This is a genomic window from Pseudomonas sp. EggHat1, from assembly GCF_014892995.1.
In the GTDB taxonomy this organism is placed as follows: domain Bacteria; phylum Pseudomonadota; class Gammaproteobacteria; order Pseudomonadales; family Pseudomonadaceae; genus Aquipseudomonas; species Aquipseudomonas chaetocerotis.
This window is the reverse complement of sequence record NZ_JACKQK010000002.1, coordinates 336,334-449,681: the sequence shown is the minus strand read 5'-3', so window position 1 is coordinate 449,681 and position 113,348 is coordinate 336,334. Positions and strand designations below refer to the sequence as shown.

Below are 113,348 nucleotides of genomic sequence, written 5' to 3'. Positions count from 1 at the left end.
TCACCCTGTCGACCGGCGCGCATTCTACACGCCTCACCTCGCTTTGCAACCCCTCTTTTAAACTTAACTTATTGATTAACAAGAAGTTTTTGAAGAGCTTCATCGCTGAAGTGGCGCGCATTCTACCGCCAGCAGAATGCACGTCAAGCTTATATTTCAATTTTCTTTGGATTCTCTCGAAAAAGGACGCCTGCTCTCTGTAATGCGCCCGCGACAGCGGAGAGACGCGTCAGCAGCAGCGCGCCACCGATCAACGCGTAAGCGAGCCACTCCCCCAGATCAGCCCGCACCACCCAGAGCATATGCAGCAAGGCCAGCAGCAGGATGGCGTAAACCAGACGATGCAGCGTCTTCCACTTACGGCCCAGCTTTCTGATGCTGAAGCGATTGGAAGTAACCGCCAGGGCAAGCAAGCCAATGAAAGCCAATGCCCCCACGATTATGTAGGGCCGCTCGGAAAGATCGCGCAGCACCAGCTCCAGACGCAACCCGGCAATAAACAGGGCATAGCCAGATAGATGCAGAACGACATAGGTAAAGCACCAGAGCCCTAGCTGTCGCCGCACGGCAATCCAGCCTCCCCAGCGAGTCAACTGCTGCAGAGGTGTCATGGCCAAGGTAATCAACAGAAGGATCAGGGCTCCGAGCCCCAGGTTATCCACCAACACCTTGCCGGGGTCAGGCCCCAGCAGATTGAAGACGGCGCAGTACAGCCAATACAGCGGCGGTACCGATGCAGCCAGGAATACGCCGACGCGCCAGAGCCTGTAGCGCATCAGTAGTACCTCGCCAGATCCATCCCCGTGTAGAGACCAGCGACCTCCTCATAGCCATTGAACATCCGGGTATCGATCACATTCGGACTGAACAGACCACTGGGCAGGCGCCGCTCGGTCGCCTGCGACCAGCGCGGGTGGTCCACCTGCGGATTGACGTTGGCGTAGAAACCATACTCGTTCGGCGCGATGCGCTCCCAGGTGGTTTGGGGTGCCTCACTTACCAAACTGATACGCACAATGGACTTGATGCTCTTGAACCCGTACTTCCAAGGCACTACCAGGCGCAAGGGAGCCCCGTTCTGGTTTGGCAAAACACGTCCGTACATGCCGACGGCCATGAAGGCCAACGGGTGCATGGCCTCATCCAGACGCAACCCCTCGACATAGGGCCAATCGATCAGCGAAAAACCCGAGCGCTGGCCCGGCATGCGCTCAGGATCGACCAGCGTTTCGAAGCGCACATAGCGCGCCGCCGAGGTTGGACCGACCTGCTTGAGCAGATCAGCCAAAGGAAAGCCCAGCCAGGGTATGACCATGGACCAGGCCTCGACGCAGCGCAGCCTGTAGATGCGCTCTTCGAATGCATGTGGCTTGACCAGATCCTCGATGGAATAGCGTCCCGGATTGCTCACCTCGCCATCGACCATTACCGTCCAGGGCTCGACCTGCAGCTTGCCGGCATTGGCTGCAGGGTCGCCCTTACCCGTGCCGAACTCATAGAAGTTGTTGTAGTGCGTGGCATCCTTGAAGGGCGTGATGCTTTCACCCTTGGCAGTGATTGCTTGCCAGCGTACGCCTGCCAGCTTCTCGTCGAACCACCCCGGTGCCTTCGACGGCTCAACATCGGCATAGACACCTTGAGCGTCAGCACTGGCCAGACCCGGCATAACAGCCATGGCCGCCAGCGCCAACGAGCCCTGCATCAGCTTGCGACGAGAGAGATAGACCGACTCGGGGGTGACTTCGGACTCGAGGGCCCGAGAGGAAGGAGGAACTCGGATGAGCATAACGACTCCGCGACTACAGTTCGAGAAACGAACTGTAGACCACGGAGCGCAGAGGAAATTACAGCAGCGTCAGACAGATTTTCGACGACGCAATTGCAGCAGGTACTGGATCGGACCGGAAGCCGCATAAGCCAGGAAGATCAGCAGCAGGATACGGGGTGGGTCGCTGAACACCACCGCGAACACCAGCACCACGGCCAGAATGGCCACGAAGGGCACGCGCCCCTTCAGGTCCAGGTCCTTGAAGCTGTAGTACTTGATGTTACTGACCATCAGGCAGCCAGCGGCGGCAACGAGCAGCGCCACGGCGAAGGACATGTTCGAGCCCTTGATGCCGAAGTCGCTGAATGCCCAGACCGTTCCGGCAACGACACCCGCGGCAGCCGGACTGGCCAGACCGATGAAGTAGCGCTTGTCGACGCTGCCGATCTGCGTATTGAAGCGCGCCAGGCGCAATGCCGCGCCAGCGACATAGATGAAGGCGACCATCCAGCCCACCTTGCCCATGCTACCCAGCGCCCATTCGAATGCGAGCAGAGCCGGTGCAACGCCGAAAGCCACCATATCCGAGAGCGAATCGTACTCGGCGCCGAATGCACTTTGCGTGTTGGTCAGGCGCGCCACGCGACCATCCAGACCGTCGAGCACCATGGCGACGAACACCGCGGCAGCAGCCACGTAGAAATTGCCATTCATCGCGTTGATGATGGAGTAGAAACCGGCGAACAGGTTTGCCGTGGTGAACAGATTGGGCAGCAGGTAGATGCCACGGTGACGCACCTTGCGCCCTTCCGCGTCCTGCCCTTCCTCTATGTGCTCGTCGATCGGCAGCAGGCTTTCCAGGTTGTCGCCAGCCGGCTTTTGATCCTCGGGACCTTCACTCATGAACAGCACCTTGCAACGGGTTTGACGAATTTCGAACGGGGCGACTGAACTCAGTTCGCCGCTCATCGAGCTGGCTTTATACCAGAAGCCTCGCTACAGAATGAAAAAACGCGGCATATAGCCGCGTTCTTTCGCACATCGCAGACCTTAGTTCTTGGCCTTGTCGACGATCTTGTTGGCAGCGATCCACGGCATCATAGAGCGCAGCTGCTCGCCGATGACTTCGATACCATGAGCGGCGTTGTTACGACGCTTGGCAGTCATCGACGGGTAGCCAGTGGCGCCTTCGCTGATGAACATCTTGGCGTACTCGCCGTCCTGGATGCGCTTGAGGGCGTTGCGCATGGCCTGACGGGATTCGGCGTTGATCACTTCCGGACCGGTCACGTACTCGCCGTACTCGGCGTTGTTGGAGATCGAGTAGTTCATGTTGGCGATGCCGCCTTCGTACATGAGGTCAACGATCAGCTTCAGTTCGTGCAGGCACTCGAAGTAGGCCATTTCCGGCGCATAGCCAGCTTCGACCAGGGTTTCGAAACCGGCCTTGACCAGCTCGACGGTGCCACCACAGAGAACGGCCTGCTCACCGAACAGGTCAGTTTCGGTCTCGTCCTTGAAGGTGGTTTCGATGATGCCGGTACGACCACCACCAACGCCCGAAGCGTAGGACAGCGCGACGTTCTTGGCATTGCCGGAGGCGTCCTGGTAAACGGCGATCAGATCAGGAATGCCGCCGCCTTTGACGAACTCGGTACGTACGGTATGGCCCGGAGCCTTCGGCGCGATCATGATCACGTCGAGGTCGGCACGCGGAACGACCTGGTTGTAGTGGATGGCGAAACCGTGGGAGAAGGCCAGGGTGGCGCCCTTCTTGATGTTCGGCTCGATCTCGTTCTTGTACAGCTGGCCCTGGAATTCGTCCGGGGTCAGGATCATGACCAGATCAGCGGCAGCGACGGCAGAAGCCACGTCGGCAACTTTCAGGCCGTGAGCTTCAGCCTTGGCAACGGTAGCGGAGCCTTTACGCAGGCCAACGGTGACATCGACGCCGGAGTCTTTCAGGTTGCAGGCCTGGGCGTGGCCCTGGGAGCCGTAACCGATGATGGCGACTTTCTTGCCCTGGATGATGGAGAGGTCGCAATCTTTGTCGTAATAAACTTTCATGTTCTTGGCTCTTTTGAATCGAAAGGAATGGGGTGCGAAGCACCGCGACGAGGACACCTTATGTGATCCGCACCATTGCGTAAAATGATATATTTGCAACACAACATGCCGATATATGAAACATAAATGGACAGCCATTCCCTCAGGCTTTTTCTCTCCCTGGCAGACAACCTACACTTCGGCCGAACCAGCCGCGAGCAGCACGTCAGCCCTTCCGCGCTCAGTCGCAGCATCAAGCAGCTCGAGGACGAACTCGGCGCCGTACTGTTCGTGCGCGACAACCGCTCGGTGCGCCTGACTCGCGAGGGCCAGCAGTTTCGCGAATACGCGAGCGAGGTCATCAATGGTTGGCAGGCGATTCGCCAGACCTTCATGCAGGACCAGTTGAATCTGCACGGCGAGCTGTCGCTGTATTGCTCGGTCACGGCAAGCTACAGCTTCCTCTATGACATTCTCAGCAGCTTTCGCCAGGACTACCCACGCATCGAAATGAAACTGCATACCGGCGACCCGGCGAAAGCCGTCGAACGGGTGCAGCAAGGACTGGAGGACCTGGCCATTGGCGCCCTCCCCGACAGCCTGCCGAGCGGAGTGGAGTTTCAGTCGATCACGCGCTCGGAATTGCGCTTCATCGGTCCACAGGCTCCCCAGTTGTTGAACGAAGAACAACTGCGCAACCCAACTTCAGAGAGCTGGAAGGACGTGCCGATGATTCTCTCCGAGGAAGGCCTGGCCCGGACACGCACCGACCGCTGGCTGAAAAGCCACAACATCAAACCGCGCATCTATGCCCAGGTCAGCGGCAACGAAGCGATCGTCAGCATGGTCAGTCTGGGCTTCGGTATCGGGGTGGTGCCACAGATCGTGCTGGACAACAGCCCGCTGACTGCCCGCATCCGTATCTACGATATCCAGCCACCGCTCACCGCCTATGACATTGGTCTGTTCGCACTGGAAAAGCGCCTCAAGGATCCGCTGATCGCGGCCTTCTGGAATCGCCAACGCTGAATTCGAGCAATAAAAAACCCCGCACCAGGCGGGGTTTTGTTCGACACAGCGATCAGATACTCAGTACCTTGTCGCCGCGCGCGATGCCCGTGACACCACTGCGTACAGTTTCCAGGATCGACGCAGTACCGACGGCCTGAATGAAGCTGTCCAGCTTGTCGGTGGTACCGGTCAGCTGCACGGTGTAGACGCTGCTGGTCACATCTACGATCTGGCCGCGGAAGATGTCGGTAGTACGCTTGACCTCGGCACGCTGAGCGCCGGTGGCCTTGATCTTCACCAGCATCAGCTCGCGCTCGATGTGGGCGCTTTCCGACAGATTGACCAGCTTGACCACCTCGACCAGCTTGTTGAGGTTCTTGGTGATCTGCTCGATCACCTCATCCTGACCAACGGTGGTGAGGGTCAGACGCGACAGCGTCGGATCCTCGGTTGGCGCAACGGTGAGGCTTTCGATGTTGTAGTTACGCTGGGAGAACAGACCAACCACGCGCGACAGTGCGCCCGGCTCGTTTTCCAGCAGCAGGGAAATGATGTGTCGCATCTTAGGTCCGCTCCGTCTTGCTCAGCCACATGTCACGCATCGCACCGTCTCTGATCTGCATCGGGTAGACGTGCTCGCTCGAATCCACCGCGATGTCGAGGAACACCAGGCGATTCTTCAGGGCGAAGGCTTCCTCCAGCTTGGGCTTGAGGTCCTTCAGCGAAGTGATGCGCATGCCGACATGGCCATAGGCCTCGGCCAGTTTGACGAAGTCCGGCAGCGACTCCATGTAGGAGTGTGAATAACGGCTGTTGTACTGCATGTCCTGCCATTGGCGAACCATGCCGAGGGTACCGTTGTTCAGGTTGACGATCTTCACCGGCAGGTCGTACTGCAGGCAGGTCGACAGCTCCTGGATGTTCATCTGGATGCTGCCCTCGCCGGTGACGCACGCCACGTCGGCTTCCGGGAAGTTCAGCTTGATGCCCATCGCAGCAGGGAAACCGAAGCCCATGGTGCCCAGGCCGCCGGAGTTGATCCAGCGATTGGGCTTGTTGAATCGGTAATACTGCGCAGCGAACATCTGGTGCTGACCGACATCGGAGGTGATGAAGGCATCGCCCTTGGTCACGTCACACAGGGTTTCGATCACGGTCTGCGGCTTGATGATCGAACCGTCGCCCTCGTTGTAAGGGAACAGACGGCCGCTACCACGCCACTCTTCGATCTGCTTCCACCAGCTGGCAACGGTGTCCTTATTCGGGGTTTCGCCGATTTCCTTGAGGATGGCGACCATCTCGGTCAGCACGCTGTCCACCGGGCCGACGATCGGGATGTCAGCCTTGATGGTCTTGGAAATCGACGCCGGGTCGATGTCGATATGGATGATCTTGGCGTTCGGGCAGAACTTGGCCGCACCGTTGATCACACGGTCATCGAAGCGCGCACCGACAGCCAGGATCACGTCGGCATGGTGCATCGCCAGGTTGGCGGTGTAGCTGCCGTGCATACCGAGCATGCCGATGAACTGGCGGTCGGTACCCGGGTAGCCACCAAGGCCCATCAGGGTGTTGGTCACCGGCAGGTTGAGCATCTGCGCCAGCTCGGTCAGCGGCGCAGAAGCGCCGCCCATGATCACGCCACCACCGGAGTACATGACGGGACGCTTGGCAGCCAGGAGCATCTCGGCAGCCTTGCGGATCTGGCCGGAGTGGCCACGCACCGCCGGGCTGTAGGAACGCAGCTTGACCTTCTTCGGATAGACGTACTCGAACTTCTGGGTGGGATCACCCATGTCCTTCGGAATGTCGACCACGACCGGACCGGGACGACCGGATTCGGCGAGGTAAAACGCCTTCTTCAGCACTTCGGGGATTTCCGACGGGTGCTTGATGATGAAGCTGTGCTTCACGATCGGACGGGAAATACCGACCATGTCGGTTTCCTGGAAGGCATCGGTGCCGACCATGGCGCTCGGCACCTGGCCGGAGATCACCACCATCGGAATGGAGTCCATGTAGGCGGTGGCAATACCAGTGATGGCATTGGTCGCGCCGGGGCCAGAGGTCACCAACACCACACCGGCCTTGCCGGTGGCGCGGGCATAGCCGTCAGCCATATGGGTCGCTGCCTGTTCGTGACGGACCAGGATGTGGGTCACTTCCGGTTCTTTGAACAGGGCATCGTAAATATGCAGGAGAGCACCGCCAGGGTACCCATAGATATGCTTAACGCCTTCGTCACGCAGGAAGCGGACGACCATTTCAGCGCCGGATAAAAGCTCCACGTTGTTCACCTCTTGAACGCCAGTATGCCACCCGACAACGGGTAGCCCTAAGTAGGTCTTACTGTCAGCGGACACGCACGACGGTGATCGTGGATTCGGAACATCAGCTTGACGAGTAACGGAGCAGCCCATGGTCTTGCGGGGCCGACCCTCCCAGCGCGAGGTAACGCGTTGCGGGTGTCACGGTTCGGCGCGGGTAGCGCCTCTTTTCCCCGAGCTGGAGGACGCTTGCGGCGGACTCCACTACGGGGGAAGGCTGGATTGTTCGGGTTCGGCGAGGGCAAGTCAAGAGATGGCTAACCTATTATTCAACCTGCTGCTGTGACGCAGCGCAGAATGAAGATTGCCGACTTTTGGTTATAGTAACCTTCAGCACCGCCGCTCTCGATAAAGGAAACAGCATGCGCCACATGATTCTTACTGGCACCCTGATGCTCGCTTTGAGCACGGCCGCCATGGCCAGCCAGGTTTACAAGTGGGTAGATGACCAAGGCGTGACCCATTTCGGCGCGCAACCTCCGCAAGGCCAAGAAGCCACGACCATCAATACCGCCGCCCCACCTCCCCGTCAGGCGCCCAGCACACCGGCGCCGAGCATCGAAGAGCAGCTCGACCCCGAGCAGGCTGCCATCGACAAGAAGGTCAAGGAAGATGTCGCGAAGCAGGAAGCCGAGCGCAGGCAGTACTGTGAGAACGCCCGCACCAACCTGGCTCAGTTGGAAAACAATCCTCGCCTGCGCATCGAGGACGGTGGCGAGGTTCGCCGCATTGACGAGAACGAACGGCAGGAACGCATCACCGAGCTGAAAAAGTCCATCGCAGAAAACTGCAAATAATGGACGACGCGCACGCCCTCAAGGCGTGCGCGTAAGTAGGCGATCGAACTCGCCGAGCAGCTCAAGCAACCGACGCGCAGTGCTCGGCTGCTGCTGATAGACCATCTCTGCCATGGCCTGAATGCCTGATACCGAGGGCAACGCGGCGCCGGTTTCCAGCAGAACCTTCATACGCGGCAGAAAAATCCACTGCAGCCATTGCTCGAACGCCAGCGTATCGACGCAGAACGGTTCCGGGCTGGCCAAGGCCTCGGCGCTCGGTGCCTCCTCCTGCCACCAACCCTGCACACGTAACTCACGCTCGATCAGCAGCAGGTGTTCGGCCAATGCGCTTGCGCGAGCATCCATCAGAGGTTGACTCGTGCGCGTTCACGGGCCTGGGCAGCACCAGCGGGATCACCCTGACGCTCGCGGGCCTGGGCGATCAGATCCCACAGACTGGCTTGCAACGCCGGACGACCGTTGGCGTAAGTCAGGCCGCGACGGGCGAACTGCTCGGCTTGGGCAGCATCGCCCTGAGCCAGGCGAACCTCAGCAAGACGATAAAGCACCTGCGGCTCACGCGGCGCAATGCGCTGGGCACGCTCCAAGCTGGAGGCAGCGCCATTCAGATCGCCACCGCCCTGCTGCTGTTGAGCGGTGGTCAACAGCGCGAGAACCGGGCCATCCAGTTGCTCGTCTGCAGCCAGGCCGCCGCCACTGGGAATGCCGCTAGGCATGCTCGGCGCCGAAGAGCCGAAGCTGCCCTGGCTCGGTGCAGACGGTTGACTGGGCACGGGCGGGTCGAAGGTCAGTCCGCCACTGGAGGTGATCGGCTGAGAGTCGGTCTGCAACGGCGTCGAGACAGCTCCCTGCGGTACCATCACAACTACACCGGAATCTTCCTCGATACGCTGCGGTGCAGCTGCAGGCCCCGGACCAGTCGCCGGGCCAGCCCCGCCCGAAGACAGCGGAGAGCCGGCGTCGATCACCGGAATCGAACCCTGCGGCACCGTACTGCAACCACTCAACACCGCCGTTGCCAGCATAGTGGCAAGCCACTTCTTGTTCACATCCAATCCTCTTAGGTAACACCGAATCACTCGACCCGGCCGTTATTCCAACCAGCCTCGCACCCAGTCCATCACCGAATCGACTGGTGCCTGGATACCGCACGCGGAACCGGCGGCAGGTTCACTGCCGCGAATATAAGGCATCTGTACCGCATTCGGGCAGCCCGAAGCCGAGCCCAGACCCGTCTGACGATCCACCCAGGCCTGGGTGACGTTGTCCGGCATCGGCATATCCAGCGGCAGCGGATCCGCCTTGCGCATGAACCCGGTCCAGACCTGCAGGGCGCCGGTCGCGCCGGTCAACGGGGTCGGACCGTTGTCGTCACGCCCCAGCCACACCACCGACAGTAGATCCTGACTGAAGCCAGCGAACCAGCTGTCGCGGGAGTCATTACTGGTACCGGTCTTGCCCGCCAGGTTCAGCGAGCTGGGCAGCTGGCTGTATACCGAGCGACCAGTGCCTTCACGCATGGTGCGCTGCATGGCGTTCTGCACCAGGTAGATGGCACCCGGATCGAAACGCTGCTGAATCTGGAATGGATAACGACCGAGCGGTTCGCCGTCGGCTGTCAGCACACTGCGAATGCCACGCAAGGGCGTATTGAAGCCTCCGTTGGCCAGCGTCTGGTACATACCTGCCACTTCCATCGGCGTCAGAGCCCCCGCACCAAGCAGCATCGACGGATAGGCCGGCCACTTGCGCTCGACGCCCAGTCGCTCGAGCGTCTTGAGCACATTGGGCACGCCGATCTCCAGGCCGAGCTTGGCCGTGGACAGGTTGTAGGACTGCGCCAACCCCTGATACAGGTAGATGGTGCCATGAGCCTTGCGGTCGTAATTCTGTGGCGTCCAGACCTGGCCATCCTGGCCCTTGATGGAGAACGCTTCATCCTCCAGCCAACTGGTCAGGGTGTACTGACTCGGACGCTCCAATGCAGACAGATAAATAGCCGGTTTTATCAGCGAGCCAATCGGCCTTACGGCGTCCAGCGCACGGTTGAAGCCGGCAAAGCGTGGCTGGCGGCTGCCGATCAATGCCTGAATTTCCCCGGTCTCGGGGTTGGTCACTACCATACCGGCCTGCACTTCATCCACGCCCTTGCGCCCGGCCAGGCGCTTGAGCGTCTCGGCCAGCGCCTCTTCGGCCTTGAGCTGCAGAATCGGATCGAAGCTGGTGAAGATACGCAGGCCTTCTTCAGTCAGATCCTGCTCACGATAATCTTCACGCAACTGACGCTTGACCAGATCGAGGAACGCCGGAAACGAGCTGTCTGCCATGCTGCCGCGCGCGCTCACGCCGAGCGGTTTCTGTTTGGCTGCTGCCGCTTCCTCAGGGGTGATCGAACCTTGTTCGGCAAGCAGATCGAGCACCAGATTGCGGCGCGCCAGCGCTCGCTCGGGATTGCGTCGCGGGTTGAAGTAGGTGGGGCCCTTGACCATGCCCACCAGCAGCGCGACCTGCTCCAGCTTCAGCTCGGAAACCGGCTGACTGAAGAAATACTGGCTGGCCAGACCGAAGCCATGCACCGCGCGCTGGCCATCCTGCCCGAGAAACACCTCGTTCATATAGGCTTCGAGAATCTCGCGCTTGTCGTAGTGCAGCTCGAGCAGCACCGCCATCATCGCTTCGGTGGCTTTACGCACCAGGGTGCGTTCGTTGGTCAGGTAGAAGTTCTTCACCAACTGCTGGGTCAGAGTACTGCCGCCTTGCACCAGGCGCCCGGACGTGGCGTTGATCCACATCGCTCGGGCAATGCCCTTGGGCGACACGCCGAAGTGATCGAAGTAGTCGCGATCCTCGACCGCCACCAGCGCATCGATCAGATAGGCCGGCACCTGATCCAGCTTGATCAGGATGCGATCCTCCTGATGCGCCGGATAAAGCCCGCCAATCAGCAGCGGCTCCAGGCGTGCCACGGCAAGATTGCCGCCGTTGGCCTGGGTCAGACCGGCAACGTAATCGCCAGAGAAACGCACGCGCACCTTCTGTGACGGTTCGGCACCTTCATAAAACTGAAAGCCGCGACTGTGCAGCTCGATATTGTTACCGGCCACCGATACTGCGCCGGGCCCATTGACTGCGCTCTCGCGGCGGTAGCCGAGCGCATCGAGTTCACGCAGGAAATCGTCCTTGGCCAGCTTCTGCCCGACGAAGAGTTCGAGCGGCCTGGCGTAGACTTTCGCGGGCACCGTCCAGCGCTTGCCGGAGAACTTCTCCTGCACCACGGCATCGAGATAAACGGCAAAGCCAGCCAGGATCACCAGGCCAACCAGACCGAGCTTGAGGCCCCAGGCAAACCAGGGACGCATGCCGGATGAGCGGGATTTTTTGTTTGAGCGGGGGGAGCGTTTTCGAGTCATGGCGGGATTATACGCACTTTACATGGGGGCCAGCAGGCCGCCTGGATGGTTTGCAGAGCAGCTCACAGCGGCCATAATGCCCAGCTCGAACAGCGTCTAGAACAAGGATCGAACGTGAGCCAAGCCCTGATTGCCGCATTGCAGAACCCGGCCCTGTATCCGCATCCCGTGGATGGGTTTCAGGTCATTGAGACCCACATTTCCTGGGTTTTGCTCACTGGCCCCTACGCCTACAAGATCAAAAAGCCGGTCAACTTCGGTTTTCTCGACTTCACCGAGCTGGATGCACGTCGTCATTTCTGCGAAGAAGAGCTGCGCCTCAACCAGCGCCTGACCGAGGATTTGTATCTGGACGTATTGCCGATCGGTGGTAGTGAAAATGCTCCCAGCTTCGACGGCAGCACCCCCGCCATCGAATACGCACTGAAAATGCGCCAGTTCCCGCAGGAACAACTGCTCAGCGCCATTCAGGCACGCGGCGAGCTGAACGACGCTCATATCGACGCCCTGGCCGAACAGATCGCCACCTTTCACCTGGACGCACCGCAGGTGCCGCAGGAACATCCGCTGGGTAGCGCAGAAGCGGTCATGGTTCCGGTGCAGCAGAATTTCGAGCAGATTCGCCCGATGCTCAGCGAGAAGGCAGACCTGCAGCAACTCGATGCCCTCGAGGCGTGGGCCCAGTCCAGCTACGAACGCCTGCAACCACTGTTGAGCGAACGCAAGGCGCAGGGGTTCATTCGCGAATGCCACGGTGACATTCACCTGGGTAACGCCGCCCAGATCGACGGCCGCGTAGTACTGTTCGACTGCATCGAGTTCAACGAGCCCTTCCGTTTCACCGACGTAACCGCAGATATCGCCTTCCTGGCCATGGACCTCGAAGACCGCGGCCTCAAGTGCCTGGCCCGACGCTTCATAAGCGGCTGGCTGGAACGCACTGGCGATTATGCAGCCCTGGAACTGCTGAACTTCTACAAGGCTTACCGCGCCATGGTCCGCGGCAAAGTCGCATTGTTCCGCCTGGGGCAGGAACAGGACTCGGTGCAGCGGGCGGTGATCCTGCGCCAGTACCGTGGTTATGCCGCACTGGCAGAGAGCTACAGCGCCATTCCATCGCCTTTCCTGGCCATCACCCATGGTGTCTCGGCAGTCGGCAAGAGCCACGTCGCCATGCGCCTGGTGGAAGCGCTGGGCACTATTCGCCTGCGCTCCGACATCGAGCGCAAGCGCCTGTTCGGCGAGCAGAGCGCCGAAGCCAAGGATCAGCTGGCCGCCGGCATCTACAGCACTGACGCCAGCCAGGCGACCTACCAGCGCCTGCATCAACTTGCGCGCCGGACACTACTGGCAGGTTTCCCCGTGGTGATCGACGCAACCTATCTCAAGGCAGCGCAACGCCAGGCCGCCAGCGAAATCGCCGAAGAGACCGGCGCGCCCTTCCTGATTCTCGACTGCCATGCGCCGCAAGCCGTGATCGCCAGTTGGCTGGAGCAGCGCCGCAGCGAAGGCCAGGATCCGTCCGATGCGACGCTGGAAGTGATCCAGGCCCAGCAAGCCAGCCGCGAGCCGCTCGACGACGAGGAGCAGAGCCACAGCAAACGCGTCGACACACATGACAGCGCAAGCCTGGACAGCCTGGTCGAGCGTATTCGCCAGCGCCTGCCTGGGATCTGAGCATCGTCCCGAGCAAGCCGTGTGAAAACGCAGCGAGCGAAGGTCAGGCAAGGCAAAAAACGGCGAAAAGCGCAGTTTACGGGCTGTGAATGAGCATTCTGATCGGACTCGCGCACGAGCCGTTTTCTTAACGCTGCATGGCCGAGCGCAGTAGTTTCCACACAGCCTGCAAGCAGTTGGCACGCCCTGCCAGGCAAACCCTGGCAGGACTTCTATACTGCCGGTGAAGCCACCACCGGTATCTGCCATGAGTCAGCCACGCCAGCTTGATCATCCGCTCTACCACCTCCTGCACAACGACGACGTGAAGGGCTTCAATGTACAGAAGCCGAAGGACGTGGAAGTCGATCTGTCCGGTGGCGACTTTCGCGGCCTCGACCTGCGCAACATGGACACCGACGCCGTCAATTTCACCGATGCCTACTTCCGTGGGGCAGACCTGCGCGGCCTGGATTTCCGTAACGCCAGGATCGAAGGCGCCAGCCTGGCCCACGCGCAGATTTCCGGCGCCTACTTCCCCGTCGAACTGACCGCTGACGAGATTCTCATGTCGGTCAATTTCGGTACCCGCCTGCGCTATCGCACCAAGTAGACCTCTACGAACGACGACGCGAAGCACTCAGGCAATTGGCCGCTACACTTTTTGGCAGGCACGCCAACGTGAACCTTTCACCCGCACGCATGGAGGCCCGATGAACGACGAACTGCAACACTTGAAAAACCTGGGCAAGACCTCGGCGCAGTGGCTGCACGCCGTGGGGATTCACAGCGCCAACGACCTGCGTCGCTATGGCGCTGTGGGAGCCTATCGCGCGGTCAGAGCGCGCGGCTTTCGCGCATCCAAGGTGCTGCTTTACGCCATCGAGGGAGCTCTGCTCAATGTGCATTGGAGTGAGCTACCCCCCGCACACAAGGCCGAACTGAACGGCAAGCTGGACGAAGCCCAAGGCCACAACAAGAGCTAGCTCACAACACCAGCGCAAGGTGATTTACTCGAAGAGCCGCACAGCCTATTGTTTCAGGGACCTTCGTGTGGTCAGCCAGTCCAGCCAGTTCAAGGAATTACGGTTATGTATTTACTCGGGGAGCAACCGGCCTACGCCGATCAGTTGATCAATCGCCTGCAGAGTATCCCCACTCAGTTGCTGGAAGGGCTGCAACCCGCGGGTGAGCCGCTGCGTCTGGAGCGTGTCGATGATCTGGCTCAGGTACTGCCTGGCAACCAGCTGTTCATCATCGAGAACGGGCTGCTGCATGCGCTGGTCGATGAACGCCCGCTGTTCTATCTGCAGGAGGGCGATCTGGTCGGCCTGCGCCAGGGCATCGACCTCCCCTCCTGCCGCTACAGCAGTGAAGAACCCATCAGCCTGATTCCCTACTCGCGCAGCGAAACGTTCCAGCACATCTATGCCAGCGAGCAGCGCCAGGAACAGTTCATCCAATATCTGATCGGCCACACCGCTCTGCTGTCCGACGCACTGGCACGCCTGAAACAACCGGAGATCCGTCCGGCGACCGGCTTCCAGCATTTCGCTGCCGGCGAGGAGCTGATTCATCAGGGCGATGAAGCCGACCACGTGTTCATCATCATCGAAGGCCACGCCGAGGCCTACGTCGACGGCCAGAAGGTCGGCGATGTGCAAAAAGACGAAATCTTCGGAGCCATGGCGGTATTCACTCGCGAGAAGCGCAGCGCCACGGTGGTCGCCAGCGAACCTTGCACGGTCATGGTGATTCCCAAGGAGCAATTCCTCAGCCTGATGCAAAGCAACCCACGCATCGCTCACAGCCTGATCGAGAGCATGGCTCGACGCATCGATCTGCTGAACAAGGAAGTCACTCAACTGCGCTTGCCTGGGGAATCCTGAGTCTCCACCTGCATCAGCGAACCCGGCCCAGAGCCGGGTTTTGCATTTATGAGCCCGGCAAAAACTTTCTGAGAAAAGTTCTCAAAAGGGCATTGACTATGAAATGAGAATTGTTATTATTATCTCAACTGGTCGCGAGATCAGCCGATAAGCTAAAGAGACCATTCAGTCGGACTCTTCAGATTATCTCCTCATCAGGCTAATCACGGTTATTGACCCGGCTCTTGCCGGGTCTTTTTTTGCCTGGCCGAAAGTGTGCCCTGCTGCACCCGGCATACCGTCCGCAGCGGACCTCAGCCGTCGACCTGCGCCAGCCAGTCCGGCAAATTGAAATGCAGGCTGATGCGCGCGATCAGCCCGCCCTGGATCTCGAAGAAGGCCCCCATGCGCATCTCATAACGCTGCCCACAGGCTTCCGGCAGGCCATCGTCAGTCGCCAGGTATTCACCGATGACGCGGTACTCGCAGGCGGCATGCTGCCCTTGCGGCTCGACCAGGATCACCAGCGACTCGATCATCTCGCGATAGCAAAGCAGTTGCCGTTCAAGAAAAGCCGCGAATGCGTCACGCCCATGCTCGGTGAAACCCTGATTGGGCTGCAGAATCAGCCCGTCGCTGACCAGCGACAGGCAGGCGCGGATATCCCGATCATTGAGGGCGTTGAAATAACCTTGCAGCAGGTCGCGAACGTCTGTGGACATAGACCAGGCTCCGAATCGGCAAAGCGCCGAGGATACCGTGCAGGCAGCCCACGAAAGGCGGCTAGGGTCGCAGTTTGGCGCAGTGATCCTGCTCCGGCTGCGCGGCAGTGAACCAGACGTAATCGGCCATGGAGGCGTCCACCGAACGACCGACTTCGGCCAGTATCAGCACCGCATTGCCGGTGTGCGCGCCGAGGTCGGCCAGATGCAAGGGTACGCCGAGGTCCTTGCGTACATGAAAGGCGCCGGCCAGCAGCAGGCTTGGCTGCGGCGCCGCCAACAGAGCCTCGGCCATGCGCCGGTCACGCTGCTGCTGCACGGCCAGCATCGCCGGCAACTGGCTATCCGGCAGCAGGCCGCAGTGCGACTCGCGGATATCGGCCAGCAAACGCGCCTGCACCTCGGCTGCACCTGAGCGCTCCCCCGCAAGCGTCGGCCGCTGGCGATAGATCTGCATGATCTCGGCACGATCCAGATTGGCCGCTAGCAAGGGGTAAGGCTGACGCAATTGATGCAACACCAGCGGCCCGTACAGCGACCAGCCCCATCCCGGCTGCCAGGCCAGGGCGTCGAACGGATCGGTAATCGCCTGCCCTGCGCGCACGGTTTTCTGGGCCTGATCGACCTTGTTCTGCTGATCGGGGTTAAGCATCTCCATCAGCACGCTGCCCTGCGGGCGCAACCTGGATAACTCGCGCGACAGCCAAAGCTGCAAGGCATGGTGATCGGGATTGTCGTGCTGCTCGCCGACCAGCACCCGCTGAGCCGGCGCAAGACGACTCAGCAGTTGCTCAGGGCTGATGCTCTGCCCGCTGGCCAGATCGACGATGCGACCCAAATCGGCATGCTCGCGTCCCAGCGGAGCGAGCGGCGCCGGCGGCAGCACATTTTGACTCTGACAGGCAGCCAGCAGCATCAGACAGCTCAACAGAACGACTCGCATCGGGGTCTCCAAGATTCAGCGCGCGACGATCAGCGGGTGGCCGCGTTCGGGATGAGTCTGCACCAGCACCTCCAGACCGAACACGGCCTGCAGGGGCTCGGCCCGCAATACTTCGGCAGGGGTACCCAGCGCATGCGCCCGGCCCTGTTCCAGCAGCAACAGGCGGTCACAGTAACGCGCGGCCAGATTGAGATCATGGAGGATCACCAGTACCGCCGCGCCGGATTCGGCCAGACGGCGAACCGCCTGCAGGCAGGTGTGCTGATGCAGCGGATCGAGCATCGAGGTCGGCTCATCGAGCAGCAGGGTCTGCCCCTCGCCGCCCGGCCATAGCTGCGCCAGCACCCGCGCCAGGTGCACGCGCTGGCGCTCGCCGCCGGACAACGCCAAGTAGCTGCGCCCCGCCAGGTGAACAGCGTCGGCTGCCAGCAACGCCTGCTGCACGATCTGCGCATCGCGCACGCGCCCGCTGTCATGCGGCAGGCGGCCCATGGCGACCACTTCCTCGACACGAAAGGCGAAATTCAGACTGGAACTCTGCGGCAACACGGCCAGACGCCTGGCCCGCTCTGGCCCGGCCCAGTCATCGAGCGCGCGCTGATCCAGCGTCACCTGCCCGGCGCTGGCCTGCAGCTCGCCGGTCATCGCCGCCAGCAAAGTGCTCTTGCCCGCACCGTTGGGCCCCAGCACACCCAGCACTTCGCCGGGGTGCAACTGCAGATCGATGCCACTGAGCACCACGCCCTGGCCGCGGCGGACTTCCAGCTGTTCAACCCGCAGCATCAGCTTCGCCCCCGCACCAGCAGATAAAGAAAGAACGGCGCACCAATCAGCGCCGTGACAATGCCGATCGGCAACTCCGCAGGGGCCAGCGCCAGACGCGCGATCAGGTCGGCCAGCAGCAATAGGCTCGCACCGGCGAGCGCGGATGCAGGGAGCAACAGGCGATGATCGGGGCCCACCAGCTGGCGCATCAGATGCGGCACCACAAGGCCGATGAAACCGATCAAGCCGGCGGCCGCCACCGCAGCACCGACACCCAGTGCCGTGCAGAACACCAGCTCGCGCTTGAGGCGCTCCACATCGAAACCAAGGTGGCGCGCCTCCGACTCGCCCAGCAGCAGCGCATTCAACGCACGCGCCCGTCGCGGCAACCAGAGCGCAACGGCCAGCGTGGCCAGCAACAACGGCCAGAGCCGTGCGTAACTGGCGCCATTGAGGCTGCCCAGGTTCCAGAAGGTCAGGGTGCGCAGGGTCGCATCGTCCGCCAGGTAGGTGAACAGACCGATGGCCGCCCCCGCGAGTGCGGTCAAGGCGATGCCCGCCAGCAACATGGTCGCCACGTTGGTTTGCCCGTCACGCCGGCCCAGGCGATAGACCAGCGCCGTGACCAGCAAGCCACCGACGAAGGCACAGGCCGACAACAAATAGGGCGCGAAAGCTTCCGGCAAGCCGCCGAACGCGGCGCCGCCGACAATGGCCACCGCAGCGCCCAGCGCGGCGCCGCTGGAGACGCCGACCAGACCGGGGTCAGCCAGTGGATTGCGAAACAACCCCTGCATCGCCACGCCACAGAGCGCCAGCACCATGCCTACGGCCAGCCCAAGCAAGGTGCGCGGCATGCGGATCTGCGACAGGATCAATTCCGCCTGCTGTACCGATGCGTCCGCCGCGAGAGGCAGGCCCAGCAAACGCAACGCAGCACGCATGGTATCGCCCAATGGCAGGCTGACCGGCCCGAGCGCCAGCGAGAGCCACAGCACGAGCACGAGCAACAGGCCCAGTGTGATGAACAATGGGCGCGTCGAAAAAGGTGAGGTCATGGCTCGCGCTTGGCTTCGGCAGTCAGGGGTTGGCTGGCAGGATAAAAGCCTGCGGCGAGCATCGCCAGCCCATCCGGCACGCGCGGCCCAAGACCGCCGACCAGCAGGGTCGGGTCCAGCGCCAACAAACGTCCCTCGCGCGCCGCGCGGGTACCGGCCAGGGCAGGGTTCTGCTGCAGCAGGGCCTGCCTGGCCGCGTCACCCTCCAAGGCGCGATCAGCCACCACCACGACCTGCGGATCGAGCGCCAGCAGCGCTTCGCTGGACAACGCCTTGTAGCCGCTGTGACTGGCCAGGTTGCGCCCGCCGGCACGGCTGATCAGCCAATCGGCAGCGGTGTCGATACCACCAACCAGCGGACTGCCACCGGCATGCCCGAGCAATAGCAACACACCAGGCGCGTCCTGGCTGCGCTGCGCCTGCTCGACCCATTGTTGCTGGGTCTGCAAGCGCGCCTGGTAATCCGCGAAGGCGCGTTGCCCTGCGACCTCATCACCGAGCAACTGGCCCAGACGCTGCAGGTTGGCCTGCAGGCTGTCCAGCTCGGCTCGCGCAGTCAGGCGCTCGATGCGCACACCCGCCGCTGCCAGTTGCGCGAGCACCGGCGGCGGGCCCATTTCTTCACTGCCAAGCAGCAGATCCGGGCGCAGGGCCAGAATGCCCTCGGCCGCCAGTTGCCGCTGATAACCGACGCTGGGCAGCTTGGTCAGCGAGGCAGGATGGCGACTGGTGGTATCAACGCCCACCAGCTTGCTCTCACCGCCGAGCAGCACCACCCACTCGCTCAGCGCACCACCGGAACTCACCCAGCGCTGCGGCAGCGGCTCGGCCGCCAGTACCAGATTGGGAAACAGCAGGACGACCGCCAGGCCGCCCAGGATATTGGCAAGATGCATGATCTCGACTCCTCGAACGTGACATCGACCGGCTCCTGCGGAAGGCCGGCACACTCGGCTCAGGCCAGCACAGGCAGTGATTCGGCCAGCTCGCGCCAGTCGTCACGCTCGGCCATGCCCGGCTTGCGCGCACCGAACAGCTGGATCACCAGCTCGCCGTCGGTGTCGAAGGCCTCCAGGCTGGTGATCACGCCGTCGATGCTGGGTTTGCGCACGCGCCACAACTCGACCACGCCGCGCGTCTGCAGGTGCAGGTTGAAGTCGGGATCGAGCACGTTGAACCAGCTGTCCATCCAGCGCAGGTTATGCACCGGACCAGTGTGAATCTGGATGCAGTGGCGGTTGCCGACGAACACCATGATCGGCACTTCACGGGCAGCCGCCTGCTCCATCAGTACCGTCAACTCGGAGGTCGCCAACTGCTGCGCCCATTTCTCACCAGCCAGGCGCAGCGCCTGGGTACGGGCCACCTCATGCTTCTTCAAAAGGGCGAAGAAATGGTGGGTATCCTGCAGCGTCGCCCAGCCCTCACGCAGCGCCTGACTGTCGATATCGGTGTCGACCTTGCGCAGCGGCGCAGCAGGCGGCGGCAGCAACTGCAATTCGGCGCTCTGCTCGCCAGCGAAGCGCTCGATCAGCGGCTGCCAGGCGCTCAGCTCACTGCGTTCGGTCAGGTAGACCTTGTGCACGGCAACGCCCTGCTGGTCGAACACCTGGACGCTGCGCTGGGTGCCCTTGGCGGTTTCCTCAGCGATGGCGAACACACTGGCCCAGCCCCCCAGGAAAAGACGCAGGTCAATATCGGCAGACACCACCAGGCCCATTTGCCCGGATGCGGAAACACTCACCTCGCGATACAGCCCCTTGCGTTCATGGACGCAGTGCTCGTTGCGAGTCAGCACCATCACATGCCCTAGCTGAGCAAAAGCCGGCAGCAATTCGGTCCAGTCCGGACGCAGCCGCTGCGTGTCGACACCCAGACGGCTTGCGGTCAGCTCGGCCTCGCTAACGCCCAGTTGCGCTGCCGCCTCGCGGGCACGCAGGCGTGGGTGTTCCAGGCGTAACGTTTGCCAAGCCTGGTAAAGATTGACCGCCTGAGCGGCAGCAGTTGGAGCAGTACTCATGGGGACAGTCCTTTCTCGCGGGCGATTGCCAATCTCTTTACCGGCACCGACATCGGTGCCGGAAAAAGCAGAGCGATAATCTACATGATAATCACTTATAAAAAGTGATTATCTGCCGCTCCGATCATTGCACCGCAGCCGATGCTGGAGCTCAGCCCAGCTGGCAAATGCACCTTACCCTGACGAACCTGCTGAACGATTTGCTGCAGATACTGCTGGCGACGAGTCGTGACTGAGCATGGATGCGCGCTCTTTCCTGTTGCGAGATGAGATAATCCCTTCCTCTTGCGGCGCTACGCGCCATCTTTTCACTTAGTAGAGAAGGTCATCAGAGGTCGCCACCATGCGACTTCCACGCTAACGGGAAATCGCGATGATTCGCTTGTGTGCCCCACACGAACTGACCGAAGGTCAGAGTCGGGGCTTTGAGATCGACCAGCTGAATCTGCTTGCCGTGCGCAGGGACGGCAAGGTGTATGCCTACCTCAACCGTTGCCCGCATCGTGGCATTGCCCTGGAATGGCAGAAGGACGATTTTCTCGATGACAGCGGCAGCCTGATCCGCTGCGCGACCCATGGCGCACTGTTTCTGATCGAGAACGGTGAATGCGTGGCAGGTCCCTGCGAGGGGCAGGCACTGCAGGTGCTTATGTGCAGGGAAGATGCAAACGGGATCTGGATCGCGCCGTAGGGTGCGCCATGTGTTCAGCCGGGCTATATGGATGATGTCGCAATTGTTGCGGACAGGATGTAGCAAAGAGCCGGTGCGCGCGGCGCGCCCTACCCCAGTACCTCCAGCCGGCGAACCAGGGCGATCCCTTCGGGGCTAAGCTCGGCGCCGTAAGCCAGCACCTCAACACCCGCAGCCTTGGCCTCACGCAGACCGTCGGCGTAGGTCGGGTCGATTTCCTCGGCGGCCCGCACGGCACGGATATCAGAGAGGTTCACACAATACAGTTGCACGGTCCGCACACCGGCACGCGCCAGCGCAGCCAGCTCGCGCAGATGCTTGGCGCCGCGCTGCGTGACCGCATCGGGAAAGGCCGCCACGTCGCTGCCATCGAAACCCAGCGTCACGCTCTTGACCTCGACATAGACCGGCCCATCCGGGTAATCCAGACGGAAGTCGGCGCGACTGTTCTCCACCCCGTAAGGCACCTCGCGCTTGAGCGCAGTAAAGCCGGCCAGCTCGACGACCAGTCCGGCACGCAGCGCCTCTTCCACCAGCGCATTGGCTCGCGCTGTGTTGATGCAAGCCAGTCGCCCCTGCGGCGTTTCGCTGATCTCCCAACTGCCCGGTAACTTGCGCTTGGGATCACTGCTGCGGCTGAACCACACCCGGCACCCTTCGCTCATGCAATTGAGCATCGAGCCGGTGTTGGCGCAGTGGATGGTCATCTGCTCGCCGCTGGCGGTCTCTATATCGGCGAGAAAGCGCTTGTAGCGACGCAGCAGGCGCCCTTCTTCCAGCGGCGGGTCAAAGCGCATCGGGCTTCCAGCTCTTCAGGCCGCGGGCGATACGCTCGACCGCCTGCTGCAGGCGCTCGACGTTCTGCGTATAGGCGAAGCGTACATGGTGCCCGGCCTGGTAGCGGCCGAAATCCAGGCCCGGCGTGAAGGCCACATGCTCGGTTTCGATGAAGTGACGGCAGAAGGCGAAGGCATCGCCGCCGAAGGCGCTGATGTCTGCATATAGATAGAAGGCACCTTCCGGTTCCACGGCGATGCCGAAGCCCAGCTCGCGCAACGCCGGCAGCAGGTAGTCGCGGCGGCGCTGGAATTCGTGACGACGCTCTTCAAGGATCGCCAGCGTGGCAGGTTCGAAGCAGGCCAGCGCGGCATGCTGGGCCATGCTCGGCGCGCTGATGTAGAGGTTCTGCGCGAGTTTTTCCAGCTCCGGCACGGCCACCTCGGGCGCGACCAGCCAACCCAGGCGCCAGCCAGTCATACCGAAATATTTGGAGAAACTGTTGAGCACGAAGGCGTCGTCATCCACCTCCAACACGCTCGGCGCGTCGCAGCCGTAGGTCAGGCCATGGTAGATCTCGTCTACCACCAAGTGACCGCCGCGCTGCTTGAGACAGGTCGACAGGGCTGCCAGCTCGTCCCTGTGCAGCAAGGTGCCAGTCGGGTTGGCCGGCGACGCAACCAGCGCACCGACGCTGCCCGAGTCCCAATGCCGCTCCACCAGTTGCGGGGTGAGCTGGTAACGCACGTCCGGGCCGACTGGCACCAGCTGCGCTGCCCCCTCGACCAGTCGCAGAAAGTGGCGATTGCACGGGTAGCCGGGGTCGGCCAGCAACCAGTGCTTGCCAGGATCGACCAGCAGGCTGGCGGCCAGCAGCAACGCACCAGAGCCGCCGGGCGTCACCAGAATGCGCTGCGGGTCGACATTCAACCGGTAACGTTCGGCGTAGAAGCCGGCGATGGCTTCGCGTAGCTGCGGCAGGCCGCGAGCAGCGGTGTAACGGGTATGCCCGGCAGCCAGCGCGGCCTGGCCAGCACGGATGATCGGCTCGGCGGTGGTGAAGTCCGGCTCGCCGATCTCCAGGTGGATCACATCGTGACCCGCCGCCTGCAATTCGTTGGCGCGCGCCAGCAAGGCCATCACATGGAAGGGTTCGATGGCGCGACTGCGCGCACTGTAGAGCTGAGCCATGGGTCTGTCTTCAGAGTTGCGAGGCGCGGATTCTAGCAGGGCAGCTTCAGCCCGCGGCAAGGGCGTCAAAGCGCCGCTACGCTTACTGGCCAGTCCCATACAGATTTCGTTCACACCCCGGACAGGGCAGAGACAACCGGGAGTAGCGCGCCCCGATTCGATCTGGTAAGTTCGCCGGCTTGCAGTCGCAGGGCCGGACAAACGCCTGGCAATGGAATAACCTGCGCGATGGATTAGAAAGAGTGAGAGGCGTCATCCATGCCCACAAAAGAAAAAGCCAAAAGCACCAGCCAGCTGATTCGTGGTTTCGAGCCCTATCAAGAGAAGAAGGGCGAGGAATACATGAGCGAGCCGATGCGCGCTCACTTCACCAGCATCCTCAATAAGTGGAAGCTGGAGCTGATGCAGGAAGTCGACCGTACCGTGCACCACATGCAGGACGAAGCGGCCAACTTCCCGGATCCGGCCGACCGCGCCAGCCAGGAAGAAGAATTCAGCCTGGAACTGCGCGCCCGTGACCGCGAGCGCAAGCTGATCAAGAAGATCGACGAGACGCTGCAGCTGATCGAAGACAACGATTACGGCTGGTGCGACTCCTGTGGCGTCGAAATCGGCATCCGCCGCCTCGAAGCCCGCCCGACTGCGACTCTGTGCATCGACTGCAAGACGCTGGCGGAAATCAAGGAAAAGCAGATCGGTTCCTGATCTGATGACGGGGCGCTTAGGCGCCCCGCTCTGTTTCTGGCCTTGGCTCCATGAACTCTGCCTATATCGGGCGCTTCGCCCCCACGCCCAGCGGCTACCTGCACTTCGGTTCACTGGTCGCCGCCCTCGCCTCCTACCTCGATGCCCGCGCCGTCGGCGGCCGCTGGCTGCTACGCATGGAGGATCTCGATCCGCCACGGGAAATACCGGGAGCGCAGGACGCCATCCTGCGCACGCTGGAGACCTACGGTTTCGAGTGGGACGGCGAACTGGTGCGCCAGAGCGAGCGGCATAACGAATACGCAGCAGTAATCGCCCGCCTGTTCAGTCAGGGCCTGGCCTATGCCTGCACCTGCTCGCGCAAGCAACTGGAAGGCTACGCCGGCGTGTATCCGGGGTTATGCCGTAACGCCTGCCACCCTGATAATGACGCTGCCATTCGCCTGCGCGTACCTGAGCTGGACTACCACTTCATCGACCGCGTGCAGGGCGAATTTCGCCAGCACCTGGGCCGCGAAGTCGGCGACTTCGTGATTCGCCGGCGCGATGGTCTGTTCGCCTATCAGCTCGCGGTGGTACTGGACGATGCCTGGCAGGGTGTTACCGACGTGGTGCGCGGCGCCGACCTGCTCGACTCGACCCCGCGCCAGCTCTATCTGCAGGAATTACTCGGACTGCGACAGCCGCGTTACCTGCACGTGCCGCTGATCATCCAGCCGGACGGGCACAAACTGGGCAAGAGTTATCGCTCCCCGCCCTTGCCGGCCGACCAGGCCAGCCCCGTGCTGCTGCGCGCCCTGCGGGCGCTGGGCCAGCAGCCACCCACCGAGCTGCAAGGCGCCAGCCCCGGCGAACTGCTGGCCTGGGGCATCGCCAACTGGGACGCCACTCGCATTCCACGCAGCCGTACCCTGGCCGAAGCGCAATTGAAGTAGCCGTAGCCCGGATGCAATCCGGGAACGATGGTGCAGGCATCCCCGGATTGCATCCGGGCTACGCGCTGTAAGGCCTCGGTGCGCGCGGCGCACCCTACGGGGATCATCACAAGACGATTCGAGAGAGGCAGCGCGACGTGCCGTAGGGTGCGCCATGCGCACCGCGCGATATGGATGATGCCGCGATTCATTCAGGCACGGCGTCGCGAAGAGTCTGTATGCGCGGCGCACCCTACATCCTCCGACTTCAAGTTTGTGGCTTGGAACGCGCGGCTTCCTTTACCATCGCGACATCTTTCGACGAGATGTCACATGTATATCTACCGACTGGTTCTGATCCTGGTAGTGGGGATCTACCTGTTCTCCCCGGCCATCATGGACTGGTGGATCGACCCTAATGGCGCCTGGTACCGGCCTTATCTGCTGTGGCTGATCCTGATCGTCGTCACCTTCATTCTTCAGAGCCAACGCGATGCTGACGAGCTTTAGCCTGAGCGAGCTGATCCTGATCAGCGCCGGCTATCTGCTGGTGCTGTTCGGCGTCGCCTGGGTCAGTGAACACGGTCTTATCCCCCGCTGGATCATCCGCCACCCGCTGACCTATACCCTGTCGCTGGGCGTCTACGCCAGCGCCTGGGCCTTCTACGGCACGGTGGGCCTGGCCTACCAGTACGGCTACGGCTTCCTCGCCAGTTACCTCGGCGTCTCCGGGGCCTTCCTGCTCGCGCCGGTGCTGCTCTACCCGATCCTGCGCATCACACGCACCTACCAGCTTTCATCGCTGGCCGACCTGTTCGCCTTCCGCTTTCGCAGCACCTGGGCCGGCGCACTCACCACGCTATTCATGCTGATCGGTGTGTTGCCGTTGCTGGCCCTGCAGATCCAGGCGGTGGCCGACTCCATCGGCATCCTCAGCCGCGAGCCGCTACAGGAAAAAGTCGCGCTGAGCTACTGCGGCCTGATCATCCTGTTCACCATCCTGTTCGGCGCGCGTCATATCGCCACGCGTGAGAAACACGAGGGCCTGGTGTTCGCCATCGCCTTCGAATCGCTGGTCAAGCTGGTCGCTCTGGGCGTGATCGGCTGGTACGCGCTGTACCAGGTGTTCGGTGGCCCACGTGAACTGGAATTGTGGCTGGTACAGAACCAGGCGGCGTTAGCCACGCTGCACACGCCGCTGCAAGAGGGCCCGTGGCGCACCCTGCTGCTGGTGTTCTTCGCCTCGGCCATCGTCATGCCGCACATGTACCACATGACCTTCACCGAGAACCTCAATCCGCGCGCCATGGTCAGCGCCAGCTGGGGCCTGCCGCTGTTCCTGCTGCTGATGAGTCTGGCCGTGCCGCTGATCCTCTGGGCCGGCCTCAAGCTCGGGGCGACCACCAACCCCGAATACTTCACCCTGGGCCTGGGCATCGCGGTCAACAGCGAGACCCTGGCATTGCTCGCCTATGTCGGCGGACTATCGGCCTCCAGCGGCCTGATCATCGTTTCGACCCTGGCGCTGTCGGGCATGGCCCTCAACCACCTGGTACTGCCGCTCTACCAGCCACCGGCCGAGGGCAACATCTACCGCTGGCTGAAGTGGACACGCCGCACGCTGATCGCCTGCATCATCATGGCCGGCTACGGCTTCTACCTGCTGCTGGGGGCGCAGCAGGACCTGGCCAATCTGGGCATCGTCGCCTTCGTCGCCACTCTGCAGTTCCTTCCCGGCGTGCTCTCGGTACTGTATTGGCAAACGGCCAATCGCCGCGGCTTCATCGCCGGTTTGCTGGCCGGCATCAGCGTCTGGGCACTGACCATGCTGCTGCCGCTGCTGGGCAACCTGGAAGGCTTCTACCTGCCGCTGTTCAACGTCATCTATGTACTCGACGATGCCAGCTGGCACCTCGCCGCCATTGCCTCGCTCGCCGCCAACGTACTGGTATTCACCCTGGTGTCGCTGTTCACCGAAGCCAGCCCCGAGGAAAAGAGCGCCGCCGAAGCCTGCGCAGTGGACAACGTGCGCCGCCCGCAACGGCGCGAGCTGGTCGCCGTGTCGCCGCAGGACTTTGCCGCGCAACTGGCCAAGCCACTCGGCGCCAAGACCGCGCAACGCGAAGTCGAGCAGGCCCTGCGCGATCTGCATCTGCCCTTCGACGAAAGCCGCCCCTATGCCCTGCGCCGCCTGCGCGACCGCATCGAGGCCAACCTGTCCGGCCTGATGGGGCCGAGCGTGGCACAGGACATCGTGGAAACCTTCCTGCCCTACAAATCCGGCAGCGAGGGCTATGTCACCGAGGATATCCATTTCATCGAAAGCCGCCTGGAAGACTACCAGTCGCGCCTCACCGGCCTCGCCGCCGAGCTCGACGCGCTACGCCGGTACCACCGCCAGACACTGCAGGAGCTGCCAATGGGCGTGTGCTCGCTGGCCAAGGACCAGGAGATCCTGATGTGGAACCGGGCCATGGAAGAGCTCACCGACATTCCCGCGCAACGTATCGTCGGCTCGCGCCTGAGCACCCTGAGCGAACCCTGGCAGAGCCTGCTGCAGGACTTCATCGAACGCCCGGACCAGCATCTGCATAAACAGCATCTGGCGCTCGATGGCCAGATTCGCTGGCTCAACCTGCACAAGGCAGCCATCAACGAACCGCTGGCGCCCGGTAACAGCGGCCTGGTGCTGCTGGTCGAGGACCAGACCGAAACCCAGATGCTCGAAGACAAACTGGTGCACTCCGAGCGCCTGGCCAGCATCGGCCGCCTCGCCGCTGGCGTGGCCCACGAGATCGGCAACCCCATCACAGGTATCGCCTGCCTGGCGCAAAATATGCGCGAAGAGCGCGAGACCGACGCCGAACTGACCGAAATCAGCGGGCAGATCCTCGAACAGACCAAACGTGTGTCGCGCATCGTCCAGTCGCTGATGAGCTTCGCCCACTCCGGCAGCCACCAACGCAGCGACGAGCCGGTGTGCCTGGCCGACGTGGCGCAGGACGCCATCGGCCTGCTGTCGTTGAACAAGCGCAACTTCGACATCCAGTTCTACAACCTCTGCGATCCGCAGCACTGGGCCTGTGGCGATCCGCAGCGCCTGGCTCAGGTACTGATCAACCTGCTGTCCAACGCCCGCGACGCCTCGCCTCCGGGCGGCGCCATCCGCGTGCGCAGCGAAGCCAGCGAACATACCGTCGACCTGATCGTCGAGGATGAAGGCAGCGGTATTCCCAAAGCGATCATCGACCGCCTGTTCGAACCCTTCTTCACCACCAAGGACCCCGGCGAGGGGACCGGCCTGGGCCTCGCGCTGGTCTATTCGATCGTGGAAGAGCATTATGGACAGATAACAATCGACAGCCCGGCTGACCCCGAGCGCCAATTGGGCACTCGAATTCGGGTCACCCTGCCAAGGCATGTCGAGGCGACGTCCGTAGCGATGTAAACAGCGAGAGAGGCTGCCAATGGCACCTCCGTGACCGTCGAGAGACCGAATTGATGCCACATATTCTTATCGTCGAAGACGAAACCATTATCCGCTCTGCCTTGCGCCGCCTGCTCGAACGCAATCAATACCAGGTCAGCGAAGCTGGCTCGGTACAGGAAGCCCAGGAACGCTACAGCATTCCCACCTTCGACCTGATCGTCAGCGACCTGCGCCTGCCCGGCGCACCGGGCACCGAACTGATCAAACTGGCCGAAGGCACCCCAGTGCTGATCATGACCAGCTACGCCAGCCTGCGCTCGGCGGTGGACTCGATGAAGATGGGCGCAGTCGATTACATCGCCAAGCCCTTCGACCACGACGAAATGCTACAGGCCGTCGCCCGCATCCTGCGCGACCGCCAGGAAGCCAAAAGCGCACCGGCACCTACTGCCGCCAGCAACGCGCGCAGCGGCAATGCCGAAAAGGTGGTGGACAACGCCAATGGCGAGATCGGCATCATCGGTTCCTGCGCGGCCATGCAGGAGCTCTATAGCAAGATTCGCAAGGTAGCCCCCACCGACTCCAATGTGCTGGTGCAGGGTGAGTCCGGCACGGGCAAGGAGCTGGTTGCGCGCGCCCTGCACAACCTTTCCAAGCGCGCCAAGGCCCCGCTGATTTCGGTGAACTGCGCCGCCATTCCGGAAACCCTGATCGAGTCCGAGCTGTTCGGCCACGAGAAAGGCGCCTTCACCGGCGCCAGTGCCGGACGCGCCGGCCTGGTCGAGGCGGCCGATGGCGGTACGCTGTTCCTCGACGAGATTGGCGAGTTGCCGCTGGAAGCCCAGGCGCGCCTGCTGCGCGTACTGCAGGAAGGCGAAAYTCGTCGGGTCGGGTCGGTGCAGTCGCAGAAAGTGGATGTGCGCCTGATCGCCGCCACCCACCGCGACCTGAAGACACTGGCCAAGACCGGCCAGTTCCGTGAAGACCTTTATTACCGTCTGCACGTCATCGCGCTCAAGCTGCCAGCATTGCGTGAACGAGGCAGCGACGTGATCGAAATCGCCCAGGCCTTCCTGGTGCGCCAGTACACACGCATGGGCCGCGAGCCGTTGCGTTTCGCTCATGACGCCGAGCAGGCGATCCGCCACTATCCCTGGCCGGGTAACGTGCGTGAACTGGAGAACGCCATCGAGCGTGCGGTGATTCTCTGCGAGGGTGCGGAAATTTCCGCGGACCTGCTGGGCATCGACATCGAGCTGGACGATCTGGATGACGAGGACTTCGGCCTGCCGGCGGCAGGCGGACAGAGCAGTGGCAATAGCCACGAACCTACCGAGGATCTGTCACTGGAGGACTACTTCCAGCACTTCGTCCTCGAGCATCAGGACCACATGACCGAGACCGAGCTGGCCCGCAAGTTGGGCATCAGTCGCAAATGCCTGTGGGAACGGCGTCAACGCCTGGGCATTCCGCGACGCAAATCCGGTGTGACCAGCGGCCCTTGACGCCACGGCCTCGGTGACAACCTGCCCGCGCACGGGTTCCACAAGTTGTTACCGTTTCAATATCTCGTAACAAAGGCCGGGTCTATCGGTAACGAAAGCCCGGCCTTTTTCTCCCCCACCGAACACCCATGATTGCCGCAAACCCTTGATTTACAAGGATTCGCAAAAACTGGCACGGCATCTGCTTTATCTCTGGCACAACAACAATAACAAGCAATGCCCTACACAATAAGAACAAGACGTAACGACTCCAGAACAACAAAAACAACAAGGTACGGAGGCGCAGCTAACTGATTCTTTTGGAGAGGAGTTGCCGCGAGGGGTTCGCCCCAGCGACCAGACTGAGAACAATAAAACTGCCTCAAGGCAGCGCCGGAACTGGTTGATTAAGGCAGCATCAGCGTCCAAAGAAATCCGTTTGCTATTGGCTCCCCTCTCTAGGGAGCACCCGGTAAGCCACGGCAAGCCGGGAAGGGCCGAACAACAAAAACAACAGGCCCTCAATAACAATAAAAACATAGCACGCACCAACTTGGGGGGGAGCTTCGGCTCCCCCAGTAGCTTCCGGTCCTCGAATCCCCGCCTGCCGCCCTTCTACACACCTTCTCCCTACACGATGCTAGAATCCGCTGCAAACATGCGGTCATCGTTTCGCATGCAGTTGAAAAACCTTGCCGAAGCAAACTGCTTTTAACGCCGTGATGCTCACGCAATTTGATTTTCAAGCGCATGCGCAGCAGGCCGACCACTACTCCAAACAGTGCATCCCATGCTGAAAAAGCTGTTCAAATCTTTCCACTCACCTCTGCGCCGTGCCCCACGTCCACGCAGCACTCCCGAAGTGCTGAGCAGTAGCCAACACCCGCTCAAGCGCAACGAGATCAGCCGTCACGCCATCAGCGTGGTCGAGCGCCTGCAGAAGGCCGGCTACCAGGCCTATCTGGTCGGCGGCTGTGTACGCGACCTGCTGCTGGATATTGACCCCAAGGATTTCGACGTGGCCACCAGTGCCACGCCCGAACAGGTCCGCGCCGAATTCCGTAACGCACGGGTGATCGGCCGCCGCTTCAAGCTGGTACACGTTCATTTTGGTCGCGAGATCATCGAAGTGGCCACCTTCCGCGCCAATCACCCTCAGGGTGATGAGGAAGAGAACAGCAATCTGGCGTCACGCCACGAGAGCGGCCGCATCCTGCGTGACAACGTCTATGGCACGCTGGAAGACGATGCCCAGCGCCGCGACTTCACCATCAATGCGCTGTACTACGATCCGACCCAGGAACATATCCTCGACTACGCCCGCGGCATGCACGATGTGCGCAACCATCTGGTGCGGCTGATCGGTGACCCGGAACAGCGTTACCTGGAAGACCCGGTGCGCATGCTGCGTGCGGTGCGTTTCGCCGCCAAGCTCGACTTCGAGATCGAGAAGCACAGCGCCGCGCCGATTCGCCGTCTGGCGCCAATGTTGCGCGACATTCCCTCAGCGCGTCTGTTCGACGAAGTGCTCAAGCTGTTCCTCGCAGGTTACGCCGAGTACACCTTCGACCTGCTGCTCGAGCACGATCTGTTTGCCCAGCTCTTCCCGGCCAGCGGCGCGGCGCTCAAGCAGAATCCGCAGTACACCGAGAAGCTGATTCGCCAGGCGCTGATCAACACCGACGACCGCATCCATGATGGCAAATCGGTCACGCCAGCCTTTCTCTTCGCCGCACTACTGTGGCCTGCGCTGCCGGCCCGCGTGCTGCAACTGCAGAACAAGGGCATGCCGCCGATTCCGGCGATGCAGGAAGCCGCCCATGAACTGATCGCCGAGCAGTGCCAGCGCATCGCCGTACCCAAGCGCTTCACCATCCCGATTCGCGAGATCTGGGACATGCAGGAGCGCCTGCCGCGCCGCAGCGGTAAACGCGCCGACCTGCTGCTGGAAAATCCGCGTTTCCGCGCCGGCTACGACTTCCTCCTGCTGCGCGAACTGGCCGGGGAAGACACCGGCGGCCTGGGCGAATGGTGGACGGACTATCAGGACGCCAACGACAGCGAGCGTCGGCAAATGATTCGCGACCTGGCCGGCAAAGGCGAAAGCACCGGCAATGCGCCGCGCAAACGTCGCCGCAGCAGCAACAATCGCCGTAAGCGCAGCGACGAAAGCGGCGGCGAATGATGGAGCGGGTTTACATCGGCCTTGGCAGCAACCTGGCCGAACCGCTGCAACAGCTGCGCGCGGCCTTGCATGCCATCGCGCAGTTGCCGCACAGCCAGTTGCAGGCTCATTCGTCGTTCTACATCAGCGATCCACTTGGCCCGGCGGACCAACCGCGTTACGTCAACGCCGTGGCGGCGCTGGATACCGAGCTGCAGCCCTGGCAGTTGCTCGATGCACTGCAACGCATCGAGCAGGAGCAGGGCCGCGTGCGCAAGGCCGAGCGCTGGGGGCCGCGCACACTGGACCTGGACATCCTGCTATTCGGTGAGCGCCTGATCGACGATGAGCGTCTGACCGTGCCGCACTACCACATGCAGGCGCGCCCCTTCGTGCTCTATCCGCTGGCCGAACTGGCCGCTGAGCTGCAACTGCCGGATGGCCGCAGCCTCGATGCGATGCTGCAAGACTGCCCATTTACCGGCCTGGAACGCCTGGCCGAGTAGCCCAGCCGGCCTCTGTGGCAGGGGCCTCAGCCGCGACCCGACAAGCTCGCCGAAGAAGCGCATCCCACAGGGCGGCCTCTTGCGCCCCCCGACATCCCGCGCATTGGCGGTAACGCCAGTAACAGCCGGGTAACACCTGCAATTGACTTCGCCTGCCCCCATCAGGACTATAGGCGTCCCGTCGCCCTGCGCCGGACGCACCTTTGATGCCAATCCAGGCCGGATTGCAGCCAGATAGAAGCGGTATACCGAGCCTGAGCGAGGACCTTTGAAATGCCTGACGTTACCCTGACCACCCTGCAGAGCCTCAAGCAGAACGGTGAAAAGATCGCCATGCTGACCTGCTATGACGCCACCTACGCCCATGCGGCCTGCCAGGCGGGTGTCGACGTGTTGCTGGTCGGCGACTCCCTGGGCATGGTCCTGCAGGGCCACGACAGCACCCTGCCGGTCAGCGTCGAGGAAATGGCCTATCACACTGCCTGCGTCAAACGCGGCAACCAGGGCGCACTCATCGTCACCGATCTGCCGTTCATGGCGTACGCCACCACCGAGCAGACACTGCACAACAGCGCCAAGCTGATGCAGGCTGGCGCGCATATGGTCAAACTGGAGGGCGCAGGCTGGCTGGCCGAGCCGATCCGTCTGCTGGCCGAACGTGGCGTACCGGTGTGCGCGCATTTGGGCCTGACCCCGCAGGCGGTGAACATTCTCGGTGGCTACAAGGTTCAGGGCCGCCAGGAGGCGCAGGCACGGCAGATGCGCGCCGATGCCATGGCTCTGGAGCAGGCCGGCGCGGCCATGCTGCTGCTCGAATGCGTGCCGAGCGAACTGGCCGCGGAAATCACCCAGGCAGTGAAGATTCCGGTGATCGGTATCGGCGCTGGCAGCGCCACCGACGGCCAGGTCCTGGTGCAGCACGACATGCTCGGGCTGTCGCTATCGGGCCGCGCACCGAAGTTCGTGCGTAACTTCATGGAAGGCCAAAATAGCATTCAGAGTGCCTTCAGCGCTTACGTAAAGGCCGTGAAGGACGTTAGCTTCCCTGCCGCCGAACATGGTTTCTCCGCATGAACATGGTGAAAACCCTTCGCGAATTGCGCGCAGCCGTTGCCCAGGCACGAGCCGAGGGTAAGCAGATCGGCTTCGTGCCGACCATGGGCAACCTGCACGCGGGTCATGTTTCGCTGGTGGAAATCGCCGCCCAACGTGCTGACTTCGTGGTCGCCAGCATCTTCGTCAATCCACTGCAGTTCGGTGCAGGTGAAGACCTGGATACGTATCCGCGTACCCTCGCCGCCGACCAGGAAAAATTGCTCGCGGCCGGCTGCCACCTGCTGTTTCACCCCGATGTCGCGGAAATCTACCCGCACGGCATGGGTGACCAGACCCGCGTCAGCGTGCCCGGTGTTTCCGAGGGTCTCTGCGGTGCGAGTCGTCCGGGGCATTTCGAAGGCGTCGCGACGGTGGTGACCAAGCTGTTCAACATGGTCCAGCCTGATCTGGCCGTTTTCGGTGAGAAGGACTACCAGCAACTGGCGGTAATCCGCGCACTGGTGCAGGACCTGAACATGCCGATCCAGATTATCGGTGCGCCGACTCAACGCGCCGAGGACGGCCTTGCCCTGTCCTCGCGCAACGGTTACCTCAGCGACGCACAACGCGCCACCGCCCCTGCGCTGTATCGGGGCCTGCAAACGATTGCCGAAGAACTGCGCCGTGGCGCTCGCGACTACGCACGGCTTATCGACAGCACTCAGGCGCAGCAACGCGCCGCTGGTTTCATCCCCGATTACCTGGAGATCCGCAATGCGGTGAATCTGCGTCCGGCACAGCTCGACGACCATCACCTGGTGATTCTGACCGCCGCGCAGCTGGGTAGCACCCGCCTGATAGACAATCTGGTGGTTGAACTGCCACGCCAGTAGCTGCCTGCAAAGGCAGCCGGTTAAACTCTCAGAGGCCCGGATCGATCCGGGCCTTTTGCTTTTGTGGATCAGGAGCTCCGATGGCCTATTACCAGCAGCCTCAAGACGTCACCACCCTGCCCGCCTGGCAGGCCCTGCAGCAACATCGTGCCGAGATGGCCGGTTTCAGCATGCGCGAGGCCTTCGCTGCGGACACAAGGCGCTACCAGCGTTTTTCTCTCGACAGCTGCGGGCTGCTGCTGGATTACTCGAAAAACCTGATCGATGAGCGCGGCCTCGAGCTGCTGATTCAACTGGCCGAGCAGGCCGGTCTGCAGGAGTCCATCGCCAACCTGTACAACGGTGAGCAGGTCAATGCTTCGGAAGGCCGCGCCGCGCTGCATACGGCGCTGCGCAGCCCGATCGGCCGCCGTCTGCTGGTCGACGGCCATGACATCATCCCCGAGGTCCATCGCGTTCTGAATCAGGTCACCGAGCTGGTCAGTCGCATTCACAGCGGCCTGTGGCGCGGCTACAGCGAGAAACCGATCAAGGAAGTGGTCAACATCGGCATTGGTGGCTCGTTCCTCGGTCCGCAACTGGTTTCCGAAGCGCTGCGCCCGTTCACGCAGCGCGGTGTGCGCTGCCACTACCTGGCCAATATCGACGGCAGCGAATTCCGCGAGCTGACCGCCCGCCTCGATCCGGAAACCACCCTGTTCATCGTTTCCAGCAAGTCCTTCGGCACCCTGGAAACCCTCAAGAACACCTTGGCCGCGCGCGACTGGTACCTGGCCATGGGCGGCCCGGAAGAGCAGTTGCACCGCCACTTCATCGCGGTGACCAGCAACCGCAAGGCCGCCATCGAATTCGGTATCGGCGAAGAGAACATCTTCCCCATGTGGGACTGGGTCGGCGGGCGTTACTCGCTGTGGTCGGCCATCGGCCTGCCCATCGCGCTGGCCATCGGCGTGTCCAACTTCAAGGAATTGCTGGCCGGCGCCTACGCCATGGACCAGCACTTCACCCAGGCGCCACTGGCCGAGAACATGCCAGTGCTGATGGCCCTGCTGGGCATCTGGTACACCAATTTCTGGGGTGCGCAGAGCCACGCGATCCTGCCCTATGATCATTACCTGCGTAACTTCACCAAGCACCTGCAACAGCTGGACATGGAGTCCAACGGCAAGAGCGTGCGCCAGGACGGCACGTCACTGGACATCGCCACCGGGCCGATCATCTGGGGCGGCGTCGGCTGCAACGGCCAGCATGCCTACCACCAGTTGCTGCATCAGGGCCGCCTGTTGGTCCCGGCGGACTTCATCGTCCCGGTCAACAGCTACAACCCGCTCTCCGACCATCACCAGTGGCTGTTCGCCAACTGCCTGTCGCAGGCCCAGGCGTTGATGCAGGGCAAGACGCGCGAAGAGGCCGAAGCCGAACTGCGCGCCAAGGGATTGAGCGAAGACGACGTGCAGCGCCTGGCGCCACACAAGGTGATCCCCGGCAACCGTCCGAGCAACATCCTGGTGATGAATCGCATCGCGCCGTTCGAGCTGGGCGCGCTGGTAGCGCTGTACGAGCACAAGGTATTCGTGCAAAGCGCGATCTGGGGCATCAATGCCTTCGACCAGTGGGGCGTGGAGCTGGGCAAGGAGATGGGCAAGGAGGTCTATCAGCGCCTGACAGGCCAGCTCGACGGTAGCGCATCGGATGCCTCGACCCAGGGTCTGATCGTCCATTTCCGCGAGCATCATCGCGGCTGATCCCACCTCTTGTCGCAGCCCGGCGCCAAGCGCTGGGCTGCGTCCCTGCTTTCGTCGCCCCGACTACGCCCTTTCCCTGGAACATCCCCCCTTGAACCAAGCACCTGCTTGGGTGCACCCTTGTGCCTGTTGCGGACAAACAATTACAAGGACCCCGCCATGTTCGAGATCACCCGTCACCCCGTGGCCGACGCGGTGCGCCAGCGTGCACACCTGGATAACGACGCCTATCTGCGCCTGTACCAGCAGTCCGTCGAGCAACCCGATACCTTCTGGGCCGAGCAGGCCAAGGCCTTTCTCACCTGGTTCAAGCCCTGGGATCAGGTCCACAGCAGCGACCTGAAACAGGGCAGCGCCGAGTGGTTCAAGGGCGGCCAGCTCAACGTCGCCTACAACTGCATCGACCGCCATCTGCAACAGCGCGGCGAACAGATCGCCATCATCTGGGAAGGCGACAACCCGGCTGAATCAGCGCACATCACCTACAACAAGCTACATCACAACGTCAGTCGCCTGGCCAACGTGCTCAAAAGCCGTGGCGTGAAGAAAGGCGACCGGGTGTGCATCTACATGCCGATGATCCCCGAAGCGGCCTACGCCATGCTCGCCTGCGCGCGCATCGGCGCCGTGCATTCGGTGGTGTTCGGCGGCTTCTCCCCGGACGCCTTGCGTGACCGCATCCTCGATGCCGACTGCCGCGCGGTGATCACCGCCGACGAAGGCGTACGCGGCGGCAAGTACGTACCGCTGAAGAACAACGTCGACAAGGCCCTGCAGAGCTGCCCGAACGTCTCCACCGTGGTGGTGGTCGAGCGCACTCAGGGTGACGTCGCCTGGGTGGAGGGCCGTGACCTCTGGTACCACCAGGCGCTCAAGGAAGTCGAGGCTGACTGCCCGGCCGAGCCGATGGACGCCGAGGACCCGCTGTTCATCCTCTACACCTCGGGCTCGACCGGCAAACCCAAGGGCGTGCTGCACACCACCGGCGGTTACCTGCTCGGCGCGGCGATGACCCACAAGTACGTGTTCGACTACCACGAGGGCGACATCTACTGGTGCACCGCCGATGTCGGTTGGGTCACCGGGCACAGCTACATCGTCTACGGCCCGCTGGCCAACGCCGCCACCACGCTGATGTTCGAAGGCGTGCCCAACTACCCGGACGCCTCGCGCTTCTGGCAGGTGATCGACAAGCACCAGGTCAACACCTTCTACACCGCTCCCACTGCCCTGCGCGCGCTGATGCGCGAAGGCGAGGCGCCGGTCAAGAGCACCTCGCGCAGCAGCCTGCGCCTGCTCGGCACGGTAGGCGAACCGATCAACCCGGAAGCCTGGGAATGGTACTTCCATGTGGTGGGCGATACCCGCTGCCCCATCGTCGATACCTGGTGGCAGACCGAAACCGGCTCCATCCTGATCACCCCGCTGCCCGGCGCCACCGACCTCAAGCCGGGCTCGGCCACCCGCCCCTTCTTCGGCGTGCAGCCGGTGCTGCTCGACGAACAGGGCAAGGAGATCGACGGTCCCGGCAACGGCGTGCTGGCCATCAAGGCCAGCTGGCCGAGCCAGATCCGCAGCGTCTACGGCGATCATCAGCGCATGATCGACACCTACTTCAAGCCCTACCCCGGCTACTACTTCACGGGTGACGGCGCACGCCGCGACGAGGACGGCTACTACTGGATCACCGGCCGCGTGGACGACGTGATCAACGTCTCGGGGCACCGCATCGGCACTGCCGAGGTGGAAAGTGCGCTGGTACTGCACGATGCAGTGGCCGAGGCGGCAGTGGTCGGCTACCCGCACGACGTGAAGGGCCAGGGCATCTACGCCTATGTCACCCTGATGAATGGCCAGGAGCCGTCCGACGAGCTGAAGAAGGATCTGCTAGCCCTGGTCGGCAAGGAGATCGGCAGCTTCGCCAAGCCGGAGCTGATCCAGTGGGCGCCGGGTCTGCCCAAGACCCGCTCGGGCAAGATCATGCGGCGCATCCTGCGCAAGATCGCCTGCAACGAGCTGGAGAACATGGGCGATACCTCGACCCTAGCCGACCCGAGCGTGGTCGACAGCCTGATCGATCAGCGCCTCAACCGCTGAGCCTCGCGCCCGGCCTGAAAGGGCCGGGCGCATCTTGTCTTGTGCCTGCCAAGCGCTGAAACTGCGCGCCATGGAAAGCCTACGTCGTCAGATCGAAAAACAGGTGCACAGCCTCACCGGCGCTTCGCTGGGCGTGCTCGACCTCGACCAGCCGCGCGGTGATGCCGGCCTGTTCGGCCCCGAGTCGATGGTTTGGAAAGTCCACGCCGACTTTACCGCGATGATGGTCGGCGGCATCTCCGCCCTGCTCCTGCAGATGCTCCACCCGCTGGCGCTTGCCGGCGTGTGGGACCACTCCACCTTCCGCCAGGACATGCTCGGCCGACTGCGCCGCACCAGCCTGTTCATCGCCGGCACCACTTACGGTGGCCTGCATGACGCCGAGCGACTGATCGACAAGGTGCGCACCATCCATCTGCAGGTGATCGGCAGCGCGCCGGACGGCCGCCCCTATGCCGCCAGCGATCCCGAGCTGCTGACCTGGGTGCATGTCTCCGAGGTCAGCCAGTTTCTCGCCGGTTACCTGCGTTATGTCGACCCGCAGCTAGCGGTTGCCGAGCAGGATCGCTACTACCGCGAAGTGGCGTTGATCGCCGAGCGCCTCGGCGCACAGAACGTGCCCACGTCGCGCCAGGCCATCAGCGACTACCTCGAGCACATGCGTGCGCAGTTGCTGTGTGACGAGCGCACCCGCGAAGTGGTGCGACTGCTGTATGCCGCACCGATGCCCAATATCCTCGCCAAGCCTTTCGGCAACCTGATGATGCAGGCCGGCGTTGACCTGCTGCCGGACTGGGCCAGCGATCTGCTCGGCGAACATCAGGCTCCCTGGCGCCGTCCGCTGATTCGCAGCAGCGTACAACGCACCGCCTCGCTGCTGCGCTGGGCGATTCGTAACAGCGCCGCACAGCGCGCCCACCGTCGTCTGCTGCCAATCTCGTAGGGCGGGTGCGACCCGCCGCCAGCATGCGCCACGCTCTCGAGCAGCGGCTTTTCTTGCTAGACTGCTGCCCTTTCCTTTCTCCGAGACGCCGCGCATGCCTTCTCTTGACCAGGCGCTGCGCGCCGCCCTCGCCACTCGCGAAAACCTGCTCGCAGACCTGCACGCCCAGGGCACCGACTGCTACCGGCTGTTCCACGGAAGTCAGGAAGGCGCGCCCGGCCTGACCGTCGACCGCTACGGCCCGCAGCTATTGGTGCAGAGCTTTCATCAGCCGCTTGCAGCCAGTGATCTGCACAACATCATCGACAGCGTCGAAACCCATCTGGGACAGACGCTGCTACCGGTCTACAACGACCGCTCCAAGGGCAATTCGCGGATCGATCGCGATCCGAGCCTATTCCAGGCCGACGATGCGGCACTGGAGGATATGGTCGGCCGCGAATGGGGGTTGAATTACCGCGTACGCGGTCGGCATTCCGGACAGGACCCGCTGCTGTTTCTCGACCTGCGTAACGCCCGTGGCTGGATCAAGACCAACAGCGCCGGCAAGTCCGTGCTCAACCTGTTCGCCTATACCTGCGGCGTCGGTCTATGCGCCGCAGCGGGCGGTGCACGCGAGGTAAGCAACCTCGACTTCGCGCAGGGCAACCTCGCCGTGGGCCGCGAGAACGGCGCACTCAATCCCGAGCTACCCGTCATGCAGTTCATCCAGTCCGACTATTTTCCGGCGATTCGTCAGCTGGCCGATCTACCGATCAGCAGCCGACGCGGGCAAAAACTGCCGAGCTATCCGCGCCTGCAGCCGCGCCAGTTCGACCTGGTGTTCCTCGACCCGCCCGCCTGGGCCAAGAGCGCTTTTGGCACCGTCGATTTGCTGCGCGACTATCAAAGCCTGCTCAAACCGGCACTCCTGGCCACTGCCGACGGCGGCACGCTGGTGTGCAGCAACAACCTGGCGAAGGTGGAGATGAACGACTGGCGCACGCAAGTGCTGCGCTGCGCCGAGAAGCTCGGCCGCCCAGTGCAGGATTGCCAGGTGATAGTCCCTGCGCCGGACTTTCCTTCGCAAGACGCCAAACCACCCCTTAAAACCCTGATCCTGCACCTGTGAAACGGGAAATCATTCACTACGAATACGGCTATAACGACCGGAACTGAACCGTCGTGCCATACTCCAAGTCGTCTCCTCGTCTGGATAGATGACGCCAAGCCATGCCCAAAGGACTGAATCGCGCACTGAGCGCACTGTTGATCACCGTTTTCCTCTACAGCCTGATCGGCTTTCTGATTCTGCCGGGTATCGCCCTGCGTGTCGCCAACCAGCAGTTGGCGCAGTACGCCACGGTACCAGCCTCCCTGCAGCGTGTTCAGCTCAACCCCTTCACGCTTGAGCTGAGTCTTTGGGGCCTGCGTGTCGGCGAGACTGACCAGGAGCAGCTCAGCTTCCAGCGCCTCTACGCCAATCTGCAGAGCGACAGCCTGTGGAGCGGTGCCTTGCACCTGAGTGACGTCGAGCTCGACGGCGCGCGCACCGAGATACTGTTCGACAAGGACGGTACGCTCAATCTCACCCAGTTGTTCCGACTGCCGGAAAGCCAGGCGGAGCCCAAGGCAGAGAGCGGCGAGGAGCCCTTCCCGCTGCGCATCGACAGCATTCGTCTACGCGAGAAGTCACTGCGCTTCCAGGACCTGCGCCCGAGCGAGGCGGTCGAATTCGCCTATGACGCACTCGACCTGGAACTCAACAACCTCAGCACCCTGGCCGGCGACAACGCGGAAATGACCATGACCGCCAGTGGCCCGCACGGCGCCAGGATAGACTGGCGCGGCCAGGTCAGCCTGACGCCGATCACCTCCAGCGGCAGCCTGAGCGTCAGCGATGGCCGCCTGAGCACCTTCTGGCCTTACGTGCGCGACACCTTGCCGCTGGTGCTCAAGGAGGGCCAGGTCGATCTCAGCAGCGACTATCGCCTCGACCTCTCCAGCGGCACCGAACTGCAACTGAGCAAGATCAAGGTGCAGTTGGCCCCCTTCGCCATCGACGATCCGCAAGGCAAACCGCTGGTACGCCTGCAACGCCTGGATATCGACAACACCAGCCTCGACCTGGCCAAGCAGCAGGTGCTGGTCGGCCAGGTGCGCAGCCAGGGTCTGGAGGCCTGGGCGGCGCGCGAAGCCGACGGCCAACTGGACTGGCAGAAACTGTTCGCCAAACCCGAAAGCCCCCAGAGCGAGGCCCCCGCCCCCACGGAGCAGGCCGGCGCAAGCAAGCCCTGGCAGGTACTGCTGCAGGATGTGCAACTGCGCGACTACAAGGCCCACCTGGCCGACCGCGTACCTCAGCAGGAAGTGGCCGTGGAGATCGGCCCGCTGAACCTCGACCTGAAGAACTTCGACAGCCTCGGCGACAAACCTTTCGACCTCAGGCTCGACACCGGCCTGGGCAAGCAGGGCAAGCTGCAGGCAGCCGGCAACGTGCAACTGAGCCCGACCAGTGCTCAGCTCAAGGTGGACACGCAGGACATCGACCTGCGCCTGGCGCAGGCCTATCTGAGCCCCTTCATTCGCCTGGAGCTGCGCAGCGGCTTGCTCGGCAGTGACCTCGACGTGCAGCTCAAGAGCACCGAGCCGCTGGCGCTCAGCGTCACCGGCAGCGCCAGGGTCGATCAGTTGCATACCCTGGATACCCTGCGCGAACGTGATTTCGTACGCTGGAAACAGGTGCGGGTGAATGGCCTCGACTATCGCCACGGTGAAAGCCTGGCCATCGAACGCGTCGAACTGGATCAGCCCTATGCGCGCTTCGTGATCAACGAGAACCTGACCACCAACGTCAGCGAGCTGATCGTGCCGCAGCCGCCGACACAGAACGAGAACAAGACCGATGCGGGCAAGCCGCTGGCGATTCGCATCGGCGGCGTAGCCATCAATGACGGCTCGGCCAACTTCGCCGACTTCAGCCTGACACCCAGCTTCGCCACCGCCGTTCAGCAGATGAACGGACGCATCGGCGTACTCGACAATCAGAAGCCGCAAGCCGCCAGCGTCGATATCCAGGGCAAGGTCGACCGCTACGCGCCAATGAGCATCAAGGGCAAGCTGACGCCGTTCGATCCGCTCAACAGCCTGGACATCGCCACCAGCTTCAAGAATGTCGAGCTGACCACCGTCACCCCCTACTCCGGCAAATTCGCCGGTTATCGCATCCGCAAGGGCCGCCTCAACCTCGACCTGCACTACCGCATCGAGAAGGGCCAGCTAAATGCCGAGAACAAGGTGCTGGTGGAAAACCTGCAGCTGGGCGAACGCGTCGACAGCCCCGACGCAGTGGACCTGCCGATTCGCCTGGCAGTCGCCCTGCTCAAGGACACCCAGGGGCGTATCGCCATCGAGTTGCCGGTACAGGGTGATCTCAACAATCCGCAGTTCAGCGTCATGCCCATCGTCTGGCAGACCCTGCGCAATCTGGTGTTACGCGCAGCCCAGGCGCCATTCAAGTTCATCGCAGGACTGGTAGGTGGTAGCAACGTCGACCTCAGCACCGTGCCGTTCGTCGCTGGCTCTGCAGAGCTGGAGGCAGACGCGCGCCAGGCGCTGGACACGCTGGCCAAAGCGCTCGAGGAACGCCCGAATCTGCGCCTGGAGGTTGAAGGCCAGGCCGCGCAGAGTGCCGACGGCCCGCTGCTGGCCGAACAGCGTCTGCAACGCGAATTTCGCGAAACCTGGTACAAGGTGCTGCAACGCCGCGGTGACAAGGTGCCCGCCAGCCCCGATGAGTTGACGGTCGCTGAAGACGAACAGGCCGCGCTGCTCGAAGGCATCTATCGCACGCGCCTCAAGCAGCAGCCGCCTGCCGAATGGAGCGAGCTGGACAGCGAGCAACGCCAGCAAAACATGCGCAAGGCGGTGCTGGACTCCTGGGCTCAAAGCAAGCTGCTGTTGCGCCAACTGGCTCAGCAACGTGCTGCAACGATCAAGGATTATCTGGTTGAACAAGGTGGGTTGTACGATGAACGCGTCTACCTGATCGATGCCAACCTGGGTGAACCCGAAGCCGATGGCCGCGTGTTCACCACCTTGCACCTGGACAGCCAATGATCATGCGCCGCCTATCCATCACCACGTTCACCACGCTCACCACCCTGGTTGCCGGCCTGATCAGCATCGGCGTGCAGGCCGACACGCTGCGTTGCGGCAGCTCCCTGGTCAGCCTTGGCGACCGCACGTTCGAGGTCGAGCGCAAATGTGGCGCACCGGTGCACCGTGATCCGGTCGGCTACACGCTGGGCTCCTATGATCGTCGCGAGTACATGATCGAGGAATGGGTATACGGCCCGAGCAACGGCATGCTCAGCATCCTGCGCTTCGAGGGTAACCGTCTGACCACCATCGAACGTCGTCGCGAACGCTGAGCAGGAGGTTCTCATGCGCACATTCAGCTATCTGCTCACTCTGCTGTGTCTGCCCCTTATGGCTGAGGCGTCCTCCACCTACCGCTGCGGTAGCGCCTTGGTCAGCAAGACAGCGCCTGCCGCAGAGGTGCTGAACAAATGTGGCGAGCCTTCCAGCCGCGATTTTCTTGGTTACAAGGAAGTGGTCGATAGCTACGGCTTTCGCAACGAGGTGAGCGTCGAGGAGTGGGTCTACGGCCCGAAAAGCGGCATGTACCACTTTCTCCGCTTCGAGGGCGGCCGCCTGACCGAGATCCGCAGCAAGCGCGGTAGCTGACGTAACACTGCATGTAGGGTGCACGTTCCTGAAGCATCTCGAGCACCCGGCACAAAAAATCAAGGCCCCGCCGGTCACACCGGCGGGGCCTTCGCGCTTCCATGCCTATCGCTGTCCGTGCTGATCAGGCGTCCTGCCTGTAGCCATCCGTGCTGAAAACACATCCGTTTCTGCAGCTGTTGTCCGTTCCTGAGGGCATCCTTGCCCGGCAATCCGTGCTCAGAGCTTGTCGCTGAAATCGCGCAGCTCTTGCTGGGCCTTTTCCTTGGTCCAGCCGTAACGTTCTTGCAGCTTGCCAGCCAGGTATTCGCTGTGGCCCTCGGCGACGTCCAGGTCGTCATCGGTCAGGTTACCCCAACGCTCCTTCATGCGACCGCTGAGCTGCTTCCATTTGCCTTTGATGATGTCGCTATTCATGGTCATTCTCCCAGTGACAGAAGGTGGAGCCGGGCGCTAGCCCGGCCGGCTCGGCTATCAGTCAGCGGTTTTCAGGGCATCGGCGGACACGTCACGCACACCCTCGATTTCCTTGGTCTTGGCGATAGCCAGATCACGCTCGGCGTCGGTTGCGACCACGCCGGACAGGGAAACCACGCCCTGGTTAGTCTCGACCTTGATGTCCAGCGCGCTGAGGTTCGAGTCAGCGACGAAGGTGGACTTCACTTTGCTGGTGATCCAGGTGTCGGATACCGCCTGCTCGGCTTTATCCACAGTGTCATTGGCCGCCAGCATGGTCGGCTGTGCGGCGAAGGCTGCCGACGCCAGCGACATGCTCAGCACGGCAGCGGTCAGAGCGGTAGCGGCAAAACGGTTGATTGGCTGTTTCATGATTCGACTCCTGTACATTCCAGACAATCTGCAAACCAACTCCTGGTTGCAGGTTCACCAGTACTGTTGCAGGGGCTGTGCCAGGTTTTGAAATAAAATAAATCCCTTTAAAAACAAATACTTAATCTATATAAAAAATATGCTTTTGATTGCATTTCGCCGAGTCGCACAAAAACTCTCGGGCAATTTGCATGATTCGAGGTGCCCGGCATGACCGCATAACCTCATGAATGCATCGCTGGCGCAGGTTAAGGGCAACTGCGCTCTCCCTGACGATCAGGCACAAAAAAGGGCTCCCGCAGGAGCCCTTCTCGTTCGAACAGGCGAACCGTGCTTAGACGCCAGAGGCCTCGGCAGCAGCTACGTCCTTGATCGACAGTTTGATACGGCCGCGGTTATCCACGTCCAGCACCAGAACCTTCACTTCCTGGCCTTCCTGCAGCACGTCGGTGACCTTCTCCACGCGCTGATCGCTCAGCATGGAGATGTGCACCAGCCCGTCCTTGCCCGGCAGGATGTTGACGAATGCACCGAAGTCGACGATGCGCTCGACCTTGCCGACATAGATCTTGCCGATCTCGGCTTCTGCGGTGATGCCCAGAACGCGCTGACGAGCAGCTTCGGCAGCTTCTTTGGTTTCACCGAAGATCTTGATCGAGCCATCGTCTTCGATGTCGATCGAAGCCTTGGTTTCTTCGCAGATACCACGGATGGTGGCGCCGCCTTTACCGATGACGTCGCGGATCTTGTCCTGGTCGATTTTCATCGCAATCATGGTCGGCGCGTTGGCCGACAGCTCGCTGCGCGATTGGGCGATGACCTGGTTCATCTGGCCGAGGATGTTCAGGCGAGCTTCCAGCGCCTGCTCCAGAGCCTGCTCCATGATTTCTTCGGTGATGCCCTGGATCTTGATGTCCATCTGCAGCGCAGTAACGCCATTGGCGGTACCGGCAACCTTGAAGTCCATGTCGCCCAGGTGATCTTCGTCGCCGAGGATGTCGGTCAGAACGGCAAACTTGTCGCCCTCCTTGACCAGACCCATGGCGATACCGGCAACCGGTGCCTTCATCGGTACACCAGCATCCATCAGCGCCAGGGAAGCGCCGCAGACGGAAGCCATCGAGGAAGAACCGTTGGACTCGGTGATTTCCGAAACCACACGGATGGTGTACGGGAACACGTCAGCAGCCGGCAGCATGGCCTGAACCGAACGACGCGCCAGACGGCCATGACCGATTTCGCGGCGACCAGTGGCGCCCATGCGACCACACTCACCAACCGAGTATGGCGGGAAGTTGTAGTGCAGCATGAAGGGGTCTTTGCGCTCGCCTTCAAGGGTATCGAGCAGTTGCGCGTCACGCGCGGTGCCGAGGGTGGCAACCACCAGCGCCTGGGTTTCACCACGGGTGAACAGCGCCGAACCGTGGGTCTTGTCCAGTACACCGACTTCGATATTCAGGCCACGCACGGTGCGGGTGTCACGGCCATCGATACGCGGTTTGCCGTTGACGATGTTCTCGCGCACGGTGCGGTATTCGATTTCGCCGAAGGCTTCTTTGACTTCACCAGCGGAAGGCTGACCTTCTTCACCGGAGAACTTGGCAACGACCTGATCTTTCAGCTCGCCCAGACGCGCATAGCGGTCTTGCTTGATGGTGATGGTGTAAGCCTGGGAAATTGCCTCACCAAACTCGCTACGGATAGCGCTCAGCAGAGCAGTGTTCTCGGCTTTCGGCTGCCAGTCCCAGGTCGGCTTGCCGGCTTCGGCAGCCAGCTCGGTAACAGCCTGGATGACCGATTGGAATTCGTCGTGGGCGAACAGTACAGCGCCCAGCATCTGGTCTTCGGTCAGCTCTTTGGCTTCCGACTCAACCATCAGTACGGCGTCCTTGGTGCCCGCTACGACCATGTCCAGGCTGGAAGCCTTGAGTTGCTCGTAGGTCGGGTTCAGCAGGTAGCCGGCTTCCGGGTGGAAGGCAACGCGCGCAGCACCGATCGGGCCGTTGAACGGAATACCGGAGATAGCCAGGGCAGCCGAGGTACCGATCATCGCAGCGATGTCCGGATCGGTCTTCTTGCTGGTGGAAACCACGGTGCAGATGACCTGCACTTCGTTCTGGAAGCCTTCCGGGAACAGCGGACGGATCGGGCGGTCGATCAGACGCGAGGTCAGGGTTTCTTTCTCGGAAGGACGCGCCTCACGCTTGAAGAAACCACCTGGGATCTTGCCGGCAGCGTAGGTCTTTTCCTGGTAGTGCACGGACAGCGGGAAGAAGCCTTTGCTCGGGTCGGCAGTCTTGGCGCCGGTTACGGCAACCAGCACGCTGACGTCGTCGTCAACGGTGACCAGCACTGCGCCGGAGGCTTGACGGGCGATACGGCCAGTCTCGAGGGTAACGGTCGACTGACCGAACTGGAATTTCTTGATTACCGGGTTCACGGTGTTTTCCTTCTCTTTGTTGCCTTGGGGGAAATTGGAAAGAAGCGCGGGAGTCGGACCCGGTGCATCCCTCGAAAAGCCGAAAGCTGGAAGCCCGGCGCCACGAGGTGAGGATCACTCCCCACTCGCGACGCCGAACTCCCAGCTTCCAACTTGTGCAGCTCGCGTCTATTAACGACGCAGGCCCAGGCGACCGATCAGGGCGCTGTAACGACTGGCGTCTTTACCCTTCAGGTAGTCCAGCAGCTTACGGCGCTGGTTAACCATACGGATCAGACCACGACGGCTGTGGTGATCTTTACCGTTGGCCTTGAAGTGGCCTTGCAGCTTGTTGATGTTGGCGGTCAGCAGGGCAACCTGCACTTCCGGGCTACCGGTATCGCCTTCAGCTTGCTTGTAGTCGTTAACGATCTGGGCTTTTTCTTCAACGCTGAGTGCCATGTTGGCTTCCTCTCATCTGGAAACTGCCGAAGCAGTCTCAATAGGCCGGGAATCGCTTCCCGTGTTTTTAAAAGAGGTATGACCGTGCCTACTAACAGCCACCCTCGCAGCACCTGATGACGACATCGTCAGCATCAGGCTTTCAGCCCTCTCGGCCGAACCGTTCGGTGCTACGCACCGGTATAAATCAATCGACGCGGGGCGATTCGCCCATCGTCGCTCACTTCACCGATCCCGATGAAGCGACCATTGTGATCCTGCACCCGCACCATGCCGAACTTCGGTGCCTCCGGCGCTCGCACCGGCTGCCCTTGCAACCAGTAGAACGCGCTGTGCTCGGAGAACTGCAGCAGCGGCCAGTCCTGCAGACCGCTATCGGCCGGTAGCAGGAAGCGATCCAGCGCCTCGTTACCACCTTCGGCGTGTGCGGCCTCCAGTTCTTCCAGCGTCACGGTACGCGTCAGGTCGAACGGGCCGGCCTTGGTACGGCGCAGCTCGGCGACATGTGCACCGCAGCCGAGCAGCTGGCCAAGATCCTCGACCAGCGTACGAATATAGGTGCCTTTGCTGCAATCGACCGCCAGACGGGCCTGCTCGCCTTCGCAGGCCAGCAGTTCCAGGCGCGCAATAGTAACAGAACGCGCTTCGCGCTCCACTACTTCACCCGCACGCGCCAGCTTGTAGAGTGGCTGACCATCCTTCTTCAACGCCGAGTACATCGGCGGTATCTGCTTGATTTCACCGCGAAAACGCGGCAACAGCGCCTCGATCTCGGCGCGACCGACGGTCACCGGGCGACGCTCGATGACATCGCCTTCGGCATCACCAGTGGTGGTGGTAACGCCTAACTGAGCGACGGTCTCGTAGCCCTTGTCAGCGTCGAGCAGATACTGGGAGAACTTGGTTGCCTCACCGAAGCACAGCGGCAACACACCGGTGGCCAACGGGTCGAGGCTGCCGGTATGGCCGGCCTTCTCGGCATTGAGCAGCCAACGAACCTTCTGCAGCGCGGCGTTGGACGTGAAACCGTGCGGCTTGTCGAGCAGGATGATGCCGTCGACCTTGCGGCGAATACGTTTGACCTGCGCCACGCCTTACTCCTTGGAACCTGCGGTGTCGTCGTGCAGACGATCTTCCGCCACGGCACGCTCGATCAGTGCCGACAGGTGAGCACCGCGCTGGACGCTCTCGTCGTAGTGGAAGTGCAGCTGTGGCACGCTGCGCAGCTTCATCGCCTTGCCCAGCTGCATGCGCAGGAAACCGGCCGCGTCGTTGAGTACCTTGAGGCTCTCTTTGATCGCCTCGGCATCATCCTGCCCCATGACGGTGATGAAGACCTTGGCGTGACCGATATCACGACTGACGTCGACTGCGGTGATGGTCACCAGCCCCAGACGCGGATCCTTGACCTCACGCCGGATAAGCTGGGCCAGTTCGCGTTGCATCTGGTCGCCGATACGCTGGGTACGGCTGTAATCTTTGGCCATTTTCTACTTACCTTTACTTCGTCCGCTGTCTGTTCGCCAGCGGACTCAAAAGCGGCAAACGCCCGGCCGCGCGAATGCGGGGCCGGGCGTTGCGTGTTGCGACTCGCGATTACAGGCTGCGAGCCACCTGGACTTTCTCGAACACTTCGATCTTGTCGCCGACCTTGACGTCGTTGTAGCTCTTCACCGCGATACCGCACTCCATGCCGTTACGCACTTCGGCGACGTCGTCCTTGAAGCGACGCAGCGATTCCAGCTCACCTTCGAAGATCACCACGTCTTCACGCAGTACGCGGATCGGACGGTTACGGAAGACAGTGCCTTCGATGACCATGCAACCGGCAACCGCGCCAAACTTCGGCGAACGGAATACGTCACGCACTTCGGCGGTGCCCAGGATGTTCTCGCGAACATCGCTGCCGAGCATACCGGTGAGCGCCTTCTTGACGTCTTCGATGATGTCGTAGATGACGTTGTAGTAGCGCATGTCCAGGCCTTCGGCCTCGACGATCTTGCGCGCACCGGCGTCAGCACGGACGTTGAAGCCGAACAGCACGGCGTTGGAAGCCAGCGCCAGGTTGGCATCGGACTCGGTGATACCACCGACGCCGCCACCGACCACACGCACCTGCACTTCGTCGTTACCCAGGGTGCTGAGCGAGCCTTGCAGGGCCTCCAGAGAACCACGCACATCGGACTTCAGCACGATGTTGAGGGTTTTCTTCTCTTCCTGGCCCATGTTCTCGAAAATGTTTTCCAGCTTGCCGGCGTGAGCACGGGCCAGCTTGACCTCACGGAACTTGCCTTGACGGAACAGGGCAACTTCGCGGGCCTTCTTCTCGTCGGCGACCACAGTCATGTCGTCACCGGCATCCGGCGTACCATCGAGGCCGAGGATCTCGACCGGAATGGACGGACCGGCCTCTTTGATCGGCTTGCCGTTCTCGTCAAGCATGGCACGCACGCGGCCATAGTTGACGCCGACCAGGACCATGTCGCCCTGACGCAGGGTACCGTCCTGAACCAGCACGGTGGCCACCGGGCCACGGCCCTTGTCCAGACGCGATTCGACCACCACACCACGACCCGGGGCCGAAGGAGTGGCTTTCAGCTCGAGGACTTCAGCCTGCAGCAGTACGGCTTCGAGCAGCTCGTCGATGCCGGTACCCATCTTGGCCGACACATGCACATAAGGTGCATCGCCGCCCCACTCTTCCGGGATCACGTCGAGAGCGGCCAGACCGTTCTTGATGTTGTCCGGGTTGGCATCGGGCTTGTCGATCTTGTTCACCGCGACCACGATCGGCACGCCAGCAGCTTTCGCGTGCTGTACGGCTTCCTGGGTCTGCGGCATTACGCCGTCGTCAGCTGCAACGACCAGGATGACGATGTCGGTCGCCTTGGCACCACGCGCACGCATGGCGGTAAACGCAGCGTGACCGGGGGTGTCGAGGAAGGTGACCATGCCACGCTCGGTTTCCACGTGGTAAGCACCGATATGCTGGGTGATGCCACCCGCTTCACCGGAAGCCACCTTGGCGCGACGAATGTAGTCGAGCAGCGAGGTCTTACCGTGGTCGACGTGGCCCATTACGGTCACGACCGGAGCACGGGAGAAGGCCTCACCTTCGAACTTCAGCGACTCGGCCAGGGAATCTTCCAGGGCGGTATCGCTGACCAGCTTGACCTTGTGGCCCAACTCTTCGGCGATCAGCTGGGCAGTTTCCTGATCCAGCACCTGGTTGATGGTGGCCGGGGTGCCCATCTTGAACATGAACTTGATGACTTCGGCGGCCTTGACCGACATCTGCTGAGCCAGATCGCCCACCGTGATGGTTTCGCCAATGGCCACTTCACGCACCACCGGACCGGCCGGAGCCTGGAAGCCATGCTGGTTGCGCTTCTTCATCTTCGACTTGCCGCGGCCACCACGACGGAAACCGTCGCTTTCTTCATCGACGCTACGCGGAGCGACGCGCGGAGCCGGCGCCTTCTCCTTGGTAGCGGGGCGATGCTGGGTGTGCTTGCGATCACGACGCTCATCTTCATCAGAGCGCGCCTTCTCGGGGCGACGCACTTCTTCTTTCTTGCGCTCGACTTCGACGACCGGAGCGGCAACCACCGGCTCGCTGACAGACGTCGGCGCAGCAGCTGGTGCAGCGCCATCGGTCGCAGCAGCGGCAGGCTGACGCTTGGCTTCTTCGTCAGCCTTGCGCTTGGCTTCTTCTTCGGCCTTCAGGCGCTCGGCCTCGGCAGCGGCGCGCTGCGCTTCCAGCTCGCGCTGCTTCTCGGCTTCGATCTCTTCCGGGCTGCGCTTGACGAAGGTTTTCTTCTTGCGCACTTCAACACTGATGGTCTTGCTGCCAGCAACGCGCAGGGTGCTGGTGGTCTTGCGCTGCAAGGTGATCTTGCGCGGCTCTTCGACCTTGTCGCCGTGACTGCTCTTGAGATGGGCCAGCAGGGCCTGTTTCTCACTATCGGTCACTACTTGTTCGGCACTGTCGTGGGACAGGCCAGCTTCACGCATCTGCTGCAGCAGGCGCTCAACCGGGGTGTCGACCACTGTGGCCAGTTCTTTAACCGTGACTTGCGTCATGCATCTTTCTCCTCAGGCCGCAACCGCTTATTCGAACCAATGGGCTCGGGCGGCCATGATCAGCTTGCCGGCACGTTCTTCGTCGATGCCGTCGATGTCGAGCAGGTCGTCAATCGACTGCTCGGCCAGGTCTTCACGGGTAATCACGCCGCGCAGCGCGAGCTCTAGAGCCAGCGCCTTGTCCATGCCTTCCAGTTCCAGCAAATCATCTGCCGGATGGGCATCGGCCAACTTCTCCTCGTTGGCGATCGCCTTGGTCAGCAGACGATCCTTAGCCCGTGCACGCAGCTCATTGACGATCTCCTCGTCGAAGCCATCGATACTGAGCATTTCTTCCATGGGTACGTAGGCAATCTCTTCGAGACTGGTGAAACCCTCTTCGACCAGGACTTGAGCCAGTTCTTCATCGACTTCCAGCTCGTCGACGAAGGACTGCATGATGTCGCCGGTTTCTGCCTGCTGCTTGGCCTGGATGTCCGCTTCGGTCATCACGTTCAGGGTCCAGCCGGTCAACTGACTGGCAAGACGCACGTTCTGACCGCCACGACCAATGGCCTGGGCCAGGTTGTCTTCGCCAACGGCGATGTCCATGGCATGGGCATCTTCATCGACGATGATCGCAGCCACTTCAGCCGGCGACATGGCATTGATGACGAACTGTGCAGGGTTGTCGTCCCACAGCACGATATCGACGCGCTCACCGCCCAGTTCGCCGGAAACGGCCTGGACGCGCGAACCACGCATACCGATGCAGGCGCCCTGCGGGTCGATACGCTTGTCCTTGGAGCGAACGGCGATCTTGGCGCGCGAACCCGGATCACGGGAAGCAGCCTTGACGTCGATCAGCCCTTCGGCGATTTCCGGTACTTCGATGCGGAACAGCTCGATCAGCATTTCCGGAGCGGTGCGCGACAGGATCAGCTGCGGACCGCGGTTCTCGGTACGAATTTCCTTGAGCAGAGCACGCAGACGCACACCCACGCGGAAAGTCTCACGCGGGATGATGTCTTCACGGGCCAGCAGCGCCTCGGCGTTGTTGCCCAGATCAACGATGACGTTGTCGCGGGTGACCTTCTTCACGGTGCCGGAGATGATCTCGCCCAGGCGTTCGCGGTAGGCGTCAACGACCTGAGCACGCTCGGCCTCGCGCACTTTCTGCACGATGACCTGCTTGGCAGTTTGCGCGGCGATGCGCCCGAACTCGATGGAGTCGACCTTCTCTTCGAGCACGGCACCGATCTTGGCGTTGGCCTCGACGGCCTGCGGCATATCTTCGGTCACCTGGTAGGCCGGGTCCTCGAACTCGGACTCGTCGACCACGGTCCAGCGTCGGAAAGTTTCGTAGCTACCGTTCTGACGGTTGATCGACACGCGCAGATCGACTTCGTCCTCGAAACGTTTCTTGGTGGCGGTCGCCAGAGCCAACTCCAGCGCCTCGAAAATCACGCCGGCCGGTACACCCTTTTCATTGGATACCGACTCAACAACCAGCAGTACTTCTTTGCTCATCGTACGCCTCGCCTTTCGCAATCCATTGGTTCTGCGCAGTCCGCGTCACGTTCACGCCATTGGCGCTATCTTCGTGAGCCGCCGCGCTACCTTCGCGCCATCTGTGTCGCTCGCGCTGCGCCGGCAATCGGCAGTCCAGCAGCGCCACAGAATCCGCATCTCAATCAAATCGGGGGATGATATTGGCCTTGTCGATCAGGTCGATCGGCAACAGATACTCGTGGTCATCCACCTGAACCACCACGTCCTGCTCCTCCACACCGCGAAGGAGGCCCTGGAAGTTACGACGCCCGTCGAAAGGCGAGCGCAGCTTGATCTTCACCTGTTCACCGGCATGCGTCGCAAACTGTTCGAGGGTGAACAACGGACGATCCATGCCAGGAGAAGAAACTTCCAGTGTGTACTCCGAGGTAATCGGATCCTCGACATCGAGTACACCACTGAGCTGACGGCTGACGACTTCACAATCATCGATCAGGATGCCATCGGCTTTATCGATATAGACACGCAGCAGCGAATGACGCCCCTGCGACAGGAACTCGATGCCCCAACATTGGTAACCGAGCGCTTCGATTACTGGGGCCAACAAGGCCTGCAACTGTTCTAGCTTGCTCGACACTTAACGGCCCTCGTGCATGCTGTGCAAATAAAAAATGGGCGAAACGCCCATCCCTTCAATCCGCCGTAAATACCAACGGACACTGTCTTTCAGCTAACAAAAAGCCCCTGAAAAGGGGCCTGCTGAAACTGGTTGCGGGGGCAGGATTTGAACCTACGACCTTCGGGTTATGAGCCCGACGAGCTACCAGACTGCTCCACCCCGCGTCAAAGCTGGGCCGGAATTATACGGCCACCCCCTAGCGAGGGTCAACCAAACACTCCAGCAACAAGAAAGCCCGCGAACTGCGGGCTTTCTTGAGTATGGTACCGAGGAGGGGACTCGAACCCCTACAGCCTATGGCCACTACCACCTCAAGGTAGCGTGTCTACCAATTCCACCACCTCGGCAAAACTGTTACTGCTCTGGAGCTTCCGGCACATCCGAAGCATCGGACGCTGGAACTTGCTCTTCGAGCACCGGCACGTCTTCGACAGCCGGTTTTTGTTGAACTTCCAGAACCGCTGGATCTGGCAGACCAACTTGAGTCAGTGCATCAGCTTTCTCTTTAGCAAAGAACGCTAAACCCAAGCTGGTAATGAAAAAAGCCGCGGCGAGTATACCAGTAAACTTACTCAGAAAGGTAGAGGAACCTTGGCTTCCGAATACAGTTGCCGAAGCACCCGAACCGAACGACGCACCCGCGTCAGCGCCTTTACCCTGCTGCAACAGCACCAGCACTACAACCCCGATCGCACCCAGCAGGTGCAGAACAACAATGACTGTTTCCAGCATTCTTCAGTTTCCTGCAGCGCGACAGATCGCACCGAATTCATCCGCATTCAGAGAGGCGCCACCTACGAGCCCCCCATCGATATCCCGCATGCCGAACAACTCGGCAGCACTGGCGGCCTTCACACTGCCACCATAAAGAATTCTCAACCCACTCGCGACACCAGCATCGAGCCGCGCAACTTGCGCGCGGATAGCTGCGTGCACTTCCTGAGCCTGCTCAGGCGTAGCGGTCAACCCGGTGCCAATGGCCCATACAGGCTCGTAGGCCACTACTGCGCCTTTCAGCGCATCGACACTCAGCGCATCGATCACTGCGGCCAACTGGCCACCCACTACATCCAGCGTCGCATTCGCTTCACGCTGCTCGCGGGTCTCACCAACACAGAGCACAGGGGTCAAGCCTGCAGCCTGCACGGCCGCAAATTTGCGCACGACCACTTCATCGCTTTCACCCAGAATCAGGCGACGCTCCGAGTGACCAACCAGCACGAGCTCACAACCGCCATCGACCAACTGACTGACTGCCAGCTCACCGGTCAAGGCACCCTGCTCTACTTGTGCCGCACAATCCTGCGCCCCAACCTTCACCGCTTTAGCATTCAGGCCTTCGGCGACCTGAGCGATGTGCAGGCTGGAGGGAAACACAGCGACATCCACATCGGCAGGTAACTCCTGCTGACGCAGCCCCTCGATCAGCTCTGCGACGCTTGCGCGGGTACCGTGCATTTTCCAGTTACCAGCGACTAAGGCGCGACGCATGTTTTACCTCGTCGATCAAAGAGGGCGCAGATGTTACCCAAGAGCACCCTCGGTAGCAAGCTCAATCAAGCACAGACTTCGGCAACAATCTTAGCCAATTCATCGGCATAGCCGCGAACCGAACTTTCCTCGTCACCTTCGACCATCACTCGCACCAATGGCTCGGTGCCGGACTTGCGCAGCAGCACTCGACCACGCCCAGCCATGCTCTCGGTCACCCGCGCGCAGGCTTCCTTCACCGAAGGATGCTCGAGCGGATCGAGCGCACCGGAGAAACGCACATTGACCAGCACCTGCGGACACTTCCTCAGATCGCTGCGTGCATCAACCAGGCTCTGGCCTCGGCGCTTGAGTGCCATCAGCACCTGCAGGGCCGCGATGATCGCATCGCCAGTCGTGGTGTGCTGGAAGCACACCAGGTGCCCCGAATTCTCACCACCGAGCTGCCAGTTGCGCGCCAGCAATTCAGCGATCACATAGCGATCACCCACATTGGCACGAATGAATGGGATGTTCAGATCGGCCAGAGCCAGTTCCAGCCCGAGATTGCTCATCAGCGTGCCGACCACACCACCACGCAGCCGCCCACGCTCCTGCAGATCACGCGCAATGATGAACAGCAGTTCATCACCATCGACCACCGCACCATACTGGTCGACCATCAGCACGCGATCAGCATCGCCATCGAAGGCGATACCCAGATCAGCCTGCTGCGCGACTACTTCAGCCTGCAGCGCTGCAATATGCGTGGAGCCACAAGCATCATTGATATTGAGCCCATCAGGCTGCGCCGAGATGACTCGAACCTCCGCACCCAGCTCGCGAAACACGCTAGGCGCAACCTTGTAGGCAGCACCATGGGCACAGTCGATGACGATCTTCAGGCCTTTGAAGCTGGTGCCACTGGGCACACTGCCCTTGCAGAACTCGATGTATCGCCCCGAGGCATCGTTGATCCGCGAAGCCTTGCCGATACCGGCAGATTCGACCACGGTCATCGGCTGATCGAGCAACTCCTCGATCATCAGCTCCACATCGTCCGGAAGCTTGGTGCCTTCGCTGGAAAAGAACTTGATGCCGTTATCGTCATGCGGATTGTGCGAAGCACTGATGACGATGCCGGCATCGGCCTGGAAAGTGCGCGTCAGATAGGCAATGGCTGGCGTCGGCATAGGCCCGAGCAACTGCACGTCCGCACCCGCCGCAGCCAGCCCCGCCTCGAGGGCGGACTCGAACATGTAGCCGGAAATACGCGTGTCCTTGCCGATCAGGATGCGGCACTTGCCCTGCTTGCGAAACGCCATGCCAGCAGCCCAGCCCAGCTTGAGCATGAAATCCGGAGTGATGGGGAACTGGCCGACACGACCACGAATACCGTCGGTGCCGAAGTATTTTCTAGCCATAACGCTTTCCTTGTTAGCAGGCCATTGAAAACTACCTGCGTTGTCTGGCCGTCGTTAAAAACAGCCTCAAAATGCTCATTTACAACACGTAGACTCCGCTTTCTCGGCTGTTTTTGCCTAGCCCAGACCGCCTCGTCTACGTTTTCAAAGGCCTGCTATTGCGCCGCTTCAACCGCAGCGATCATGCGCACCACATCCACCGTTTCGGCGACATCGTGCACACGCAGAATATGTGCGCCCTTGGTCAGCGCCAGAGCAGCCAATGCCAGGCTACCGTAGAGGCGACCGCCAACTTCGTGACCGAGCACCTTGCCGATCATGCTCTTGCGCGAGACACCAACCAGCAAGGGCCGCCCCAGCGCAGAGAGTTCACTCATGCGCCTGAACAGGGCGAGATTGTGCTCCAGGGTCTTGGCAAAACCAAAGCCCGGATCGAGCAGGATCCGCTCAGCGGGAATACCGGCTGTCGCGCAGGCAGCCATGCGCTCGACGAGAAAGTCACGCACCTCAGCGACGATATCCGGATACTGCGGATCATCCTGCATGTTGCCGGGCTCACCGCGCATATGCATCAGACACACAGGCAAACCAGTGTCTGCCGCCGCATCCAGAGCGCCATCACGCTGCAACGAACGCACATCATTGATCAGCCCCGCGCCCAGCCTTGCACTTTCGCGCATGACTGCAGGCGTCGAGGTATCCACGGAAATGATCACGTCAAGCTCACGGGCGATGGCTTCGACCATCGGCGCGACCCGCTCCAGCTCCTCGGTCGGCGAAACGCTTCGCGCCCCAGGGCGGGTGGATTCACCACCGATATCGATCAACGTCGCGCCTGCGGCGACCATCTGCTCGGCGTGACGCAACGCAGCATCGCGCGCCGTGAACCGCCCACCGTCGGAAAAAGAATCGGGGGTGACATTGAGGATGCCCATCACCTGCGGACGGGACAAATCAAGAAGCCGGCTACCACAGGGCAGCCGGCTCAGGTGTTGCGCTTGAGACATATGAAACCTTAGTGCTCGGCCGCCGGCCCACCAATGGGCTTTTCAGAACGATCTGGTTCGTCGACCTTGGCTTGCGGAGCACCGGAGTCACCACCACCATCCCAGCCGCGAGGCTCACGAGGCTCGCGACCATTCATGATGTCATCGATCTGCTCAGCGTCGATGGTTTCGTACTTCATCAGCGCTTCGGCCATGGCATCGAGCTTGTCACGGTTCTCTACCAGCAGTTTCTTGGCCGTGGCGTAGCATTCATCGATGATGCGACGCACTTCCTCGTCGATCAGCTTGGCAGTCTCGCCGGACACATTGCTGGCCTGACTGCCCATGCTGCGACCCAGGAAGACTTCACCCTCTTCTTCCGCGTACATCAGCGGGCCCAGCTTCTCGGACAGCCCCCACTTGGTGACCATGTTCTTGGCCAGCTGGGTGGCGCGCATGATGTCGTTCGAGGCGCCCGTGGTGACACCATCGAAGCCCAAGGTCATTTCTTCGGCGATACGACCACCGAACAGCGAGCAGATCTGGCTGATCAGCGCGCGCTTGCTGAGGCTGTAACGATCTTCTTCCGGCAGGAACATGGTCACGCCCAGGGCACGACCACGCGGAATGATGGACACCTTGTAGACCGGATCGTGCTCGGGCACCAGGCGACCGACGATGGCGTGGCCTGCCTCGTGGAAGGCGGTATTGAGCTTCTCCTTGTCGGACATGACCATGGTCTTGCGCTCGGCGCCCATCATGATTTTGTCCTTGGCCAGCTCGAATTCCTTCATTTCCACCAGGCGCTTGCCAGCACGAGCGGCGAACAGAGAGGCTTCGTTGACCAGGTTGGCCAGATCGGCACCGGAGAAACCCGGAGTACCGCGCGCGATGACCGCCGGATTGACGTCGTCGCCCATCGGCACCTTGCGCATGTGCACTTTCAGAATCTGCTCACGACCACGAATATCCGGCAGACCAACGACCACCTGGCGGTCGAAGCGGCCAGGACGCAGCAGCGCAGGGTCGAGAACGTCCGGACGGTTGGTGGCCGCGATGACGATGATGCCGTCATTCATTTCGAAGCCATCCATCTCCACCAGCAACTGGTTGAGGGTCTGCTCACGCTCGTCGTGACCGCCACCCATGCCAGCGCCACGATGGCGACCCACAGCGTCGATCTCGTCAATAAAGATGATGCACGGCGCGTGCTTCTTGGCCTGATCGAACATGTCGCGAACACGACTGGCCCCCACCCCGACAAACATCTCGACGAAGTCGGAACCGGAAATGGTGAAGAACGGGACCTTCGCTTCACCGGCCACGGCCTTGGCCAGCAAGGTCTTGCCGGTACCAGGCGAGCCGACCATCAGCACGCCACGCGGGATACGACCGCCCAGGCGCTGGAACTTGCCCGGATCGCGGAGGAATTCGACCAGCTCGCTGACTTCTTCCTTGGCCTCGTCGCAACCGGCGACGTCGGCGAAGGTGGTCTTGACCTGGTCTTCGGAGAGCAGACGCGCCTTGGACTTGCCGAAGCTCATCGGCCCGCCCTTGCCGCCGGCGCCACCTTGCATCTGGCGCATGAAGAACATGAATACGGCAATGATCACCAGGATCGGGAAGCTGGCGACCAGCAACTGAGTCCAGATGCTCTGCTGCTCAGGCTGCTTGCCTTCGATGACCACGTTGTTGTCGATCAGGTCGCCGATCAGGCCGCCGTCCTGAATCGCCGGACGGATGGTTTTGAAACCCTCGCCGTCGGTACGCTTGCCAGTAATCACGTAACCATCGACAGTCACGCGCTCGACGCGCCCTTCCTTCACCTGTTCGATGAATTGCGAGTAGCTCAGGGTCTGCGGCTCGCTCGGACTGGAGAAGTTGTTCATCACGGTAACCAGCACCGCCGCGATGATCAGCCACAGGATCAGATTCTTTGCCATGTCGTTCAATTAGCTACCCTCTGAAGCAGGCCTCGTGGCGAAGCGGGCTTCCCATGACGACCAATGATATACCGACTAACTTACACCAAACGCCCGCGTCCCGCAGGCGCCGTCTGTAACCCTTTATGAGGTTTCTGCCACTGAGACCGACAGGGCGGGCACCAGTTTCAACTCACATCCCGCGAAAGCCGCGCGCCAACAGATATTGCTCACGGGAGCGATCACGCGAGGACAGCGGCTTGCGCATCTGCACCTTGTCGAACGTCTCGCGCACCTGCTTGTGGTAAGCGTCGAAACCTTCACCCTGGAAAATCTTGATCAGAAAATCGCCACCTGGACGCAACACACGCCCGGCCAGATCCAGCGCCAGCTCGCACAGATACATCGCGCGCGCCTGATCGGCGGTTCTTACCCCACTCATATTGGGGGCCATATCGGAAATAACAAGGTCCACCGGATTTTCGCCGATGGCGTCGAGAATCTGCGCAAACACCGCGTCATCGGTGAAATCACCCTGAATGAAGGTGACATCGGGAATGCTGTCCATCTCCAGAATATCCGAGGCGATCAGCCGCCCTTTGTCGCCGATCACTCGACTGGTGACCTGCGACCAGCCGCCTGGCGCAGCGCCGAGGTCGACCACGGTCATGCCCGGGCGCAGGATGCGATCCTTCTCCTGGATTTCCAGCAGCTTGTAGCTGGCGCGTGAACGATAGCCGTCCTTCTGCGCCATCTTCACGTATGGATCATCGAAATGTTCTTTCAGCCAACGCTGGCTGGTCTTGGAACGTGCCACTGAAACCTCTGACTCAACGGGTCATGAATAACTGCGCGGGCTCGGGTAAGATAGGCGCCGTTTTCCAGACCGAATTAGGTACTAACGATTATGCCGCTCACTCAAGAGCAGAAGAAGCAATTCAAATCTATCGGCCACCATCTGAAACCTGTATTGATCGTGGCTGACAATGGTTTGACCGAGGGCGTGCTGGCCGAACTGGACCGTGCCCTGAACGATCACGAGCTGATCAAGGTACAGCTGCGCCTCACCGAACGCGAGGATCGCCAGGCGGCCATTGTAGCCCTGTGCGAGAACGGACGCGCGGAACTGGTCCAGTCGATTGGCAAGGTCGCCCTGCTCTATCGCAAGAACCCCAAGCCGAATCGCAACCTGTCCAACGTTATTCGTTACCAGGGTTGAGGCGCTGCATCGCGATCACGGGCAAGCATGGCGCGCCCGGATCGCGAATGAATTCACGCCTGCAAGCGCAGTTAGCGCCTCGCCGGCGCCCCTGGCACGGGCTGCAGCACCAGCAGCAACCCGCAAAATGCCATCACCAGGTAGCTAAAGCGTAGCCAGTACTCGACCTCGGGCCGGTAGTGCAACACTGCGAAGTAGCTCAGGGCCATGACCGCAACGGTCAGCAGCAGCTGCCCACGCATATCCCGCAACAGGCTCGACAGACCTTCACCGCGCAACAAGGCAAAAGCCTGCAGCGCAACGCACACCGCTGTCAGACCAACCAACAACGGCACCAGCCGCGCAGATATCTCCTGCACCAGCAGAGGCGCCAGACCGCTTTGGCCAATAGCCGGCAGAATGACGAACTGCAACAACCACAAACCGCCCACCCAGAGGGTCTGGGCCAGCTGCCAACTGACGGCAGCCGCCCGAGACGGCTGTTGCGGTTTAGATATGACGGACTTCGACAATCTCGTACTCGATCAGGCCACTGGGGGTCTGCACCGCCACCACATCACCCTCGCTCTTGCCGATCAGGGCACGGGCAATGGGTGAACCAACGGAGATCTTGCCCTGCTTGATGTCGGCTTCGTCTTCGCCAACGATCTGGTAGGTCACGCTTTCGTCGGTCTCGACGTTGGCAATCTCCACCGTGGTGCCGAAGATCACCTTGCCGGTGTGCTCGATGGTAGTGACATCGATGATCACTGCGTTCTGCAGACGACCTTCGATATCACGCACACGCGCTTCGACCATGCCCTGCTGCTCACGCGCGGCGTGGTATTCGGCGTTTTCCTTGAGATCACCCAGCTCGCGGGCTTCACCGATGTCCTGACTGAGTTTCGGGCGAACCACCTTGGTCAGGTGCGCCAGCTCTTCTTCCAGGGCGCGAGCGCCCTGGACGGTCATTGGGTATTTGATCATGCCTTGATTCCTGCATGCAGATCCTGCAGCCGGCGCACAGTCTTCTCCGGGCCGAACTTGAGCGCTTCACAGACCGCCTGACCCGCCGCGATGGTGGTGGTGCAGTAGATCTTGTGCTGCAGGGCGTTACGACGGATCGAGTAGGAGTCAGCAATCGACTGACGCCCCTCGGTGGTATTGATGATCAGGGTCACTTCGTCGTTCTTGATCATGTCGACGACATGCGGACGACCTTCAGTCACCTTGTTCACTCGACGAACTGGCAGACCAGCCGCCTCGATCACCTTGGCGGTGCCGGCAGTGGCGACTACCTCGAAGCCCAACGCAACCAGATCACGGGCGACCTGAACGGCTTCCGGCTTGTCGTCTTCACGGACGCTGATGAAGGCGCAACCGGAGTTCGGCAGAATCTCGCTGGCACCCAGCTGGGCCTTGGCGAAGGCTTCGCCGAAGGTGTCACCGACACCCATGACTTCACCGGTAGACTTCATCTCCGGGCCGAGGATCGGGTCGACGCCGGGGAACTTGGCGAAGGGGAATACCGCTTCCTTGACGCTGAAGAACGGCGGGATGATTTCCTTGCTGTAACCGGCCTCGGCCAGGCTCTTGCCAGCCATGACGCGCGCAGCCACCTTGGCCAGCGACTCGCCGACGCACTTGGAGACGAACGGCACGGTACGCGAGGCGCGCGGGTTCACCTCGATGACGTAGATGTCCTCGCCCTGCACGGCCATCTGCACGTTCATAAGACCGACCACGCCGAGCTCCAGGGCCATTTTCTTGACCTGATCGCGGATCTCGTCCTGGATGTGCATCGGCAGCGAGTACGGCGGCAGCGAGCATGCGGAGTCACCAGAGTGCACGCCAGCCTGCTCGATGTGCTGCATGATCGCGCCGATCACCACGGTCTCGCCGTCGCACACCGCATCCACGTCCACTTCGATGGCGCAGTTGAGGAAGCGATCGAGCAGCACCGGGCTATCGTTGGAGACTTTCACCGCTTCGCGCATGTAGCGCTTGAGCTCTTCTTCCTGGTAGACGATTTCCATCGCCCGGCCGCCCAGTACGTAGGAAGGACGCACCACCATCGGGTAACCGATGCCCTTCGACAGAGCGAGAGCCTCGTCTTCGCTGCGCGCAGTGGCGTTGGCCGGCTGGCGCAGGTTCAGGCGCTGAACCATCTGCTGGAAGCGCTCGCGGTCTTCGGCGCGGTCGATGGCCTCGGGGCTGGTGCCGATGATCGGCACGCCCGCTTCTTCCAGCGCGCGACAGATCTTCAGCGGGGTTTGGCCGCCGTACTGGACGATGACGCCCTTGGGCTGCTCGACGCGGACGATTTCCAGCACGTCTTCCAGGGTCACCGGCTCGAAGTACAGGCGGTCGGACGTGTCGTAGTCGGTGGAGACGGTTTCCGGGTTGCAGTTGACCATGATGGTCTCGTAACCGTCTTCACGCATGGCCAGCGCAGCGTGTACGCAGCAGTAGTCGAATTCGATACCTTGGCCGATACGGTTGGGGCCGCCACCGAGGATCATGATCTTCTCACGGCTCGACGGATTGGCCTCGCACTCTTCCTCGTAGGTCGAGTACATGTAGGCGGTGTCAGTGGCGAACTCGGCGGCGCAGGTGTCCACACGCTTGTACACCGGCAGCACTTTCAGCTTGTGGCGATGAGCACGCAGGCTCTTCTCGGAAACACCCAGCAGCTTGGCCAGGCGCGCATCGGAGAAGCCCTTGCGCTTGAGCTTGAACATCAGGTCGCGGTCGATGGCCGACAGACCGAGGGTCTGCACGGCGGCCTCGTCCTTGACCAGATCCTCGATCTGCACCAGGAACCACTCGTCGATACGGGTCAGCTCGAAGACTTCGGCGACGGTCTTGCCGGCGCGGAAGGCATCGGCCACGTACCAGATGCGGTCGGCGCTAGGCACGGTCAACTCGCGACGCAGGGTGCTTTCGGCTTCCGGGTCGTTCAGGTCGAGCTTCGGATCGAAGCCGGCAACACCTACTTCCAGGCCGCGCAGGGCTTTCTGCATGGACTCCTGGAAGGTACGGCCGATGGCCATGACTTCGCCCACGGACTTCATCTGAGTGGTCAGGCGGGCGTCGGCTTTCGGGAATTTCTCGAAGGCGAAGCGCGGCACCTTGGTTACCACATAGTCGATGGCCGGCTCGAACGACGCCGGCGTACGCCCGCCAGTGATGTCGTTGGACAGCTCATCAAGGGTGTAACCGACAGCCAGCTTGGCGGCGATCTTGGCGATCGGAAAACCGGTGGCCTTGGAAGCCAGCGCCGAGGAGCGGGAAACGCGCGGGTTCATCTCGATCACGACCATACGGCCGGTGTTCGGGCAGATACCGAACTGCACGTTGGAGCCGCCGGTTTCCACGCCGATCTCGCGCAGCACCGCCAAGGATGCGTTACGCAGGATCTGGTATTCCTTGTCGGTCAGGGTCTGTGCCGGCGCGACGGTGATCGAGTCACCGGTGTGCACGCCCATCGGGTCGAAGTTCTCGATGGAGCAGACGATGATGCAGTTGTCCTTCTTGTCGCGGACCACCTCCATCTCGTATTCCTTCCAGCCGATCAACGACTCGTCGATCAGCAGTTCGCTGGTCGGCGACAGGTCGAGACCGCGGGCGCAGATTTCTTCGAACTCTTCACGGTTGTAGGCGATGCCGCCACCGGTGCCGCCCATGGTGAAGGACGGACGGATGATGCACGGGAAGCCGACCTTCTCCAGTACGCCGTAGGCATCTTCCATGCTGTGGGCGATGCCGGATACCGGGCAGGCCAGGCCGATGTCCTTCATCGCCTTGTCGAAGCGCGAACGGTCTTCAGCCTTGTCGATGGTGTCGGCGTTGGCACCGATCATCTCGACGCCGAATTTCTCCAGCACACCATGGCGCTCCAGATCCAGCGCGCAGTTCAGAGCGGTCTGGCCACCCATGGTCGGCAGCAGGGCGTCGGGGCGCTCCTTCTCGATGATCTTGGCCACGGTGGCCCACTTGATCGGTTCGATGTAGGTGGCGTCGGCCATCGACGGGTCAGTCATGATGGTGGCTGGGTTGGAGTTCACCAGGATGACGCGGAAACCTTCTTCCTTCAGCGCCTTGCAGGCCTGGGCACCGGAGTAGTCGAACTCGCAGGCCTGGCCGATGACGATGGGGCCGGCGCCGAGGATCAGGATACTTTTGATGTCTGTACGTTTTGGCATTTTTTCTCTCTCGAATCCGTAGGTCAGTCGGCGGGCTTAGCGGCGCTTGGCCATGGCTTCGATGAAGCGGTCGAACAGCGGGGCGACATCGTGTGGGCCTGGGCTCGCCTCGGGGTGACCCTGGAAGCTGAAGGCGTCCTTGTCGGTACGCTCGATGCCCTGCAGGGTGCCATCGAACAGCGACTTGTGGATCGCACGCAGGTTGCCTGGCAGGCTGCTTTCGTCCACGGCGAAACCGTGGTTCTGGCTGGTGATCATCACCACGCCGCTGTCGAGATCCTGCACCGGGTGGTTGGCGCCGTGGTGGCCGTGGCCCATTTTCAGGGTCTTGGCACCGGAAGCCAGGGCCAGCAACTGATGGCCGAGGCAGATGCCGAATACCGGGATATCGGTTTCCAGAACGTCCTTGATCGCCTTGATCGCGTAGTCGCACGGCTCGGGATCGCCAGGACCGTTGGAAAGGAACACACCATCAGGATTGAGCGCCAGCACGTCGCTGGCCGGAGTTTGCGCTGGTACCACAGTCAGGCGGCAGCCACGCTCGACCAGCATGCGCAGGATGTTCAGCTTCACGCCGTAGTCGTAGGCGACCACGTGGTAAGGCAGCTCACTGGCCGGAATTTCCGGATGGCTGTCGGACTGCAGGTTCCAGGTGCTTTCGCGCCACTCGTAGCGCTCGGTGCAACTGACCACCTTGGCCAAGTCCATGCCCTTGAGGCCCGGGAAGCTGCGCGCCAGCTCCAGTGCTTTCTCTTCCGTGGCGTCGTCACCGACCAGGATGCAGCCATTCTGCGAACCCTTCTCGCGCAGGATGCGGGTCAGGCGGCGAGTATCGATACCGGCGATGGCGACGGTGCCGTTGGCCTTCAGGTATTCGTCCAGCGGTTGCTTGTCGCGCCAGTTGCTGGAGATCAGCGGCAGGTCACGAATGATCAGGCCAGCGGCCCAAACGCGGTTGGACTCGGCATCTTCCGGCGTGGTGCCGGTGTTGCCGATGTGCGGGTAAGTCAGGGTAACGATCTGCTGGGCATAGGATGGATCGGTAAGGATTTCCTGATAGCCGGTCATGGCGGTGTTGAACACCACCTCTCCGATCGTCTGGCCATCGGCCCCGATGGAATCGCCGCGAAAAATGCTGCCGTCAGCAAGGGCCAAAATGGCAGGTTTGGGGGCTGGCTTAGTCAAGAAGACCTCCGTCTCGATCAAGGCTTGAAGCAAACGCAGGTTGTAAAAAAGCGGGATGACGTGTGAAGGTCATCCCGCTTTTTTATTTGAGCCATTCTGCGTAACTTTTAGTGGACACACTAAAACAGGAAGCTTACAGGAAAACCCTTTTTCGGTCCACCCGATAAGACGCTTCAGTCACACATTTGCATCAACGCAGGCCCAACACGTCCTGCATGTCATACAGAGCAGGCGAACGCTGCTGCAACCATAGCGCAGAACGTACCGCGCCCTTGGCGAAGGTCATGCGGCTGGAGGCCTTGTGCGTGATCTCCACGCGCTCGCCATCGGCAGCGAACAGCACGGTGTGATCACCCACCACGTCACCGGCACGCACGGTGGCGAAACCAATGGTTTCACGCTCACGCGCGCCAGTCTGACCTTCACGACCGTAGACAGCGACCTTCTGCAGATCACGCCCCAGGGCATCAGCAACCACTTCACCCATGCGCAGCGCGGTGCCGGATGGCGCATCGACCTTGTGCCGGTGGTGGGCCTCGATGATCTCGATGTCCACGTCATCACCCAATACACGGGCAGCGGTATCCAGCAGTTTCAGGCACAGGTTGACGCCGACGCTGAAGTTGGCGGCAAAGACGATAGGAATCTGCTTGGCTGCTTCGCTCAGTTTCTGCTTCTCCTCAACAGTGAAGCCCGTAGTGCCGATCACCATGGCCTTGCCCGCCTGGCGGCAGACTTCCAGATTCTTCAGCGTCACCGAGGGATGAGTGAAGTCGATCAGCACGTCGAAATCATCGACCACCGTGCTCAGATCGCCCGCCAGGGTCACTCCAATCTTGCCCAACCCCACCAGCTCACCGGCATCGACACCGATCAGGCTGCTGTCGGCGCGGTCGATGGCGGCACTGAGCTTGGCACCCTCGGCCTGACTGACAGCTTCGATCAGGGTCTTGCCCATACGCCCGGCGGCGCCCATCACTGCAATACGTTGCATACATCAGCTCCAAGCTTTCGCCCCAGCATCACCGGGGCGCTTTGGGGTTAACAGGCCGTTGAAAAACTACCTGCGTTGGCAATACTGCGTCAAAAACGGCCTCAAAATGCTCATTTACAACTCGTAAACTGCGCTTTTTCGGCCGCTTTTTCCTTGTCTTGCCTGCCTCGCCTACGTTTTTCAACAGCCTGTTAAACGTCGCCGAAGAAGCGCTTCACGCCCTCGAACCAGCCACTGGCCTTGGGCGAGTGGGAATCGTCACCCTGCAGCGACTTGCGGAACTCATCGAGCAGCTCGCGCTGGCGCTTGTTCAGGTTGACCGGCGTTTCCACTGCGACGCGGCACATCAGATCACCCGCCGCACCACCGCGCACCGGAGCCACGCCCTTGCCACGCAGACGGAACAGCTTGCCGGTCTGAGTACCTTCCGGAATCTTCAGCTTGACCCGACCGTCGAGGGTCGGCACTTCCAGTTCGCCGCCCAGCGCCGCATCGGCGAAGCTGATCGGCACTTCGCAGTACAGATGCTTGCCGTCACGCTGGAAGATCGCATGCTCACGGACGTTGACCACCACATACAGGTCACCGGCCGGACCGCCATGCGTGCCGGCCTCACCTTCGCCGGACAGACGAATGCGATCACCGGTGTCGACACCTGGCGGCACCTTGACCGACAGCGTCTTGCTCTCTTCCACGCGCCCCTGGCCATGGCAGCTGCCACAAGGGTCGGTGATCATCTTGCCGCTGCCGTGGCAACGCGGGCAGGTCTGCTGCACGGAGAAGAAGCCCTGCTGCATGCGCACCTGACCGATGCCACCACAAGTGGTACAGGTGACCGGGCTGGTGCCCTTCTTGGCGCCTGAACCATCGCAGGTCTTGCAGCCGACCAGGGTCGGCACGCGGATGGTCACGGTGGTGCCGCGCACCGCTTCTTCCAGATCCAGCTCGAGGGTGTAGCGCAGGTCCGAGCCGCGCTGAGCACCGCCACGCGAGCCACCGCGAGCACCGCCGAAGAAGTCGCTGAACACATCACCGAAGATATCGGAGAAGTTGGCGCCACCGAAACCAGCGCCACCACCGCCGCCCATCTGCGGGTCGACCCCGGCGTGGCCGTATTGGTCGTAGGCCGAACGCTTGGCCGCGTCAGAAAGTACTTCGTAGGCCTCGTTGGCCTCCTTGAATTTCTCTTCGGCGTCTTTGTCGTCCGGGTTGCGGTCCGGGTGATATTTCATCGCCAGGCGCCGGTAGGCCTTCTTCAGCTCGGCTTCACTAGCGCCGCGCTCGACCCCCAGGATCTCGTAATAATCACGTTTTGCCATAGTTGTGCTGCACTCTCAGATTCGTGAGCTCCAGATACGCCGACGCGGGAGAAGGCTCCCGCGCGGCGAATCCTGCCCGTCGCGAGCGACGGTGGAGCGTAAAGAAGAGGCGGCCCGCCGAGCAGGCCGCATCCCTTACTTGTTCTCCTTGACCTCTTCGAACTCAGCGTCGACCACGTCGTCACCGGCATCCTTGGCGTCGCCAGCGTCAGCCTGGGCGGCACCGCCCTGTGGCTGCTCGGCATACATCTTCTGCGCCAGCGGCGTGGTGGCCTCGGACAGTGCGTTCATCTTGGCCTCGATGGCTTCCTTGTCGTCGCCTTTCACGGCCACTTCCAGTTCGCCAATGGCCTTCTCGATGGCCGCTTTCTCGTCGGCAGTGGCCTTGTCGCCAGCCTCGGTGAGCATCTTGCGAGTGGCGTGCACCAACTGATCGCCCTGGTTACGCGCAGTGGCCAACTCTTCGAACTTGCGGTCTTCCTCGGCGTTGGCCTCGGCGTCGCGCACCATACGCTCGATTTCATCATCGGACAGACCGGAGTTGGCCTTGATCACGATGGACTGCTGCTTGCCAGTGGCCTTGTCCTTGGCGGAAACGTGCAGGATACCGTTGGCATCGATGTCGAAGGTCACTTCGATCTGCGGCACGCCACGCGGAGCCGGCGGAATTTCGGCCAGGTCGAACTTGCCTAGCGACTTGTTCTGTGCGGCCTGCTTGCGCTCACCCTGCAGCACGTGAATGGTCACGGCGCTCTGGTTGTCATCGGCAGTGGAGAACACCTGCGACTTCTTGGTCGGAATGGTGGTGTTCTTCTCGATCAGCGCGGTCATCACGCCACCCATGGTTTCGATACCCAGGGTCAACGGAGATACGTCGAGCAGCAGCACGTCCTTGACGTCACCGGCCAGAACGGCGCCCTGAATCGCTGCACCCATGGCAACGGCTTCGTCCGGGTTGACGTCCTTGCGCGCTTCCTTGCCGAAGAACTCGGTCACCAGCTTCTGCACCAGCGGCATGCGGGTCTGACCACCGACCAGGATCACATCGTTGATCGAACCGACGTCGACACCGGCATCCTTCAGCGCGATACGGCAAGGTTCGATGGTGCGCTGTACCAGGTCTTCGACCAGCGATTCGAGCTTGGAACGGGAGATCTTCACGTTCAGGTGCTTCGGACCGGTGGCATCTGCAGTGATGTACGGCAGGTTGACGTCGGTCTGCTGGCTCGAGGACAGCTCGATCTTGGCCTTCTCGGCGGCTTCCTTGAGGCGCTGCATGGCCAGCGGGTCGCCCTTGAGGTTCATGCCGGTTTCTTTCTTGAATTCGTCGACGAGGTAGTCGATCAGACGAATATCGAAATCTTCACCACCGAGGAAGGTGTCACCGTTGGTGGCCAACACTTCGAACTGGTGCTCGCCATCGACTTCGGCGATCTCGATAACGGAAACGTCGAAGGTACCGCCACCCAAGTCATAGACGATCACGGTGTGGTCGCCCTTGGCCTTGTCCATGCCATAGGCCAGTGCGGCCGCAGTCGGCTCGTTGATGATGCGCTTGACGTCCAGACCGGCGATGCGACCTGCATCCTTGGTGGCCTGACGCTGGCTGTCGTTGAAGTAGGCCGGAACGGTGATGACCGCTTCGGTGACCGCTTCGCCGAGATAGTCTTCGGCGGTCTTCTTCATCTTCTTGAGAATTTCAGCCGAGATTTGCGGCGGCGCCATCTTCTGGCCGTTCACTTCAACCCAGGCGTCACCGTTGTCAGCCTTGGCGATCTTGTACGGCACCATCTGAATGTCTTTCTGTACGACTTCTTCGTCGAAGCGACGACCGATCAGACGCTTCACCGCATACAGGGTGTTGTGCGGATTGGTCACAGCCTGACGCTTGGCCGACTGGCCCACGAGGATTTCACCGTCGTTGGCGTAAGCGATGATGGACGGCGTGGTGCGCGCGCCTTCGGCGTTCTCGATTACCTTGACGTTGCCATTTTCCAGAATGGAGACACAGGAGTTGGTGGTCCCCAGGTCGATACCGATAATTTTGCCCATGAATGTTCTCCCGAAACTTTGATTTTTCCGTCGCCTCGTTTCTCGGGCGCCGGCAGCACTAAAACGCTTGACTTAAAAATGGGGTCGTTTCGGCTGATTTCAAGCCTGCTCGTCGATACTCGGCGGCGGCGTCATTGGCGCCTTGCTGACCACAACCATGGCCGGACGCAGCAGGCGGCCATTGAGCAGATAGCCCTTCTGGAACACCTTGAGCACCGAGTTCGGCTCGGCATGAATACTCTCTTCCATGGCCATGGCCTGGTGATGCTCCGGGTTGAACGGCGCACCATGCGGGTCGATGGCTTCCAGGTTGTAGCGAGCCAGGGTGTCATGGAACAGTTTGAGGGTCAGTTGCATGCCCTCACGCACAGCCTTGATCGATACGTCGTCAGGGCTGGACAGCTCCAGGCCGCGCTCCAGGCTGTCGATTACCGGCAGCAGATCGCCAGCGAACTTTTCCAGCGCAAATTTGTGTGCCTTCTCTACATCCTGCTCCGCGCGACGACGCACGTTTTGCAGGTCGGCAGCCATGCGCAGCGACTGATCCTGCGCAGCGGCCAGTTGCTCTTCCAGCGTTTGCACGCGAGCAGCCAGCTCGTCACCAGGCGCCACAGCTTCCGCTGCCTGCGCCTCGGGATTCTGCGTATCCAGGGTCTGTTCGTCAGCCATGCCTTTCTCCTCTCGAAAAAACTGGCGCGATACCGACTCGCGCTCCTGCCGCCTATATGGAGTCAATTCCACAGGTTTCAAGGGGCAATAGGGAGGATTGCCAGAGAAAGAAAAAACACTGTATAAATAACCAGACATCAATTCGGGAGCGTTCGCCATGCTGGTGCACCTGTCCATTCACAACTACGCCATCGTCGACCACCTGGATCTCGAGCTGGATGCCGGCATGAGCGCCATCAGCGGCGAAACCGGTGCCGGCAAGTCGATCATGCTCGACGCCCTCGGCCTGTGCCTGGGTGATCGCGCCGACAGCGGCGTGGTACGCCCAGGCGCGGACAAGGCTGACATTCTCGCCAGCTTCGACCTGGCGGAAATTCCCGAAGCCCGTGCCTGGCTCGCCGAGCGGGATCTGGGCCATAACCAGGATCAGGACGGCCCGTGCATCCTGCGTCGGGTGATCACCGCCGAAGGCCGCTCGCGCGGCTATATCAACGGCAGCCCCTGCCCGCAGGCCGACCTCAAGGCCCTGGGCGAGCTGATCATCGATATCCACAGCCAGCACGAGCATCAGTCGCTGCTCAAGACCGATACCCACCGTCGCCTGCTCGACGAATACGCTGGCAGCCAGGATCTCGCGCGCCAGGTGCAACTCGCCGCGCAGCGCTGGAAGCAGACGCGCAACGAGCTGGAACGTATTTCCAGTCAGGGCGACGAGCTGCGCGCGCGCCACCAACTGCTCAGCTATCAACTCGAAGAGCTGGAAAATCTGGCGCTGGGCGACAACGAACTGGAACAGCTGGAACAGGAACACAAGGCCCTGAGCAATGCTGAATCGCTCCTTGCGGCCTGTCGCCAGGTGCTCGACCTGTGCAGCGAGAGCGATGCTGGCAACGTGCTGTCGGCGCTGACCGCCAGCCTCAACCGCCTGGGCGCATTCGGTGGCCAGGGCGGCGCCTTGAACGAAGCCAGCAACCTGCTGGCCAGTGCACAGATCCAGGTGGAAGAAGCCGTCGGCGAGCTGAATCGCTTCCTCGATCACTTCGATGCCGACCCGGAGCGTCAGCAGTTTCTCGAAGAGCGCCTGGACACCATCTACACCCTGGCACGCAAACACCGCATTCAGCCAGCCGAACTGGCCGCCCTGCAGCAGCAGTTGTTCGAAGAGCTTGAGGGCCTGAATGCCGACGACCAGGCCAGCGAACGTCTGGCCGAAGAGCTGGCCGCCTATGAGCGCCATTACCAGGAGAAAGCCGCCGAGCTCAGCACACTGCGCAGCAATGCTGCCGAGCGCCTGGCCGCGGCCGTAGAACAGGAAATGCAGGCGCTGGGCATGCCCGGCGGGCGTTTCAACATCCAGCTCCAGGCCATGAGCAACGAAGAGCCCCATGCCAGCGGCCTGGAGACAGTGGAGTTCCTGGTCAGCGCCAACCCTGGCCAGCCGCTACGCGGCCTGGCCAAGGTGGCCTCCGGCGGTGAACTGTCACGTATCAGCCTGGCGATCCAGGTGATCACCGCACAGACCTCGCGCGTACCGACCCTGGTGTTCGACGAAGTGGACGTCGGTATTGGCGGCCCGACTGCCGAAGTGGTCGGACAATTGCTGCGCCGCCTCGGAGAGCGCGGCCAGGTACTGTGCGTCACCCACCTGCCGCAAGTCGCCGCGCAAGGTCATCAGCATCTGTTCGTGCACAAGCGCCGCGGCGAAGATGCCACGTCTACCGCCGTGAGCAAGCTGGACGAGAGCGGCCGCGTCGAGGAAATCGCCCGCATGCTCGGCGGCGTCGACCTGACCGAGGAATCCCTGGCTCACGCCCGCAAGATGGTCACCAGCGCCCAGGCTGCCTGAAGCAACGTAGCCCGGGTGCAGTCCGGGCCACGACAAAGCAAAAAGGCGACCCCAGGGTCGCCTTTCTCATTGCTGCAGAAGAATCAGCTCTTCTTGCGCACGTACAACACCAGGTTATGGTCGACCAGCTCGAAACCGTGCTCTTTGACGATCTCCTTCTGGCGCTTTTCGATCTCGGCGTCGAAGAACTCGATCACTTCACCGGAGTCGACGCAGACCATATGGTCGTGATGGCCGCTGTCAGCCAACTCGAATACGGCATGGCCGCCATCGAAGTTGTGACGTACCACCAGGCCGGCAGCCTCGAACTGAGTCAGCACGCGGTACACGGTGGCCAGGCCAACGTCCTCACCCGCCTCCATCAGGGCCTTGTAGACATCCTCCGCACTCATGTGGCGGTGCTCGGCGTTGTCGAGCATTTGCAGGATTTTGACTCGTGGCAGAGTCACCTTCAGTCCAGCTTTGCGCAGTTCGTTATTTTCAACCATGGTCTGCTTTCTCATGGATGCTGCTTCGCAGCACCCTTCAATACGGGTATGATCCGGGGTTCAAGTTGCCCAAGATAGTGGAAGTCACCCTCCGATGCAAAAAACCAAGCTCTTGCTGACCAGCCTGTCGCTGACCGGGCTCTTCGCACTCGCCGGTTGTTCATTCCCCGGGGTTTACAAGATCGACATTCAACAGGGCAATGTCGTGACACAGGACATGATAGACCAGCTGCGCCCGGGAATGACCCGACGCCAAGTGCGGTTTATCATGGGCAACCCGTTGATCACCGACACCTTCCATGCCGATCGCTGGGATTATCTGTACAGCCTCCAGCCTGGCGGTGGTCAGCGCCTGCAGGAACGCGTCAGTCTGGTATTCGACGGCAGCGACCAACTGGTCGGTCTGGCCGGTGACTTCATGCCCGGCGTCAGCCGTGACCAGGCCATCATGGGCGAAGGCAGCGACACCAGCAGTGCGCAGCCGCAAGCCAAACCACAGGACGAAACCCCGCCGGCGCCAGGCTCGTTGCTGGAGCAGATTCAGCGTGAGGTGGATCAGGTCGAAACCGTTCCGGTCCCGACTCCCGAGCCGCTGGACACCGATCCGCAGTAACACGCGGACACGAAAAAGCCCGGAGCGAATCCGGGCTTTTTCATATCTACCGCCTTACGACCTACTGGGTCAGTTCGACTCTTCGCCTTCTTCCCTGGCCTTGGCTTTGGCCGCACGCTGCTTGCGTACCTCCTTCGGGTCGGCGATCAACGGCCGATAGATCTCGACTCGCTCCCCTTCCTCCAGCACTCGCTCTTCCGGCTTGCCTACCGCCTTGCCAAAAATACCCAGTGGCGCCTGGCTCAGATCCAGCTCCGGAAAGAACTGCTGCATACCAGAACGCAGCGCGGCCTCGCGTACAGTGGTGCCTGCCGGTACGGACAGACGCAGGAGCTTCTGCCGTTCGGCAAGGGCATAGACCACTTCGATGGCGATACTGGGCTTATCCATACAGCTGTTTGGCTCGCTGGCAGAAGGCATCGACCATGGTATTGGCCGCCTGATTGAACAACGGGCCCAGCGTGGCACGCACCAGTGGCCCGGCATAGTCAAAGGTCAGGTCCAGACTGATCTTGCAAGCCTTGTCACCCAACGCCTTGAATTCCCAGACGCCATGCAGGCTGGTGAAAGGCCCTTCCTGCAGGTTCATCTCGATACGCTGCCCAGGCTGCAGGACATTACGCGTGACGAAGCGCTGGCCGATGCCACCCTTGGCCACTTCGAGGCTGGCCAGCATGTGCGTCTCGCTGACCTCCAATACCTCACTGGCGCTGCACCAGGGCAGAAATTGCGGGTAACCGGCCACATCGTTGACGAGATCGAACAGTGCCTGAGCCGGGTACGGCAGCAACGCCGAACGCTGGATTCGAGTAGCCATTTACTTGCTCAGCTCCGCGATGAAAACGATCAGCACGCCGATTGGCGCCACGACGCGAATCAGCCAGAGGGCCAGATTGAACAGCAGCGGGCTTCTGATGGACAACTCTTCACGCACAGCATCACGGCTCAGCACCCAACCGGCGAACATGGCGAAAGACAGCCCGCCCAGCGGCAGCAGGATACGGCTGGTGAGGTAATCGATACTGTCGAAGAACGTCTTGCCGCCCTCAGCGCCCCACTGCAACAGATGGAAACCGTCCTCGGCGAAGACGAAGAACTTGGCCTCGGCCCAAAGATTGAACGACAGCACCGTGCCCATCCCCACCAGCCAGCACAGCAGCGCCAGCACGGCGGTTACCTGCGCGCGGCTACGCCCGGTTTTCTCGACGAAGTAGGCTACGGCCGGCTCCAGCATGGAGATCGACGAACTCCATGCTGCAACAGCCACCAGTACGAAGAAGATCAACCCCATCACCTGACCGAAAGCGATATTGCCGAAGGCAATCGGCAGGGTGACGAACATCAGCCCCGGCCCACCACCCGGCTCCAGGCCGGCGGCAAAGACGATGGGGAACAGCGCCAGACCCGCAGTCAGCGCCACCAGGGTATCGAGCACGCCGACGGTCAGCACCGTAGCGCCTATCGAAGCCTTCTTCGGCATGTAAGCGCCGTAGACCATGATCGAACCCACACCCACGCTCAAAGTGAAGAAGGCATGCCCCATGGCAGCCAGAATGCCGTCCTGCACCTTGCTCGGGTCGAAATGGAAGAGGAAGTCGAAACCTTCGCGGAAATGCCCGGTGGTAAAGCTGTAGCCCAACAGCACCAGCAACAGCACGAACAGTAGCGGCATCATGATACGCAAGCTGCGCTCCAGACCCGCCACCACCCCCTTGGCGATGACGAACGCGGTCATCAGCATGAACAGGCTATGCCACAGGGTCAGCCGCCACGGATCGGAAGTCAGACCGCCGAACGCCGCACCAGCCCCATCGGCGCTGATGCCGGTGAAGTCGCCACGGCCCATGCCGATGATGTAATCCAGCGACCAACCGGCGACCACGCTGTAGAACGACAGAATCAGTAGCGCGGCGACCATCCCCATCAGCGCAGCCAGCGACCAGTGCTTCGAGGCTCCGGCTTCGATCGCCAGACTCTTCATCGCATTGACCGGGCTCTGCCGGCCACGGCGACCGATCAGGGTTTCCGCCAGCATGATCGGCACACCCACCAGGGCGATGCAGAACAGGTACATGACGACGAACGCACCGCCGCCGTAGACCCCGGTCATGTAGGGGAATTTCCAGATATTGCCGAGACCGACCGCCGAACCGGTCGCTGCCAGAATGAACACCCAGCGACTGGCCCAGGCACCATGAATCGAAACGTTGTCGCTCGCCATTGCGGCCAAGACCCCATACTGCGGGAAAAAAAGATCGCGCATTGTCGGAGATTCACCCGGCAGGCTCAAGCGTAAGCCGGCAACCGGCCAGGAGAGCCCCATAGCGCAGGCGCGGACGACTCCCTATAATGCGGGCCCTATGGCTAAGCAAAAGAAACATCCTCAAGGCACCATCGCGCTGAACAAAAAGGCGCTGCATGACTATTTCATCGAACACAAGTTCGAGGCCGGCCTGGTGCTGTCCGGCTGGGAAGTGAAGAGCCTGCGTGCCGGCAAGGCACAGCTGGTCGACAGCTACGTGCTACTCAAGGACGATGAGGCCTGGTTGATGGGCTGCCACATCACGCCACTGAAAACTGCCAGCACCCATGTCATCGCCGACCCGACCCGCACGCGCAAGCTGCTGTTGAACAAACGCGAGCTGGAAAAGCTGTTCGGCTCCGTACAGCAGAAGGGCTACACCGCCGTGGCGCTGTCGCTGTACTGGAAGCAGCATCTGGTCAAATGCGAGATTGCCCTGGCCAAGGGCAAGAAGGACTTCGACAAGCGCCACACCGAGAAGGAACGTGACGCCGACCGCGAGGTTCAGCGCGCGATGCGCAGCAAGGGCAAGGACGACTAAGAGCAGCTGCAAGCTTCAAGCCTTAAGAAAAGCTCAAGACGTAGGGCGAAGCGGAACGCAGGCAGTCCGCCGCAACGCAGGCCGCCGCCGGTGCGGTGCGCGCGGCGCACCCTGCGGCCTCGGCCGCAACATCCCTGAGGGTGCGCCATGTGCACCAAAATCTCCCTTCGAGTCATAACCGGATTAGCGCAACGAGGGCCAGCAGCCGTGCGCAGGGCGTACCTACGGCCTGACAGCTCCGCGCCGCTGCGCCCGTTCCACCCGCCGCGCCTCCAATTGCACTTCCGAGAGCACTTCCTGCACATAGTCGATGTGCTGATTGGAGAGCTCGCGGGCGTCTTCCGCGCGACCTTCGATGATCGCCTTGTACAGCGCGCGATGCTGCCCGATCAGCATGTCGCGGGTCTCTTCGCGCTGGGCATACATGCCGCCGATGTTGGTCACCACGTTGCGCTTGAGCAGGTCGAACAAGCCACGAATGGTGTGTAGCAGAACGGCGTTGTGGCTGGCCTCGGCGATCGCCAGGTGAAAACGCGCATCGGCAGCGCCCTCTTCGGCGCGAGTCACCTTGCCGACTCGCGCGTAGCAATCCTGCAAGGCTTCGAACGCTTCGGTTAGACGCTGGCGGTCGATATCCGTGGCGCGCCTGGCCGCGTAGTAGGCGCAGGAGCCTTCCAGCGTGTGACGAAATTCCAGCAGGTCGCGCTGAGCGTCTTCCTTGTGCTCCAGCAGTTGCAACAGCGGGTCGCTGAAGGTCGAGCCGAGTGATTCGGCGACATAGTTACCGCCACCCTGACGACTGACCAGCAACCCCTTTGCCACCAGTTTCTGGATCGCTTCACGCAGGGACGGACGAGATACACCGAACTGCTCGGCCAGCGCACGCTCTGCAGGCAGTCTCTCACCGGCACGCAAGGTGCCCTCGAGAATCATGGTTTCCAGTTGCGCGACGATGTCATCGGAGAGACGACGCTGCCGCACCTGACCTACTTCCATCACCCACATCTCCATTGGTTTGACCAGGCTGAAGGCCCGACAGGGCAAGCCTATAGCGCCCTTCTTCGCTGAACAAGCAAGCACACTACGACCAAAGTCTTAGCCTCCCGATTTGACAGTCCATTGAGCAACTTTTAACCTGAGCCCGCTGTTTTGTAAATTGGTATTACCAATTTAACCAACAAGAACAACAAACCATCGAGGTCACGCCATGACAGCCCTACGCGCTGCAAGCCTGTTCGATCACGCCTCATCCCTGCCGCGCCAGCTGCGCGTTCGTGTGGAGTAAGACTCAATGTCCAACGGAATTCTCGCCCTGCTGGCGTTCTCGCCGATTCTGCTCGCTGCCGTTCTGCTGATCGGTCTGCGCTGGCCGGCCAAACACGCCATGCCGCTGGTCTACCTGGTGACTGCCGCTGTCGGCCTGTTCGCCTGGGACATGACCTTCAACCGCGTCCTGGCCTCCACCCTGCAAGGCTTGCTGATCACCCTCGGCCTGCTGTGGATCATTTTCGGCGCCATCCTGCTGCTGAACACCCTCAAGCACTCCGGTGGCATCACCGCCATTCGTGCCGGCTTCACCACCATCAGCCCTGACCGGCGCATCCAGGCGATCATCATCGCCTGGCTGTTCGGTTGCTTCATCGAGGGCGCATCGGGCTTCGGTACGCCAGCCGCCATCGCTGCACCGCTGCTGGTGGCCATCGGTTTCCCGGCGATGGCAGCCGTGCTGATGGGCATGCTGGTACAAAGCACGCCGGTATCCTTCGGCGCCGTCGGTACACCGATCATCGTCGGCCTCAATACCGGCCTGGATACCGCCACCATTGGTGCACAGCTGGTCGAGCAGGGTTCGTCCTGGGCGCAGTTCCTGCAGTTGATCACCAGTGAAGTGGCGATCATCCATGCCACCGTTGGCGTGGTCATGCCGGTCATCATGGCGATGATGCTGACGCGCTTCTTCGGTCAGGAGAAAAGCTGGAAAGCTGGCCTGGAGGTCATGCCGTTCGCGATTTTCGCCGGGCTGGCCTTCGTCGTACCGTATGTATTCACCGGCGTCTTCCTCGGCCCGGAATTTCCGTCGCTGCTGGGCGGCCTGATCGGCCTGGCCATCGTCACCAGCGCCGCACGCTTTGGCTTCCTGGTGCCGAAGAAGACCTGGGACTTCGCCCCGGCGGACAAATGGCCGAGCGAGTGGCTGGGCACCGTCGAGATGAAACTGGACGAACTGACCGCCAAACCGATGAGCGCACTGCGCGCCTGGCTACCCTATGTGCTGGTCGGCGCCCTGCTGGTTATCAGCCGTGTATTCCCGGAAGTGGGCAACGCGCTGAAAGCGGTAGTGGTGAATTTCCCGGACCTGATGGGCGAAGCCGGCGTCAGCGCCAACTTCCAGCCGCTGTACCTGCCGGGCGGCATTCTGGTTGCCGTGGTGCTGGCCACCTTCTTCCTGCATGGCATGAAGGCACGTGACCTGGGCAAGGCGGTGAAAGAGTCGTCCAGCGTATTGCTCAGTGCCGGCTTCGTGTTGCTGTTCACCGTGCCGATGGTACGTATCCTGATCAACTCCGGCGTCAACGGCGCCGAGCTGGCCAGCATGCCGATCCTCATGGCGCGCTGGGTGGCCGACAGCGTTGGCGGCATCTATCCGCTGCTGGCTCCGAGCATCGGTGCCCTGGGTGCCTTCATCGCCGGCTCCAACACCGTCAGCAACATGATGTTCAGCCAGTTCCAGTTCGGCGTGGCCAGCAGCCTGGGTATCTCCAGCGCGCTGATCGTCGCGGTCCAGGCCGTTGGCGCCGCCGCCGGCAACATGGTGGCGATCCACAACGTGGTAGCGGCTTCGGCCACCGTTGGCCTGCTCGGCCGTGAAGGCAGTACCCTGCGCAAGACCATCTGGCCGACGCTGTACTACCTGCTGTTCACCGGCATCATCGCGATGATCGCGATCTATGTGCTGGGTGTCAGCGATCCGCTGATGCCTCACTGATGCACCGATAGTGCCCGCCCCGACATCGTCGGGGCATTTGCCGTCAGGCTACGCTTCCCCTTTTCAGCAACAGGATGAGCCCATGATCATTTCTGCCTCGACCGACTATCGCGCTGCCGCTCAACGCAGGCTGCCCCCCTTCCTGTTCCATTACGCCGATGGCGGCGCCTACGCCGAGCACACCCTGCGCCGCAACGTCGCCGATCTGTCGGACATCGAACTGCGCCAGCGCGTGCTGAAGAACATGTCCGAGCTGGACCTGTCCACCGAGCTGTTCGGCGAGAAGATGTCGATGCCGGTAGGCCTGGCACCCGTTGGCCTGACCGGCATGTTCGCTCGTCGTGGCGAAGTGCAGGCCGCCAAGGCGGCAGCAGCCAAGGGCATTCCCTTTACCCTGTCCACCGTTTCAGTGTGCCCGATCGAAGAAGTGGCTCCAGCCATCGACCGGCCTATGTGGTTCCAGCTCTACGTGCTGAAAGACCGCGGTTTCATGAAGAACGCACTGGAGCGCGCCAAGGCCGCCGGCTGCTCGACGCTGGTGTTCACCGTCGACATGCCCGTGCCTGGCGCCCGCTACCGTGACGCGCACTCCGGCATGAGTGGCCCGAACGCGGCGCTGCGCCGCATGCTGCAGGCCATGACTCACCCACAATGGGCCTGGGACGTCGGCCTGCTGGGCAAACCGCATGACCTGGGCAACATCTCCGCCTATCGCGGCAACCCGACCGGCCTGGCCGACTACATCGGCTGGCTGGGCGCCAACTTCGATCCGTCGATTTCCTGGAAGGACCTGGAATGGATCCGTGACTTCTGGGACGGCCCGATGGTGATCAAGGGCATCCTCGACCCCGAAGACGCGCGCGATGCCGTGACCTTCGGCGCCGACGGCATCATCGTCTCCAACCATGGTGGTCGTCAGCTCGACGGCGTGCTGTCCAGCGCCCGTGCGCTGCCGGCCATCGCCGACGCGGTCAAGGGCGAACTGAAGATCCTCGCCGACTCCGGTATCCGCACCGGCCTCGACGTGGTGCGCATGCTCGCCCTTGGCGCCGACACCGTGCTGCTCGGCCGTGCCTTCCTCTATGCCCTGGCCGCAGCCGGTGGTGCTGGCGTGAGCAACCTGCTCGACCTGATCGAGAAGGAAATGCGCGTGGCCATGGTGCTGACCGGTGCCAAGTCCATTGCCGAAATCACCCCGGATCTGCTGGTAAAGGAGCGTTGAGCCAATGACTGCTGCCGCCTCCATCACCCGTGACGCTCTGCTGGCACAGATGCGCCAGATCGTCGGCAGCAGCCACGTGCTGACCGACGAACAAGCCACACGGCGTTTCCGCAAGGGCCACCGTACGGGTGAAGGCAACGTGCTGGCGGTGGTGCGCCCGGGCTCCTTGCTGGAGCAATGGCGCATCCTGCAGGCGGCCGTAGCGGCCGACCGCATCGTCATCATGCAGGCCGCCAATACCGGGCTTACCGGCGGCTCCACCCCCGACGGTGCCGATTACGACCGCGAGATCGTGTTGATCAGCACCCTGCGCATCACCGGCGTACAACTGATCAACGATGGCGAGCAGGTGGTGTGCCTGCCCGGCGCCACCCTCGACCGCCTGGAACAGGCGCTGGCGCCGCTGAATCGCGAACCGCATTCGGTGATTGGCTCGTCCTGCATCGGCGCCTCGGTGCTAGGCGGCGTCTGCAACAACTCTGGCGGCGCCCTGGTGCGTCGCGGCCCGGCCTACACCGAGCTGGCGCTGTACGCGCAGGTAAAAGATGACGGTTCGCTGGAGCTGGTCAATCACCTGGGGATCGAGCTGGGCAACGGTCCAGAGGAAATCCTCACCCGCCTGCAGAGCGGCGACTACACACCGCAGCAGGTGCGCAACGAGGAAACCGCCAAGGCCTCCGACGCTCGCTATGGCGAACACGTGCGCGATGTCGATGCCGACACTCCGGCGCGCTTCAACGCCGACCCGTCGCGCCTGTTCGAGGCCTCCGGTTCGGCCGGCAAACTGTGCCTGTTCGCCGTGCGCCTGGATACCTTCCCCAAGGAACCGAGCACGGTGTTCTACATCGGCAGCAACGACCCGCACGACCTCACCGAAGTGCGCCGTCACCTGCTGGCCAGGCTGCCGCGCCTGCCGATTGCCGGGGAATACATCCATCGCACCGCCTTCGACATCGGCGAGAAATACGGCAAGGACACCTTCCTGGTGATCGACACCTTCGGCACATCCAAGGTGCCGGCCGCCTTCGCGATGAAGAGCCGGGTCGATGGCTTCTTCGAACGCTTCGGCCTGCGCGGGGTGACCGACAAGGTGATCCAGGCCCTGATGAACCTGCTGCCCAGCCACCTGCCGGCGCGCATGCGCGAATACCGTGATCGCTACGAGCATCACCTGCTGGTGCGGGTGTCCAACGACACGCTGGAGCAGACCCGCAGCTTCCTCAGCGAGTACTTCAGCGGCAGCGCCAGCGGCGCCTACTTCGAGTGCGACGCCGAGGAAGGCCGCAAGGCCTTCCTCCATCGCTTCGCCATTGCCGGTGCGGCGATCCGTTACCGCGAGTCACACCGCAGCAGCGTTGAGGACATCCTGGCGCTGGACATCGCCCTGCGCCGCAACGACCGCGACTGGGTCGAGACGCTGCCGCAGGGGATGGAAGAGCAGATCATCCACAAGCTCTACTACGGGCACTTCTTCTGCCACGTGTTCCATCAGGACTACATCGTCAGGAAGGGCATCGACCCGATAGAGATGGAGCACCGCATGTGGAAGCTTCTGGACGCGCGCCGCGCCGAGTACCCGGCCGAGCACAACGTCGGCCATCTGTACGTGGCCAAGCCGGCGCTGGCGGGGTTCTACCGCGAGCTCGACCCGACCAACACCTTCAATCCCGGCATCGGCCATACCTCGAAGCAGAAGCATTGGGGCAATTGCTGCTAAGACGCTGAAGCCGCTATTACGGATGTGGGAGGCGCTTCAGCGGCGACGGTCGCGGCTGAAGCCCCTCCCACGATAGCTCCGCTGCACCGTAGCCCGGATGCAATCCGGGAAAACCTGACGCCGACTACAGACGACAAGGCCCGCCAATTTGGCGGGCCTTGTCGTTTACGCAGCAAGCGATCAGGCGAAGACGATCTCTTCGCCGTCGACCTTGGCATGCACCACGGCCCCCGGGGCGAAATCGCCGGAGAGTATCTGTTGCGCCAGCGGGTTCTCGATCCAGCGCTGGATCGCACGCTTGAGCGGGCGGGCGCCGTACACCGGGTCGTAACCGACGGCGATCAGCTTGTCGAGCGCCTCCGGCGTCAGCTCCAGACTCAGCTCACGCTCGGCCAGACGACCACGCAAACGTCCTAGCTGGATCTCGGCGATACCAGCGATCTGCTCGCGGCCTAACGGTTCGAACACCACCACTTCGTCGATGCGGTTGATGAACTCAGGGCGGAAGTGGCTGCTCACCGCATCCATCACCGCCGCGCGCTGCGCTTCCTTGTCGCCGACCAGCTCCTGGATCTGCGCCGAGCCGAGGTTGGAGGTCATCACGATCACCGTGTTCTTGAAGTCCACGGTGCGCCCATGGCTGTCGGTGAGGCGACCATCTTCCAGTACCTGCAGCAGCACGTTGAACACATCCGGGTGAGCCTTCTCGACTTCATCCATCAGCACCACGGAGTACGGCTTACGGCGTACCGCCTCGGTCAGGTAACCACCCTCTTCGTAGCCGACATAGCCCGGTGGTGCGCCGATCAGACGAGCGACGCTGTGCTTCTCCATGAACTCGGACATATCGATACGCACCAGCGCCTCCTCGGTGTCGAAGAGGAACTCGGCCAGCGCCTTGCACAGCTCGGTCTTGCCCACCCCGGTCGGGCCGAGGAAGAGGAACGAGCCGCTCGGCCGGTTCGGGTCAGCCAGGCCGGCACGCGAGCGGCGCACGGCGTTGGCAACGGCGACCACCGCTTCGTCCTGGCCGATCACCCGCTGGTGCAGCAGGCCTTCCATTTTCAGCAGTTTCTCGCGCTCGCCCTCGAGCATCTTGCTCACCGGAATACCGGTCCACTTGGACACGACTTCGGCGATCTCCTCATCGGTAACCTTGTTGCGCAGCAGCTGGTTCTCGCTCTTGCCGTGCTGGTCGACCATCTGCAGGCTGCGCTCCAGGTCAGGAATGATGCCGTACTGCAGCTCCGCCATGCGGTTGAGGTCGCCCTTGCGCCGTGCGGCTTCGAGTTCGGTCTTGGCCTGCTCGATACGTTGCTGGATCTGCGCCGAGCCCTGAACTTCAGCTTTCTCCGACTTCCAGATTTCCTCCAGGTCAGCGTATTCCTTCTCCAGGCGGGCAATGTCTTCCTTGAGCTTTTCCAGGCGCTTGAGGGCCGCGTCGTCGTCTTCCTTCTTCAGCGCTTCGCGCTCGATCTTCAACTGGATCAGGCGACGATCCAGGCGATCGAGTTCCTCAGGCTTGGAGTCGATCTCCATGCGGATACGGCTGGCAGCCTCGTCGATCAGGTCGATGGCCTTGTCCGGCAGCTGACGGTCGGTGATGTAGCGATGACTGAGCTTGGCTGCGGCGATGATCGCGCCGTCGGTGATGGTCACGCCGTGGTGCACCTCGTAGCGCTCCTTCAGGCCACGCAGGATGGCGATGGTGTCTTCCTCGCTCGGCTCGTCCACCAGCACCTTCTGGAAGCGGCGCTCCAGCGCGGCGTCCTTTTCGATGAACTGGCGGTACTCATCCAGCGTGGTGGCACCGACGCAGTGCAGCTCACCACGGGCCAGAGCCGGTTTGAGCATGTTGCCGGCGTCCATGGCGCCTTCGGCCTTGCCGGCACCGACCATGGTGTGCAGCTCGTCGATGAACAGAATGATGCGCCCTTCCTGCTTGGAGAGCTCGTTGAGCACGGCTTTCAGACGCTCCTCGAACTCGCCACGGAACTTGGCGCCGGCGATCAGCGAGCCCATATCCAGCGACAGCAGGCGCTTGTCTTTCAGACCATCGGGTACTTCGCCATTGATGATGCGCTGGGCCAGGCCCTCGGCGATGGCCGTCTTGCCCACGCCGGGCTCGCCGATCAGTACCGGATTGTTCTTGGTACGGCGCTGCAGCACCTGGATGGTGCGACGAATCTCGTCGTCACGACCGATCACCGGGTCGAGCTTACCCTCCTCGGCGCGCTTGGTCAGGTCGACGGTGTACTTGTCCAGCGCCTGGCGTGACTCCTCGACGTTGGGGTCGTTGACCGCCTGGCCGCCGCGCAGGTTGGCGATGGCGTTTTCCAGGGCCTTCTTCGACACGCCCTGGCCGAGCAGCAGCTTGCCCAGCCTGGTGTTCTCGTCCATCGCCGCGAGCAGCACCAGCTCGCTGGAAATGAACTGGTCACCGCGTTGCTGTGACAGGCGGTCGGCCTGGTTGAGCAGACGCGCCAGATCCTGCGACAGGTTGATGTCGCCGGTGGGGTTCTGCAGTTTACCGAGCTGATCCATTTCTCGGGTCAGGGCTTGCCGCAGACTGTTGATGTCGAAGCCGACCTGCATCAGCAGCGGCTTGATCGAACCGCCCTGTTGCTCGAGCAGCGCCTGCATCAGGTGCAGCGGCTCGATGGCGGCGTGGTCCATGCCCACCGCCAGAGATTGGGCGTCGGAGAGTGCAAGTTGCAGCTTGCTGGTCAAACGATCGATACGCATAAATGTCCTTCCTCCAGAGTGGCGAGCCGGGACAACATCCCCGAAAAAAGAAACTCGCCGAGATGCAGACTAGATAAGGACGATTACGCCGTATTCAAGACGTGACAACTTGATCCAGATCAGCGCCAGATCACCTGCTGCTCCAGCGGAAAGCGCAGCCGCGGGTTGTACACGCCCTTCTCGCCCTGCCGCCCGACGGCCAGCAACATGATGGGGATGGCATGACGAGGGATATCGAGCACACGACGCAAACGCACCTCGTCGAAACCTTCCATCGGACAGGTGGCATAGCCGTGGCTCTGAAAGGCCAGCATCAGGTTCTCCGCCGCCAGCGCGGTGGACTTCACCGCCCACAGGCGCATGTCGGCCTTGCTGTTGGGCTTGCGCATCAGTGGCTTGCGCAAGCCCACCAGGCGCACCAGTTGCCGCTTGAGCAGCCCAAGCAGGCCCAGCGGCCCCTGGTTGTACTGAAATGGCGCGGTCTTGCTGTAGAAGCTACGGATGCGCGCCGGTACCTCGGCCTCCGGCCAGTAATCGATAACGTTGCGGCAGGCCTGGCGCCAGGTGTCCGGGCGCGCCAGCACAGCGATGATCAGAGGCGCACGGGCAGCGTTCTGGCTCATGCATACCGGGTGCAACTGCGCCAGCAGCGCCGGATCGCGAATCACCTGAAAACTCCAGGGCTGCAGGTTGCAGGAGTTTGGCGCCAGCACGGCCAGCTCCAGGCAATCGCGAATCACATCCTCGGGCACCGGCTCAGGCGTGAAACGACGCACTGCGCGGCGGCTTTCGATCAGTGCGCGCAACTCGGCCGCAGAGGCCATCGCAGGCAGTTGCTCGTTGGGAAAGCTGGTCATGGGGCACTCCTCGGCATGTCGGCCGATTAAGCAACCGGATGACGATGCGAACAAGAGCGCAAGGGGAAATGACCGCGGGTTTGGCCGATTAGCCTCACCTGCGCCCGGGATAGAGGGCGCAGGCGTCGCTATTTCAGAGGCCCAGGGCTTTTTCGATGGCCTGGATCAACGTCGGATCGTCCGGTGTGGTGCGCGGCGAGAAACGCGCCAGCACACGGCCATCCTGGCCGACCAGAAACTTCTCGAAATTCCAGGTGACATCACCCGGAAACTCGGCGCCCTCACCGGCCAGCAGACGATAGAGCGGGTGACGAGCGGGGCCGTTGACCTCCATTTTGCTGCCCAGCGGGAAGCTGACGCCGTAGTTGAGGGTGCAGAAATCGCGAATTTCCGCTTCGCTGCCGGGCTCCTGGCCGGCGAACTGGTTGCAGGGTACGCCCAGCACGGTGAAACCATTGCCCTTGTACTGCTGATAGAGTTTTTCCAGCCCGGCGTATTGAGGCGTCAGGCCGCACTTGGAGGCCACGTTGACCACCAGCACCACCTGGCCCTTGTAGGGCGCCAACGGCAGTTCCTGACCGTCCAGCGCACGCAGATTGAGATCGTGAAAGGCACTCATGACGAACTTCCTCAGCGAATTCAGTGCAGCGGGCGCAAGGCCCCGTAAATCATCAAGGCGGCTGCGAATGAGCACGCCGACATACATGAAAAAGGCGCCCTGAGGCGCCTTTATCGCAAGTTTGAGCTTAGCAGCGGTTGATCCAGTCGGAACGACCGCAAGTCGCCTGACAGGCGACTCAGTGGTGGTGACCACCTTCGCCATGGATATGACCATGAGCCACTTCTTCTTCGCTGGCGTCACGCACGTCTACGACCTTGACCTTGAAGTTCAGGCGCTGACCAGCCAGCGGGTGGTTGCCGTCGACAGTCACGTCGTCGCCGTCGATATCGCGGATGGTAACGATCTGCATGCTGCCGTCCGGGCCCGAAGCGTGGAACTGCATACCCACTTCCAGAGTGTCGACGCCTTCGAACATGGCGCGGCTCAGCGTCGCGACCAGCTCGGCACTGTATTCGCCGTAGGCTTCTTCCGGCTCGACGGAAACGTCCAGCTCATCACCAACCTGCTTGCCAACCAGGGCCTTCTCGAGACCGGCGATGATGTTGCCTGCGCCATGCAGGTACACCAACGGCGCGCCGCCAGCGGAACTGTCGATCACCTCACCGGCATCGTTGGTCAGGGTATAGTCGATGGAGACGGCCTTGTTGGCGGCGATCAGCATGGGGAGACCTTTTGCGAAAGATAAATGAACGGGCAAGTTTAACCAACGGCAGCCTGGATTGCGACCCGAGCCCGGACAAACGGGCCGTGCGTATCGTTGATTTTCGTCAGGATGATCACGGCGACTGGGTGGCAGTCTTGTCTTGTGGCCATACTCAGCATGTACGCCACCAACCGCCCTGGCAGAATCGGCCCTGGGTACTCGATCCCGAGCAGCGCCAACTCAAGCAGGGAAGCCTCTTCCCGTGTGGCTGGTGCGCCACGGATCGATCGCACGATGAATCCAAGGAAGCTTAAATGTCTGCACGCAACATTCTGGTGATCAACTGCGGCAGCTCGTCGATCAAGTTCGCCCTGGTCAACGAAACGCAGGAAATCTTCATGCTCAGCGGCCTGGCCGAGCGTCTTGGCAGCCCCGAGGCGGTGCTGCACTGGCAACAAGGCGAACAAAAGGACAGCCTGGTCCTGCCGGGCGCCGACCACCGCCTGGCCCTGTCTCATCTTCTACCTGTGGTACAGCAGGCCGCAGCCGGCGAGCTGCACGGCATCGGCCACCGAGTGGTACATGGCGGCGAGCATTTCTCCGGCGCCTCTCGTCTGGACACCGCCAGCCTGCAGGCCATCCGCGAAGTCGCGCCGCTGGCGCCCCTGCACAACCCTGCCAATCTGCAGGGCATCGAGGCGGCGATGAAGCTGTTCCCGGACCTGGTTCAGGTGGCGGTGTTCGATACTGCCTTTCACCAAAGCCTGCCTGAACACGCTTACCGCTACGCCGTACCGCAGGCGCTCTACGCCGAACACGGCGTGCGCCGCTATGGCTTCCACGGCACCAGTCACCACTATGTCAGCCGCAAGGCCGCGCAGATGAGCGGCCTGGCATTCGACGCCAGCAGTTGGCTGGTCGCGCACCTTGGCAATGGCAGCTCCACCTGCGCCGTGGAAAATGGCCACAGCCGCGACACCAGCATGGGCCTGACACCGCTGGAGGGGCTGGTGATGGGCACACGCAGCGGCGATGTCGACCCCAACCTGCACGGCCACCTGGCACGCACCCTGGGCTGGAGCCTGGAGCGAATCGACAGCATGCTCAACAAGGACAGCGGCCTGCTGGGTTTGTCCGGTCTGTCCAACGACATGCGCACGCTGGAACAGGCCCGCGAGCAGGGCCATGCCGGCGCGATCCTGGCCATCGAGGTGTTCTGCTACCGCCTGGCCAAATCGCTGGCGGCGATGAGCTGTGCACTGCGCCGTCTCGATGGCCTGATCTTCACCGGCGGTATCGGCGAGAACTCGACACTGATCCGCAGCAAGACCGTGGATCACCTTAGCCTGCTAGGGCTGCAGCTGGATGCCCAGGCCAACGCCCGCTGCGTGCGCGGCGTCGCGGGAGCCATTCACGCAGACAGCCATCCGCGCGTACTGGTGGTACCCACCAATGAAGAGCGGCAGATCGCCCTCGATACCCTTGCCCTGCTCGACTGAGGCTTTTTAATGCATACATTCTTCATCGCTCCCACCGGTTTCGGTGTCGGCCTTACCTCCATCAGCCTCGGCCTGGTCGGCGCGCTGGAGCGCAGCGGCCTCAAGGTCGGCTTCTTCAAGCCCATCGCCCAGCCGCATGCCGGAGACCTCGGCCCGGAGCGCTCCAGCGAGCTGATCGCCCGCACCCACGGCCTGAACTCGCCCAAGCCGCTACCGCTCAGCCACGTCGAGCGCATGCTCGGCGACGGCCAGCTGGATGAACTGCTGGAAGAAATCATCAGCCTCTATCAGCAAGCGGCCGCCGACAAGGACGTCGTCATCGTCGAAGGCATGGTGCCGACGCGTCACGCCAGTTACGCCGCGCGAGTCAACTTCCACCTGGCCAAGAGCCTGGACGCCGACGTGATCCTGGTCAGCGCTCCGGAAGACGAGAACCTCACCGAACTGTCCGACCGCATCGAAATTCAGGCGCAGCTGTTCGGCGGGCCGAAGGACCCGAAGGTGCTCGGCGTGATTCTCAACAAGGTGCGCAGCGAAGATGGCATCACCGCCTTTGCCGAGCGCCTGCTGGAACTCTCACCACTGCTCAAGAGCCAGGACTTCCGCCTGCTCGGCTGCATTCCCTGGCAGGACGAACTGAACGCGCCGCGCACCAAGGACATCGCCGAGCTGCTCGGCGCGCGCATCCTCAACGCTGGCGATTACGAGCAACGACGCATGCTGAAGATCGTGCTCTGCGCCCGCGCAGTGGCCAATAGCGTGCAGTTGCTCAAACCAGGCACCCTGGTGGTGACGCCGGGTGATCGCGACGACATCATCCTCTCTGCCAGCCTCGCGGCGATGAATGGCGTGCCGCTGGCCGGCCTGCTGCTGTGCAGCGATTTCGCCCCCGACCCACGCATCATGGAACTGTGCCAGGGCGCCCTGGCCAGCGGCCTGCCGGTGATGACCGTGGGCACGGGCTCCTACGATACCGCCACCAACCTCAACCGCCTGAACAAGGAAATCCCGCTGGATGACCGCGAGCGTGCGGAGAAGGTCTCCGACTTCGTCGCCGGCCATATCGATCACGACTGGCTGAGCGCCCGTTGCGGCACGCCGCGCGAGCTGCGCCTGTCGCCCCCGGCCTTCCGCTACCAACTGGTGCAACGGGCCAAGGCTGCAGCCAAGCGTATCGTCCTGCCCGAGGGCAGCGAGCCACGCACGGTGCAGGCAGCCGCCATCTGCCAGGCGCGCGGCATCGCCCGCTGCGTATTGCTGGCCAAGCCGGAAGACGTACATGCAGTGGCCCGCGCGCAGGGTATCGAGCTGCCGGAAGGCCTGGAAATTCTCGACCCGGATCTGATTCGCGGTCGCTACGTCGAGCCGATGGTCGAGCTGCGCAAGGGCAAGGGCCTCAACGCGCCGATGGCCGAGGCGCAACTGGAAGACACCGTGGTGCTAGGCACCATGATGCTGGCGCTGGACGAGGTGGACGGCCTGGTCTCCGGCGCCATCCACACCACCGCCAACACCATTCGCCCGGCGCTGCAGCTGATCAAGACTGCGCCGGGTTACAACCTGGTGTCCTCGGTGTTCTTCATGCTGCTGCCGGATCAGGTACTGGTCTACGGCGACTGCGCGGTGAATCCTGACCCCAACGCCGAGCAGTTGGCGGAGATTGCCCTGCAGAGCGCTGCTTCGGCGCAGGCCTTCGGCATTCCACCGCGCGTGGCCATGCTCAGCTACTCCACCGGTGATTCCGGCAGCGGCGAGGAGGTAGAAAAGGTACGGGCTGCCACCCGCCTGGCCCGCGAGAAACGCCCCGACCTGCTACTCGACGGCCCGCTACAGTACGACGCAGCGGCCATCGAGAGCGTCGGTCGGCAGAAAGCGCCGAACAGCCCGGTAGCCGGTCGCGCCACGGTGTTCGTGTTCCCTGACCTGAACACCGGCAACACCACCTACAAGGCGGTGCAGCGCAGCGCCGACTGCATCAGCGTCGGCCCAATGCTGCAGGGCCTGCGCAAGCCGGTGAATGACCTGTCGCGCGGTGCGCTGGTCGACGACATCGTCTACACCATCGCGCTGACGGCCATTCAAGCGGCCGATCTGCCGAGCTAGAGAGGCCGTAGGGGTCTAGCAGAAAGCGCCGGCCAGAATATCCGGTGAGCACGGCGCCCCCTACGAGCGCCGAAACCCACGAGTCAGCACTGGCACTTGCAGGTCAGTGCACAACCGTTACCCTTGGCGCCGAACCTGCTCGCTGCAAGGAACGCCGCAGCTCTTTCGACTGATACGGGGCGCAGAGAAAGCCCCTTTCTCAGGCTGCCCGCCGGGCGTGCAGCCTGCTTATGGAGGCGTTCGCCCGATGCTGCACTTTCTTCCCGCGCCAGTGCGCGGCCTGATCGCGAGCCTGCTGCTGGCTCTGAACACCCTGTTCTGGTGCTGGCCGCTGTTCTTCGTCGCCCTGCTCAAACTGCTGCTGCCGTTCGCGCCAATCCAGCGCGCGCTGCGCTTCGTCATGCATGCCATCGCCGAAAGCTGGATCGGCGTCAACAAGTTCTGGATGCGCCTGGTTGGCCATATTGAATGGAAGGTTCAGGGGCTGGAACGCTTCGATACCCGTCACTCCTATCTGGTGACCAGTAACCACCAGAGCTGGGTAGACATTCTGGTGCTGCAGTACCTGCTCAACCAACGCATGCCGCTGCTGAAGTTCTTCCTCAAGCAGGAGCTGATCTGGGTGCCGGTGATCGGCCTGTGCTGGTGGGCGCTGGAGTTTCCCTTCATGAAGCGCTTCAGCAAGGAGTACCTGGCCAAGTACCCGGAAAAGCGCGGCCAGGACCTGGCCACCACGCGCAAGGCCTGCGCGCGTTACAAGACCAACCCCGTGGCGGTATTCAACTTCCTCGAGGGCACCCGCCTGACCCCGGCCAAGCATGCGCAGCAGCAGTCGCCGTTCAAGTACCTGCTCAAGCCCAAGGCGGGCGGTATCGCCTTCGTGCTCGACGCGATGGGTGAGCAACTGCACGCCATCGTCAACGTCACCATTCATTACCCACATGGTGTGCCGGGCTTCTGGGACTTGCTCTGTGGCCGCCTGGATGCCGTGCAGGTGTTTTTCAAACAAGTCGATATTCCGCGCGAATTCATCGGCCGCAACTACGATCAGGACGATGACTACCGTCTGGCATTCCAGCAGTGGGTCAATCGCCTGTGGGAAGAGAAGGACGCTGAGCTCGCAAGCCTGCAACAGCAAACCTGAAGCGCGCCTGGCGCTTCATTCACCGCGTGGTAGGGGCAGCTTGCTCCAGTCCAGTTGCGCCGGCACCTGCATGGCAGTGCTGGCCGACACACCCGGTGCCACCAGAAATCCTTGCATGATGCTGCAATGGTGTTGCGTCAACCACTCGCGCTGCTCCTGGGTTTCGACGCCCTCGGCGATGACCTCCAGCCCCAGGTGACGCCCCAGATCGATGATGGTGCTGACCACTGCGGCGTCGCGCGGTGAGTCGAGCATGTTGGAGATGAACAGGCGGTCGATCTTCAGCGTGTCCAGTTCGAAATGCCGCAGGTACGCCAGCGACGAGTAGCCGGTGCCGAAATCATCGATGGCGATCTTCACCCCCAGCTTACGCAGATGACGCAGCTGCGCCTGGGTCAGCTCCAGATCCTGCATCAACGCACTCTCGGTAACTTCCACTTCCAACTGGCTGGGCTTGAGACCATGGAGATCGAGTACGCGCTGCAGATCCGCCACCAGTTGCGGCATACCGAACTGTACCGGGCTGACATTGAGACTGAGCACCATCTCCTCACCGAACTGTTGCTTGAAGTCCGCCAACTGCCTGGCGCCCTCACGGAAGATCCATTCGCCAAGACGATTGATCAGGCGGGTTTCTTCGAGCAGTGGAATGAATACGTTCGGTGCGACAGTGCCCGCAACACGATGCTGCCAGCGCAGCAAGGCTTCGAAGCCGCGCAGGCGCCCGTTATCGAGATGGAACTGGGGCTGATAGACCAGCACGAAGTCATCGTTCTCGATGGCGTGGCGCAGGCTCTCTTCGAGCATCAGCCGTGAACGCGCGCGGCCGTTCATTTCTGGAGAGAAGAAGCGGTACTGCTGGCGACCGGCGCGCTTGGCTTCGTACATTGCCATATCGGCGGAGCGCAGCAGGCCCTCGACGCTCTGCCCGCACTCTGGAAAGCAGGCGATGCCAACGCTGGCGCCGAGGGTGAAATCCACACCATCGAGGGTGTGCCGAACCGAAACCAGTTCGATCAGCTTCTCAGCGACCTTGGCTGCATCCTCGGGATGGCCGAGGTTGTCCAGTAGCGCAGTGAACTCGTCACCGCCGATGCGTGCCAGACTGTCATAGGGGCGCAAGCAGGCCTTGAGCTGCTCACCGACCCGACGCAGCAGCTGATCGCCGACATCATGGCCCAGCGAGTCATTGATGCGTTTGAAACCGTCCAGATCCAGGTACAGCACCGCGACCCGCTGACCGCTGCGTTCGATACGCGCCAGCGCCGATTCCAGCGCCTGATGAAAGCCACGGCGATTGAGCAGACCGGTCAGCGCGTCAGTAACTGCCTGCGACTCCAGCTGCGCGTGCAGATTGCGCACCACCGACATGTCCAGGGCGATCACCACCATGGCGCGCTGCTGCCGCGGTAGCGGCGAGCAGGACAACGCCACAGGCAGGCAACCGCCCTTGAACGTGCGCATCATCGCTTCGTGTACGCGGTAGGTCGCCTCACGCTTGAAGTGCAGGTAGAACTCGGATTGCTGCCAGCCGTCTTCGCTGGCGGGATTCTTGAGAAACGACAGCAGCTCGACGCCCTCGAGATCGCCTACCTCGCCATCGAGCATCTGGGCCATGGCTGGGTTGGCGAACTGGATGCGACCGTCCTCGCCGACTACCAGGATACCCTCGGCGGCATTGGCCAGCACCGAGGCGTTGAAAGCTCTCGCTCTTTCCAGTTGCTGGGAAAGCGCCTGCAATTCGCAGCGATTGTGCTCATGCTCCAGCAGGCTCTGAATCTTGTGGCGCAGCACAGTGGGATCGAACGGTTTGAGCACGAAGTCCACGGCGCCAGTGCTGTAGCCTCGCAACACGGCATCATGAGTCTGCGAGATGGCAGAAACGAAGATGATTGGCGTCAGCCTCGTACGCGGATTACCGCGCATCAACCGGGCGACTTCGAAGCCATCCATGCCTGGCATCTGCACGTCGAGCAGCACCAGTCCGACATCCTCTTCGAGCAGACAGCGCAGAGCCTCCTCGCCGGAGCTGGCACAGCGCAGCTGCCACTCGCCATCTTCAAGCAGCGCCTGCATGGCCTCGAGGTTTTCCATGCGGTCATCCACCACCAGCAGAACCTGCCTGGCGGGTACGGCGGCGTTCTTGCTCTGCGCCTGGGCCATCGTCACTCCCCTATCCATCTGCCCTTGCACCAGTCACTCCTGCCATCAGGGTAGTCCATCGCCAGACGAAAGCATGGTCGGCATAGCCAACCAGCGCTCCAGCAGTGCCAGCAGCTCATCACGCTTGATCGGCTTGGCCATGTAGTCGTCTGCGCCCGCAGTGATGCATTTTTCCCGGTCGCCCTTCATGGCGTGAGCGGTGAGCGCGATGATGGGGATCACGCAGCCATGCTCCTGCTTGAGCAGACGCGTGGCGGTGTAGCCGTCCATATTGGGCATGGCCATGTCCATCAGAATCAGGTCGAAGGGATCGCGCTGGTAACTGGCGATGGCCTCCAGGCCGTCCTTGGCGGAGCTGACACGCAGCCCCACTTCATCCAGCAGTGCGGTCAGCGCATAGACGTTACGCACGTCGTCATCCACCAGCAGGATGCGCTTTCCCTGTAACAGGTTTAGCCGCGCATGGGCCGGTTGCGGCGCCCGCACGTCAACGAGAAAACCCTGAACCGCCTGGCACAGCGCGTCGGTGTCGTCGCCATGCTTGCGCACCACGACAGCGCTGTAGCGCCGCAGCCGTTGCAAGGTCTGCTGAGTAACGTCCACACCGGTGTTGATCACCACGCGCGTACCTTGAAACGGGCGCAACTGGTTCAGACTGTCGAGCAGGGCAAAACCGTCCTGATCCGGCAGATCGAGATCGATCACCAGCGCGCAGAACTGGCCCTGCACATAGGCCTCGCGTGCCTGCTCACCATCGGCGCAGGCGATGACATGAAAGCCCAGCTCCGTCAGTTGCTCGCGGTAGTGCTCGCGCTCTACCTCGACATCCTCCACCAACAACAATGCCTGCTCCTGTTGCGCGCCGTGCTGCAGCTCGATGAACACCTGCTCCAGTTCATCGCGACCGATGGGCTTGACCAGATAGCGCGTGCCATCGTCGTTCCAACCCACCGGTTGCGGAACGCAGGAAATGATGTGCACTGGCGTATGCCGATGAGTCGGCTGGGCGCGCAGACGCCGGAACAGCTGCCAGCCACTGAGATCAGGCAGCAGGATGTCGAGAATCACCGCATTGAACGACTCCTGCTGCAGCAGCCCCAGCGCCTGCAGCCCGGTGCGGCAATGCACGCTGGAGAAGCCGTGAGCATGAGCCTCCTCGGCGATCACAGCAGCGAAATTGGCATCATCCTCGATGATCAACAGTGGCGGGCCGTCACCGGCACGCAGCGGCCCCTCAAGCGGCGCTTCGACACTCAGTGAGCCCGCCTGCACCGGCAATCTGACGGTGAAGGTAGACCCCTGCCCCGGCGCACTCTGCAGGCTGATATCGCCATCCAGGGCGAGCACCAACTGACGGGTGATGGCCAGCCCAAGGCCGGTACCACCGAAACGCCGACTGGTAGAACCGTCGATCTGTTGAAAAGCCTGGAATACCTGCTCGTGCTGGGCCGGATCGATGCCAATGCCGGTATCACGCACGCTGAAGCAGAGCAGCTCGCGCTCATCCTCCTGGCGCCCCTGACTGCTGACGCTCAGCGTGACCTCGCCCTGATCGGTGAACTTCAGCGCGTTGGACAGCAGATTGCGCAGGATCTGATGCAGGCGTACGCGGTCGGTATGAATGACGCGCGGCACGCCGGCTTCCAGTTGGGTGTGCAGGCGCAAGCCCTTGAGCTCGGCCATCGGGCGCAGACTGGCATCGAGCTCCACCAGCACGTCCTGCATGTTGATCGGTTCCAGCTTGAGCTGCATGCGTCCCGACTCGACCTTGGCCAGGTCGAGTACATCGTTGATCAGCTGCAGCAGATCACTGCCGGCGCGGTGCACGATATCGGCGTGCTTGGCCTGCTTCTCGGTCAGATTGCCTGCCAGATTCTGGCGCAGTTGGTCGCTGAGAATCAGGATGCTGTTGAGCGGCGTGCGCAGCTCATGGGACATGTTGGCGAGAAACTCGGATTTGTAGCGGTTGGCCAACAACAGCTGCTCGGCCTGCTCACGCAGTTTCTGCTCGGCCGCCTTGCGCTCACTGATATCGATGACCACCGCCTGCACCAGGTTTTCATCGCCGCTGCGGATTGGCGACAGGCCGACCTCCAGAGGAATCATGCGACCTTCACGGTGCTGCCCGAACAGCTCGCGGTTACCGCCCATGCGGCGCGGTTCAGGCATAGCCTGGTAACCACGGCGCAGCGCCACATGACTGCCACGCTGCGCCGTCGGCAGGAGCATCTCCACCGGCTCGCCGAGCAACATCTGACGTTCGTAACCGAACAGCAGCTCGGTCTGTCGATTGACCATGGCGATACGCCCCAGGGCATCGACCAGCACGATGGCATTGGGCGACGCTTCGACCACCAGACGAAAACGCTCCTCGGCCACCTTGCGCGCACGCAGGTCCACCAGGTTTATCAGGTAGCTGCTGCCCTCGTGCAGCGGGTTGAGGCTGATACTGACCGGAATCGACTCACCACGTAACGTGCGCACCATGCGTTCGTCACTCTCGGCCAACTGCTCCTGCAGGTCTTTCGGCGATTCGATATTGGGCAGCACGCGCAACACGGTCTCACCCGGCAAGGCATTGAGCGGGCAGTCGAACAGCTCGGCAGCACTGCGATTGGCCATTTCGATGCGGCCCCTGTCATCACAGAGCAGGGTCGCCACCGGCAGCCGTTCGACCAATAGACGAAAGCGCTCTTCGCGCTCGCGCAGGGCCACGGCAGCCCGTTCACTGATCTGCAACTTGCGCTCACGCTGATAGAGAAAACCGCCGACCAGAATCGACAGTAACAACGTTGCGGCCAGCCCCGCCCAGAGACCGAGCATGCTGGTTCGATCAACCAGGCTGCGTTCGTATTCAGGGGTGCCGATCACCTCAAGCGCCCAGGTGCGGCCATACAGGGATAACTCCTGCTGACTGCGAAATCTCGGCTGCCAACCATTGGTATTGGTTTCACCACTTATCAGCGGCAAATCGGTCGTCTGCAGGTCTTTCAGGATGATGTCGAACAAACGACTCTGAGCGCCAAGAATCCCATCGATCAGGTCATGACTGCGAAAAGCGCCATGTACCATTCCCAGCAATGCAGAACGACGTTGCTCGACGGTATTGACGGGTAAACCCGGACGAAACACCGGCAGGTAGAGCAGTACGCCAGACTGCACGTTTACATCGACCTCCTGACGCAGTATCAGCGGCGCGCTGAGGCTGGCTTCGCCGGTCTCGACACTGCGCTCGATTGCCGTCCGCCGCACTGTTTCGCTGAGCATATCGAAGCCAAGCACGCGCCGATTGCGCCAATCCACGGGGCTGACGTAGTCAATGGGTAGATAATGGTCACGCTCACCGGAAGGGAAGATCTGATAGTCGAGACGACCGTCGGCCGCCACCTCGGCGGCGAAGTCAGCCAGTTGCTCCGGCAGCAGATAACGTGACCAGGCCACGGCCTGAATACCGGGATAGCGATCTTGGACCTGCAACTGATCCAGCGCACGTTCCCACTCGACGAGCGAGACCTGATCACTGCCTATCATCAGCCCGGATACGCCGCGCAAGACCATCTCGTAAGTGCGCATACGCGCCAGCACCCGCTGGCTTACGTCCTGAGCCTCCAACTGAAAGCGGCGGTGACTGTCCTCGTCCTCACGCTCCTGCACAGTATTCCATTGCCAGAAAATCAGGCCACCCAACCCCAGTAGCAAGCCAAGCGCAACCAGCAGCGGCGTCCAGGGCCTTGGCGGCCGCTCGACAGCTCTGTCGTCCATTCGCTCTCCTTCGGTCATCCAGAACCAACGCGCACGGTGCATCCGCACGCGGACATCACAGAACCACAGCAAGCAGTCTAGTCAGGTTTTGAATGAGTGGCCTTTTGCCAGAAGGGACACGACGGGCGGTCACGAACATGGCCGTAAACGCCTTCTGACACCTCGGCGAAAACGTCCACAGAGGTGAATGTCAGCGATATAAAAAAGCCTCCCAGAGGGAGGCTCTCATTACAACGTGGCGAGCTTTTAAAGCGGACGCAGGTTGATCTCGACACGACGGTTCTGCGCACGACCAGCATCGGTGGCGTTGCTGGCAATCGGCTGGCTCGGGCCGGCACCGTATGCAGAGATGCGCTGACCCGGCACACCATTGGCGCTCAGGTAGTTGGCCACGCTCTGAGCGCGACGCTGCGACAGGCTCTGATTAAGCGCCTGCGAACCGGTGCTGTCGGTGTGGCCGACGATGTTCACACCGTTCTTGTTGAACTCCTTGAACACCAGCACCAGCGAATTGAGGGTTGGGTAGAAGCTGCTGGAGATATCCGCCGAGTTGCTGGCGAAGGTGATATTGCCCGGCATGATCAGTTTCAGATCATCGCCGTTGCGTTGCACCTGCACGCCAGTGCCCTGCAGGGTCTGCCGCAGCTTGGCCTCCTGGGTATCGACGTAATAGCCGTAACCGCCACCGGCGGCACCACCGACAGCCGCACCGATCAGCGCGCCCTTGGCGCGATCCTTCTTGCTCGAAGTCGCAGCACCGATCACCGCACCAGTCGCTGCGCCGATCCCCCCATAGATACCGGCTTTGCCGGCCTGGCTTTCGCCGGTGTAAGGGTTGGTGGTACAGCCGGCCAGCAAGGCCATGAGCGCAGTTGCTGCGATCAGATTACGCCTGGTCTTCATAAATTTTCCTTAGGATTTCTTCTGGTATCGGGCAGACATGCCGCAGACTTCGAGCCGCCAAGGCGCGGTGAAGTTCCGCCCAAGCTTATCAACCTGTGGATATCAGAACTGCGACGCAAAGCAGATCAGCCCGATACGTACCTTACTGCACGCCTGGCAGCGGTCGCAGTGTCACTTCGACACGGCGATTCTGCGCACGCCCTTCGACGGTAGCGTTACTGGCCACTGGCTGATCCGGCCCCATACCACGAGTACTCATGCGGCTGGGGTCGACCCCTTGCGCCAGCAGATAATCGGCCACGCTTTGCGCACGACGCTGCGACAGCCCCATGTTGTGGCTATGCGAGCCGGTGCTGTCGGTATGCCCGACCACCTCGATACTGTTCTGGTTGTACTGGCGGAAGGAATTGGCCAGGTTGTTCAGCGGCTGATAGAAGCTGCTGGCGATCTGCGCCGAGTCGGTGGCAAAGGTGATATTGCCCGGCATGATCAACTGAATCACATCGCCCTGGCGCTGCACCTCGACGCCTGTGCCCTGCATGCTGCGACGCAGTTCTTCTTCCTGCTTGTCGGCGTAATAGCCGTAACCCGCCGCTGCGGCACCGGCCACCGCAGCACCGATCAAGGCGCCCTTGCCGCGATTGTCATGGTTGATCAGCGCACCGGCAGCCGCACCGGCCAACGCACCGATACCACCGTAGGTGGCGGTACGGTTGGAGCTCGGCGCGCTCTGGTCATAAGGGTTCTGCGAGGCGCAGCCGCTGATTAGCAGCGCGGACGAGCAAAGGGCAATCAAAGAAAGGCGGAACATGAAGGAATCTCCATGAACGGTGGATGATGGCTCTTTGAGTTCCAGCGCGGCCATTAGTGCCCTGTCACGCGCGAATAAAGGGGTTCTCACGCATTTCATCACCGAGGCGGGTATCCGGGCCATGGCCGGTGACCACGGTGGCGTCCTCATCGAGGCGGTACAGGCGCTGCTTGATCGAACGCTCGATAGTGGCGTAATCACCGCCCCAGAGGTCGGTACGGCCGATGCCGCGACGGAACAGCGTGTCACCAGCGATCAGCAGCTTGGCATCCTCGAACCAGAAACTCATCGAACCCGGCGTGTGCCCGGGTGTATGCAGCGCCACACCGCAGCCGCAGGCCAGCTCCTCGTCATCGGCCAGCCAGCGATCCGGCGCCGGCACGGGCGTGTAAGGCACGCCGAACATGCTGCACTGCATCTCCAGATTGTCCCAGAGGAACTGATCTTCCTTGTGCAGGTGCAGCGTGGCACCGGTCTTCTCCTTCATCTGCCCCGAGGCAAGAAAGTGATCGAGGTGCGCATGGGTGTGGATGATACTCACCACCTTGAGGCCATGAGCCTCCAGACGCGCCATGATCAGATCGGGATTGCCACCCGGATCGACCACGATGGCCTTCTTCGTAATCGGGTCGCCGATGATGGTGCAGTTGCACTGCAAAGGGCCGACGGGGAAGGTTTCGCGAATCAGGGCAGGACGTTCAGCAGAGCTCATCAGGGAACCTCGTTTCTGTAATCGCCGGGCAGTTTACCGGTCCATTTGCGGAATGCACGGCGGAAGTTGGACGGGTCGCTGAAACCCAGCAACTGGGCAATTTCATACAGCGGCAAATGCGTGGTGGTCAGGTACTGCAGGGCCAGGCGCTTGCGCACGTCGTCGAGCACCTGCTGATAGCTGGTGCCCAGCTGTGCCAGGTGCCGGCGCAGGCTGCGGCCGCTGGTATGCAGGGCACCAGCGGCGCTTTCCAGGTCGGGAAAGTCGCCTGGACGCGCCAGTAACAATCGGCGCACCCGCGTGAGCAGGCCATCCTGCACATCGAGGCTGGCCAGCAGCGCTTCGCACTGCTGCTCGCACATCTGCACCGTGGCCGGGTTGGCCAGCGCCATGGGCCGTTGCAGGTAGTGGCGAGGCAAGCGCAGCCAGTGCCAGGGCTGTTCGAACTGCGCGGCAACACCGAATACCTCGGCATAGCGCTCAGCATAGTCCGGCGTGGGATACGCGAAACCAACGGCCAAGCCCCGCAACTCTTCCCCCACAAGAAAGCGCGCAATGGTATGGATGCTGGTCAACAGGCCCTCGGCGGCGAAGCGCGATTGCGGCCCCATGGGAAAGGACTCGAGCGCACGCAACTGCATATCCTCCTCTTGCTCCACCAGTTCCAGCTCGAATGCCAGGCCGAGCACCCGGTAGTACTTCAGGGCGAACTGCAGCGCCTTGCCCAGGTTGGCACTGGACAGCACTGCGTAACCGAGTATGCCGTGGGTCGAGACGTTCAGGCGCTGGCCCAATACCAGACCAAGCGCCGGTTCGCCGCAACGCTCCAAGGCGGTCTGCGTCAGCAGATGAAAGTCGAGAAAGGACAGTCGACCATTAGGACTGCCAAGCACTTCAGGGCGGACCCGTGCGGCAGCAAACAGCTCGGCACGCGCCAGGCCGAACTCTTCCGCCAGCGCCAGCAATGCCTCGGCGTAGGCCACGGGAACCAGTTCGGCGGTGAGGTTGAGGGTTTGCTTCATGAGTTCGTTGTTCTGGTGACTGGCCGCAAATGACCTTCTTGATTGCGAACCTTAGCTCAGCGAATCCATGCTCGTTGCCCTGCTGCTGCCCCAACTTTCTACTGGAATAACGCACTGGCCGGATATGACTGTCACCTTGGCTGTTACGAACCTGTGCCCAGCGGCGCATGACGACCATAGTGGGAACCCGTCAAACAGCACGATGGAGTTCTCATGGCCAGCACTACACCGGAAGGATTGCAGATTCGTCCAAGACACATGGATTTCGATCTGCCCAACCCGCTGCCGCGCCACTGGAACGGCGGCGATGCCTTCAAGACCCATTTGTTCGATGCCATGTCGGTGTTGTTTCCCGACGGCGAGCGTTTCTTCATCGACTCAGTGCGCCAGTTCCGCGACCGCATCGACGACCCGGTACTCGATGAACAGATTCGCGGCTTCATCGGCCAGGAAGGCCATCACAGTCGTGAACATCTGGAGTACAGCCAGCGCCTGCGCGACCTGGGCTACAACGTCGAACGCATCGAGAAACGCGCCCGGACGCGCATCCGCTACACCCAGAAGAAGTTCTCGCCACAACGCCAGCTGGCTGCAACCGCAGCGCTGGAGCACATCACCGCGATCATGGCCGATGGTTTGCTGAGAAATGACGCGTACATGGCAGATGCTCATCCGGCCTTGGCTCGTCTGTGGCGTTGGCACGCGCTCGAGGAGACCGAGCACAAGGCGGTGGCTTTCGACGTCTACAACCAAGTGTGCGGCAGCCGCAAACTGCTGCGCCGGGCAATGCTCATGGGCACTTTCTTCTTCGTGCTCGATACCACCCGTGGCCTGGCACACATGCTCAAAGTGGACGGCCTGCTGTGGAACTGGCGCGTCTGGCGTGACGGCATCCGCTGGATGTGGGGCAAGGAAGGCGTGTTCCGCCCGCTGATCAGCGCTTATCTGGACTTCTTCAAGGACGGCTTCCATCCCTGGGAACACAACAACCTGGATCTGCTGCACGCCACCCGCGAGGAGTTTGACGGTGCCCCGCTGATTCAGGCCGGAGCCGCCTGAAACGCAGCACCTGCCACGCAACACAAATGAGCCCGGAATCTGCCCGGGCTTTTTCGTGGCCCGGATTTTCTCTGGTTTTTTTCCAGGGCCCACTCAACCCAGCAGAAATCTCATTGCATCGGCCGCGCTCTGCTCGGGAATTTCTTCCATGGGGATATGCCCGACACCCTGATAGACCCTGACCTGAACACCCGGTAGATCGCGCTGCCAATGCAGCACATGTTTGGGTGAGATCCAGCGATCGCGATCGCCCCACATGAGCAGGGTTGGCGCCTTGATCAGCGCGACCCGCTCTGGCGTCGTGTGCAGCTCTTTCTTGTTGACCTTCAGCAGCACGCGGAAGATATCCATCATGCCGCGACGATTACCGGGCCGTCGCGACAAGTCGTAGTAGCGCTCGACCACACCTGGTTTGATTCGCCCTGGCTCACCGTAGACCTCCTTTATACCCCGGGCGATCAAGACGCGAGGCATCCACATCGGCATGGCAACAGTAGCACCGGGCAGCGCGGCCGCAGCGATCATCCACGGCACCTTGTGCATGGGATAGCCGGCCGGGTCGATCAGCACCAGCTTGCCGACGCGCTGTGGCTGCGCAAGGGCGAAGTTCCAGGCGATATAGCCGCCAAGGGAGTTACCGGCGATATCCGCCTTGCCCACCTGCAGGTAATCGAGCAGTTGACCGAGCACATGCATCATGCGCTCGACCGAATAGACGCCGTCGCGCGCCGGCCCCGTGAGGCCGAACCCCGGAACGTCGAAGCGGATGATGCGGTAATGCGGGGCGAAGGCCTGCACCCACCCGTCCCAGGTGTGCAGCGAAGCGACGACGCCGTGGATCAGTATCAACGCCGGTTTGTCACGACTCCCTTCGTCACGGTAATGGACATCGAAGCCGTCGATCTCGACATAGCGAGAACCTTGAGTCGCGTTGCCATAACGCGATTTCAATCGCTCCAACGGCAAAGAACCGAACCCGAGACGTGAGAAGCCGGCAGCCAACGGCGTTTGCAGAGACAGTCTATTGGCAGACATGCGCGATACCTTGATTCTTGCAATAGGTATCCGTGATCAGAGCATGAGTGGGCGCCAAACACCGCCCAACCTAGGTTGAGCCAAGCACCGTCTTGATCGGCGGCTGCAATGCCCAGATCAGCGCAGCAGACCGAGGCCCTTGGCCCGTGCTACCGCCTGAGTGCGCCGCTCGACGCCGAGCTTGCTGTTGATGTGACGGGCGTGGGTCTTGACCGTGTGCAGGGAGATGAACAGACGCTCGCTGATCTCCTGATTGGAACAGCCACGCGCGATCAACTGCAGCACGGCCAACTCGCGACCACTGAGTTTTTCCGCGAGACCACCCGCCTCTGCGACCTCCTCCTCGTCCGCATCCCGACTGCCCGGCAACTGGGCGAGCAGCGCGTCGCGCAGCGGACAGTTCGAGCGCAGTTGCAGACGCTCGCGCAGCCACTGCGGCTGATGCTGCAGCAGTTCGATGAAAGGCAGCAGCGCACCACCCTGAGCGAGATCCAGACAACCATCGAGCTGCTGCTGCGCCTCCCGCTCTCGCCCGGTCTGCCTCAGTAACTGGGCGAGCTGCGCCTGTGCCGCCAGGGCGACCAACTGACCACCCAGCCCCTGTGCACGCTGTTGCAACGCACGCAGACGGCGCTCTGCATGCCCCAGCTCGCCCTGCAAGCGCTCCAGAGCCGCCTGCTGCAGATCGATATGCAACGCCAGCTGCGGGTGAAACTCCGGCGCCAGTGCCCGCCCCTGCTCACCATAGGTCTCCGCCAACTGAGGCAACCAGGCAGCAGCCAACTCGACCTGTCCTTGCCGCAGCCACAGCTCGCACTTGATCAGCGTGATCATCGCCAGATAGTAGATCGCCGGCACATCCCAGACATGCATCAAGCGTTCGACCTCACCCAGCAGGGCAAACGCCTCGGCTGGCCGTCCATCACGCCCTTCAAGGCTGGCCAGCACGCAATAGCCGATCAACGCACCGACGTCGCGGCAAGCCCTGGCTTCGGCAATCCCCACCCGTAAGCGCTCCACGGCCTGAGGCTGCAGACGCAGACTGAGCAGATAGCCCTCATAAATCGTCAAGCGCGCCCGCACCGAGTAACTACGCTGTGCCGGCAGACGCTGCACCAGCAGCAATCCCTGATGCACCTCCTCCTGCGCGCGCAGCACCTCACCACGGGCCTGCAGCACGCGGGCGCGCTCGTAATGGGCAAGCGCCTCGAGCAGAGGGTTGTCGATACGCTGCGCCAGCTCCAGGGCGTCGCGGTTCAGCCCACGCGCACGCCACAGATCGCCACGCACCATGGCCAGGTTGGACAATGCCGACAGGCACATGAAGTGCGGACCGTAACGCTCCGCCGGTAAACCGGCCAAGGCCTCGCTGCATTGCTGTTCGGCGCGCGCTCCATCGCCACGGCCACGGGAGATGACCCCATCGAGTGCCTGCCATTGCGCCAGTAGACTGCGCTGGGCGGCAGGCTCGGCAGCCGGCAGGAAGCGTGCGAGCTGATCAAGCAGTTCCTGGGCGGCATCCAGCTGGCAAGCCAATGCCAGTGCCCAGCCATAGAGCATGATCAGTCGTGGCGTGCTGGCCAGCAGATCGTCCGGCAGATTGGTTTTCCAGCGCAGCAGCATGGCGATGTTCTGCTCCGCCAGCATCTGCTCCTCGGACAGGTTCTGCACCAGGCTGGCGGCCACGTCGGCCTGCCCCGCCAGCAGCGCCTGCTCGATGGCGGCATCCAGCATGCCTTGCGCAGCGAACCAGCGACAGGCACGCAGGTGGGCGCTAACGTGCGAACGACTCAATCCGTCGGCAGAGCGCGCATTGAGCAAGTCGGAGAACAGGTGGTGATAGCGAAACCAGTGCCCCTGCTCATCAAGCGGCACCAGAAACACCTGATTGGCCTGCAGATGACGGATGATTGCGGCGCTGTCATGGCTGTCACGAACCGCATCGCACAGCTCAGCGCAGAAGCGCTCCATGCAGGCGGTGTCATAAAGGAACTGTTGCACCTCGGCGGGCTGCCGTTCGATGACTTCCTCGAGCAGGTATTCACGGATCAGCCCTTCACCACCGTGCAGTTGAAGCACCTCGCCAGCTTCCGCCAGTTCCTCGACAGCCAACAGCCAGAGGCGTAAACCAGCGATCCATCCCTCGCTGCGCTGCAGAATCCCGGTGACCTGCTCCTTCTCGAGGCGCGCGCCCTGACTTGCCAACAGCGCGTCCAGCTCGGCAGCCGTCAGACGCAGATCCTGCTCGTTGAGCTCCAGCAACTGTCGCGACAGACGCAGGCGCGCCAGGTGCCAGTCAGGTCGCTGACGACTGGTGACCAACAGCAGCACACCAGGTGGTAAATGGTTGAGGAAGAATTGCAGACAACGATCCAGCACCGGCCCCTGCGCCAGATGGTAGTCGTCCAGCACCAGCAACAGTGGTTGACCATCATCGAGTTGCTGGGTCAGCTCATCGAGTAAACCGTCAAGCCACTGCTCGAATGCGAAGGGTTGATGGCGCTGGCGCATCTTCAGCAGCCCGAGCGCTTCCTCGCCGAGGCCAGGGTAGAACTGCTGCAGCCCATTCAGGAGACGCTCGAGGAATCGCCCCGGATCATGATCGCGCTCGCTCAGCCCGAGCCAGAGGCTGTGCCAGTGATCGGGTAGTCGTTCGCAGAACTCGATGGCCAGCGAGCTTTTGCCAAAACCTGCTGGCGCACTGACCAGCAGCAATCGCCCTTGCAGGCCCTCCTCAAGGCGCTCACACAGCCTGGGCCGCGGCATATGCCCTGCCGGCAGTGGCGGACGATAGAAACGCGCTTCAACCGGTGTGGCCGGCGTGTAGGGAAAACCTGGCGAGCGGGAGAAATCTGTCATCGGCCTATTCTTGGAAGTCTTCTAGGTGCATCGGCGGGCTCGATCTGAACCCAGCCTAGCGACTTGCAATGGCCATTTGAAGCGCGCGCTACAGTCCGTAACGAAAAAGCCGGCACAAGGCCGGCTTCGTCGTGTTGCCTGAGGCAGGTTTTAGCGAACGCCAGCCTGACGCAGAGCAGCCGGGGTGTAGTCGCTGCCAGCGGCCTTGTAGTTGAAGTCGTAGGCTTGTTTCTCCTCGTTCTTCATACCCAGGGCCAGGTAGCGACCGGACAGCAGGTCGTACAGGGTTTCTACGGTGTACCACGGCACTTGCTTGTCGTAGTAGTACTGGGCATGCGCCTCAGCTACACGCCACAGGGTGCCACGGCCGTCGTAGTGGTCGATCAGAGCGGCTTGCCAGGTGTCCTCGTCGATGTAGAAGTCACGCTTGGCGTAGATGTGACGCTCGCCCGACTTCAGGGTCGCGGTCACGTGCCATACGCGGTGCAGCTCGTAACGAGTCAGGTCCTGGTTGATGTGGCCAGCCTTGATGATGTCGGCATACTTCAGACTCGGCGAGTCCAGCTTGTAGGCGTTGTAGGGGATGTAGATCTCCTTCTTGCCGACCAGCTGCCAGTCGTAGCGATCCGGCGCACCGTTGTACATGTCGAAGTTGTCGGAAGTACGCAGACCGTCAGCGGCGGTACCCGGACCGTCGTAGGACACCTGCGGAGCACGGCGCACGCGACGCTGACCGGCGTTGTACAGCCACGCCAGACGCGGCTCCTTCACCTGGTTGAGGGTTTCGTGCACCAGCAGTACGTTACCGGCCAGACGCGACGGAGCCGTCACACGCTGCTTGAAGTAGAACAGTACGTTGCTTTCCTTGCTCGCATCGAAGTCGGTCAGCGCATCACGGAAGGTGAACTCGTCCTGGAAGTAAACCAGCGAGTAGGAACCGTTCGCCTGCGGCGTCGCCTGGGTCACCAGACGACGCACGCTGCCACCGCGGTAGCGGGTGATGTGGTTCCAGATCGCTTCCAGACCGTTCTGCGGGATCGGGAAGGGGTTGGCGGTCTGGAAGTTCTCCAGGCCGTTGCCACCTTCCACCATCTTGGTGTTCACCGCATTCTGCTTGGTCGCCTCCAGCACCGAAGCCGGCAGGCTGGCCGAACGGTGCGTCGGGAAAACCGGCATCTTGTAGCTTTCCGGGTAGCGCTTGAACATCGCCAACTGGCCGGGGGTCAGCTTGTCCTTGTACTGGTCGACGTTCTGCGCGGTGATGGTGAACAGCGGCTGCTCGTTGGCAAACGGATCGGCCAAAAAGCCTCGCGGATCGACCGCACCGGCGTTGGCCGGCAAACCGCCGGTCCAGGCCGGGATCGAACCATCGGCATTACCTGCCATCTCGGCACCGACTGGAGTCAGGGTGTTGCCCAGCTTCGCCGCATCGTCGGGCGACACTGCCGCCATCACGCTGGTCGCCAGCAGAGACAGGGTCAGGACACCGCTTTGCCACAGTTTTTTTGTTGTTTTCATTTGCATCATGATTCCTCGAAATTCCTGGCCGCTTAGAAGTTCATACCGAAGCTGAGCGCGACGAAATCGCGGTCAACCGAGGTGTTGTACTTGCCGCCGAAGAAGCTGGTGTACGACAGGTCGGCCGTGTAAGTGTTCTGGTACTCGGCGTTGAGACCCAGACTGACCGCTTTGGCGCCTTCGGTGAACAGTCCATTGGGGCCATAACCCTCTACGTCATGAGACCAGGCGACGCTGGGGTTCAGGTTGACGCCGGCGATGGCGTTCGGGTAGTTCCAAATGGCCCGGGCGCGGTAGCCCCAGGAAGTACTGGTGACAAAACCATCGTCCTCGCAGTACTTGCTGACATTCTTGGCATTAGGATTGTTACCCAAAGTGCCTACGTTCAACCCTGTACAGGCAGGAAACACACCAACCCCCGTAACGGCATAGTTTCCTTCAAGCGGCCCCGGCCCATAAATCGGATCACGGCCATAGCGCAACTTGTCGGAACTCTCCAAACCACCGACATGAGCAACCGCCAACTCCCCTACCAGCGTCAGGCGAGAGGCACCCATTACCTGATCAAAGAAGTGCGTGAAGGTCGTTTGGAACTGTGTGATCTCCTTACGGTTGTATCCGTTGGCCGTTGCACCAAAGCCGGAGTCGATCAACGACACGTTACCTACACCAGCCCCGGCGTAGATACCGCCCGTCAATGGCATACTGGTAAGCGGCTTTAGACCGGCATACAGAATGTCAGTGGAGTTGAGTTGCAGGGGTGCGTTCGGGCGGTAGCTAAGTTCACCGCTCCAAGCTGTGCCGGTGGGCAAGGTGGTCGAGAAGCTGATCCCGTAGAGGCGAATATCTTCAGGGTACTCGAGGAAGTAATTACCTCCGCCCGCAGCTAGGAGAGGAGCAAGAGAAGCACGGTTGGCAGGATCGGCCGCGACAAAGTTGTCAATAGCGGTGTAAGCAGCCTGGCTACCAGCCTGGGCACTGAAGATGGGCGCTCGGCTGTGGTAATTCATCGCATAGAAACCGAACTCAGTATCCAGCGGTTCAAAGAGATAACGGAAGGCAACGCCCCACTGCCCACTGTCGCGTGCATCCCGATCTGCACCACGGTTGACCAAGACCCCTTCGTTATTGATATCAACACCAAAGAGACCAGCTGCGCCTAGCGCAGCTGGCGGAAGAGAGGAGCGGGAACGCAGTACGCGGAGGTTATCATCGCAGCCATCCGCAACGATATCCGGTTGAGCGAAGAAGGTGCCGCAGTTATCGACAACAGTTTGATCCCACTCAAGCTGATAGAACGCCTCCATGGAGAGATTGTCGGTCAGACTCTGTGACACATAGAACATGTTGACCGGGATCAGACCTTCCTTGATTTCCGCCCCTGGGCGACGGAACGCGGCCACATCAATAGGGTTGATGGAGTTGATGCTGTTGCCAATGAAGGTGCTTTCCCCCCAGTTCACTACCTGCTTACCCAGGCGAACGGAGCCAGGCTGATTGCCAATCGCGTAATTGTGGTAGATGAAGGCGTCGAGGATTTCGCCGCCCGAGGACTGAGCACCTTCCTTGCGATTGCTGTCACTGATGTCCTTGAAGGGACGGCTTTCATCCTTTAGTTCAAAGTCATACCAGTACTTGCCACGAACGAAGACACCGGTATCGCCATAACGCAACTCAAGATCGTGCACACCTTTGAAAATCTTCGAGAAGGTCTCGCCGCGTTTGAAGTTGAGCTTGGAATCATCGGAAGTTTGCGAGAGACCACGACCGCCGTTGTTGAAGCCTATCAGGTCTTTATCCGCGCTTTCAGTCGACCAGCTGGCGCCAACCGACAGCGACGAGTCGAACTGCCCTTCGATCTCGCCGATATTGAAAGTGACGCCGAATGCCGGAGCGGCAAGGGTGGAAGCGAGGCTGACGGCCAGCGGCAGTTTTGCCAGGCGCCAGTAGGGTTTTGTTTTTGTTGTCATCGACGCTACTCCATGTGTTTTTTGTTATGGATGCTTGGACTATAGCCAGCAGGTGGTACTGCTTGATCCCTCGAAAGTGTGATTTGCAGCCCCCAGGCACTCTGGCTCGCAGGTTTCAGGCCCTGCCCCTAGCCAAGCATGGACGTGAAACAGCAATTAGCAAGCCAAACGCTTGTTTGACTGAGCGGTCACTTTCACCGCCCAGCCAGTTCGCACCTCACAGCGTGGACAGGAACGCGCTGCCAGCCTCCTGCCACTGGGCGATTTCGACGCGAATGCGCTTCTTGTCCAGTTTGCCGACGCTGGTCTTGGGAATTTCAGTAACAAGGGCGATCTGCGTGGGAATCGCCCATTTGTTGATGTGACCTTGCTCGACGAAAGGCTTGAGATGTTCCTTCAAGCCTTTGGCATCCAGCCCTTGTTCTTCACGCAGTACCAGCAGCGCAAACGGGCGCTCGCCCCACTGCGGATCGGGCACGCCCACCACCGCCACCTCACGCACCGCCGAGTGACGGCTGATCAGGTCCTCCAGCTCCAGCGAGGAAATCCATTCCCCCCCGGTCTTGATCACATCCTTGATTCGGTCGCGGATTTCGATGAAACCCATGCCGTCGATGGTCGCCACATCGCCGGTGTGCAGCCAACCGTGTGCCCAGAGTTCCTCGCCCTTCTCGGGTTCACGGAAATAGCCCTGGGTCAGCCAAGGCGCGCGCAGCACCAGCTCGCCCTGGGATTCGCCATCGCTCGGCAATAGTTTGCCGTCCGCATCCATTATCGCGGCCTCCACCAGCGGCACCGGAATACCGGCCTTGATCCGGTAAGTGGTGCGCTCGTCCTCCCCCCCCGCACGCAACTCTTCGTTGAGATAGGCACAGGAGATCAGTGGACAGGTCTCGGACATGCCGTAGGCCGCCGTCAGTTGAATACCGCGCGCCTTGGCCGCCTCGTAAAGAGAGCGATTGAGCGCACTGCCGCCAATGATCATTTTCATTCCACCGAAATCATGGCCCTGAGCCCCCGGCGCGCTCAGCACCATCTGCAGGATGGTCGGGACGCAGTGCGAGAAGTTGACCTTCTCTTCCTTGATCAGACGGCAAAGCATGTCCGGCTCGTAGCGGCCGGGATATACCTGCTTGACCCCAAGCATGGTGGCCACGTACGGCACGCCCCAGGCATGCACGTGGAACATCGGCGTAATCGGCATGTAGACATCGTCGTTGCCCAGCAGGCGAATGCTGTCCAGGCCACCCATGGTGGTCGCCATGGACATGGTGTGCAGCACCAGTTGCCGATGAGTGAAGTACACGCCCTTGGGGTTACCAGTGGTGCCAGTGGTATAGAAGGTCGTAGCCACCGAGTTCTCATCGAAATCGGCGAAGTCGTAGTGCGGGCTGGCTGCGGCCAGCAGGCTCTCGTACTCGCCAACGAGGTTTGGCAGTTCGGCGCTCTTGTCCTCGCCATCGGTCAACAGCAGGGTCTTCTCGACAGTGGTGAGCTGCCCGGCAATGCCGTTGTACAGCGGAACGAACTCACTGTTGACCAGCACGAAGCGGTCTTCGGCGTGGTTCATGGTGTAGAGGATCTGATCCGGCGACAGGCGAATGTTGATGGTGTGCAGCACCGCGCCGAGCATGGGAATCGCGAACATGCATTCGAGATAGCGGTGGCTGTCCCAATCCATGACCGCCACGGTATCGCCGGCCTTGACCCCTGCCTCGCTGAGCACGTTGGCCAGGCGCGCGACACGTTCGTTGAAGGTCGCATAGCTGTAACGCAGCTTGTCGCGATAGACGATTTCGCGGGTCTTCTCGTAACGACTACCGGAGAGCAGCAGGCGCTTGATCAGCAACGGATAGGCGTGGGCGTTGTTGGCGGGAGGGATCAGTCGAGTCTGCAGCATGAAGTCACCTTGAGGCACGCGAGGAATAGGTATGCAGCGACTCTAGAGCGGCTCCTGCATAGCGAAATCAGCCCAAAGAATGATTTGCCACGTGACCCTATGGCCACTTTTGGTCACAGGTTAGAATCCGACCAACACGCCAGTCTAGAAACAGACTTCACCGAGCCACACTTTCGTTCGAGGTAACACCATGTCCGATATCGTCATCGTCAGCGGCGCCCGTACTCCCATGGGCGGTTTTCAGGGCAGCCTGGCCAGCGTACCAGCTGTCGAGCTGGGCGCTGCCGCCATTCGTGAGGCAGTCAAGCGCGCCGGTATCGAGCCAGCCGACGTGCAGGAAGTGATCATGGGCTGCGTATTGCCCGCTGGCCTCAAGCAAGGTCCGGCCCGCCAGGCGTCGCTCAATGCCGGACTGCCCTCTGCCACCGGTTGCACCACCATCAACAAGCTGTGCGGCTCGGGCATGAAGGCGGTGATGATGGCCTTCGACTCGCTGAAGGCCGGCAGCAACCAGGTAATGATCGCCGGCGGCATGGAAAGCATGTCCAACGCGCCCTATGTCTTGGAGAAAGCGCGTACCGGCCTGCGCATGGGTCATGGCGAAATCAAGGACCACATGTTCCTCGACGGCCTGGAAGACGCGCGCACAGGTCGCCTGATGGGCTCCTTCGCCCAGGAAACGGCCGACCAGTACGGCATCACCCGCGAGGAAATGGACGCCTATGCCATCGAGTCGCTGCGCCGCGCGCAGGCGGCGATCAAGGACGGCTCGTTGGATGCCGAGATCGTTCCGGTCACCGTCACCTCGCGCAAGGGCGAAGTGCTGGTCAAGGATGATGAGCAGCCGCTGACGGCCAACCTGGACAAGATTCCTGCGCTCAGACCTGCCTTCAAGAAGGACGGCACCATCACCGCCGCCAACGCCAGCTCGATTTCCGATGGCGCCAGCGCGCTGCTATTGATGACCGCTGATGAAGCCGCCAAGCGCGGTCTCAAGCCGCTGGCCAAGGTGGTTGCCCATGCTACCCAGAGTCAGGACCCGAGCGAGTTCACCCTGGCGCCCATCGGTGCCATGAGCAACCTGCTGAAGAAGACCGGCTGGAACAAGGACGAGATCGATCTGTTCGAGATCAACGAAGCGTTTGCCATGGTGACCATGCTGGCCATGCGCGAGCACGGCCTGGATCACGCCAAGGTCAACGTCTTCGGCGGTGCTTGCGCCC

At 61.7% G+C, this 113,348-nt stretch carries 96 protein-coding genes and 2 tRNA genes (1 of these 98 running past the window's edge); 36 read left to right on the top strand and 62 right to left on the bottom strand.

Features of this window, described 5'->3' with window-relative positions; translation table 11 throughout:
- Positions 1–149: 149 nt before the first annotated feature.
- The 4 genes from msrQ to ilvC form a co-directional block, all read right to left on the bottom strand.
- Complete coding sequence (msrQ, locus tag INS93_RS06320) at positions 150–776, bottom strand: protein-methionine-sulfoxide reductase heme-binding subunit MsrQ (protein ID WP_192980703.1); 627 nt, start codon at positions 774–776, stop codon at positions 150–152.
- On the bottom strand, positions 776–1,786 hold the full coding sequence (msrP, locus tag INS93_RS06315) for a protein-methionine-sulfoxide reductase catalytic subunit MsrP (protein WP_192980702.1): 1,011 nt from the start codon (positions 1,784–1,786) through the stop codon (positions 776–778). The genes msrQ and msrP overlap by 1 nt, the downstream gene beginning before the upstream one ends.
- A gap of 69 nt (positions 1,787–1,855) precedes the next feature.
- On the bottom strand, positions 1,856–2,671 hold the full coding sequence (gene pssA / locus INS93_RS06310) for a CDP-diacylglycerol--serine O-phosphatidyltransferase (protein ID WP_041980762.1): 816 nt from the start codon (positions 2,669–2,671) through the stop codon (positions 1,856–1,858).
- 147 nt (positions 2,672–2,818) lie between these two features.
- Positions 2,819–3,835 (bottom strand): ketol-acid reductoisomerase, encoded by a 1,017-nt coding sequence (gene ilvC, locus INS93_RS06305; RefSeq protein WP_037001483.1) that lies wholly within the window; start codon positions 3,833–3,835, stop codon positions 2,819–2,821.
- A gap of 126 nt (positions 3,836–3,961) precedes the next feature.
- On the opposite strand from ilvC, the gene ilvY reads away from it, so the two are divergent.
- Positions 3,962–4,843, top strand: a complete 882-nt coding sequence (gene ilvY, locus INS93_RS06300) for an HTH-type transcriptional activator IlvY (protein WP_192980701.1) — start codon at positions 3,962–3,964, stop codon at positions 4,841–4,843.
- A gap of 52 nt (positions 4,844–4,895) precedes the next feature.
- Here ilvY and ilvN read toward each other — a convergent pair whose 3' ends face one another.
- Positions 4,896–5,387: an acetolactate synthase small subunit gene (ilvN, locus tag INS93_RS06295; RefSeq protein ID WP_160017320.1), complete on the bottom strand. Its 492-nt coding sequence runs from the start codon at positions 5,385–5,387 to the stop codon at positions 4,896–4,898.
- Between the two features lies 1 nt (position 5,388).
- The gene (locus INS93_RS06290; RefSeq protein WP_026088417.1) at positions 5,389–7,113 is read right to left on the bottom strand and encodes an acetolactate synthase 3 large subunit; all 1,725 of its coding nucleotides are present in this window, start codon (positions 7,111–7,113) and stop codon (positions 5,389–5,391) included.
- Positions 7,114–7,514: 401 nt separating this feature from the next.
- Here INS93_RS06290 and INS93_RS06285 point away from each other — a divergent pair, with 401 nt between their 5' ends.
- Positions 7,515–7,949 carry a DUF4124 domain-containing protein gene (locus INS93_RS06285; RefSeq protein WP_160017319.1) on the top strand — a complete coding sequence of 145 codons (435 nt, stop codon included), beginning with the start codon at positions 7,515–7,517 and terminating at the stop codon, positions 7,947–7,949.
- Positions 7,950–7,967: 18 nt separating this feature from the next.
- Here the strand turns inward: INS93_RS06285 and INS93_RS06280 are convergent, their stop codons facing one another.
- From INS93_RS06280 to mrcB, 3 genes are all read right to left on the bottom strand, one after another.
- A complete protein-coding gene (locus INS93_RS06280) occupies positions 7,968–8,297 on the bottom strand; it encodes a YqcC family protein (RefSeq protein WP_160017318.1) in 330 nt (109 codons plus the stop codon).
- Complete coding sequence (locus INS93_RS06275; RefSeq protein ID WP_160018876.1) at positions 8,297–8,977, bottom strand: tetratricopeptide repeat protein; 681 nt, start codon at positions 8,975–8,977, stop codon at positions 8,297–8,299. The genes INS93_RS06280 and INS93_RS06275 overlap by 1 nt, the downstream gene beginning before the upstream one ends.
- Before the next feature lie 66 nt (positions 8,978–9,043).
- Positions 9,044–11,362: a penicillin-binding protein 1B gene (mrcB, locus tag INS93_RS06270; RefSeq protein WP_192980700.1), complete on the bottom strand. Its 2,319-nt coding sequence runs from the start codon at positions 11,360–11,362 to the stop codon at positions 9,044–9,046.
- A 114-nt stretch (positions 11,363–11,476) separates the two neighbouring features.
- On the opposite strand from mrcB, the gene INS93_RS06265 reads away from it, so the two are divergent.
- The 4 genes from INS93_RS06265 to INS93_RS06250 all read left to right on the top strand — a co-directional run bounded on the left by INS93_RS06265 (position 11,477) and on the right by INS93_RS06250 (position 14,907).
- The gene (locus tag INS93_RS06265; RefSeq protein ID WP_192980699.1) at positions 11,477–13,039 is read left to right on the top strand and encodes an AAA family ATPase; all 1,563 of its coding nucleotides are present in this window, start codon (positions 11,477–11,479) and stop codon (positions 13,037–13,039) included.
- A 247-nt stretch (positions 13,040–13,286) separates the two neighbouring features.
- Positions 13,287–13,631: a pentapeptide repeat-containing protein gene (locus tag INS93_RS06260; protein WP_169971216.1), complete on the top strand. Its 345-nt coding sequence runs from the start codon at positions 13,287–13,289 to the stop codon at positions 13,629–13,631.
- Between the two features lie 100 nt (positions 13,632–13,731).
- The gene (locus INS93_RS06255) at positions 13,732–14,004 is read left to right on the top strand and encodes a TfoX/Sxy family protein (RefSeq protein WP_074679532.1); all 273 of its coding nucleotides are present in this window, start codon (positions 13,732–13,734) and stop codon (positions 14,002–14,004) included.
- Between the two features lie 105 nt (positions 14,005–14,109).
- Entirely contained in the window at positions 14,110–14,907 is a 798-nt protein-coding gene (locus INS93_RS06250; RefSeq protein WP_017675299.1) for a cyclic nucleotide-binding domain-containing protein, read from the top strand.
- Between the two features lie 293 nt (positions 14,908–15,200).
- Here the strand turns inward: INS93_RS06250 and INS93_RS06245 are convergent, their stop codons facing one another.
- The 6 genes from INS93_RS06245 to INS93_RS06220 all read right to left on the bottom strand — a co-directional run bounded on the left by INS93_RS06245 (position 15,201) and on the right by INS93_RS06220 (position 20,394).
- Positions 15,201–15,608, bottom strand: a complete 408-nt coding sequence (locus INS93_RS06245; RefSeq protein ID WP_192980698.1) for a nuclear transport factor 2 family protein — start codon at positions 15,606–15,608, stop codon at positions 15,201–15,203.
- A gap of 61 nt (positions 15,609–15,669) precedes the next feature.
- Positions 15,670–16,551 carry a ChaN family lipoprotein gene (locus INS93_RS06240; protein WP_192980697.1) on the bottom strand — a complete coding sequence of 294 codons (882 nt, stop codon included), beginning with the start codon at positions 16,549–16,551 and terminating at the stop codon, positions 15,670–15,672.
- 15 nt (positions 16,552–16,566) lie between these two features.
- The gene (locus INS93_RS06235) at positions 16,567–17,334 is read right to left on the bottom strand and encodes a heme ABC transporter ATP-binding protein (RefSeq protein ID WP_192980696.1); all 768 of its coding nucleotides are present in this window, start codon (positions 17,332–17,334) and stop codon (positions 16,567–16,569) included.
- On the bottom strand, positions 17,334–18,320 hold the full coding sequence (locus tag INS93_RS06230; RefSeq protein ID WP_192980716.1) for a FecCD family ABC transporter permease: 987 nt from the start codon (positions 18,318–18,320) through the stop codon (positions 17,334–17,336). Before INS93_RS06230 ends, INS93_RS06235 begins: the two co-directional genes overlap by 1 nt.
- 50 nt (positions 18,321–18,370) lie before the next feature.
- A complete protein-coding gene (locus INS93_RS06225; protein WP_192980695.1) occupies positions 18,371–19,270 on the bottom strand; it encodes a heme/hemin ABC transporter substrate-binding protein in 900 nt (299 codons plus the stop codon).
- 59 nt (positions 19,271–19,329) lie between these two features.
- On the bottom strand, positions 19,330–20,394 hold the full coding sequence (locus INS93_RS06220) for a hemin-degrading factor (protein ID WP_192980694.1): 1,065 nt from the start codon (positions 20,392–20,394) through the stop codon (positions 19,330–19,332).
- 373 nt (positions 20,395–20,767) lie between these two features.
- Here INS93_RS06220 and INS93_RS06215 point away from each other — a divergent pair, with 373 nt between their 5' ends.
- Positions 20,768–21,085 (top strand): Rieske (2Fe-2S) protein, encoded by a 318-nt coding sequence (locus INS93_RS06215; RefSeq protein WP_192980693.1) that lies wholly within the window; start codon positions 20,768–20,770, stop codon positions 21,083–21,085.
- A gap of 89 nt (positions 21,086–21,174) precedes the next feature.
- Here INS93_RS06215 and sfsA read toward each other — a convergent pair whose 3' ends face one another.
- A complete protein-coding gene (gene sfsA / locus INS93_RS06210) occupies positions 21,175–21,882 on the bottom strand; it encodes a DNA/RNA nuclease SfsA (RefSeq protein WP_192980692.1) in 708 nt (235 codons plus the stop codon).
- The gene (locus tag INS93_RS06205) at positions 21,872–23,053 is read right to left on the bottom strand and encodes a pyridoxal phosphate-dependent aminotransferase (protein ID WP_192980691.1); all 1,182 of its coding nucleotides are present in this window, start codon (positions 23,051–23,053) and stop codon (positions 21,872–21,874) included. The genes sfsA and INS93_RS06205 overlap by 11 nt, the downstream gene beginning before the upstream one ends.
- 258 nt (positions 23,054–23,311) lie before the next feature.
- Here INS93_RS06205 and dksA point away from each other — a divergent pair, with 258 nt between their 5' ends.
- The 16 genes from dksA (at position 23,312) to INS93_RS06125 (ending at position 43,697) form a co-directional block, all read left to right on the top strand.
- Positions 23,312–23,758: an RNA polymerase-binding protein DksA gene (gene dksA, locus INS93_RS06200; RefSeq protein ID WP_017675309.1), complete on the top strand. Its 447-nt coding sequence runs from the start codon at positions 23,312–23,314 to the stop codon at positions 23,756–23,758.
- Positions 23,759–23,808: 50 nt separating this feature from the next.
- On the top strand, positions 23,809–24,693 hold the full coding sequence (gluQRS, locus tag INS93_RS06195; protein ID WP_192980690.1) for a tRNA glutamyl-Q(34) synthetase GluQRS: 885 nt from the start codon (positions 23,809–23,811) through the stop codon (positions 24,691–24,693).
- A 312-nt stretch (positions 24,694–25,005) separates the two neighbouring features.
- Positions 25,006–25,182, top strand: coding sequence for a hypothetical protein (locus tag INS93_RS06190; protein WP_003244646.1), 177 nt, complete (start codon positions 25,006–25,008; stop codon positions 25,180–25,182).
- Positions 25,166–28,120, top strand: a complete 2,955-nt coding sequence (locus tag INS93_RS06185) for a sensor histidine kinase (RefSeq protein ID WP_192980689.1) — start codon at positions 25,166–25,168, stop codon at positions 28,118–28,120. The genes INS93_RS06190 and INS93_RS06185 overlap by 17 nt, the downstream gene beginning before the upstream one ends.
- A 53-nt stretch (positions 28,121–28,173) precedes the next feature.
- Positions 28,174–29,607 carry a sigma-54-dependent transcriptional regulator gene (locus tag INS93_RS06180; protein ID WP_192980688.1) on the top strand — a complete coding sequence of 478 codons (1,434 nt, stop codon included), beginning with the start codon at positions 28,174–28,176 and terminating at the stop codon, positions 29,605–29,607.
- Between the two features lie 769 nt (positions 29,608–30,376).
- On the top strand, positions 30,377–31,771 hold the full coding sequence (locus INS93_RS06175; protein ID WP_192980687.1) for a polynucleotide adenylyltransferase PcnB: 1,395 nt from the start codon (positions 30,377–30,379) through the stop codon (positions 31,769–31,771).
- Positions 31,768–32,256, top strand: a complete 489-nt coding sequence (gene folK / locus INS93_RS06170) for a 2-amino-4-hydroxy-6-hydroxymethyldihydropteridine diphosphokinase (protein WP_192980686.1) — start codon at positions 31,768–31,770, stop codon at positions 32,254–32,256. Before INS93_RS06175 ends, folK begins: the two co-directional genes overlap by 4 nt.
- A gap of 273 nt (positions 32,257–32,529) precedes the next feature.
- The gene (panB, locus tag INS93_RS06165; RefSeq protein ID WP_160017300.1) at positions 32,530–33,330 is read left to right on the top strand and encodes a 3-methyl-2-oxobutanoate hydroxymethyltransferase; all 801 of its coding nucleotides are present in this window, start codon (positions 32,530–32,532) and stop codon (positions 33,328–33,330) included.
- A complete protein-coding gene (gene panC / locus INS93_RS06160) occupies positions 33,327–34,184 on the top strand; it encodes a pantoate--beta-alanine ligase (RefSeq protein WP_192980685.1) in 858 nt (285 codons plus the stop codon). The genes panB and panC overlap by 4 nt, the downstream gene beginning before the upstream one ends.
- Before the next feature lie 80 nt (positions 34,185–34,264).
- A complete protein-coding gene (pgi, locus tag INS93_RS06155) occupies positions 34,265–35,929 on the top strand; it encodes a glucose-6-phosphate isomerase (protein ID WP_192980684.1) in 1,665 nt (554 codons plus the stop codon).
- 159 nt (positions 35,930–36,088) lie between these two features.
- Positions 36,089–38,026: an acetate--CoA ligase gene (acs, locus tag INS93_RS06150; RefSeq protein ID WP_192980683.1), complete on the top strand. Its 1,938-nt coding sequence runs from the start codon at positions 36,089–36,091 to the stop codon at positions 38,024–38,026.
- Positions 38,027–38,096: 70 nt separating this feature from the next.
- On the top strand, positions 38,097–38,969 hold the full coding sequence (locus INS93_RS06145; protein ID WP_192980682.1) for an oxygenase MpaB family protein: 873 nt from the start codon (positions 38,097–38,099) through the stop codon (positions 38,967–38,969).
- 94 nt (positions 38,970–39,063) lie between these two features.
- On the top strand, positions 39,064–40,080 hold the full coding sequence (locus INS93_RS06140) for a class I SAM-dependent rRNA methyltransferase (protein ID WP_192980681.1): 1,017 nt from the start codon (positions 39,064–39,066) through the stop codon (positions 40,078–40,080).
- A 101-nt stretch (positions 40,081–40,181) separates the two neighbouring features.
- Positions 40,182–43,067 carry a DUF748 domain-containing protein gene (locus INS93_RS06135; RefSeq protein WP_192980680.1) on the top strand — a complete coding sequence of 962 codons (2,886 nt, stop codon included), beginning with the start codon at positions 40,182–40,184 and terminating at the stop codon, positions 43,065–43,067.
- Positions 43,064–43,381, top strand: coding sequence for a DUF2845 domain-containing protein (locus INS93_RS06130; protein WP_192980679.1), 318 nt, complete (start codon positions 43,064–43,066; stop codon positions 43,379–43,381). The genes INS93_RS06135 and INS93_RS06130 overlap by 4 nt, the downstream gene beginning before the upstream one ends.
- A gap of 13 nt (positions 43,382–43,394) precedes the next feature.
- A complete protein-coding gene (locus tag INS93_RS06125) occupies positions 43,395–43,697 on the top strand; it encodes a DUF2845 domain-containing protein (RefSeq protein WP_192980678.1) in 303 nt (100 codons plus the stop codon).
- Between the two features lie 219 nt (positions 43,698–43,916).
- On the opposite strand, the gene INS93_RS06120 is transcribed toward INS93_RS06125, so the two are convergent.
- From INS93_RS06120 to rlmE, 17 genes are all read right to left on the bottom strand, one after another.
- Positions 43,917–44,114: a CsbD family protein gene (locus INS93_RS06120; protein WP_017675326.1), complete on the bottom strand. Its 198-nt coding sequence runs from the start codon at positions 44,112–44,114 to the stop codon at positions 43,917–43,919.
- A gap of 57 nt (positions 44,115–44,171) precedes the next feature.
- Positions 44,172–44,525 (bottom strand): BON domain-containing protein, encoded by a 354-nt coding sequence (locus INS93_RS06115; RefSeq protein WP_160017291.1) that lies wholly within the window; start codon positions 44,523–44,525, stop codon positions 44,172–44,174.
- Between the two features lie 334 nt (positions 44,526–44,859).
- The gene (gene pnp / locus INS93_RS06110) at positions 44,860–46,965 is read right to left on the bottom strand and encodes a polyribonucleotide nucleotidyltransferase (RefSeq protein WP_192980677.1); all 2,106 of its coding nucleotides are present in this window, start codon (positions 46,963–46,965) and stop codon (positions 44,860–44,862) included.
- 171 nt (positions 46,966–47,136) lie between these two features.
- The gene (rpsO, locus tag INS93_RS06105; protein ID WP_075749474.1) at positions 47,137–47,406 is read right to left on the bottom strand and encodes a 30S ribosomal protein S15; all 270 of its coding nucleotides are present in this window, start codon (positions 47,404–47,406) and stop codon (positions 47,137–47,139) included.
- Between the two features lie 170 nt (positions 47,407–47,576).
- A complete protein-coding gene (gene truB, locus INS93_RS06100; RefSeq protein ID WP_004424396.1) occupies positions 47,577–48,497 on the bottom strand; it encodes a tRNA pseudouridine(55) synthase TruB in 921 nt (306 codons plus the stop codon).
- 3 nt (positions 48,498–48,500) lie between these two features.
- A complete protein-coding gene (gene rbfA, locus INS93_RS06095; protein ID WP_004424397.1) occupies positions 48,501–48,893 on the bottom strand; it encodes a 30S ribosome-binding factor RbfA in 393 nt (130 codons plus the stop codon).
- Positions 48,894–49,002: 109 nt separating this feature from the next.
- Positions 49,003–51,489 carry a translation initiation factor IF-2 gene (gene infB, locus INS93_RS06090; protein ID WP_192980676.1) on the bottom strand — a complete coding sequence of 829 codons (2,487 nt, stop codon included), beginning with the start codon at positions 51,487–51,489 and terminating at the stop codon, positions 49,003–49,005.
- A gap of 27 nt (positions 51,490–51,516) precedes the next feature.
- The gene (gene nusA / locus INS93_RS06085) at positions 51,517–52,998 is read right to left on the bottom strand and encodes a transcription termination factor NusA (protein ID WP_160017288.1); all 1,482 of its coding nucleotides are present in this window, start codon (positions 52,996–52,998) and stop codon (positions 51,517–51,519) included.
- A gap of 160 nt (positions 52,999–53,158) precedes the next feature.
- Positions 53,159–53,617 carry a ribosome maturation factor RimP gene (rimP, locus tag INS93_RS06080; RefSeq protein ID WP_160017287.1) on the bottom strand — a complete coding sequence of 153 codons (459 nt, stop codon included), beginning with the start codon at positions 53,615–53,617 and terminating at the stop codon, positions 53,159–53,161.
- 129 nt (positions 53,618–53,746) lie between these two features.
- A tRNA-Met gene (locus tag INS93_RS06075) sits at positions 53,747–53,823 on the bottom strand.
- Positions 53,824–53,920: 97 nt separating this feature from the next.
- Positions 53,921–54,006 (bottom strand) — tRNA-Leu (locus INS93_RS06070).
- A 7-nt stretch (positions 54,007–54,013) separates the two neighbouring features.
- Complete coding sequence (secG, locus tag INS93_RS06065) at positions 54,014–54,391, bottom strand: preprotein translocase subunit SecG (protein ID WP_160017286.1); 378 nt, start codon at positions 54,389–54,391, stop codon at positions 54,014–54,016.
- A gap of 3 nt (positions 54,392–54,394) precedes the next feature.
- The gene (tpiA, locus tag INS93_RS06060) at positions 54,395–55,150 is read right to left on the bottom strand and encodes a triose-phosphate isomerase (protein ID WP_160017285.1); all 756 of its coding nucleotides are present in this window, start codon (positions 55,148–55,150) and stop codon (positions 54,395–54,397) included.
- Between the two features lie 65 nt (positions 55,151–55,215).
- Entirely contained in the window at positions 55,216–56,553 is a 1,338-nt protein-coding gene (gene glmM, locus INS93_RS06055; RefSeq protein WP_192980675.1) for a phosphoglucosamine mutase, read from the bottom strand.
- 155 nt (positions 56,554–56,708) lie between these two features.
- The gene (gene folP, locus INS93_RS06050) at positions 56,709–57,560 is read right to left on the bottom strand and encodes a dihydropteroate synthase (RefSeq protein ID WP_160017283.1); all 852 of its coding nucleotides are present in this window, start codon (positions 57,558–57,560) and stop codon (positions 56,709–56,711) included.
- Positions 57,561–57,568: 8 nt separating this feature from the next.
- The gene (ftsH, locus tag INS93_RS06045; protein WP_059392582.1) at positions 57,569–59,482 is read right to left on the bottom strand and encodes an ATP-dependent zinc metalloprotease FtsH; all 1,914 of its coding nucleotides are present in this window, start codon (positions 59,480–59,482) and stop codon (positions 57,569–57,571) included.
- 172 nt (positions 59,483–59,654) lie between these two features.
- Positions 59,655–60,278, bottom strand: a complete 624-nt coding sequence (gene rlmE / locus INS93_RS06040; protein ID WP_192980674.1) for a 23S rRNA (uridine(2552)-2'-O)-methyltransferase RlmE — start codon at positions 60,276–60,278, stop codon at positions 59,655–59,657.
- A gap of 90 nt (positions 60,279–60,368) precedes the next feature.
- Here rlmE and yhbY point away from each other — a divergent pair, with 90 nt between their 5' ends.
- Positions 60,369–60,680, top strand: a complete 312-nt coding sequence (gene yhbY, locus INS93_RS06035) for a ribosome assembly RNA-binding protein YhbY (RefSeq protein ID WP_045736364.1) — start codon at positions 60,369–60,371, stop codon at positions 60,678–60,680.
- Positions 60,681–60,751: 71 nt separating this feature from the next.
- Here the strand turns inward: yhbY and INS93_RS06030 are convergent, their stop codons facing one another.
- The 8 genes from INS93_RS06030 to grpE form a co-directional block, all read right to left on the bottom strand.
- Entirely contained in the window at positions 60,752–61,192 is a 441-nt protein-coding gene (locus INS93_RS06030) for a DUF4149 domain-containing protein (protein WP_192980673.1), read from the bottom strand.
- Complete coding sequence (gene greA / locus INS93_RS06025; protein ID WP_017675338.1) at positions 61,170–61,646, bottom strand: transcription elongation factor GreA; 477 nt, start codon at positions 61,644–61,646, stop codon at positions 61,170–61,172. The genes INS93_RS06030 and greA overlap by 23 nt, the downstream gene beginning before the upstream one ends.
- Positions 61,643–64,864 (bottom strand): carbamoyl-phosphate synthase large subunit, encoded by a 3,222-nt coding sequence (gene carB / locus INS93_RS06020; RefSeq protein WP_160017279.1) that lies wholly within the window; start codon positions 64,862–64,864, stop codon positions 61,643–61,645. The genes greA and carB overlap by 4 nt, the downstream gene beginning before the upstream one ends.
- 36 nt (positions 64,865–64,900) lie before the next feature.
- Entirely contained in the window at positions 64,901–66,049 is a 1,149-nt protein-coding gene (carA, locus tag INS93_RS06015) for a glutamine-hydrolyzing carbamoyl-phosphate synthase small subunit (protein WP_160017278.1), read from the bottom strand.
- A gap of 190 nt (positions 66,050–66,239) precedes the next feature.
- Positions 66,240–67,043: a 4-hydroxy-tetrahydrodipicolinate reductase gene (dapB, locus tag INS93_RS06010; protein ID WP_192980672.1), complete on the bottom strand. Its 804-nt coding sequence runs from the start codon at positions 67,041–67,043 to the stop codon at positions 66,240–66,242.
- A 191-nt stretch (positions 67,044–67,234) separates the two neighbouring features.
- A complete protein-coding gene (dnaJ, locus tag INS93_RS06005; protein ID WP_021489335.1) occupies positions 67,235–68,362 on the bottom strand; it encodes a molecular chaperone DnaJ in 1,128 nt (375 codons plus the stop codon).
- A 135-nt stretch (positions 68,363–68,497) separates the two neighbouring features.
- Positions 68,498–70,414 carry a molecular chaperone DnaK gene (gene dnaK, locus INS93_RS06000; protein WP_192980671.1) on the bottom strand — a complete coding sequence of 639 codons (1,917 nt, stop codon included), beginning with the start codon at positions 70,412–70,414 and terminating at the stop codon, positions 68,498–68,500.
- 99 nt (positions 70,415–70,513) lie between these two features.
- Positions 70,514–71,221 carry a nucleotide exchange factor GrpE gene (gene grpE / locus INS93_RS05995; protein WP_264294415.1) on the bottom strand — a complete coding sequence of 236 codons (708 nt, stop codon included), beginning with the start codon at positions 71,219–71,221 and terminating at the stop codon, positions 70,514–70,516.
- Between the two features lie 19 nt (positions 71,222–71,240).
- Here grpE and recN point away from each other — a divergent pair, with 19 nt between their 5' ends.
- Complete coding sequence (gene recN, locus INS93_RS05990; RefSeq protein WP_192980669.1) at positions 71,241–72,929, top strand: DNA repair protein RecN; 1,689 nt, start codon at positions 71,241–71,243, stop codon at positions 72,927–72,929.
- A gap of 83 nt (positions 72,930–73,012) precedes the next feature.
- Here the strand turns inward: recN and fur are convergent, their stop codons facing one another.
- On the bottom strand, positions 73,013–73,417 hold the full coding sequence (gene fur, locus INS93_RS05985) for a ferric iron uptake transcriptional regulator (RefSeq protein WP_003240531.1): 405 nt from the start codon (positions 73,415–73,417) through the stop codon (positions 73,013–73,015).
- Positions 73,418–73,511: 94 nt separating this feature from the next.
- On the opposite strand from fur, the gene INS93_RS05980 reads away from it, so the two are divergent.
- Entirely contained in the window at positions 73,512–74,030 is a 519-nt protein-coding gene (locus INS93_RS05980) for an outer membrane protein assembly factor BamE (RefSeq protein WP_192980668.1), read from the top strand.
- Between the two features lie 69 nt (positions 74,031–74,099).
- Here INS93_RS05980 and INS93_RS05975 read toward each other — a convergent pair whose 3' ends face one another.
- From INS93_RS05975 to INS93_RS05965, 3 genes are read right to left on the bottom strand one after another with little or no spacing between them, the layout of a single operon-like run.
- On the bottom strand, positions 74,100–74,420 hold the full coding sequence (locus INS93_RS05975; protein ID WP_160017271.1) for an RnfH family protein: 321 nt from the start codon (positions 74,418–74,420) through the stop codon (positions 74,100–74,102).
- A complete protein-coding gene (locus INS93_RS05970; RefSeq protein WP_160017270.1) occupies positions 74,413–74,847 on the bottom strand; it encodes a type II toxin-antitoxin system RatA family toxin in 435 nt (144 codons plus the stop codon). The genes INS93_RS05975 and INS93_RS05970 overlap by 8 nt, the downstream gene beginning before the upstream one ends.
- Positions 74,848–76,251 (bottom strand): sodium-dependent transporter, encoded by a 1,404-nt coding sequence (locus INS93_RS05965; protein ID WP_192980667.1) that lies wholly within the window; start codon positions 76,249–76,251, stop codon positions 74,848–74,850. It lies immediately after the preceding gene.
- A 139-nt stretch (positions 76,252–76,390) separates the two neighbouring features.
- Between INS93_RS05965 and smpB the strand changes: the two genes are divergently transcribed.
- A complete protein-coding gene (gene smpB / locus INS93_RS05960; RefSeq protein ID WP_017675350.1) occupies positions 76,391–76,873 on the top strand; it encodes an SsrA-binding protein SmpB in 483 nt (160 codons plus the stop codon).
- A 222-nt stretch (positions 76,874–77,095) separates the two neighbouring features.
- On the opposite strand, the gene INS93_RS05955 is transcribed toward smpB, so the two are convergent.
- Positions 77,096–77,869: an FCD domain-containing protein gene (locus tag INS93_RS05955; RefSeq protein WP_160017268.1), complete on the bottom strand. Its 774-nt coding sequence runs from the start codon at positions 77,867–77,869 to the stop codon at positions 77,096–77,098.
- Positions 77,870–78,164: 295 nt separating this feature from the next.
- Here INS93_RS05955 and INS93_RS05950 point away from each other — a divergent pair, with 295 nt between their 5' ends.
- The 3 genes from INS93_RS05950 (at position 78,165) to dld (ending at position 82,798) form a co-directional block, all read left to right on the top strand.
- On the top strand, positions 78,165–79,859 hold the full coding sequence (locus INS93_RS05950) for an L-lactate permease (RefSeq protein ID WP_192980666.1): 1,695 nt from the start codon (positions 78,165–78,167) through the stop codon (positions 79,857–79,859).
- Between the two features lie 82 nt (positions 79,860–79,941).
- The gene (gene lldD, locus INS93_RS05945) at positions 79,942–81,081 is read left to right on the top strand and encodes an FMN-dependent L-lactate dehydrogenase LldD (RefSeq protein WP_192980665.1); all 1,140 of its coding nucleotides are present in this window, start codon (positions 79,942–79,944) and stop codon (positions 81,079–81,081) included.
- Between the two features lie 4 nt (positions 81,082–81,085).
- Positions 81,086–82,798, top strand: a complete 1,713-nt coding sequence (gene dld / locus INS93_RS05940; RefSeq protein WP_192980664.1) for a D-lactate dehydrogenase — start codon at positions 81,086–81,088, stop codon at positions 82,796–82,798.
- Positions 82,799–82,978: 180 nt separating this feature from the next.
- Here the strand turns inward: dld and clpB are convergent, their stop codons facing one another.
- From clpB to INS93_RS05920, 4 genes are all read right to left on the bottom strand, one after another.
- Positions 82,979–85,543, bottom strand: a complete 2,565-nt coding sequence (clpB, locus tag INS93_RS05935; RefSeq protein ID WP_192980663.1) for an ATP-dependent chaperone ClpB — start codon at positions 85,541–85,543, stop codon at positions 82,979–82,981.
- A gap of 119 nt (positions 85,544–85,662) precedes the next feature.
- Complete coding sequence (locus INS93_RS05930) at positions 85,663–86,400, bottom strand: nitroreductase family protein (RefSeq protein WP_192980662.1); 738 nt, start codon at positions 86,398–86,400, stop codon at positions 85,663–85,665.
- 133 nt (positions 86,401–86,533) lie between these two features.
- Positions 86,534–87,019, bottom strand: coding sequence for a glutathione peroxidase (locus INS93_RS05925; RefSeq protein ID WP_192980661.1), 486 nt, complete (start codon positions 87,017–87,019; stop codon positions 86,534–86,536).
- Positions 87,020–87,197: 178 nt separating this feature from the next.
- Positions 87,198–87,683: an FKBP-type peptidyl-prolyl cis-trans isomerase gene (locus INS93_RS05920; protein WP_192980660.1), complete on the bottom strand. Its 486-nt coding sequence runs from the start codon at positions 87,681–87,683 to the stop codon at positions 87,198–87,200.
- A gap of 11 nt (positions 87,684–87,694) precedes the next feature.
- Between INS93_RS05920 and INS93_RS05915 the strand changes: the two genes are divergently transcribed.
- The 4 genes from INS93_RS05915 to INS93_RS05900 all read left to right on the top strand — a co-directional run bounded on the left by INS93_RS05915 (position 87,695) and on the right by INS93_RS05900 (position 92,411).
- A complete protein-coding gene (locus tag INS93_RS05915) occupies positions 87,695–87,979 on the top strand; it encodes a DUF3565 domain-containing protein (protein ID WP_192980659.1) in 285 nt (94 codons plus the stop codon).
- Positions 87,980–89,164, top strand: coding sequence for an acetate kinase (locus INS93_RS05910; protein ID WP_192980658.1), 1,185 nt, complete (start codon positions 87,980–87,982; stop codon positions 89,162–89,164). It abuts the gene before it with no gap.
- A gap of 9 nt (positions 89,165–89,173) precedes the next feature.
- On the top strand, positions 89,174–91,267 hold the full coding sequence (pta, locus tag INS93_RS05905; protein WP_192980657.1) for a phosphate acetyltransferase: 2,094 nt from the start codon (positions 89,174–89,176) through the stop codon (positions 91,265–91,267).
- 247 nt (positions 91,268–91,514) lie between these two features.
- Positions 91,515–92,411 (top strand): acyltransferase, encoded by an 897-nt coding sequence (locus INS93_RS05900; protein ID WP_192980656.1) that lies wholly within the window; start codon positions 91,515–91,517, stop codon positions 92,409–92,411.
- A 15-nt stretch (positions 92,412–92,426) separates the two neighbouring features.
- On the opposite strand, the gene INS93_RS05895 is transcribed toward INS93_RS05900, so the two are convergent.
- From INS93_RS05895 to INS93_RS05870, 6 genes are all read right to left on the bottom strand, one after another.
- Positions 92,427–94,574 (bottom strand): putative bifunctional diguanylate cyclase/phosphodiesterase, encoded by a 2,148-nt coding sequence (locus INS93_RS05895; protein ID WP_192980715.1) that lies wholly within the window; start codon positions 94,572–94,574, stop codon positions 92,427–92,429.
- A 45-nt stretch (positions 94,575–94,619) separates the two neighbouring features.
- Positions 94,620–98,336 carry a response regulator gene (locus INS93_RS05890; RefSeq protein WP_192980655.1) on the bottom strand — a complete coding sequence of 1,239 codons (3,717 nt, stop codon included), beginning with the start codon at positions 98,334–98,336 and terminating at the stop codon, positions 94,620–94,622.
- A 246-nt stretch (positions 98,337–98,582) separates the two neighbouring features.
- Positions 98,583–99,239: an OmpA family protein gene (locus tag INS93_RS05885; RefSeq protein WP_160017256.1), complete on the bottom strand. Its 657-nt coding sequence runs from the start codon at positions 99,237–99,239 to the stop codon at positions 98,583–98,585.
- A gap of 142 nt (positions 99,240–99,381) precedes the next feature.
- Positions 99,382–100,050, bottom strand: a complete 669-nt coding sequence (locus INS93_RS05880) for an OmpA family protein (RefSeq protein WP_160017255.1) — start codon at positions 100,048–100,050, stop codon at positions 99,382–99,384.
- A gap of 64 nt (positions 100,051–100,114) precedes the next feature.
- Positions 100,115–100,762: an MBL fold metallo-hydrolase gene (locus INS93_RS05875; protein ID WP_192980654.1), complete on the bottom strand. Its 648-nt coding sequence runs from the start codon at positions 100,760–100,762 to the stop codon at positions 100,115–100,117.
- The gene (locus tag INS93_RS05870) at positions 100,762–101,784 is read right to left on the bottom strand and encodes an AraC family transcriptional regulator (protein ID WP_192980653.1); all 1,023 of its coding nucleotides are present in this window, start codon (positions 101,782–101,784) and stop codon (positions 100,762–100,764) included. Before INS93_RS05870 ends, INS93_RS05875 begins: the two co-directional genes overlap by 1 nt.
- Before the next feature lie 213 nt (positions 101,785–101,997).
- Between INS93_RS05870 and INS93_RS05865 the strand changes: the two genes are divergently transcribed.
- A complete protein-coding gene (locus INS93_RS05865; protein ID WP_192980652.1) occupies positions 101,998–102,843 on the top strand; it encodes a metal-dependent hydrolase in 846 nt (281 codons plus the stop codon).
- 93 nt (positions 102,844–102,936) lie between these two features.
- Here the strand turns inward: INS93_RS05865 and INS93_RS05860 are convergent, their stop codons facing one another.
- The 5 genes from INS93_RS05860 to INS93_RS05840 form a co-directional block, all read right to left on the bottom strand.
- Positions 102,937–103,878 (bottom strand): alpha/beta fold hydrolase, encoded by a 942-nt coding sequence (locus INS93_RS05860; RefSeq protein WP_192980651.1) that lies wholly within the window; start codon positions 103,876–103,878, stop codon positions 102,937–102,939.
- A gap of 117 nt (positions 103,879–103,995) precedes the next feature.
- Positions 103,996–106,737 carry a LuxR C-terminal-related transcriptional regulator gene (locus INS93_RS05855; protein WP_192980650.1) on the bottom strand — a complete coding sequence of 914 codons (2,742 nt, stop codon included), beginning with the start codon at positions 106,735–106,737 and terminating at the stop codon, positions 103,996–103,998.
- 150 nt (positions 106,738–106,887) lie between these two features.
- Positions 106,888–108,255 carry a DUF1329 domain-containing protein gene (locus tag INS93_RS05850; protein WP_192980649.1) on the bottom strand — a complete coding sequence of 456 codons (1,368 nt, stop codon included), beginning with the start codon at positions 108,253–108,255 and terminating at the stop codon, positions 106,888–106,890.
- Positions 108,256–108,287: 32 nt separating this feature from the next.
- A complete protein-coding gene (locus INS93_RS05845) occupies positions 108,288–110,225 on the bottom strand; it encodes a DUF1302 domain-containing protein (RefSeq protein ID WP_192980648.1) in 1,938 nt (645 codons plus the stop codon).
- A gap of 217 nt (positions 110,226–110,442) precedes the next feature.
- Positions 110,443–112,125 (bottom strand): fatty acid--CoA ligase, encoded by a 1,683-nt coding sequence (locus tag INS93_RS05840; protein WP_192980647.1) that lies wholly within the window; start codon positions 112,123–112,125, stop codon positions 110,443–110,445.
- 190 nt (positions 112,126–112,315) lie between these two features.
- Here INS93_RS05840 and INS93_RS05835 point away from each other — a divergent pair, with 190 nt between their 5' ends.
- A protein-coding gene (locus tag INS93_RS05835; RefSeq protein WP_192980646.1) for an acetyl-CoA C-acyltransferase crosses the window boundary here: on the top strand, positions 112,316–113,348 show its 5' portion. The gene runs 143 nt beyond the window's last position; only the first 1,033 of its 1,176 coding nucleotides appear in the window; its start codon is at positions 112,316–112,318; the stop codon falls past the right edge of the window.

What these genes read in the sequence shown, in the direction of transcription:
- dksA (WP_017675309.1), top strand. Translation starts at nt 23,312, where the DNA reads ATGCCCACAAAAGAAAAAGCCAAAAGCACCAGCCAGCTGATTCGTGGT.
- ilvC (WP_037001483.1), bottom strand. Translation starts at nt 3,835, where the DNA reads ATGAAAGTTTATTACGACAAAGATTGCGACCTCTCCATCATCCAGGGC.
- secG (WP_160017286.1), bottom strand. Translation starts at nt 54,391, where the DNA reads ATGCTGGAAACAGTCATTGTTGTTCTGCACCTGCTGGGTGCGATCGGG.
- INS93_RS05855 (WP_192980650.1), bottom strand. Translation starts at nt 106,737, where the DNA reads ATGACAGATTTCTCCCGCTCGCCAGGTTTTCCCTACACGCCGGCCACA.
- INS93_RS05950 (WP_192980666.1), top strand. Translation starts at nt 78,165, where the DNA reads ATGTCCAACGGAATTCTCGCCCTGCTGGCGTTCTCGCCGATTCTGCTC.
- INS93_RS06245 (WP_192980698.1), bottom strand. Translation starts at nt 15,608, where the DNA reads ATGTCCACAGACGTTCGCGACCTGCTGCAAGGTTATTTCAACGCCCTC.
- lldD (WP_192980665.1), top strand. Translation starts at nt 79,942, where the DNA reads ATGATCATTTCTGCCTCGACCGACTATCGCGCTGCCGCTCAACGCAGG.
- infB (WP_192980676.1), bottom strand. Translation starts at nt 51,489, where the DNA reads ATGACGCAAGTCACGGTTAAAGAACTGGCCACAGTGGTCGACACCCCG.
- carB (WP_160017279.1), bottom strand. Translation starts at nt 64,864, where the DNA reads ATGCCAAAACGTACAGACATCAAAAGTATCCTGATCCTCGGCGCCGGC.
- yhbY (WP_045736364.1), top strand. Translation starts at nt 60,369, where the DNA reads ATGCCGCTCACTCAAGAGCAGAAGAAGCAATTCAAATCTATCGGCCAC.
- INS93_RS06190 (WP_003244646.1), top strand. Translation starts at nt 25,006, where the DNA reads ATGTATATCTACCGACTGGTTCTGATCCTGGTAGTGGGGATCTACCTG.
- ilvY (WP_192980701.1), top strand. Translation starts at nt 3,962, where the DNA reads ATGGACAGCCATTCCCTCAGGCTTTTTCTCTCCCTGGCAGACAACCTA.
- nusA (WP_160017288.1), bottom strand. Translation starts at nt 52,998, where the DNA reads ATGAGCAAAGAAGTACTGCTGGTTGTTGAGTCGGTATCCAATGAAAAG.
- clpB (WP_192980663.1), bottom strand. Translation starts at nt 85,543, where the DNA reads ATGCGTATCGATCGTTTGACCAGCAAGCTGCAACTTGCACTCTCCGAC.
- tpiA (WP_160017285.1), bottom strand. Translation starts at nt 55,150, where the DNA reads ATGCGTCGCGCCTTAGTCGCTGGTAACTGGAAAATGCACGGTACCCGC.
- INS93_RS06255 (WP_074679532.1), top strand. Translation starts at nt 13,732, where the DNA reads ATGAACGACGAACTGCAACACTTGAAAAACCTGGGCAAGACCTCGGCG.
- INS93_RS05955 (WP_160017268.1), bottom strand. Translation starts at nt 77,869, where the DNA reads ATGGAAGTAGGTCAGGTGCGGCAGCGTCGTCTCTCCGATGACATCGTC.
- folK (WP_192980686.1), top strand. Translation starts at nt 31,768, where the DNA reads ATGATGGAGCGGGTTTACATCGGCCTTGGCAGCAACCTGGCCGAACCG.
- INS93_RS05880 (WP_160017255.1), bottom strand. Translation starts at nt 100,050, where the DNA reads ATGTTCCGCCTTTCTTTGATTGCCCTTTGCTCGTCCGCGCTGCTAATC.
- gluQRS (WP_192980690.1), top strand. Translation starts at nt 23,809, where the DNA reads ATGAACTCTGCCTATATCGGGCGCTTCGCCCCCACGCCCAGCGGCTAC.
- msrQ (WP_192980703.1), bottom strand. Translation starts at nt 776, where the DNA reads ATGCGCTACAGGCTCTGGCGCGTCGGCGTATTCCTGGCTGCATCGGTA.
- INS93_RS05865 (WP_192980652.1), top strand. Translation starts at nt 101,998, where the DNA reads ATGGCCAGCACTACACCGGAAGGATTGCAGATTCGTCCAAGACACATG.
- INS93_RS06185 (WP_192980689.1), top strand. Translation starts at nt 25,166, where the DNA reads ATGCTGACGAGCTTTAGCCTGAGCGAGCTGATCCTGATCAGCGCCGGC.
- INS93_RS06130 (WP_192980679.1), top strand. Translation starts at nt 43,064, where the DNA reads ATGATCATGCGCCGCCTATCCATCACCACGTTCACCACGCTCACCACC.
- dapB (WP_192980672.1), bottom strand. Translation starts at nt 67,043, where the DNA reads ATGCAACGTATTGCAGTGATGGGCGCCGCCGGGCGTATGGGCAAGACC.
- INS93_RS05875 (WP_192980654.1), bottom strand. Translation starts at nt 100,762, where the DNA reads ATGAGCTCTGCTGAACGTCCTGCCCTGATTCGCGAAACCTTCCCCGTC.
- INS93_RS05975 (WP_160017271.1), bottom strand. Translation starts at nt 74,420, where the DNA reads ATGGATAAGCCCAGTATCGCCATCGAAGTGGTCTATGCCCTTGCCGAA.
- acs (WP_192980683.1), top strand. Translation starts at nt 36,089, where the DNA reads ATGTTCGAGATCACCCGTCACCCCGTGGCCGACGCGGTGCGCCAGCGT.
- INS93_RS05845 (WP_192980648.1), bottom strand. Translation starts at nt 110,225, where the DNA reads ATGACAACAAAAACAAAACCCTACTGGCGCCTGGCAAAACTGCCGCTG.
- fur (WP_003240531.1), bottom strand. Translation starts at nt 73,417, where the DNA reads ATGGTTGAAAATAACGAACTGCGCAAAGCTGGACTGAAGGTGACTCTG.
- INS93_RS05895 (WP_192980715.1), bottom strand. Translation starts at nt 94,574, where the DNA reads ATGGCCCAGGCGCAGAGCAAGAACGCCGCCGTACCCGCCAGGCAGGTT.
- msrP (WP_192980702.1), bottom strand. Translation starts at nt 1,786, where the DNA reads ATGCTCATCCGAGTTCCTCCTTCCTCTCGGGCCCTCGAGTCCGAAGTC.
- INS93_RS05850 (WP_192980649.1), bottom strand. Translation starts at nt 108,255, where the DNA reads ATGAAAACAACAAAAAAACTGTGGCAAAGCGGTGTCCTGACCCTGTCT.
- INS93_RS06135 (WP_192980680.1), top strand. Translation starts at nt 40,182, where the DNA reads ATGCCCAAAGGACTGAATCGCGCACTGAGCGCACTGTTGATCACCGTT.
- INS93_RS06145 (WP_192980682.1), top strand. Translation starts at nt 38,097, where the DNA reads ATGGAAAGCCTACGTCGTCAGATCGAAAAACAGGTGCACAGCCTCACC.
- INS93_RS05965 (WP_192980667.1), bottom strand. Translation starts at nt 76,251, where the DNA reads ATGGCGAGCGACAACGTTTCGATTCATGGTGCCTGGGCCAGTCGCTGG.
- dnaK (WP_192980671.1), bottom strand. Translation starts at nt 70,414, where the DNA reads ATGGGCAAAATTATCGGTATCGACCTGGGGACCACCAACTCCTGTGTC.
- grpE (WP_264294415.1), bottom strand. Translation starts at nt 71,221, where the DNA reads ATGTCTGGTTATTTATACAGTGTTTTTTCTTTCTCTGGCAATCCTCCC.
- mrcB (WP_192980700.1), bottom strand. Translation starts at nt 11,362, where the DNA reads ATGACTCGAAAACGCTCCCCCCGCTCAAACAAAAAATCCCGCTCATCC.
- INS93_RS06140 (WP_192980681.1), top strand. Translation starts at nt 39,064, where the DNA reads ATGCCTTCTCTTGACCAGGCGCTGCGCGCCGCCCTCGCCACTCGCGAA.
- INS93_RS06120 (WP_017675326.1), bottom strand. Translation starts at nt 44,114, where the DNA reads ATGAATAGCGACATCATCAAAGGCAAATGGAAGCAGCTCAGCGGTCGC.
- ilvN (WP_160017320.1), bottom strand. Translation starts at nt 5,387, where the DNA reads ATGCGACACATCATTTCCCTGCTGCTGGAAAACGAGCCGGGCGCACTG.
- INS93_RS05925 (WP_192980661.1), bottom strand. Translation starts at nt 87,019, where the DNA reads ATGAGTGCCTTTCACGATCTCAATCTGCGTGCGCTGGACGGTCAGGAA.
- dld (WP_192980664.1), top strand. Translation starts at nt 81,086, where the DNA reads ATGACTGCTGCCGCCTCCATCACCCGTGACGCTCTGCTGGCACAGATG.
- glmM (WP_192980675.1), bottom strand. Translation starts at nt 56,553, where the DNA reads ATGGCTAGAAAATACTTCGGCACCGACGGTATTCGTGGTCGTGTCGGC.
- smpB (WP_017675350.1), top strand. Translation starts at nt 76,391, where the DNA reads ATGGCTAAGCAAAAGAAACATCCTCAAGGCACCATCGCGCTGAACAAA.
- INS93_RS06280 (WP_160017318.1), bottom strand. Translation starts at nt 8,297, where the DNA reads ATGGATGCTCGCGCAAGCGCATTGGCCGAACACCTGCTGCTGATCGAG.
- INS93_RS05900 (WP_192980656.1), top strand. Translation starts at nt 91,515, where the DNA reads ATGCTGCACTTTCTTCCCGCGCCAGTGCGCGGCCTGATCGCGAGCCTG.
- INS93_RS06215 (WP_192980693.1), top strand. Translation starts at nt 20,768, where the DNA reads ATGATTCGCTTGTGTGCCCCACACGAACTGACCGAAGGTCAGAGTCGG.
- INS93_RS05885 (WP_160017256.1), bottom strand. Translation starts at nt 99,239, where the DNA reads ATGAAGACCAGGCGTAATCTGATCGCAGCAACTGCGCTCATGGCCTTG.
- pgi (WP_192980684.1), top strand. Translation starts at nt 34,265, where the DNA reads ATGGCCTATTACCAGCAGCCTCAAGACGTCACCACCCTGCCCGCCTGG.
- INS93_RS06220 (WP_192980694.1), bottom strand. Translation starts at nt 20,394, where the DNA reads ATGAGTACTGCTCCAACTGCTGCCGCTCAGGCGGTCAATCTTTACCAG.
- panB (WP_160017300.1), top strand. Translation starts at nt 32,530, where the DNA reads ATGCCTGACGTTACCCTGACCACCCTGCAGAGCCTCAAGCAGAACGGT.
- INS93_RS06175 (WP_192980687.1), top strand. Translation starts at nt 30,377, where the DNA reads ATGCTGAAAAAGCTGTTCAAATCTTTCCACTCACCTCTGCGCCGTGCC.
- folP (WP_160017283.1), bottom strand. Translation starts at nt 57,560, where the DNA reads ATGTCTCAAGCGCAACACCTGAGCCGGCTGCCCTGTGGTAGCCGGCTT.
- panC (WP_192980685.1), top strand. Translation starts at nt 33,327, where the DNA reads ATGAACATGGTGAAAACCCTTCGCGAATTGCGCGCAGCCGTTGCCCAG.
- INS93_RS06285 (WP_160017319.1), top strand. Translation starts at nt 7,515, where the DNA reads ATGCGCCACATGATTCTTACTGGCACCCTGATGCTCGCTTTGAGCACG.
- rbfA (WP_004424397.1), bottom strand. Translation starts at nt 48,893, where the DNA reads ATGGCCAAAGATTACAGCCGTACCCAGCGTATCGGCGACCAGATGCAA.
- INS93_RS05840 (WP_192980647.1), bottom strand. Translation starts at nt 112,125, where the DNA reads ATGCTGCAGACTCGACTGATCCCTCCCGCCAACAACGCCCACGCCTAT.
- INS93_RS06205 (WP_192980691.1), bottom strand. Translation starts at nt 23,053, where the DNA reads ATGGCTCAGCTCTACAGTGCGCGCAGTCGCGCCATCGAACCCTTCCAT.
- pta (WP_192980657.1), top strand. Translation starts at nt 89,174, where the DNA reads ATGCATACATTCTTCATCGCTCCCACCGGTTTCGGTGTCGGCCTTACC.
- INS93_RS06115 (WP_160017291.1), bottom strand. Translation starts at nt 44,525, where the DNA reads ATGAAACAGCCAATCAACCGTTTTGCCGCTACCGCTCTGACCGCTGCC.
- INS93_RS06260 (WP_169971216.1), top strand. Translation starts at nt 13,287, where the DNA reads ATGAGTCAGCCACGCCAGCTTGATCATCCGCTCTACCACCTCCTGCAC.
- INS93_RS05970 (WP_160017270.1), bottom strand. Translation starts at nt 74,847, where the DNA reads ATGGCTACTCGAATCCAGCGTTCGGCGTTGCTGCCGTACCCGGCTCAG.
- sfsA (WP_192980692.1), bottom strand. Translation starts at nt 21,882, where the DNA reads ATGCGCTTTGACCCGCCGCTGGAAGAAGGGCGCCTGCTGCGTCGCTAC.
- INS93_RS05920 (WP_192980660.1), bottom strand. Translation starts at nt 87,683, where the DNA reads ATGCTGATCGCCGCCAACAAGGCCGTCTCCATCGACTATACCCTGACC.
- pssA (WP_041980762.1), bottom strand. Translation starts at nt 2,671, where the DNA reads ATGAGTGAAGGTCCCGAGGATCAAAAGCCGGCTGGCGACAACCTGGAA.
- INS93_RS05890 (WP_192980655.1), bottom strand. Translation starts at nt 98,336, where the DNA reads ATGGACGACAGAGCTGTCGAGCGGCCGCCAAGGCCCTGGACGCCGCTG.
- rpsO (WP_075749474.1), bottom strand. Translation starts at nt 47,406, where the DNA reads ATGGCACTCAGCGTTGAAGAAAAAGCCCAGATCGTTAACGACTACAAG.
- INS93_RS05870 (WP_192980653.1), bottom strand. Translation starts at nt 101,784, where the DNA reads ATGAAGCAAACCCTCAACCTCACCGCCGAACTGGTTCCCGTGGCCTAC.
- dnaJ (WP_021489335.1), bottom strand. Translation starts at nt 68,362, where the DNA reads ATGGCAAAACGTGATTATTACGAGATCCTGGGGGTCGAGCGCGGCGCT.
- INS93_RS06235 (WP_192980696.1), bottom strand. Translation starts at nt 17,334, where the DNA reads ATGCTGCGGGTTGAACAGCTGGAAGTCCGCCGCGGCCAGGGCGTGGTG.
- ftsH (WP_059392582.1), bottom strand. Translation starts at nt 59,482, where the DNA reads ATGGCAAAGAATCTGATCCTGTGGCTGATCATCGCGGCGGTGCTGGTT.
- INS93_RS06275 (WP_160018876.1), bottom strand. Translation starts at nt 8,977, where the DNA reads ATGCTGGCAACGGCGGTGTTGAGTGGTTGCAGTACGGTGCCGCAGGGT.
- INS93_RS05910 (WP_192980658.1), top strand. Translation starts at nt 87,980, where the DNA reads ATGTCTGCACGCAACATTCTGGTGATCAACTGCGGCAGCTCGTCGATC.
- INS93_RS06125 (WP_192980678.1), top strand. Translation starts at nt 43,395, where the DNA reads ATGCGCACATTCAGCTATCTGCTCACTCTGCTGTGTCTGCCCCTTATG.
- INS93_RS06250 (WP_017675299.1), top strand. Translation starts at nt 14,110, where the DNA reads ATGTATTTACTCGGGGAGCAACCGGCCTACGCCGATCAGTTGATCAAT.
- INS93_RS05860 (WP_192980651.1), bottom strand. Translation starts at nt 103,878, where the DNA reads ATGTCTGCCAATAGACTGTCTCTGCAAACGCCGTTGGCTGCCGGCTTC.
- recN (WP_192980669.1), top strand. Translation starts at nt 71,241, where the DNA reads ATGCTGGTGCACCTGTCCATTCACAACTACGCCATCGTCGACCACCTG.
- INS93_RS06240 (WP_192980697.1), bottom strand. Translation starts at nt 16,551, where the DNA reads ATGCGAGTCGTTCTGTTGAGCTGTCTGATGCTGCTGGCTGCCTGTCAG.
- INS93_RS05980 (WP_192980668.1), top strand. Translation starts at nt 73,512, where the DNA reads ATGCAAAAAACCAAGCTCTTGCTGACCAGCCTGTCGCTGACCGGGCTC.
- INS93_RS06225 (WP_192980695.1), bottom strand. Translation starts at nt 19,270, where the DNA reads ATGCATCTTGCCAATATCCTGGGCGGCCTGGCGGTCGTCCTGCTGTTT.
- greA (WP_017675338.1), bottom strand. Translation starts at nt 61,646, where the DNA reads ATGATCAAATACCCAATGACCGTCCAGGGCGCTCGCGCCCTGGAAGAA.
- INS93_RS05930 (WP_192980662.1), bottom strand. Translation starts at nt 86,400, where the DNA reads ATGACCAGCTTTCCCAACGAGCAACTGCCTGCGATGGCCTCTGCGGCC.